This window comes from Prauserella isguenensis, from assembly GCF_014191605.1.
In the GTDB taxonomy this organism is placed as follows: Bacteria; Actinomycetota; Actinomycetes; order Mycobacteriales; family Pseudonocardiaceae; genus Prauserella; species Prauserella isguenensis.
Window position 1 is genome coordinate 1,143,653 of record NZ_JACHWU010000001.1, and the last position, 115,343, is coordinate 1,258,995.

General features: G+C 69.9%; 97 protein-coding genes, 3 tRNA genes, 1 other RNA gene and 3 pseudogenes (2 of these 104 running past the window's edge). 62 read left to right on the top strand and 42 right to left on the bottom strand.

The window, feature by feature from the left end; all coding sequences use genetic code 11:
- The 7 genes and pseudogenes from metH to gndA form a co-directional block, all read right to left on the bottom strand.
- Window positions 1-904 carry the beginning of a methionine synthase gene (gene metH, locus FHS23_RS05395; RefSeq protein WP_183648668.1) on the bottom strand. Its footprint begins 2,825 nt before the window's first position, so 904 of the gene's 3,729 nt are visible here — the first part of the coding sequence; it begins with the start codon at window positions 902-904; the stop codon falls past the left edge of the window.
- Window positions 905-1,188: 284 nt separating this feature from the next.
- Window positions 1,189-1,277: transfer RNA gene (locus FHS23_RS05400), tRNA-Ser, on the bottom strand.
- Window positions 1,278-1,367: 90 nt separating this feature from the next.
- A complete protein-coding gene (locus tag FHS23_RS05405; protein WP_183648672.1) occupies window positions 1,368-2,027 on the bottom strand; it encodes a GNAT family N-acetyltransferase in 660 nt (219 codons plus the stop codon).
- A 158-nt stretch (window positions 2,028-2,185) separates the two neighbouring features.
- Window positions 2,186-2,893, bottom strand: coding sequence for a potassium channel family protein (locus tag FHS23_RS05410; protein ID WP_221218956.1), 708 nt, complete (start codon window positions 2,891-2,893; stop codon window positions 2,186-2,188).
- Window positions 2,886-3,692, bottom strand: a complete 807-nt coding sequence (locus tag FHS23_RS23885; RefSeq protein WP_425501083.1) for a potassium transporter TrkG — start codon at window positions 3,690-3,692, stop codon at window positions 2,886-2,888. The genes FHS23_RS05410 and FHS23_RS23885 overlap by 8 nt, the downstream gene beginning before the upstream one ends.
- A gap of 137 nt (window positions 3,693-3,829) precedes the next feature.
- Window positions 3,830-4,327: pseudogene (locus tag FHS23_RS23890) on the bottom strand (potassium transporter TrkG); the annotation flags it as partial.
- Window positions 4,260-5,699, bottom strand: a complete 1,440-nt coding sequence (gene gndA, locus FHS23_RS05420; protein WP_183648675.1) for an NADP-dependent phosphogluconate dehydrogenase — start codon at window positions 5,697-5,699, stop codon at window positions 4,260-4,262. The pseudogene FHS23_RS23890 and the gene gndA, both read right to left, overlap by 68 nt.
- 66 nt (window positions 5,700-5,765) lie before the next feature.
- On the opposite strand from gndA, the gene FHS23_RS05425 reads away from it, so the two are divergent.
- Window positions 5,766-6,623: a helix-turn-helix domain-containing protein gene (locus FHS23_RS05425; protein WP_183648678.1), complete on the top strand. Its 858-nt coding sequence runs from the start codon at window positions 5,766-5,768 to the stop codon at window positions 6,621-6,623.
- Window positions 6,624-6,770: 147 nt separating this feature from the next.
- Here the strand turns inward: FHS23_RS05425 and FHS23_RS05430 are convergent, their stop codons facing one another.
- A complete protein-coding gene (locus FHS23_RS05430; protein ID WP_183648681.1) occupies window positions 6,771-6,974 on the bottom strand; it encodes a hypothetical protein in 204 nt (67 codons plus the stop codon).
- A gap of 278 nt (window positions 6,975-7,252) precedes the next feature.
- On the opposite strand from FHS23_RS05430, the gene FHS23_RS05435 reads away from it, so the two are divergent.
- The 3 genes from FHS23_RS05435 to FHS23_RS05445 all read left to right on the top strand — a co-directional run bounded on the left by FHS23_RS05435 (window position 7,253) and on the right by FHS23_RS05445 (window position 10,229).
- Window positions 7,253-7,519: a DUF397 domain-containing protein gene (locus FHS23_RS05435; RefSeq protein WP_183648683.1), complete on the top strand. Its 267-nt coding sequence runs from the start codon at window positions 7,253-7,255 to the stop codon at window positions 7,517-7,519.
- Window positions 7,520-7,597: 78 nt separating this feature from the next.
- An RNA gene (gene ffs / locus FHS23_RS05440) (signal recognition particle sRNA small type) lies at window positions 7,598-7,690 on the top strand.
- Between the two features lie 139 nt (window positions 7,691-7,829).
- Window positions 7,830-10,229, top strand: a complete 2,400-nt coding sequence (locus FHS23_RS05445; protein ID WP_183648686.1) for a DNA polymerase III subunit gamma and tau — start codon at window positions 7,830-7,832, stop codon at window positions 10,227-10,229.
- 39 nt (window positions 10,230-10,268) lie between these two features.
- On the opposite strand, the gene FHS23_RS05450 is transcribed toward FHS23_RS05445, so the two are convergent.
- Window positions 10,269-11,114 carry an N-acetylmuramoyl-L-alanine amidase gene (locus FHS23_RS05450; protein ID WP_343053658.1) on the bottom strand — a complete coding sequence of 282 codons (846 nt, stop codon included), beginning with the start codon at window positions 11,112-11,114 and terminating at the stop codon, window positions 10,269-10,271.
- A gap of 78 nt (window positions 11,115-11,192) precedes the next feature.
- Here FHS23_RS05450 and FHS23_RS05455 point away from each other — a divergent pair, with 78 nt between their 5' ends.
- The 8 genes from FHS23_RS05455 (at window position 11,193) to FHS23_RS05490 (ending at window position 18,960) form a co-directional block, all read left to right on the top strand.
- On the top strand, window positions 11,193-11,558 hold the full coding sequence (locus FHS23_RS05455; RefSeq protein ID WP_183648689.1) for a YbaB/EbfC family nucleoid-associated protein: 366 nt from the start codon (window positions 11,193-11,195) through the stop codon (window positions 11,556-11,558).
- 2 nt (window positions 11,559-11,560) lie between these two features.
- Window positions 11,561-12,157 (top strand): recombination mediator RecR, encoded by a 597-nt coding sequence (gene recR / locus FHS23_RS05460; protein WP_183648692.1) that lies wholly within the window; start codon window positions 11,561-11,563, stop codon window positions 12,155-12,157.
- Between the two features lie 120 nt (window positions 12,158-12,277).
- Entirely contained in the window at window positions 12,278-12,871 is a 594-nt protein-coding gene (locus FHS23_RS05465; RefSeq protein WP_343053659.1) for a uridine kinase family protein, read from the top strand.
- Window positions 12,872-13,051: 180 nt separating this feature from the next.
- On the top strand, window positions 13,052-14,716 hold the full coding sequence (locus FHS23_RS05470; RefSeq protein WP_183648695.1) for an ABC transporter substrate-binding protein: 1,665 nt from the start codon (window positions 13,052-13,054) through the stop codon (window positions 14,714-14,716).
- A 95-nt stretch (window positions 14,717-14,811) separates the two neighbouring features.
- A complete protein-coding gene (locus FHS23_RS05475) occupies window positions 14,812-15,816 on the top strand; it encodes an ABC transporter permease (RefSeq protein WP_183648698.1) in 1,005 nt (334 codons plus the stop codon).
- Window positions 15,813-16,733 (top strand): ABC transporter permease, encoded by a 921-nt coding sequence (locus tag FHS23_RS05480; protein WP_183648701.1) that lies wholly within the window; start codon window positions 15,813-15,815, stop codon window positions 16,731-16,733. The genes FHS23_RS05475 and FHS23_RS05480 overlap by 4 nt, the downstream gene beginning before the upstream one ends.
- A 5-nt stretch (window positions 16,734-16,738) precedes the next feature.
- Window positions 16,739-17,734, top strand: coding sequence for an oligopeptide/dipeptide ABC transporter ATP-binding protein (locus FHS23_RS05485; RefSeq protein ID WP_183648704.1), 996 nt, complete (start codon window positions 16,739-16,741; stop codon window positions 17,732-17,734).
- Between the two features lie 188 nt (window positions 17,735-17,922).
- Entirely contained in the window at window positions 17,923-18,960 is a 1,038-nt protein-coding gene (locus FHS23_RS05490) for an oligopeptide/dipeptide ABC transporter ATP-binding protein (RefSeq protein ID WP_183650936.1), read from the top strand.
- A 76-nt stretch (window positions 18,961-19,036) separates the two neighbouring features.
- On the opposite strand, the gene FHS23_RS05495 is transcribed toward FHS23_RS05490, so the two are convergent.
- Window positions 19,037-20,005, bottom strand: a complete 969-nt coding sequence (locus FHS23_RS05495) for an EamA family transporter (RefSeq protein ID WP_183648706.1) — start codon at window positions 20,003-20,005, stop codon at window positions 19,037-19,039.
- Window positions 20,006-20,086: 81 nt separating this feature from the next.
- Here FHS23_RS05495 and FHS23_RS05500 point away from each other — a divergent pair, with 81 nt between their 5' ends.
- Window positions 20,087-20,995 (top strand): LysR substrate-binding domain-containing protein, encoded by a 909-nt coding sequence (locus FHS23_RS05500; RefSeq protein WP_183648709.1) that lies wholly within the window; start codon window positions 20,087-20,089, stop codon window positions 20,993-20,995.
- Window positions 20,996-21,081: 86 nt separating this feature from the next.
- Here FHS23_RS05500 and leuA read toward each other — a convergent pair whose 3' ends face one another.
- Window positions 21,082-22,884 carry a 2-isopropylmalate synthase gene (gene leuA / locus FHS23_RS05505; protein WP_183648712.1) on the bottom strand — a complete coding sequence of 601 codons (1,803 nt, stop codon included), beginning with the start codon at window positions 22,882-22,884 and terminating at the stop codon, window positions 21,082-21,084.
- A gap of 472 nt (window positions 22,885-23,356) precedes the next feature.
- On the opposite strand from leuA, the pseudogene FHS23_RS05510 reads away from it, so the two are divergent.
- A pseudogene (locus FHS23_RS05510) lies at window positions 23,357-23,677 on the top strand (hypothetical protein); the annotation flags it as partial.
- 81 nt (window positions 23,678-23,758) lie between these two features.
- Here the strand turns inward: FHS23_RS05510 and FHS23_RS05515 are convergent.
- Entirely contained in the window at window positions 23,759-24,352 is a 594-nt protein-coding gene (locus FHS23_RS05515) for a nitroreductase family protein (RefSeq protein WP_183648715.1), read from the bottom strand.
- A 172-nt stretch (window positions 24,353-24,524) separates the two neighbouring features.
- On the opposite strand from FHS23_RS05515, the gene FHS23_RS05520 reads away from it, so the two are divergent.
- The 4 genes from FHS23_RS05520 (at window position 24,525) to FHS23_RS05535 (ending at window position 28,387) form a co-directional block, all read left to right on the top strand.
- A complete protein-coding gene (locus FHS23_RS05520; protein WP_183648718.1) occupies window positions 24,525-25,787 on the top strand; it encodes an aspartate kinase in 1,263 nt (420 codons plus the stop codon).
- Window positions 25,787-26,833, top strand: a complete 1,047-nt coding sequence (locus FHS23_RS05525) for an aspartate-semialdehyde dehydrogenase (protein ID WP_183648733.1) — start codon at window positions 25,787-25,789, stop codon at window positions 26,831-26,833. The genes FHS23_RS05520 and FHS23_RS05525 overlap by 1 nt, the downstream gene beginning before the upstream one ends.
- A 236-nt stretch (window positions 26,834-27,069) precedes the next feature.
- Window positions 27,070-27,957 (top strand): SAM-dependent methyltransferase, encoded by an 888-nt coding sequence (locus FHS23_RS05530; protein ID WP_183648736.1) that lies wholly within the window; start codon window positions 27,070-27,072, stop codon window positions 27,955-27,957.
- A 55-nt stretch (window positions 27,958-28,012) separates the two neighbouring features.
- Complete coding sequence (locus tag FHS23_RS05535) at window positions 28,013-28,387, top strand: hypothetical protein (protein WP_183648739.1); 375 nt, start codon at window positions 28,013-28,015, stop codon at window positions 28,385-28,387.
- A 49-nt stretch (window positions 28,388-28,436) separates the two neighbouring features.
- Here the strand turns inward: FHS23_RS05535 and FHS23_RS05540 are convergent, their stop codons facing one another.
- Window positions 28,437-29,636, bottom strand: coding sequence for an MFS transporter (locus FHS23_RS05540; protein ID WP_183648742.1), 1,200 nt, complete (start codon window positions 29,634-29,636; stop codon window positions 28,437-28,439).
- A gap of 371 nt (window positions 29,637-30,007) precedes the next feature.
- On the opposite strand from FHS23_RS05540, the gene FHS23_RS05545 reads away from it, so the two are divergent.
- On the top strand, window positions 30,008-30,556 hold the full coding sequence (locus FHS23_RS05545) for a hypothetical protein (RefSeq protein WP_183648745.1): 549 nt from the start codon (window positions 30,008-30,010) through the stop codon (window positions 30,554-30,556).
- A 114-nt stretch (window positions 30,557-30,670) separates the two neighbouring features.
- Here the strand turns inward: FHS23_RS05545 and FHS23_RS05550 are convergent, their stop codons facing one another.
- On the bottom strand, window positions 30,671-31,732 hold the full coding sequence (locus tag FHS23_RS05550) for an alpha/beta hydrolase (protein WP_183648748.1): 1,062 nt from the start codon (window positions 31,730-31,732) through the stop codon (window positions 30,671-30,673).
- Window positions 31,733-31,948: 216 nt separating this feature from the next.
- Between FHS23_RS05550 and FHS23_RS05555 the strand changes: the two genes are divergently transcribed.
- Complete coding sequence (locus FHS23_RS05555; RefSeq protein WP_183648752.1) at window positions 31,949-32,518, top strand: NAD(P)H-dependent oxidoreductase; 570 nt, start codon at window positions 31,949-31,951, stop codon at window positions 32,516-32,518.
- Between the two features lie 138 nt (window positions 32,519-32,656).
- Complete coding sequence (dps, locus tag FHS23_RS05560; protein ID WP_183648755.1) at window positions 32,657-33,133, top strand: DNA starvation/stationary phase protection protein Dps; 477 nt, start codon at window positions 32,657-32,659, stop codon at window positions 33,131-33,133.
- Window positions 33,134-33,319: 186 nt separating this feature from the next.
- On the opposite strand, the gene FHS23_RS05565 is transcribed toward dps, so the two are convergent.
- Window positions 33,320-35,200: a S9 family peptidase gene (locus FHS23_RS05565; protein ID WP_343053661.1), complete on the bottom strand. Its 1,881-nt coding sequence runs from the start codon at window positions 35,198-35,200 to the stop codon at window positions 33,320-33,322.
- A gap of 159 nt (window positions 35,201-35,359) precedes the next feature.
- On the opposite strand from FHS23_RS05565, the gene FHS23_RS05570 reads away from it, so the two are divergent.
- The 3 genes from FHS23_RS05570 to FHS23_RS05580 all read left to right on the top strand — a co-directional run bounded on the left by FHS23_RS05570 (window position 35,360) and on the right by FHS23_RS05580 (window position 39,746).
- Window positions 35,360-36,175 carry a potassium channel family protein gene (locus FHS23_RS05570; RefSeq protein ID WP_183648761.1) on the top strand — a complete coding sequence of 272 codons (816 nt, stop codon included), beginning with the start codon at window positions 35,360-35,362 and terminating at the stop codon, window positions 36,173-36,175.
- A gap of 482 nt (window positions 36,176-36,657) precedes the next feature.
- Complete coding sequence (locus FHS23_RS05575) at window positions 36,658-37,272, top strand: hypothetical protein (RefSeq protein ID WP_343053662.1); 615 nt, start codon at window positions 36,658-36,660, stop codon at window positions 37,270-37,272.
- Between the two features lie 137 nt (window positions 37,273-37,409).
- The gene (locus FHS23_RS05580) at window positions 37,410-39,746 is read left to right on the top strand and encodes a PQQ-dependent sugar dehydrogenase (protein ID WP_246381339.1); all 2,337 of its coding nucleotides are present in this window, start codon (window positions 37,410-37,412) and stop codon (window positions 39,744-39,746) included.
- A gap of 265 nt (window positions 39,747-40,011) precedes the next feature.
- Here FHS23_RS05580 and FHS23_RS05585 read toward each other — a convergent pair.
- The 3 genes from FHS23_RS05585 to FHS23_RS05595 all read right to left on the bottom strand — a co-directional run bounded on the left by FHS23_RS05585 (window position 40,012) and on the right by FHS23_RS05595 (window position 43,433).
- Window positions 40,012-40,085 (bottom strand) — tRNA-Pro (locus FHS23_RS05585).
- 44 nt (window positions 40,086-40,129) lie between these two features.
- Window positions 40,130-41,083: a metallophosphoesterase gene (locus FHS23_RS05590; RefSeq protein ID WP_183648764.1), complete on the bottom strand. Its 954-nt coding sequence runs from the start codon at window positions 41,081-41,083 to the stop codon at window positions 40,130-40,132.
- Between the two features lie 238 nt (window positions 41,084-41,321).
- Complete coding sequence (locus FHS23_RS05595) at window positions 41,322-43,433, bottom strand: transglycosylase domain-containing protein (protein WP_183648767.1); 2,112 nt, start codon at window positions 43,431-43,433, stop codon at window positions 41,322-41,324.
- A 367-nt stretch (window positions 43,434-43,800) separates the two neighbouring features.
- On the opposite strand from FHS23_RS05595, the gene FHS23_RS05600 reads away from it, so the two are divergent.
- A complete protein-coding gene (locus FHS23_RS05600) occupies window positions 43,801-44,100 on the top strand; it encodes a WhiB family transcriptional regulator (protein ID WP_183648770.1) in 300 nt (99 codons plus the stop codon).
- 155 nt (window positions 44,101-44,255) lie between these two features.
- Here FHS23_RS05600 and bagB read toward each other — a convergent pair whose 3' ends face one another.
- From bagB to FHS23_RS05615, 3 genes are read right to left on the bottom strand one after another with little or no spacing between them, the layout of a single operon-like run.
- A complete protein-coding gene (gene bagB / locus FHS23_RS05605) occupies window positions 44,256-45,428 on the bottom strand; it encodes an ATPase BagB (protein WP_183648774.1) in 1,173 nt (390 codons plus the stop codon).
- A gap of 2 nt (window positions 45,429-45,430) precedes the next feature.
- Window positions 45,431-46,435, bottom strand: coding sequence for an ATPase BagA (bagA, locus tag FHS23_RS05610; protein ID WP_183648777.1), 1,005 nt, complete (start codon window positions 46,433-46,435; stop codon window positions 45,431-45,433).
- 17 nt (window positions 46,436-46,452) lie between these two features.
- Window positions 46,453-46,701, bottom strand: a complete 249-nt coding sequence (locus tag FHS23_RS05615) for a hypothetical protein (RefSeq protein WP_183648780.1) — start codon at window positions 46,699-46,701, stop codon at window positions 46,453-46,455.
- Between the two features lie 42 nt (window positions 46,702-46,743).
- Between FHS23_RS05615 and sp36 the strand changes: the two genes are divergently transcribed.
- The 6 genes from sp36 to FHS23_RS05645 all read left to right on the top strand — a co-directional run bounded on the left by sp36 (window position 46,744) and on the right by FHS23_RS05645 (window position 51,049).
- Window positions 46,744-46,905, top strand: a complete 162-nt coding sequence (gene sp36 / locus FHS23_RS05620) for a Sp36 family protein (protein ID WP_183648783.1) — start codon at window positions 46,744-46,746, stop codon at window positions 46,903-46,905.
- Between the two features lie 6 nt (window positions 46,906-46,911).
- On the top strand, window positions 46,912-47,376 hold the full coding sequence (locus FHS23_RS05625) for a RidA family protein (RefSeq protein WP_183648786.1): 465 nt from the start codon (window positions 46,912-46,914) through the stop codon (window positions 47,374-47,376).
- Entirely contained in the window at window positions 47,376-48,005 is a 630-nt protein-coding gene (locus FHS23_RS05630; RefSeq protein ID WP_183648789.1) for a hypothetical protein, read from the top strand. Before FHS23_RS05625 ends, FHS23_RS05630 begins: the two co-directional genes overlap by 1 nt.
- A 36-nt stretch (window positions 48,006-48,041) precedes the next feature.
- Complete coding sequence (locus FHS23_RS05635) at window positions 48,042-49,397, top strand: hypothetical protein (protein WP_183648792.1); 1,356 nt, start codon at window positions 48,042-48,044, stop codon at window positions 49,395-49,397.
- 141 nt (window positions 49,398-49,538) lie between these two features.
- Window positions 49,539-50,246, top strand: a complete 708-nt coding sequence (locus FHS23_RS05640; protein ID WP_183650946.1) for an NUDIX hydrolase — start codon at window positions 49,539-49,541, stop codon at window positions 50,244-50,246.
- Between the two features lie 17 nt (window positions 50,247-50,263).
- Entirely contained in the window at window positions 50,264-51,049 is a 786-nt protein-coding gene (locus FHS23_RS05645; protein ID WP_183648795.1) for an MBL fold metallo-hydrolase, read from the top strand.
- A gap of 34 nt (window positions 51,050-51,083) precedes the next feature.
- Here the strand turns inward: FHS23_RS05645 and FHS23_RS05650 are convergent, their stop codons facing one another.
- The 3 genes and pseudogenes from FHS23_RS05650 to FHS23_RS05660 all read right to left on the bottom strand — a co-directional run.
- Window positions 51,084-52,358 (bottom strand): MFS transporter, encoded by a 1,275-nt coding sequence (locus FHS23_RS05650; protein ID WP_183648799.1) that lies wholly within the window; start codon window positions 52,356-52,358, stop codon window positions 51,084-51,086.
- Window positions 52,359-53,228: 870 nt separating this feature from the next.
- Window positions 53,229-53,903, bottom strand: a complete 675-nt coding sequence (locus FHS23_RS05655) for a Crp/Fnr family transcriptional regulator (RefSeq protein ID WP_183648802.1) — start codon at window positions 53,901-53,903, stop codon at window positions 53,229-53,231.
- Between the two features lie 547 nt (window positions 53,904-54,450).
- Window positions 54,451-54,669 (bottom strand): annotated as a pseudogene (locus FHS23_RS05660) (hypothetical protein); the annotation flags it as partial.
- A gap of 207 nt (window positions 54,670-54,876) precedes the next feature.
- On the opposite strand from FHS23_RS05660, the gene nth reads away from it, so the two are divergent.
- The 4 genes from nth to FHS23_RS05680 are packed head-to-tail and all read left to right on the top strand — an operon-like array spanning window position 54,877 to window position 58,056.
- Window positions 54,877-55,560: an endonuclease III gene (gene nth, locus FHS23_RS05665; protein ID WP_183648805.1), complete on the top strand. Its 684-nt coding sequence runs from the start codon at window positions 54,877-54,879 to the stop codon at window positions 55,558-55,560.
- Entirely contained in the window at window positions 55,557-56,165 is a 609-nt protein-coding gene (locus FHS23_RS05670; RefSeq protein ID WP_183648807.1) for a redoxin domain-containing protein, read from the top strand. Before nth ends, FHS23_RS05670 begins: the two co-directional genes overlap by 4 nt.
- A complete protein-coding gene (locus FHS23_RS05675) occupies window positions 56,162-56,869 on the top strand; it encodes an NUDIX domain-containing protein (RefSeq protein WP_183648810.1) in 708 nt (235 codons plus the stop codon). The genes FHS23_RS05670 and FHS23_RS05675 overlap by 4 nt, the downstream gene beginning before the upstream one ends.
- Window positions 56,870-56,871: 2 nt before the next feature.
- The gene (locus FHS23_RS05680) at window positions 56,872-58,056 is read left to right on the top strand and encodes a MarP family serine protease (RefSeq protein ID WP_183648825.1); all 1,185 of its coding nucleotides are present in this window, start codon (window positions 56,872-56,874) and stop codon (window positions 58,054-58,056) included.
- 220 nt (window positions 58,057-58,276) lie between these two features.
- Here FHS23_RS05680 and FHS23_RS05685 read toward each other — a convergent pair whose 3' ends face one another.
- The 5 genes from FHS23_RS05685 to FHS23_RS05705 all read right to left on the bottom strand — a co-directional run bounded on the left by FHS23_RS05685 (window position 58,277) and on the right by FHS23_RS05705 (window position 63,391).
- Window positions 58,277-59,953: an ABC transporter permease gene (locus tag FHS23_RS05685; RefSeq protein ID WP_183648827.1), complete on the bottom strand. Its 1,677-nt coding sequence runs from the start codon at window positions 59,951-59,953 to the stop codon at window positions 58,277-58,279.
- A complete protein-coding gene (locus tag FHS23_RS05690; RefSeq protein WP_183648830.1) occupies window positions 59,950-60,954 on the bottom strand; it encodes an ABC transporter ATP-binding protein in 1,005 nt (334 codons plus the stop codon). Before FHS23_RS05690 ends, FHS23_RS05685 begins: the two co-directional genes overlap by 4 nt.
- A 90-nt stretch (window positions 60,955-61,044) precedes the next feature.
- A complete protein-coding gene (locus tag FHS23_RS05695; RefSeq protein ID WP_183648833.1) occupies window positions 61,045-61,761 on the bottom strand; it encodes a TetR/AcrR family transcriptional regulator in 717 nt (238 codons plus the stop codon).
- Window positions 61,762-61,887: 126 nt separating this feature from the next.
- Entirely contained in the window at window positions 61,888-62,823 is a 936-nt protein-coding gene (locus tag FHS23_RS05700; RefSeq protein WP_183648836.1) for an alpha/beta fold hydrolase, read from the bottom strand.
- A 25-nt stretch (window positions 62,824-62,848) separates the two neighbouring features.
- Window positions 62,849-63,391 (bottom strand): phage holin family protein, encoded by a 543-nt coding sequence (locus FHS23_RS05705; protein WP_183648838.1) that lies wholly within the window; start codon window positions 63,389-63,391, stop codon window positions 62,849-62,851.
- A gap of 229 nt (window positions 63,392-63,620) precedes the next feature.
- Between FHS23_RS05705 and FHS23_RS05710 the strand changes: the two genes are divergently transcribed.
- Window positions 63,621-65,105, top strand: coding sequence for a peptide MFS transporter (locus FHS23_RS05710; protein WP_183648841.1), 1,485 nt, complete (start codon window positions 63,621-63,623; stop codon window positions 65,103-65,105).
- Window positions 65,106-65,229: 124 nt separating this feature from the next.
- Window positions 65,230-65,727 (top strand): OsmC family protein, encoded by a 498-nt coding sequence (locus tag FHS23_RS05715; RefSeq protein ID WP_183648845.1) that lies wholly within the window; start codon window positions 65,230-65,232, stop codon window positions 65,725-65,727.
- Between the two features lie 20 nt (window positions 65,728-65,747).
- Here FHS23_RS05715 and FHS23_RS22915 read toward each other — a convergent pair whose 3' ends face one another.
- Window positions 65,748-66,287 carry a DUF6319 family protein gene (locus tag FHS23_RS22915; RefSeq protein WP_221218961.1) on the bottom strand — a complete coding sequence of 180 codons (540 nt, stop codon included), beginning with the start codon at window positions 66,285-66,287 and terminating at the stop codon, window positions 65,748-65,750.
- A 714-nt stretch (window positions 66,288-67,001) separates the two neighbouring features.
- Between FHS23_RS22915 and FHS23_RS05725 the strand changes: the two genes are divergently transcribed.
- Both FHS23_RS05725 and FHS23_RS05730 read left to right on the top strand, forming a co-directional pair.
- On the top strand, window positions 67,002-67,796 hold the full coding sequence (locus FHS23_RS05725; RefSeq protein ID WP_246381731.1) for a L,D-transpeptidase family protein: 795 nt from the start codon (window positions 67,002-67,004) through the stop codon (window positions 67,794-67,796).
- Window positions 67,797-67,885: 89 nt separating this feature from the next.
- A complete protein-coding gene (locus tag FHS23_RS05730) occupies window positions 67,886-68,698 on the top strand; it encodes a choice-of-anchor P family protein (RefSeq protein ID WP_183648853.1) in 813 nt (270 codons plus the stop codon).
- A gap of 91 nt (window positions 68,699-68,789) precedes the next feature.
- Here the strand turns inward: FHS23_RS05730 and acs are convergent, their stop codons facing one another.
- Complete coding sequence (gene acs / locus FHS23_RS05735) at window positions 68,790-70,772, bottom strand: acetate--CoA ligase (protein WP_183648856.1); 1,983 nt, start codon at window positions 70,770-70,772, stop codon at window positions 68,790-68,792.
- Window positions 70,773-70,980: 208 nt separating this feature from the next.
- On the opposite strand from acs, the gene FHS23_RS05740 reads away from it, so the two are divergent.
- On the top strand, window positions 70,981-71,487 hold the full coding sequence (locus FHS23_RS05740; RefSeq protein ID WP_183648860.1) for a phosphoribosyltransferase family protein: 507 nt from the start codon (window positions 70,981-70,983) through the stop codon (window positions 71,485-71,487).
- Complete coding sequence (locus FHS23_RS05745) at window positions 71,484-72,230, top strand: Fic family protein (RefSeq protein WP_183648862.1); 747 nt, start codon at window positions 71,484-71,486, stop codon at window positions 72,228-72,230. Before FHS23_RS05740 ends, FHS23_RS05745 begins: the two co-directional genes overlap by 4 nt.
- Window positions 72,231-72,287: 57 nt before the next feature.
- Here FHS23_RS05745 and murQ read toward each other — a convergent pair whose 3' ends face one another.
- The 6 genes from murQ to FHS23_RS05775 all read right to left on the bottom strand — a co-directional run bounded on the left by murQ (window position 72,288) and on the right by FHS23_RS05775 (window position 81,170).
- Window positions 72,288-73,241 (bottom strand): N-acetylmuramic acid 6-phosphate etherase, encoded by a 954-nt coding sequence (gene murQ, locus FHS23_RS05750; protein WP_221218962.1) that lies wholly within the window; start codon window positions 73,239-73,241, stop codon window positions 72,288-72,290.
- Window positions 73,242-73,288: 47 nt separating this feature from the next.
- Window positions 73,289-74,224, bottom strand: coding sequence for a MurR/RpiR family transcriptional regulator (locus FHS23_RS05755; RefSeq protein WP_183648869.1), 936 nt, complete (start codon window positions 74,222-74,224; stop codon window positions 73,289-73,291).
- Window positions 74,225-74,913: 689 nt separating this feature from the next.
- Complete coding sequence (locus FHS23_RS05760; protein ID WP_183648872.1) at window positions 74,914-76,371, bottom strand: serine hydrolase domain-containing protein; 1,458 nt, start codon at window positions 76,369-76,371, stop codon at window positions 74,914-74,916.
- Window positions 76,372-76,405: 34 nt separating this feature from the next.
- Window positions 76,406-77,707 (bottom strand): exo-beta-N-acetylmuramidase NamZ family protein, encoded by a 1,302-nt coding sequence (locus FHS23_RS05765; RefSeq protein ID WP_183648875.1) that lies wholly within the window; start codon window positions 77,705-77,707, stop codon window positions 76,406-76,408.
- Between the two features lie 4 nt (window positions 77,708-77,711).
- Window positions 77,712-79,553, bottom strand: a complete 1,842-nt coding sequence (locus FHS23_RS05770; protein WP_343053664.1) for a glycoside hydrolase family 3 protein — start codon at window positions 79,551-79,553, stop codon at window positions 77,712-77,714.
- Between the two features lie 795 nt (window positions 79,554-80,348).
- Window positions 80,349-81,170, bottom strand: coding sequence for an HAD-IB family hydrolase (locus tag FHS23_RS05775; RefSeq protein ID WP_183648878.1), 822 nt, complete (start codon window positions 81,168-81,170; stop codon window positions 80,349-80,351).
- A gap of 386 nt (window positions 81,171-81,556) precedes the next feature.
- On the opposite strand from FHS23_RS05775, the gene ssd reads away from it, so the two are divergent.
- The 8 genes from ssd to FHS23_RS05815 all read left to right on the top strand — a co-directional run bounded on the left by ssd (window position 81,557) and on the right by FHS23_RS05815 (window position 88,288).
- A complete protein-coding gene (gene ssd, locus FHS23_RS05780) occupies window positions 81,557-82,723 on the top strand; it encodes a septum site-determining protein Ssd (RefSeq protein ID WP_183648881.1) in 1,167 nt (388 codons plus the stop codon).
- Window positions 82,724-82,826: 103 nt separating this feature from the next.
- On the top strand, window positions 82,827-84,038 hold the full coding sequence (locus FHS23_RS05785; RefSeq protein WP_183648884.1) for a TadA family conjugal transfer-associated ATPase: 1,212 nt from the start codon (window positions 82,827-82,829) through the stop codon (window positions 84,036-84,038).
- The gene (locus FHS23_RS05790) at window positions 84,032-84,880 is read left to right on the top strand and encodes a type II secretion system F family protein (protein WP_183648898.1); all 849 of its coding nucleotides are present in this window, start codon (window positions 84,032-84,034) and stop codon (window positions 84,878-84,880) included. Before FHS23_RS05785 ends, FHS23_RS05790 begins: the two co-directional genes overlap by 7 nt.
- On the top strand, window positions 84,877-85,605 hold the full coding sequence (locus FHS23_RS05795; protein WP_183648911.1) for a type II secretion system F family protein: 729 nt from the start codon (window positions 84,877-84,879) through the stop codon (window positions 85,603-85,605). The genes FHS23_RS05790 and FHS23_RS05795 overlap by 4 nt, the downstream gene beginning before the upstream one ends.
- Window positions 85,606-85,969: 364 nt before the next feature.
- Window positions 85,970-86,251 (top strand): DUF4244 domain-containing protein, encoded by a 282-nt coding sequence (locus FHS23_RS23680; protein WP_343053665.1) that lies wholly within the window; start codon window positions 85,970-85,972, stop codon window positions 86,249-86,251.
- Window positions 86,251-86,766: a TadE family type IV pilus minor pilin gene (locus tag FHS23_RS05805; protein ID WP_246381343.1), complete on the top strand. Its 516-nt coding sequence runs from the start codon at window positions 86,251-86,253 to the stop codon at window positions 86,764-86,766. Before FHS23_RS23680 ends, FHS23_RS05805 begins: the two co-directional genes overlap by 1 nt.
- A 155-nt stretch (window positions 86,767-86,921) precedes the next feature.
- Window positions 86,922-87,440: an Rv3654c family TadE-like protein gene (locus tag FHS23_RS05810; protein WP_183648914.1), complete on the top strand. Its 519-nt coding sequence runs from the start codon at window positions 86,922-86,924 to the stop codon at window positions 87,438-87,440.
- Window positions 87,441-87,634: 194 nt separating this feature from the next.
- Window positions 87,635-88,288 carry a bifunctional DNA primase/polymerase gene (locus tag FHS23_RS05815; RefSeq protein WP_183648917.1) on the top strand — a complete coding sequence of 218 codons (654 nt, stop codon included), beginning with the start codon at window positions 87,635-87,637 and terminating at the stop codon, window positions 88,286-88,288.
- On the opposite strand, the gene FHS23_RS05820 is transcribed toward FHS23_RS05815, so the two are convergent.
- On the bottom strand, window positions 88,258-90,693 hold the full coding sequence (locus FHS23_RS05820; protein WP_183648920.1) for a DEAD/DEAH box helicase: 2,436 nt from the start codon (window positions 90,691-90,693) through the stop codon (window positions 88,258-88,260). The genes FHS23_RS05815 and FHS23_RS05820 overlap by 31 nt on opposite strands.
- Before the next feature lie 245 nt (window positions 90,694-90,938).
- Here FHS23_RS05820 and FHS23_RS05825 point away from each other — a divergent pair, with 245 nt between their 5' ends.
- The 6 genes from FHS23_RS05825 to FHS23_RS05850 all read left to right on the top strand — a co-directional run bounded on the left by FHS23_RS05825 (window position 90,939) and on the right by FHS23_RS05850 (window position 102,122).
- Window positions 90,939-93,221, top strand: a complete 2,283-nt coding sequence (locus tag FHS23_RS05825) for a sodium-translocating pyrophosphatase (RefSeq protein ID WP_183648923.1) — start codon at window positions 90,939-90,941, stop codon at window positions 93,219-93,221.
- 252 nt (window positions 93,222-93,473) lie between these two features.
- Window positions 93,474-94,082: a hypothetical protein gene (locus tag FHS23_RS05830; protein WP_183648927.1), complete on the top strand. Its 609-nt coding sequence runs from the start codon at window positions 93,474-93,476 to the stop codon at window positions 94,080-94,082.
- Window positions 94,083-94,427: 345 nt separating this feature from the next.
- A complete protein-coding gene (gene topA, locus FHS23_RS05835) occupies window positions 94,428-97,505 on the top strand; it encodes a type I DNA topoisomerase (protein ID WP_183648930.1) in 3,078 nt (1,025 codons plus the stop codon).
- A 318-nt stretch (window positions 97,506-97,823) separates the two neighbouring features.
- Window positions 97,824-98,393 (top strand): hypothetical protein, encoded by a 570-nt coding sequence (locus tag FHS23_RS05840; RefSeq protein ID WP_183648933.1) that lies wholly within the window; start codon window positions 97,824-97,826, stop codon window positions 98,391-98,393.
- Window positions 98,394-98,763: 370 nt separating this feature from the next.
- Window positions 98,764-100,935 (top strand): bifunctional MFS transporter/dTMP kinase, encoded by a 2,172-nt coding sequence (locus FHS23_RS05845; protein ID WP_183650959.1) that lies wholly within the window; start codon window positions 98,764-98,766, stop codon window positions 100,933-100,935.
- Window positions 100,932-102,122 carry a DNA polymerase III subunit delta' gene (locus FHS23_RS05850; protein WP_183648936.1) on the top strand — a complete coding sequence of 397 codons (1,191 nt, stop codon included), beginning with the start codon at window positions 100,932-100,934 and terminating at the stop codon, window positions 102,120-102,122. Before FHS23_RS05845 ends, FHS23_RS05850 begins: the two co-directional genes overlap by 4 nt.
- Before the next feature lie 181 nt (window positions 102,123-102,303).
- On the opposite strand, the gene FHS23_RS05855 is transcribed toward FHS23_RS05850, so the two are convergent.
- Complete coding sequence (locus FHS23_RS05855; protein WP_183648939.1) at window positions 102,304-103,971, bottom strand: hypothetical protein; 1,668 nt, start codon at window positions 103,969-103,971, stop codon at window positions 102,304-102,306.
- A gap of 131 nt (window positions 103,972-104,102) precedes the next feature.
- Between FHS23_RS05855 and FHS23_RS05860 the strand changes: the two genes are divergently transcribed.
- Window positions 104,103-104,176, top strand: a tRNA-Thr gene (locus FHS23_RS05860).
- Between the two features lie 317 nt (window positions 104,177-104,493).
- Here the strand turns inward: FHS23_RS05860 and FHS23_RS05865 are convergent.
- Window positions 104,494-105,432, bottom strand: coding sequence for an alpha/beta hydrolase family protein (locus tag FHS23_RS05865; protein WP_183648942.1), 939 nt, complete (start codon window positions 105,430-105,432; stop codon window positions 104,494-104,496).
- An 87-nt stretch (window positions 105,433-105,519) separates the two neighbouring features.
- Between FHS23_RS05865 and FHS23_RS05870 the strand changes: the two genes are divergently transcribed.
- The gene (locus FHS23_RS05870; RefSeq protein WP_183648945.1) at window positions 105,520-108,126 is read left to right on the top strand and encodes a helix-turn-helix transcriptional regulator; all 2,607 of its coding nucleotides are present in this window, start codon (window positions 105,520-105,522) and stop codon (window positions 108,124-108,126) included.
- Here the strand turns inward: FHS23_RS05870 and FHS23_RS05875 are convergent.
- Complete coding sequence (locus FHS23_RS05875) at window positions 108,056-108,376, bottom strand: hypothetical protein (RefSeq protein ID WP_183648948.1); 321 nt, start codon at window positions 108,374-108,376, stop codon at window positions 108,056-108,058. The genes FHS23_RS05870 and FHS23_RS05875 overlap by 71 nt on opposite strands.
- Window positions 108,377-108,417: 41 nt before the next feature.
- Between FHS23_RS05875 and FHS23_RS05880 the strand changes: the two genes are divergently transcribed.
- The 3 genes from FHS23_RS05880 to FHS23_RS05890 are packed head-to-tail and all read left to right on the top strand — an operon-like array spanning window position 108,418 to window position 110,906.
- Window positions 108,418-108,957: a gamma carbonic anhydrase family protein gene (locus FHS23_RS05880; protein ID WP_183648951.1), complete on the top strand. Its 540-nt coding sequence runs from the start codon at window positions 108,418-108,420 to the stop codon at window positions 108,955-108,957.
- Window positions 108,958-109,004: 47 nt separating this feature from the next.
- Complete coding sequence (locus FHS23_RS05885; RefSeq protein ID WP_183648955.1) at window positions 109,005-109,682, top strand: hypothetical protein; 678 nt, start codon at window positions 109,005-109,007, stop codon at window positions 109,680-109,682.
- 39 nt (window positions 109,683-109,721) lie between these two features.
- Window positions 109,722-110,906 carry a benzoate/H(+) symporter BenE family transporter gene (locus tag FHS23_RS05890; RefSeq protein ID WP_183648970.1) on the top strand — a complete coding sequence of 395 codons (1,185 nt, stop codon included), beginning with the start codon at window positions 109,722-109,724 and terminating at the stop codon, window positions 110,904-110,906.
- 102 nt (window positions 110,907-111,008) lie between these two features.
- On the opposite strand, the gene FHS23_RS05895 is transcribed toward FHS23_RS05890, so the two are convergent.
- On the bottom strand, window positions 111,009-111,524 hold the full coding sequence (locus tag FHS23_RS05895; RefSeq protein ID WP_183650962.1) for an inorganic diphosphatase: 516 nt from the start codon (window positions 111,522-111,524) through the stop codon (window positions 111,009-111,011).
- Window positions 111,525-112,532: 1,008 nt separating this feature from the next.
- Here FHS23_RS05895 and dacB point away from each other — a divergent pair.
- Window positions 112,533-114,227, top strand: a complete 1,695-nt coding sequence (gene dacB, locus FHS23_RS05900; RefSeq protein ID WP_183648973.1) for a D-alanyl-D-alanine carboxypeptidase/D-alanyl-D-alanine endopeptidase — start codon at window positions 112,533-112,535, stop codon at window positions 114,225-114,227.
- 155 nt (window positions 114,228-114,382) lie between these two features.
- Window positions 114,383-115,343, top strand: the 5' portion of a protein-coding gene (locus tag FHS23_RS05905) for a zinc-dependent metalloprotease (RefSeq protein WP_246381740.1). 29 nt of this gene lie beyond the right edge of the window; only the first 961 of its 990 coding nucleotides appear in the window; its start codon is at window positions 114,383-114,385; its stop codon lies off the right edge, out of view.

Below are 115,343 nucleotides of genomic sequence, written 5' to 3' on the forward strand. Positions count from 1 at the left end.
CGGCGAACTCGCGGACCACGGGCGCCATCTGCTCGGGCGACTCGTCGTACTCACCGAACGCGTTGGGCAGGCCCGCGTTCGGGTAGCAGTGCACGAAGCAGTCCGCGATGCGGCTGAGCTCGGCGGCGTACTGGCGCATCTCGGCGGCACCGAGCGCACAGTTCAGGCCGACGAGCAGCGGGTTGATGTGCCGGATCGAGTTCCAGAACGCCTCGGTGGTCTGGCCGGACAGCGTGCGGCCCGAGGCGTCGGTGATGGTGCCGGAGACCATGACCGGCCAGCGCCGGCCCCGCTCCTCGAAGAGTGTCTCGAGCGCGAAGATGCAGGCCTTCGCGTTGAGGGTGTCGAAGATCGTCTCGATCAGCAGCAGGTCGGCGCCACCGTCCACCAGGCCGTTGGCCTGCTGCAGGTACGCGGTGACGAGCTCGTCGTAGGAGACGTTCCGGGCGCCGGGGTCGTTGACGTCCGGGGAGATCGACGCGGTGCGGTTCGTCGGGCCCATCGCGCCCGCCACGAACCGCGGCTTGTCGGCGGTCGAGAACTCGTCGGCTGCCTTGCGGGCGACCTGGGCGCCCTCGTAGTTCAGCTCGTAGACCAACTCCTCCATCTCGAAGTCGGCCTGCGCGATGGTGGTCGCGCTGAAGGTGTTGGTCTCGACGATGTCCGCGCCCGCCTCGAGGAACCGGCGCGTGATACCGCCGATCAGTTCCGGCTGGGTGAGCACCAACAGGTCGCTGTTGCCCTTGACGTCGCAGCCCCAGTCGGCGAAACGCTCGCCGCGGTACTCGGACTCGCCGGGCGACTCCTGCTGGATCATCGTGCCCATCGCACCGTCAATGATCATGATCCGCTCACGCAGGAGCGCGGTGAGCTGGTCGGTGCGGTCTGGCTGAACGTTGCTCATGCCCTGCCTTCCTGGTCGGAAGGCGTCCTTGGAGGTTCTCACCGAGCGTGGCGGACCGCCCCCTGCCACTGGCAGCCCGTTGCAACGCCTCTCGGCACACCCCAGCCTAAGGTGTCCCCGGCCTGTGGTCGCGAGCGTTTTGCGAGGAAGCTCACCGCTCGGTTGACCTCGGCCGCCCGGCGCGCCTCTGAAACGCCCGATCGACTCTGAAACACCCCGTCGACCCGGGGACGTGAAACGACAACGCCGGGCGGCCCGTGATGGGCTTGCCCGGCGTTGTCGACTGGCGGAGGATACGGGATTCGAACCCGTGAGGGCTATTAACCCAACACGATTTCCAATCGTGCGCCTTAGGCCGCTCGGCCAATCCTCCGCGGAAAAGGGTACAGGACTGCGAGTGACCGCTGATAACGGGTCTGAGCTGCGGCGACCGGACCCGCCGTTCGGGCCGCTGCGGCGGCGGTCACGTCGTGGGCGGGCCGTCGGCACCGAGTAGCGGCAGGCACGGCTCCAGGCCGTCGATCGCCACGTCGACGCTCCGGTGGCGTTCCCACGCCTCGCGGGTGAGCACGAAGCGGTGGCCGATGCGGCGGCGGCCGAGGACGGCGTGGCGGGCGGTGCCGTCGTCGGCGTAGCCGAGCCGGCGCGACACGGCCGCCGACGCCGGGTTGTCGTCGAAAGACTCCGAACGGGCGACCTCCGCCCCCAGCCCTGCGAACGCCAGGTGCAGCGCCGCGGCGCGCATCTCCGTGCCGATGCCCTTGCCCTGGTGGTCACGCCCGAGCCACGAGCCGCTGCCGACCTGGCGGGTGACGGCGAACTCCGTGGCCTCGAGGGCCTGCATGCCGGCGACGGTGCCGTTCCACAACACGGTCAGCGGCAGCGCCCACGTGTCCGGGGAGAGCTCGCCCCGCATGCGGTAGTGGTGCTGCACCACGGACCGGGCGACGACGTCGGGCGGTGCCTCGGTGAACGGATGCAGGAACGGCATGGTGCCGGGCTCGTGGATGCCGGCCGCGGCGAGCTCGGCGAGGGCGGCCAGCTGGTCGTCGTCGGGCAGCCGCAGCTCGAGGCGCGGCGTGCGCACCCGCAACCCCAGGAGCGGGAAGTGGTCGGCCAGCATGCCGTCAGTATCGCCCCGCCGTCCACCGATGTCCGTCGGATACGCACCGTGACCGCACGGTCTGCCCGGGTGGGTCCGTCAGGCGCCCCCAGGCACCTCGGGGCGTTCGACGCCGTCAAGGTGCCCCGGGGACATCCCGTCCTCCGCAAGACGGTTACTCAGCGTGGGGGTGTCGACGTCAGGTTGGCGAAGGCCTCCACCTGGCTCCGGCGGCCCGCCACCACGAGGAGGTCGTGGCGCTCGACGGCGCTCTCCTGCGTGGCATACGTGAACTTCTCGCCGGGCCGCTTGATGCCCACGACCGTGACGCCGTACCGCTTGCGGATCGACGTCTGCCCCAGCGGCACGCCCAGCACCGCGTCGGGTGCCGTCGTCTTCACGAGCGCGTAGTCGTCCTCGAACTCGATGTAGTCGAGCATCCGTCCCGTCACGAGGTGAGCCACGCGTTCGCCCATGTCGTGTTCGGGCAGGACGACGTGGTGGGCGCCGACACGTTCGAGGATCCGCCGGTGCCGCTTGCTCGTCGCCTTCGCCCAGATGTGGGGGATGCCGAAGTCGGCGATGACCGACGTCGTCAGGATGCTCGCCTCCATGTCGTTGCCGATGCCGACGACGGCACGTTGGAAGTCGGGCACCCCGAGCTGGACCAGCGCGTCGGGATCCGTCGTGTCCGCAACGGCCGCGTGCGTCAGCTCGTCCGCGAAATGCTGCACGAGCTTGGGGTCACGATCCAGCCCCAGCACCTCGAACCCGCTCGCGATCAGCTCCAGCGCCAGCGAGCCGCCGAACCGACCGAGCCCGATGACCACGACGCGGTTGACGTCGTGGGACGTCCGCGGCGCGTTCCTGCTCGCCCACCTAGCCAACGATCGGCCTCTCTTCCGGAAGTTCGTACCGACGGGAACGGTCCCGCAACGCCAGCGCCGAAGCCAGCGTGATCGGGCCGACGCGTCCCAGGAACATGAGCAGTGACAGCACGAGGTGGCCGGCCGTGCCCACGTCGGCGGTGATGCCGGTGGACAGTCCGACCGTCGCGAACGCCGAGATCACCTCGAACAGCACCTGCTCGAGGCGGAACGGCGTCAACGCCAACAGTGCCAACGTGCTCAGCATGACCGCCGCGACGCTGAGCAGCACCACGGTCAGCGCCTGCCGCTGCACCAGCGCAGGGATCTTGCGGCCGAAGGCGTGCGCCGACGGCTCACCCTTGATCTCCGAGTAGATGACGAACGCCAGCAGCGCGAACGTCGTCACCTTGATGCCGCCCGCCGTGCCCGCACTGCCGCCGCCGATGAACATCAGGATGTCATTGACCAGCAACGTCCCCGATTCCATCTCGCCGACGTCGACGCTGTTGAACCCGGCCGTCCGCGGCATCGCGCCGTGGAACGCACCCGCCAGCAGCTTTCCCGCGAGGCCGAAGCCGCCGAGCGTCTCCGGGTTGTTCCACTCGGCGATCGTGATGACGACGACGCCGATGCCCAGCAGCACGCTCGTCGTCAGCAGCGTCAGCTTGGCGTGCATCGACCACCGGCGCACCTCGTCTCCGCGGCGGCGCGGCCGCCGATGCCGCCACAGCTCCAGCCACACGGGGAATCCCAGCCCGCCCGCCAGCATCGCGAACATGATCGGCAGGCAGATCCACGCGTCGGTCGCGAACCCCATGAGGCTGTCGCTGTACAGGGCGAACCCGGCGTTGTTGAACGCCGAGATCGCGTGAACACGCCGTGGTAGGCCGCCCGCCCGGCCTCGTAGCCGTAGCCGGTGGCGAACCGGACCGCGAGCAGCGTCGCGATGATCAGCTCGAGCAGCAGCGACACCGTGATGACGCCGCGCACCACGCGCCGCACGTCGCCGAGCTCGAGCGCCTTCGTCTCCGCCTGCGCCGTCAGTCGCATCCGCAGTCCGAACCGCCGCGACACGAGCAGTCCCAGCAGGGACGCCGTCGTCATGATGCCGATGCCGCCGAGCTGGATCAGCCCGAGAATGACCACCTCGCCGAACGTGGACCAGTGCTCCGGCGTGTCCACGACGATCAGCCCGGTGACGCACAGCGCCGACACCGAGGTGAACAGTGCTTCGACGAGACCGGTCGGCTCGCCGGACTCGGCCGCTGAGGGCAGTGCGAGCAGCGCCGTCCCGCACGCGACGACGACCGCGAACCCCGCGACGACGACACGCGCGGGCTGGCGCCAGCTCGGCAGCAGACGGGTCAGTAAGCGGCCGAGCACCTCACGCGGGGTGTTCGGGACGGCCGTCGGCGGCCCACTCGGTGTGGAACGCGCCGTCGGCGTCGACACGCCGGTAGGTATGGGCGCCGAAGAAGTCGCGCTGCCCCTGGACGAGCGCAGCGGGAAGCCGGTCGGCGCGCAGCGCGTCGTAGTAGGCCAGCGCGGTCGAGAAACCCGGCGTCGGAATGCCGAGTCGCACCGCGGTTTGGACCACCGACCGCCACGAGTCCTGCGCGTCCTCGACGGCCTTGCGGAAGCCGCCGCTGGTCAGCAGCGTCGGCAGGCCCGGTTCGTCGGCGTAGGCGGCGCGGATGTCGTCGAGGAAGCGTGCCCTGATGATGCAGCCGCCGCGCCAGATCGAGGCGACCTTCCCGAGGTCGATGTCCCAGCCGTACTCGGCCGCGCCCGCGAGGATCTGGTTGAAACCCTGTGCGTAGGCGACCACTTTGGACGCGTACAGCGCCTGCTCGACGTCGTCGGCGAACCGCTCGGCCTCGGAGCCGGACAGTCGGGCGCGGGTCGGACCGGCCAGGCCTCGGGTGGCCGAGCGCAGGTCGGCGTGCCCGGACAGCGACCTGGCGAAGGTTGCCTCGGCGATGCCGGTGATCGGTTCGCCCAGGTCGAGTCCGATCTGGACCGTCCAGCGGCCGGTGCCCTTCTGCTCGGCCTCGTCGGCCACGACGTCGACGAACGGCTTGCCCGTCGCGGCGTCGGTGTGCCCGAGGACCTCGGCGGTGATCTCGATCAGATACGACTCGAGCCGCCCGGTGTTCCAGGTGCGGAAGACGTCCGCGATCTGCGCCGGTTCGTACCCGAGCGCGCCGCGGAGCAGGTCGAACGACTCCGCGATGAGCTGCATGTCCGAGTACTCGATGCCGTTGTGGACCATCTTGACGAAGTGGCCCGCGCCGTCCTCGCCGACGTGGGTGCAGCACGGCTCGCCGTCCACGTGCGCCGAGATGCTCTCCAGGAGCGGACCGAGCGAGGCGTACGACTCGGCGGAACCGCCCGGCATGATGCTCGGCCCGTGCAGCGCCCCCTCCTCGCCGCCGGACACGCCGGTGCCGACGAAGTGCAGACCACGCTCACGCAGCGCGGCCTCGCGACGGCGGGTGTCGGCGAAGTGCGCGTTTCCCGCGTCCACGATGACGTCGCCCTCGTCGAGCAGCGGTGCGAACTCCTCGATCACGGCGTCCGTCGGCCCACCGGCCTTGACCATGACGACCAGTTTTCGCGGGCGCTCCAGCGCGTCGACGAACTCACGCGCCGAATAGGTCGGCACGAAGTCGCCTTCGTCGCCGAACTGGTCGATCAGCTCTTGGGTTCGGGTTTCGGACCGGTTGTGCAGGGCGACGGTGTGTCCGCGCCGGGCGAGGTTGCGCGCCAGATTCCGCCCCATCACGGCGAGTCCGGTCACGCCGATATCGGCCTTCTTCGTCATGGGGCCAACCCTACGCCGACCTCCTGCTTTGGGGCAGCGGCGAGAAAAGGTAACGTTCACCCCGCCATGGCCAGCACCGTGACCTCTCGCCGCAAGCAACTCGGCAACGAGTTGCGGCATGCGCGCACCAATTCGGGGATGACCCAGCAGCAGGTGGCGGCGATCCTCGGCTGCACGCAGGGCAAGGTCAACAAGATCGAATCGGGTGCCGTCGGCGCCAAGCTCGGCGATGTCCGGACCATGATCGATGCCTACGGCGTCTCCGGCGAGGAGGCCGACACGCTGCTGAACCTGGCGCGTGCCGCAGCCGGGCAGCGCGGCCACTGGTCCGGCTACCGCTCGGTGGTGCCGCACTGGTTCCGTACCTTCACCGACCTCGAACCCGCCGCCGCCGAGATCATGACGTGGCACGGCGAGCGCATCCCCGGGCCACTGCAGTCCGAGCACTACATGCTCAAGCAGTTCACGGAGTTCGGTTCCGGCGACATCACTTCGCTCGTGCGAGCGCGCCTCGATCGCAAAGCGGTCTTCGACCAGGAACAGCCGCCGTACTACCGGTTCATCCTGTCGGAATCGGCGTTGCGCAGGGCGCCGGGCGGGCGCTCACCCGGCGTGATGCTCGACCAGATGGAACACCTTCTCGAGCTGGACAAGCGGGGGCGTGTCTACATCCACGTGCTGCCGTTCGACGCGAAGCTCGCGGCCGTACCCAACGACTTCACGATCATGCGCTTCCCGGACCGCACCCGTGACTTCGTCTACGTCGAGCACTCCGCGGGCGGCATCTACCTCGACGACATGAAGGACTTCCAGATCTTCGTCGACTCGTGGGACCGGCTGCGGGGCGCCGCGCTGGAACGGGGCGAGACGCGGGAGTTCGTCCAGGACATGGCCGCGCACTACCGCTCCCAGTTGGTCACCTGAGTCGTCGGTGTGCGGCGGCCGGGCGTGGGCCGCGGGTGGGGAGCGCCGGCGGCGTGCGAGTGACTGCCGGCTGTGAGTGACGGGCGGCGCTGTGAGTGACTGCCGCGCTGTGAGTGACGGGTGGCGGCCCGGGTCGGTGACGGGGTGTCAGAGGCGCGAGACGTATCGCGACGTGAGCCTGCGGTCGTCGGCAGCGCCGTCCTGGGGCCGCGGGCGACGGCTGACGAGTCCGGGCCCGAACCGCCGGGGCTTGCGCGGCGACGGCAGCACGGGGGCGGGGTCGGTGAGGTCGGACAGGTCCGTCTCCGTGACCGGCGTGTTCGCCCGGGTCATCTCCAGTCGTACGGCCATGTGTACTCCACCCCCAAGAGCGCGCGCTGTGTGCGCGTGCGTGCGGACTTGTGGTTCGCCTCTCAGCGGGCGGGCCGGGGTCGACCTGCCGCCAAGCGTTAGGAATAATCCTAGGAGGGGATTAATCACGGTGTCGACCGGTGTTCGTGAAGTTCCCACGGATGGACGCACGCTTCGGTCGGTTTGACGCCTGAACACAGGGAGAAACCGGAGAAGCGGCACGAAATCGGACCAGCTCGACGAGCTGGTCCGGTGTCGCGACCGGTACGGAGGTAGAGATGGCCGACCGCACAGTGGAGACGGATTATTACGACCCGGCAACTGTTGTCAGCCGGTTCGACCCGATCAGGTGGCAGAAGTCGTTCGCGAGCGAGCCTAACGGTGGAAACTGCGTGGAGGTCAATTTCGGGGACACGGGCGGCGACGGCAATGTCGGCGTCCGCGACACCAAGCTCGACGACAGTCCCGTCTTCATGTTCACCCGCGGTGAATGGCAGGCGTTCGTGACCGCCGTCAAGGCAGGTCAATTCGATCCGCCCGCCTGAAACCCGCCTCGCGGCGGTCGGCCCGGCGGTCTTGACGGACCCCGTTCCGGAGGATCGTCGCCAGGCCGTAGACTTGGAACCGGACCCCCGCGGCGTCCACCCTGTGAACCTCCCCAGGGCCGGAAGGCAGCAAGGATAAGCAGGCTCTGACGGGTGCGGGGGTCCCCTTTTTGTGCGGACCCCGTACTCGGCCGCCGCCCTGTCACGTGCCCGAGTGCTGGACATGCGGGGCCGAGCGCAGGACACGGGGCGGGGTGAGTGGGGAGAAGTGCCCGTCGGGGTGTCGGCACCGGCCGGTACGCTCGCTGCCGTGGCTCTCGCGCTGTACCGCAAGTACCGTCCGTCGACCTTTGCCGAGGTCGTGGGGCAGGAACACGTCACCGAGCCGCTCCGTACCGCGCTGGCGGCCGGACGTATCAACCACGCCTATCTGTTCTCCGGGCCTCGCGGCTGCGGCAAGACGTCGAGCGCCCGCATCATGGCGCGCTCGCTCAACTGCGAGAGCGGGCCGACCTCGGACCCGTGCGGCGAGTGCGGCCCGTGCAAGGCGCTTGCGCCGGAAGGCCCCGGCAGCGTCGACGTCACCGAACTCGACGCGGCCAGTCACGGTGGTGTCGACGACGCCCGTGAACTGCGTGACCGCGCCTTCTACGCACCCGCAGAGTCGCGCTATCGCGTGTTCATCATCGACGAGGCCCACATGGTCACCACGCAGGGCTTCAATGCCCTGCTGAAGATCGTCGAGGAACCGCCGGAACACCTGATCTTCATCTTCGCGACCACCGAGCCGGACAAGGTCCTCACGACCATCCGCTCGCGTACGCACCACTACCCGTTCCGGCTCATCCCGCCGACGGCCATGCGCGAACTGCTCGAACGCAACGTCGCGGCCGAGGGCATCAACGTCGAACCGGCCGTGTACCCGCTGGTCGTGCGTGCCGGAGGCGGATCCGCGCGCGACACCCAGTCGGTGCTCGACCAGCTCCTCGCCGGTGCGGGGCCGGAGGGCATCACCTACGACCGGGCCGTCGCGCTGCTCGGTGTCACGGACGCCGCGTTGATCGACTCCATGGTCGACGCGCTCGCCGCCGAGGACCACAAAGAGGTCTACGGAACCATCGATCGTCTGGCCGAGGCGGGTCACGACCCGCGCCGGTTCGCGAGCGACCTGCTCGACCGGTTCCGCGATCTCATCCTGCTGCGTTCCGTGCCGGACGCTGCGTCCAACGGCATGGTCGCCGCTCCGGAGGAGGAGCTCAGCCGCATGTCGGCGCAGGCCGAACGGGTCGCGCCGGGCACGCTCACCCGTTACGCCGAACTGCTGCACAACGGCCTACGAGAGATGCGTGGTGCGACGGCGCCCCGCCTGCTGCTCGAGTTGCTCGCCGCGCGCATGCTGCTGCCCGAGGTCGCCGACGACGAAGGCGCGACGTTGCAGCGGCTCGAACGTCTCGAACGTCGCATGACGGCAGGTGGCGGACCTGCCCCGGCCGGCGCGGCCCCGGCAGGCGCGGCCCCGGTAGGCGAGGCGAAGCCCGAGCGGACGTTCGAACGGCCGTCCCAGCGTGCGCAGCAGCCGGAACCGGCCCCGGCAGTATCCCCGGAACCGGCGGCGTCCCCGGAACCGGCGGCGTCCCCCGAACCGGCGGCGTCCCCGGAACCGGCGAAGTCGGCACCCGCGGCAGCACAGTCCGCGCAGGCACCGTCCTCGTCGACCCCGCCGACGCCCGTGCAGTCCGAGCCGCAGGCCGCCCCGGCGGAACAGGCCGCGCCCGCGCAGCCGGAATCCGCACCCTCGGCACCCGCTGCGCCCTCGGCACCGGCTGCGCAGTCGGCCCCCGCGGCCCAGGATGCGAGGACCGGGCAGCCGGGGCAGATCGACGCGGCGGCGTTGCGCCAGTACTGGCCCCAGCTGCTGTCGACCGTGCGCAAGGCCAGCCGCAGCACCGAGGCGATGCTCACCAACGCGACGGTGCACGGCGTCGAGGCGGGCGCCGTGACGCTCACGCACACGGCCGAGCCGTTGGCGCGGAGGCTCTCCGAACCCCGCAACGCGGACTGCATCGCGGCGGCACTCGGCGAACTGCTGGGTGGACAGTGGCAGGTGCGGTGCCTGCATGCGGGAGCGGCCGGTGCCCCACCCGCACAGTCGGCGGCACCGTCCCAGAGCACGCCCGCCCAGGGCAGCACGTCGGCGCAGGGAGCCTCCTCGAGGCAGTCGGCCCCGCCTGCCGCCGGTACGCGGGCAGAATCCGGGCCGCCCGCGTCGGCTCCGTCCGAGCCCCAGTCCCGGTCCGGCACGTCCGAAACGGCCCAGCCCGCAGGTGGCTCTCCGTCCGGCGGAGACGCCCGGTCGGGGCAGTCCCCGGCCGAGCCGCCACGACCCGAGCCCGGGCAGTCCACATCCGGGCAGCCTGCATCCCGGGAACCCCAGGCCCAGGCCGACGTGTCCTCGGGCGGCGCCGGTCCGAAAGTGACGACGGCCGAGCCCGACATCCCGCTGCCCCCGGAACCGGACGACGACGATTACGGTGCCCCGGAACCGCCCGGTCCGGAACCGCAGCGGTCCGAGCCGCCCCGGTCGGCGCCGTCGTCGGGATCGGGCAACGGTGCTGCGCAGGCCGGTTCCCCGGCCGCGGCCTCCGACGACCCGGAAGACGTGGCCCAGCGTCTCCTGTCGGATCACCTCGGTGCCCGTCCCATCGACTGACGCGACGTCCCGGACGGGCAGGCGTCGACACCCGAGGGGTCAGCGGTCGAGGTAGCGCAGCAGGCCGCGGGTGATGGCGTCGGCGTATCGGCGGCGGCCCTCGGAGGTCGACATCGCCGCCGCCTCCTTGGTGTTGCGCATGTTGCCGCATTCGACGAGTACGGCGGGCACGGTCGACAGATTCAGGCCCGCCAGGTCGTCGCGCGCGTCGATACCTTCCTCCGAGGCGATGTAGTCCGACTTCGCCAGCCCGGCCGCGGACATCCCCGCCACCATGTCGCGTGCCAGCCGCGGCGCGGCCGTCTGCTGGGCGTCGTTCAGCGGCGGGGCCGAGTAGATGACGTGGAATCCGCTCGCGTCGGCGGACGTTCCGTCGGCGTGGATCGACACGACGGCGTCGGCCTCGTTGCGGTTGCCGATGGCGGCGCGTTCGTCGACGCACGGCCCGACGCCGTTGTCATCGGGTCGGGTGAGCACGACGTCGACGCCCCGGCCGACCAGCATGCGCTTCACGTGCTGCGCGACCGCGAAGTTGAACGCGTGCTCGCCGTACCCGTCGGCGGTGCTGGTGCCCGTCGAGTTGCACTGCTTGCGATCGCCGCGACCGTTCGGCACCTCACGGCCGATCCGGTCCGGGTTCGCCGCGTTACGACCGTTGTGCCCGGGGTCGAGCACGACGACGGAGTCGCCGACGTCGGAATCGCTGCCTGAATCGCGCCCCGAACCGGCCGATGCCGAACGCTGGGTGGCGGCCCGCTCGTCGCCCACGTCGCCGTCGGCCGCGGGTTCGGCGGGCGAACAGCCCGTCAGCAGCATGCCGAGACCGGCCGTCACGGCGACGCCGCGGGCCAGCGCGATGGTGAATGTGCCCCCCGAACTCCGCACGGTGTCCACGGTGCCACAGTCGCGGCGACTAGGCTGGCCGGTACAGCCAGCTCAAGCGACGAGATCGGATCGACCACCATGGCGCAGCCCGGCGGCGGAATGCCCGACATGCAGCAGATCATGCAGCAGGCGCAGCAGATGCAGCAGCAGATGCTCGCGGCGCAGGAGGAGATCGCCAAGGCCGAGGTCACCGGCACCGCGGGTGGCGGCAAGGTGACCGCCACGGTCAGCGGCGAGCTCGAGCTCAAGAAGCTCGACATCGACCCGGGGATCGTCGATCCCGAGGACGTCGAGACCCTGTCCGACCTGGTGGTGGCGGCCGTCCGCGACGCGACGAGCAACGCGCAGCAGCTCCAGCAGGAGAAGCTCGGCTCCATCACGGGCGGCCTCGGCGGCGGCGAAGGCCTGCCCGGCATGGGCAACCTCGGCCTTCCCGGAATGTAAGCGTGTACGAAGGTGTCGTTCAGGACCTGATCGACGAGCTCGGCAGACTGCCCGGGGTCGGTCCGAAGAGTGCGCAGCGGATCGCGTTCCATCTGCTCGCCTCGGACCCGCAGGACATCGGGCGGCTGCGCGAGGTGCTCGGCAAGGTCGCCGAGGGCGTGCGATTCTGCGAGATCTGCGGCAATGTCTCCGAGGGCGAGCGGTGCCGTATCTGCAACGACGTGCGCCGTGACGCCACGTCGGTCTGTGTCGTCGAGGAACCGAAGGACGTACTCGCCGTCGAACGGACGCGCGAGTTCCGCGGTCGCTACCACGTGCTCGGGGGCGCGCTCGACCCGTTGTCGGGTGTCGGCCCGGACCAGCTGCGCATCAAGGAACTGCTGATGCGCATCGGGTCGGAGGAGATCACCGAGGTGATCATCGCGACCGACCCGAACACCGAGGGTGAGGCCACCGCGACCTATCTCGTGCGGATGCTGCGCGACTTCCCGGGTCTTACGGTGACGCGGCTCGCCTCAGGGCTGCCGATGGGCGGTGACCTCGAGTTCGCCGACGAGCTCACGCTCGGCCGCGCCCTGTCGGGCCGCCGCGCGCTGTGACCCGCCGTGGACGCGGGTTCCGGCGCGGCGCGTGACCTCTCGGCGCATGACGCCTCGGCGCGTGATGTCGGCGCGCCTGATGTCCCCGGTCGCGGGCACGGATCGGCAGGCGCGGGTCACGTGGCCGAGCCGGCAGGCGACCTCGCTGACCGGGTGCTCGCCGCGCCGCCGCGGCTGGGAGCGGTGCGGCTGTTGACGATCGACGGGCCTTCGGGCGCGGGGAAGTCGCACCTCGCCGCTCTGGTCGTCGACGTCCTGCACCGCCGGGGAGCCCATCCGGCGCTCGTCAGCACCGACGACTTCGCGACGTGGGATGACCCGGTGTCGTGGTGGCCGCGGTTGACGGCGGGGGTGCTCGAACCCCTCGCGGCGGGCGAGCCCGGCCGATACCGGTGTACCGAGTGGACCGCGGCCGGCGAGCCGGTGCCGGGCGGCCTGGTCGACGTTCCGGTTCCCGGGGTGCTGGTGTTGGAAGGCGTGTCCTCCGGACGTCGTTCCGTGCGGGGCGTGACCTCGGTGCTGTGCTGGTTGGACCATGCCGGTGCGGACGCCCGGTTGGCTCGGGCCGTCGCGCGTGACGGCGAGTGGTCCAGACCCCATCTGGAGCGGTGGCAGCGCTTCGAGACCGGCTGGTTCGTCGTGGACGAACCCTGGAATACAGCCGATGTGACCTACTCGTCCGAATGGTCTAATCAATTCGTTGGAAACGACTGACACCCGCGGAATTCAGGCACTATCCGTGTCCGGATCCGTGAATTCCTCGCCGGAAAAGGTCGTCAAGTAGCCCGATCGTAACCTCAAGTCCTTAAGGAACCGGCCATGAGCCGCTAAGGTCTGCCTCCATCTGCGCCCATCTGGGCGTAACCCGACTGACCTTCCTCAAGGGGTGCGAACATGCTCCACTCACGGGTGACTCGCACGCGCAGCCTCGCCCTGATCGGGCTGGCCGGCGCGCTTGCGATGACCGCTTGTGCCTCGGAACGTGGCGAGGACGCCGGCGACGCGAACACGTTGGTGTTCGGCGCCGCAGGTGCGCCGAAGAACTTCGACCCGATCTTCAACGACGACGGCGAGAGCTTCCGCCCGATCCGGCAGATGTACGAGACGCTCGTCGCGTACAAGCCCGGTACCGCCGAACTCGAGCCCGGTCTGGCCACGGAGTGGACGCCGAGCGAAGACGGCAAGACGTGGACGTTCAAGCTCCGAGAAGGAGTGAAGTTCCACGACGGCACGGACTTCAACGCCGAGGCGGTCTGTTTCAACTTCGACCGCTGGTACAACATGTCCGGCGCCGCCGCACAGAGCCAGATGATCTACTACGGCGACGTGTTCGAAGGCTTCGCGGAGAACAAGGGCGACGCCTCGGGCGACCCGGTGTACAAGTCCTGCGAGGCAACCGGCGAGCACACCGCGGTGCTGAACCTCAACGAGGCCAAGGGTGCCTTCCCCGACGCGTTCGGCCTGACGTCGCTGTCGATGTCGAGCCCGGAGGCGCTGAAGGAGTACAACGCCGACGAGGTCACGCAGAGCGGCGAGTCGTTCAGCTATCCGGCCTATGCCAACGAACACCCGACGGGCACCGGCCCGTTCAAGTTCGAATCCTACGACAAGTCCGCGAACACGATCACGTTGACGCGGAACGAGGACTACTGGGGCGACAAGGCGAAGCTGGAGAAGATCGTCTTCCGTGTCATCCCGGACGAGAACGCGCGCAAGCAGGACATGATCTCCGGCCAGATCGACGGGTACGACCTGCCGAACCCGGCCGACTACCAGGCGCTGCGCGATTCGGGCGCCCAGGTGATGGTCCGCCCGACGTTCAACATTCTCTATCTGGGCATCAACCAGAAGAACACGCCGGAATTGAAGGACGTGCGCGTCCGCAAGGCGATCGAGTACGCGATCAACAAGAAGCAGCTGGCGAAGAACCAGCTCCCGGAGGGCGCGTCCGCCCGGTACCAGTTCGTGCCGGAAGAGACCGACGGCTACACCGACGACGTCGAGAAGCACGAGTACGACGTCGACAAGGCGAAGCAGCTGCTGAAGGACGCGGGTGCCGAGGACCTGAAGCTCAAGTTCTTCGTGCCGACCGAGGTGAGCAGGCCGTACATGCCGAACCCGGTGGACATCGCGGGTGCGGTCTCGGACAACCTCGACTCGGCAGGCATCGACGTCGAGATGGTGCAGCGCCCGTGGAACGGCGGCTTCAAGGACGACATCCAGAAGCACGGTAACCACGACATCCACCTGCTCGGCTGGACCGGTGACTATGGCGACGCGGGCAACTTCGTCGGCACGTTCTTCGGCCGCGAGAAGGCGGAGTTCGGCTTCAACGACAAGGAGATCTTCAAGGCGTTGGCCGACGCCGATGCGAAGGTCGACGACCAGGAGCAGAAGCAGGCCTACGAGGAGGCCGCCGTCAAGATCTCCGAGTACGTGCCCGCCGTCCCGCTGACGTCCTCGCCGCCGGCGATCGTCGTGGGCGGTGACGTCCAGGGGCTCGTCCCGAGCCCGCTGACCGACGAGCGGTTCGTCTCGGTATCCAAGGGCCAGAGCTGACGCTCTGCTCGACATCCCACCGGGAGGCAGTGCCCGCGTGCGCGCCGCGTGCGTAAGCGCTGCCTCCCGGCTTCATGGGGCAAAGGCGCCTATTCATGCTCAGGTTCACGGTGCGTCGGCTGCTGCAAGCGGTTCCGACGCTGTTCGTACTGTCCATTCTGGTTTTCGCGTGGCTCCGGTTGCTGCCCGGCGGGCCTGCGACGGCTCTGCTGGGAGACAAGGCGACCCCGGAGCGGGTCGCGGCGATGAACGAAGTGCTGGGCCTGGACGACCCGATCTTCGTCCAGTACTTCCGCTTCCTCGGCCGCATCCTCTCCGGCGACTTCGGAAACTCGTTGATCACCGGTGATCCGGTGATGGAGGAGGTCGGCTGGGCCTTCCCGGCGACGCTGGAACTGTCGGTCGCGGCGATGTTCCTCGCGGTGCTGTTCGGCATCCCGATGGGGTACATCGCGGCGCGGTTCCGCGGCAGGTTCCTCGACAACGCCACGGTCGTCACCACGCTCGTCGGCGTCGCGGTGCCGGTGTTCTTCCTCGGCTTCCTGCTGAAGTACATCTTCACGCAGGAGATGTCGCTGCTGCCGCCGTCCGGCAGGCAGGACGTGCTGATCGACGCCACCCGGGTGACCGGCATCGCCACCTTCGACGGATTGCTGACGGGTGAGTTCGACGCCACGTGGGATGCGATGCTGCATCTGATCCTGCCCGCGGTGGCCCTGGCGAGCATTCCGTTCGCGGTGATCGTCCGCATCACGCGTGCCTCCGTGCTGGACGTGCAGGGTGAGGACTTCGTCAGGACGGCGAACTCGAAGGGACTGACGACGCAGATCGTGCGCAAACGCCACGTGCTGCGCAACGCCCTGCTGCCCGTGTCGACCACGATCGGCCTGCAGACCGGCCTGCTGATGTCGGGAGCCGTGCTGACGGAGAAGGTGTTCGCCTGGGGCGGGCTCGGCACCCTGCTCGAACAGGCGATCCAGCAACGTGACTATCCGAGGTTGCAGGGGCTCATCCTGCTGTTCGCCGTGGTCTTCGTGCTGGTCAACCTGCTGGTCGACATTTCGTACGCAATCATCGACCCGAGGGTGCGTGTGCGATGAGTATTCTTTCCACACGGAAGGCCGACAAGATCGACTCGTTGGCCGAGGGCGGCACGAGCCTCGCCATGGACGCGCTCCGCCGGACGTTCCGCAGCCCGGTCGCGATCCTCGGCCTCGTCATCGTCGGCCTGTTCGTCATCCTGGCGATCATTTCGCCGTTCATCGCGCCGAAGGACCCGTACCGGCCGTATCCGGAGCTGAAGTCCGAGCTGACGCCATCGAACATCCCCGGCCCGATGCCGGGATTCCTGCTCGGCAGTGATCAGAACGGGTACGACTTCTTCTCCCGGCTCCTCGTCGGCGCCCAGCAGACCCTGTTCGTGGGTGTGTTCGCGACACTGATCGGTGTCGCCATCGGCATGATCATCGGCGGGCTCGCCGGCGCGTTCGGCGGCTGGGTCGACAGTGTCCTGATGCGACTGACCGACATCATGCTGTCGATTCCCTCGCTGCTGCTGGCGATCTCGATCGCGGCGCTGCTTCCGGGGAGCCAGTGGACGGTGATCATCGCCGTGGCGATGATCGGTGTTCCGGTGTTCGCTCGATTGCTGCGGGGCGCGATGATGGCGCAACGGTCGAGTGATCACGTGCTGGCGGCGACCGCGCTCGGTGTCAAACGGAAGACGATCGTGTTCCGGCACATGCTGCCCAACTCGATCGGCCCGGTGATCGTGCAGGCGACGCTCACACTCGCGACCGCGATCATCGACGCGGCGGCGCTGTCGTTCCTCGGCCTCGGCGATTCCGACTGGCGGCGCGCGGAGTGGGGGCTGATGCTCGGTAACGCGCAGGAACTGCTCAGCGTGAAACCGTCGCTGGCGTTCTTCCCCGCCATCGCGATCATCATCGTGGCACTCGGCTTCACACTGCTCGGCGAGTCGATGCGGGAATCGCTCGACCCGAAGAACAGGCGGTAACTCACGTGGCACTACTGGACGTACGCGACCTGAGCGTCGTGTTCAAACGCAAGGGGACCCGCCCGTTCACCGCGGTCGACGGTGTCAGCTTCTCGGTCGAACCGGGGCAGACCGTGGGCCTGGTAGGCGAATCGGGCAGCGGGAAGTCCGTGACGTCGCTGGCGATCATGGGCCTGTTGCCCAAGCGGGGTGCGGAGGTCGGCGGTTCGGTGACGTTCTCCGGCACCGAACTGCTGACGCTCTCCGACAAGCAACTGCGCGACCGCCGCGGCCGGGACCTGGGCATGGTGTTCCAGGACCCGTTGTCGTCGCTCAACCCCGTGATCACCATCGGGTTGCAGATCACCGAGGTGCTCGAACGGCACCGCGGGATGTCGCGCAAGGAGGCCCGGGTCGAGGCGGCGGAGCTGCTGGACCGGGTCGGCCTCCCGGATCCGGGGCGGCGCATCGACGAGTACCCGCACCAGCTGTCCGGTGGGATGCGGCAGCGGGTGCTCATCGCGATCGCGCTGGCGTGCAGGCCGAAGCTGCTGATCGCCGATGAGCCGACGACCGCGCTGGACGTGACGATCCAGGCGCAGATCCTGTCGTTGCTGTCGGAGCTGGTGTCCGAAACGGACACGGCGTTGATCATGATCACCCACGACCTCGGTGTCGTGGCTGGGCTGTGCGACGACGTCAACGTCATGTACGGCGGTCGGATCGTCGAACGGGCGCAGCGGCACGACCTGTTCGACCGGTCGCGGCATCCGTACACGCACGGCCTGCTGCAGTCGATCCCGCGGCTCGACGCGCCGCGAGGCGAGCCCTTGACGCCGATCCGCGGGTCGGTGTCGGACAACATCGAGTGGGAACAGGGCTGTGCCTTCGCCCCGCGGTGTCCGAACGCGACCGACGTGTGCTGGAGTGATCCGCCCGAACTGAAGGCCGACGACGGCAGGATGTTGCGTTGTCACAACCCCGTCGCCATCGGCGATGCCGTCACGGAGGGAGCACTGTGACCGACAAGACCGCCACGACGACGGAGGCCACCGACACCGACACGGCCGGCACCGACACGGCCGGTGCGGACACGGTCGGCATCGACGAAGCGCGCAACGATGCGGCGGGCGCCGACGCGGCAGGCGCCGAGACGGCCACCGGGACCGGCGAGGCCGGTCCCGGTGACGGCGCGGTGGGCGGTGACGACGTGCTCGTCACCGTCGAGGACCTCAAGGTGCACTTCCCGATCAAGCGGGGAATCGTGCTGGAGCGCACCGCCGGATACGTCTACGCGGTCGACGGGGTCGACCTGACGATCCGGCGGGGTGAGACCTACGGCTTGGTGGGCGAGTCCGGGTGCGGCAAGACGACGCTCGGCCGCGGCCTGCTGCGGCTCGTCGAACCCACCGGCGGACGGATCGTGTTCGACGACACCGACGTGTCCACGCTCAAAGGCGAGACGCTGCGCAAGTCCCGACGCCGGATGCAGATGATCTTCCAGGACCCGCTGTCTAGTCTGGACCCGCGGCAGTCCGTGGAATCGATCCTCGTCGAAGGGATGCGCGCGCACGGGCTCGACTCCGGGAAGGAAGCGACCCGGGCGCGGCTCGTCGAACTGCTCGACTCCGTCGGCCTGCCGGAGAGCGCGCTGCACAAGTACCCGCACGAGTTCTCGGGCGGACAACGGCAGCGCATCGGCATCGCGCGGGCACTGGCCGTGGAGCCGGACCTGATCGTGGCTGACGAGCCGGTGTCGGCACTGGACGTGTCGGTGCAGGCACAGGTGTTGAACCTGTTGGAGGAGCTGCAGCAACGGCTGGGGCTGACGTATCTGGTCATCGCGCACGACCTCGCGGTGGTGCGGCACATCTCCGACCGGATCGGCGTGATGTACCTCGGGTCGCTCGTCGAAGAGGCGAGTTCCGACGAGATGTACGCCGAGCCGATGCACCCCTACACGAAGGCGTTGCTGTCGGCGGTGCCGGTGCCCGACCCGACGGTCGAGGACGAGCGGGAGCAGATCCTGCTGACCGGCGACCTGCCGTCACCCGCGAACCCACCGACGGGCTGCCGCTTCCACACGCGGTGCCCGTGGAAGCAGGACACGCTCTGCGACACGAACCGCCCCGAGCTGCGCGACGTCGGCGGCGGCCACCGCGTCGCGTGCCACTACGCCGAGGACATTCTCGCGGGCAGGATCAGCAGGCACGAGGTCGAACCCGAACTGGTCCATCCCGACGCGTGACCGGCCGGCGGGCCCGGGGCACCCTGGGCCCGCCCGGCCACCACCCCTCCTTAGGCTTGCTGGCGCGTGACGGTGTTCAACGCCCCGAAGGTGCCCTTGGGGGCAGCTGCGACACGCTCGGTTGCGCCTCGCCGGGCTCGTCGGCAGGGACGAGGGGCTCGTGTGGCCGGCGTCGGCCCCGAATGAGGCGCGCCGTCGTGGAGCCGAGGAAGACGCCGGTCACGACGACGACCGCCGCTCCGATCTCGACCGGTGTCGGTCGTTCGCCCAGCAGCAGGAACGACAGCGTCATCCCGATCACCGGGACGAGCAGTGAGAACGGTGCCACCGAGCTGGCCGGATTGCGGCGCATCAGCGTCGTCCAGATGCCGGAACCGAGGACGGTGCCGAGCAACACGATGTAGCCGAGGCCGGCCACCGCGATCCACCCCTCGTCGATCGTCGCGAGCGAGTGCCACTGCCGCGCCGGGCCCTCGAAGACCAGGGACAGCGCGAACATGGGCAGCGGCGGCACGACGCTCATCCAGAGCGTGAAGTGCAACGGGTTGTCCGGTTTCGCCTGTCGGGAGCACAGGTTGCCCGCCGCCCAGCTCAGTCCTCCCAGCAGCGTCAGGATCACCGGAAGCAGGGCCGCGTACTCGGCGCGTTGCCACGCGATCGCGGCCATGCCGACCACGGCCAGCGCGATCCCCGCCAACTGCCTGCGCGAGAGTCGCTCGCGCAGCAACACGGCGCCGAGCAGCACGGTGAACGGCGCGGACGACTGCAGGACGAGCGACGCGAGTCCCGTCGGCATGCCGCTGTACATGCCGACGAACAGGAACGCGAACTGGAACGTGCCGAAGCCGAGGCCGTAGCCGATCAGCCACCGCGCCTTCACCTTCGGGCGCGGGACGAGCAGGACCGTCGGGACGGCGATGACGAGAAACCGCAGCGCACCGGCGAACAGCGGAGGAAAATGCGTCAGGGTCGCGTGGATCGCGAGGAAGTTGCAGCCCCAGATGACGGCGACGAACGCGGCGAGTAAGCGGTCTCTCGGCGGCATGGCTACCAGAGTGCTGCCCGAGGACTCTGTAGTCCAGCGAGAATATTTGCAGCGAGTATGTAGTTGTGCTTCAATCATCGCGTGGATGTCGGCAAGCTGAGGACGTTGCGGGAGTTCGCGGATCGCGGGAGCGTCTCGGAGGCCGCCAAGGCGCTGAGTTGTACACCGTCAGCGGTGTCGCAACAGCTGCGCGCACTGCAGGCCGAGGTGGGACTCGTCCTCACCGAACCGGACGGGCGCGGCCTGCGCCTCACCGACGCCGGCAGCGCCCTCGTGTCGCGGGCCGACGACGTGCTGGCCGCGATCGACCGCGCGGAGACGGAGCTCGACACGTTCCGCAGCACGCCGCGCGGGTGCGTGCGACTGGCGGTGTTCCCTTCGGCCGCACTGGTGCTGTTGCCGGGGTTGTTACGGCAGGTCGACGCAGTCGACGGCCTCGAACTGGACGTGCGCGATGTCGACATGACGCCACCCGAGGTGCCGGGGCTGATGGCCGACTTCGACGTCGTCGTGATGCACCGGGACGAGTACGCGCAGCCCGTCGCCTCCGAGCGACTCGAGGTGCTGCCGCTACTGCGGGAACCGCTCGACGTGGCGCTGCCTCCCGACCATCCGCTCGCGGGCGCCGACCGCGTGGAGCTGGCCGACCTGGCCGCGGAGCCGTGGATCAGCGTCGACGTCGGATTCCCCGTCGACGACCTGCTGGTGTCGCTGGCCACGCGGACCGGTGTCCGGCCACGGGTCGTCCAGCGGATCAACGACTTCCGAATCATCGAGTCGCTCGTCGCCGCAGGGCACGGGATCGCCCTACTGCCGAGGTACACAGTGGACACCGCGAAGGTGTTGTGCAAACCGCTCGCCGGTGTCAGGGCCGCCCGGAACATCGAGGCGGTGATCCGCCCCGGCGCTCCCGACCGTCGACCGGCGGTGCGTGCCGTGCTGGACGCGATTCGCGACGAGGCGGCCCAGTTCGGCGAACCGGGCGCGTGACGTCGCCGGGGCGCCCCGGAACCCGCGGCACGGGGGTAGGCGGGTCGCCCACCTCCGCGCCGCGGCGGTTCAGGTCCCGTGGCGTATCAGCGGTGCGCGCGGTTGATCGCCGAGACGACGGCGCGCAGCGAGGACGTGACGATCGACGGGTCGATGCCGACGCCCCAATAGATGTTGTCGCCGATACCGCACTCGATGTACGACGCGGCGCGCGAGTCGTCACCCGGGGAGAGGGTGTGCTCGCTGTAGTCCATCAGCCGGACGTCGTAGCCCACGGTGGTCAGGCTGTCGAAGAAGGCGGCGATCGGGCCGTTACCGTGTCCGCTGATCTCCCGTTCCTCGCCGTCGACCAGCACGGTCGCCGTCACCTCGTAGCCCTCCGAGGTGGCGCCCACCTTGGCGTGCTCGAGCTTCAGCGGAGCGGTCGACTCCAGGTACTCGCGGGAGAACGCCGTCCACATCGTGTCCGGGTCGACCTCGCCGCCCTCCGAGTCGGTGTAGTGCTGGACGACCTGCGAGAACTCCACCTGCAGCCTGCGCGGCAGGTCCAGCTGGTGCTCGCTCTTCATGATGTAGGCGATGCCGCCCTTGCCGGACTGCGAGTTCACGCGGATGACGGCCTCGTAGGTGCGGCCGACGTCCTTCGGGTCGATCGGCAGGTACGGCACCTCCCACGGGAACTCGTCGACCGGGGTGCCCGCCTTCTCGGCGGCCGCGTGCAGTGCGTCGAAACCCTTGTTGATCGCGTCCTGATGGCTGCCGGAGAACGCCGTGAACACCAGGTCGCCGCCCCACGGGCTGCGCTCGGGTACGGGCAGCTGGTTGCAGTACTCGACGGTCCGCTTGATCTCGTCCATGTCGGAGAAGTCGATCTGCGGGTCGATGCCCTGGCTGAACAGGTTCATGCCCAGAGCGACGAGGTCGACGTTGCCGGTGCGCTCGCCGTTGCCGAACAGGCAGCCCTCGATGCGGTCGGCGCCGGCCTGATAGCCCAGCTCGGCGGCGGCGATGCCGGTGCCGCGGTCGTTGTGCGGGTGCAGCGACAGGATGATCGAGTCGCGCTTGTCGAGGTTACGGCTCATCCACTCGATCGAGTCGGCGTAGACGTTGGGTGTGGCCATCTCGACGGTGGCGGGCAGGTTCATGATCGCGGGCCGGTCCGGGGTGGGCTGCCAGATGTCGGCGACCGCGTTGCACACCTCGGCGGCGTACGACAGCTCGGTGCCGGTGTACGACTCGGGCGAGTACTGGAACCGGAACTCGGTGTCGGAGTACTTGTTCGCGTACTCGGCGGCCAGCTCCGCGCCCTGCAGCGCGATCTTCTTGATGCCCTCGCGCTCCTCGCGGAACACCACGCGGCGCTGGAGGATCGACGTCGAGTTGTAGACGTGCACGATCGCGCGCGGCGCACCCTCGAGCGCCTGGAAGGTGCGTTCGATCAGCTCGGGGCGGCACTGCGTCAGCACCTGGATGTGGACGTCGTCGGGGATCGCGCCGTCGGTGATGATCTCGCGGACGAAGTCGAAGTCGGCCTGGCTGGCAGCCGGGAAGCCGACCTCGATCTCCTTGTATCCCATCCGCACGAGCAGGTCGAAGAACTTGCGCTTGCGCGCGGGCGACATCGGGTCGATCAGGGCCTGGTTGCCGTCACGCAGGTCGACCGCGCACCACAGCGGGGCCCGTTCGATGCGGTTGTCGGGCCACGTGCGGTCGGGCAGCCGGATGTCCTCGACCAGCCGGTGCCACGGCTCGTAGCGGTGGTACGGCATGGACGAACCGCGCTGGAAGTTCCACACGGCCTGGTCTGCGGGTGCCGGGCGCGACGGCCTGCGGATGCGGCTTGCGGAATTAGAAGGGGCCTCGGAGATTCCGCTCTCGGGCGTACTCATGTCGCTGATGCTCCTGCTCGCTGTTCGAAGGGCTCTCGGTCGTCAGACCGGCACGACGAAACCCCGCGACGGGGAGCCGGTCCGATCAGGCCCCGTCGCGGCAGCGAAGCAGAAGTGCGCGTGCCACGAGTGCGAGGCTAACCCAACGGCGCGCCGACTGGCGAGGGCGGGCCCCGACATCGAAATGTTACGGCGCAACATCGTTGCAGGTTACTGGCCCGTAGCAATTGCCCATGTGACGTGTCAGACTGCCGTCATGGGTGAGCACACGGAGAAGAACGCGCAGGGTGACGCCGGTGGTGGCGCCGACGCGGAGGCCACTCAGGTGCATCAGACGTCGGCCCCCGCGGCGACGTCCGGCGACAGCGGCGCGCAGCAGGCGGCCGCATCGAACGGCACCCCCGGCGCGGCGAACGGCGCGGCGGGTGGGTCGACCGGTGGCTCGCGGCGGGCGCAGCGCGAGGCGAAGGCGTCGTCGGTCGACTGGACCGCGGTTCGCGAACGCGGCGTCGGCCTGCTGGCCGGGATCGTCAGGTGGGTCGGCCTGGCGTTCGCACTGGTCCTGGTGCTCCATGTGATCTTCGTGATCGGCGAGGCCAACCCCGAGAACAGCATCGTGCAGTGGGTGGCCGATTCGTCGGAGAACCTCGCCGTCGGTTTTCACGACCTGTTCCAGCCCTCGGATCCCAACCTCCTGGTCCTGATCAACTACGGCATCGCGGCGATCTTCTGGCTCGTCGTGTCGTCGATCGTGGCGAAGGTGATCCGCAGGGTCGGCGGCGCGGTCGGCTGACCCGCCGCCCTGCGGGCACGGTGCCGCCCTGCGGGCACGGCGCCGTCCCAGGGGCACCTCGGGGCGCTCACGCCGGCCGTGTCACGGCAGCGGTTCGCCCCACGTTCCGGTGTAGGCGACCTCCGACAACGGCAGGCGGGTGCGTGCCGCCCGTTCCCGCTCGACGTCGCGTGGCTCCCCGAGCACCTCGGCGTCGGCGGGAACGCCGACGGCGATCGCCACCAGCGGGTCGACGTCCGAGGGCACGTCGAAGGTGCGGCGCACCCGCTCCGCGTCGAAACCCGCCATCTGGTGTGCCGCGAGGCCCTCGGCGACGGCCTGCAGCGCAAGGTTCTCCGTGGCGAGCCCGACGCCGTACTCCGCGTACGGCACCTCGCCCTTGGCGTTACGCCGCACGGCCAGCCCGATCAGCAGCGCACCCGCACGGTGCGCCCACGATCGGTTCCGCTCCGTCAGCGCTGCCAGCACGCCCGCGTACGTGTCGTCACCGCGCAGTCCGACGAGGAATCGCGCGGGCTGGGTGTTGCCGAACGACGGCGCCCACCGCGCCGCGTCGAGCAGGCTGCGGATCTGCGCCGGTGTGACGTCGATCATTGCATCGAGGGCGCGGAGGCTCCGGCGCCGGGCGATCAGCTCGTGCACCCCGATGGGCGTTTCTTGTTGTCCGCCACTCATTCCGCACCTCCACAGGCCCGGAAACCAGCAGCTAGGCGGCGTGCGAGGGGTCACAGAGCCGGATGGCGTCCGGGTGAACGATCGGTACCCTGGTCACGACGATACGGAGCGTGCGCACCTTTGCGACAAGGCCGCCGAGCGTGCGCCGCTCCATCGAGGAGGTTCGGCCAAAGTGGCGCTCATAGTCCAGAAGTACGGCGGTTCGTCGCTGGAGAGCGCAGACCGGATCAAGCGTGTCGCCGAGCGCATCGTTGCCACGAAGAAGGCAGGCAACGAGGTGGTCGTCGTGTGCTCCGCGATGGGGGACACGACCGACGAACTGCTCGACCTCGCGGAGCAGGTGAATCCCGTCCCGCCGGAGCGCGAGATGGACATGCTGCTGACCGCGGGCGAGCGGATCTCGAACGCGCTTGTCGCGATGGCGATCTCGGCGCAGGGCGCCGAGGCGTGGTCGTTCACCGGCTCGCAGGCGGGCGTCGTGACGACGTCCGTGCACGGAAACGCCCGCATCATCGACGTCACGCCGGGGCGCGTGACAGAAGCGCTCGACCAGGGCTACATAGCACTGGTGGCGGGTTTTCAGGGCGTTGCGCAGGACACCAAGGACATCACCACGCTCGGGCGTGGCGGATCGGACACGACGGCCGTCGCGCTCGCCGCGGCGCTGGAGGCCGACGCGTGCGAGATCTATTCCGATGTGGACGGCGTGTACACCGCGGACCCGCGGATCGTGCCGGACGCCCGCAAGCTCGACACGGTGCCGTACGAGGAGATGCTCGAGCTCGCGGCGAGCGGCTCGAAGATCCTTCACCTGCGCTCGGTCGAGTACGCCAGGCGGTACGGCGTGCCGATCCGGGTTCGCTCGTCCTACAGCGACAAGCCGGGCACGACGGTGGCCGGCTCGATTGAGGAGATCCCCGTGGAACAGGCGTTGATCACCGGTGTGGCGCACGACCGGTCCGAAGCGAAGATCACGGTCACCGGGGTCCCCGACCATGCGGGCGCGGCGGGCAGCATCTTCCGCGCGGTCGCGGACGCCGAGATCGACATCGACATGGTGCTGCAGAACGTGTCCAACACGCAGGGCCGCACCGACATCACGTTCACCCTGTCGAAGGCGAACGGGCCTAGCGCGGTGAGTGAGCTCGAGGCCCTCAAGGACAAGATCGGCTTCTCGGCCGTGCTCTACGACGACCACGTCGGCAAGGTGTCGCTCGTCGGGGCGGGCATGCGCTCGCACCCGGGCGTCACGGCGACGTTCTGCGAGGCGCTCGCCAAAGCGGGTGTCAACATCGAGATCATCAACACCTCCGAGATCCGCATCTCCGTGCTCATCCGTGACGAGCAGGTCGACGACGCGGTGCGCGCGATCCACGAGGCGTTCGAACTCGGCGGCGACGAAGAGGCCGTCGTCTATGCGGGGAGTGGTCGCTGATGGCAGGCGGGTTGCGAGTCGGCGTGGTCGGTGCGACCGGCCAGGTCGGCGGTGTGATGCGGCAGCTGCTGGAGGAGCGGAAGTTCCCCCTGTCCGAGCTGCGACTGTTCGCCTCGGCCCGTTCGGCCGGTTCGACCCTGTCGTGGGGCGGCAAGGACATCGAGGTGGAGGACGCGGCCACGGCTGACCCCTCCGGACTCGACATCGCCCTGTTCTCGGCGGGCGGGTCGACGTCGAAGGCGCAGGCACCGCGGTTCGCGGAGGCGGGCGTGACGGTGATCGACAACTCGTCGGCCTGGCGGCTCGACCCGGATGTGCCGCTCGTCGTCAGCGAGGTCAACCCGGACGCGATCGGCGACGCGCGTAAGGGGATCATCGCCAACCCCAACTGCACGACGATGGCCGCGATGCCGGTGCTGAAGCCACTGCACGACGAGGCCGGCCTCACGCGCCTGATCGCCAGCACGTACCAGGCGGTGTCGGGCAGCGGGCTCGGCGGCGTCGAGGAGCTGGCGAGCCAGGTCGAGGCGGCGGGTGTCGAGGCGAAGGAGCTGACGCACGACGGCTCCGCCGTCGACTTCCCCGCGCCGAACAAGTATGTCGCGCCGATCGCCTTCAACGTCCTGGCCATGGCCGGCTCCATTGTGGATGACGGAACGTTCGAGACGGACGAGGAACAGAAGCTGCGCAACGAGAGCCGCAAGATCCTGGACATCCCGGGGCTCGCGGTGTCGGGAACGTGCGTGCGCGTCCCGGTGTTCACCGGCCACTCGATCTCGGTGAACGCCGAGTTCGCGTCGCCGCTCTCCGTGGCCCGGGCGCAGGAGCTGCTGGCCGGGGCGCCGGGCGTGCAGCTCGCCGATGTGCCGACGCCGCTGGAGGCCGCGGGCAAGGATCCGAGTTTCGTTGGCCGTATCCGCACCGATCAGGGTGTGCCGGACGGTCGAGGGCTGACGCTGTTCCTGTCCAACGACAACCTGCGCAAGGGCGCGGCGCTCAACACGGTGCAGATCGCTGAGCTCGTCGCCGACCGCATCTCGAAGTAGGAGACGCGGAAGGAACGCTGTAACCGGGCGCAGCGGAGTAGGCGCCCATTCGGCGCGATTCCGGCGAATCGTGATCAAAGCGAGAACCGCGAAGGTTTCGACCTTCGCGGTTCTCGCTTTTTTCGGATTCTTTTCCTTGTTGCCGGTGACACACGTCTCCGATAGTTGTAGACGCTAACTAAACGCTGGTATGTCTGGTGGTGAAGTGATCACGTGCAGTGAGAAGAGGTGCGGACATGGTGCATGAGCTGCGCGATTGGGACATCGTTTCGGGTGTGGGAATCACCGCCCTCGGTGTGGCCGCCGCTCGGGCGGTCGAAACCAGCCGGGACGACGCGCTCGTTCGGGACCCTTATGCCGCCGATTTCGTGTGTTCCGCAGAATCGCCCTTTCCCATGCCGACGCGTGCCGAGGACGTCGCCGACGACGATCGCCGCTGGTCGCCGATGTCGGCATTTCTGGGGCTGCGTTCACGATTTCTCGACGAGTATCTGCTCGATTCCTGCAACGGCGCCGGAGAGGCGGGTGTGCGGCAGGTCGTGGTGCTCGCGGCCGGGCTGGACAGCCGCGCCTTCCGTCTACCGTGGCCGCACGGCGTCACGGTCCACGAGGTGGACCAACCGCGGGTGCTGGAGTTCAAGGACGAGGTGCTCGACCGCAGCGGTGCCGAGCCGGGATGCACACGCCGTGTCGTGCCGGTCGACCTGCGGGACGACTGGGCCGGGGCGCTCGTCGGCAGCGGCTTCGACCCCGCAGCGCCCACCTGCTGGCTCGCCGAGGGGCTCATGCCCTACCTCCCCGGTGACGCGGCCGAGCGGCTGCTGACGACCGTGCACGAGCTGTCCGCGCACGGCAGCACGATCGCCGTGGAGTACATGCCGCGGATGGGTTCGATCTTCGCGGACTCGTCCGCCGCGTCGCTGGCGGCCGGATTCGGGATCGATCTCGCCGCGCTGCTGTCGGACGCCGACTACGACCCCAACGCCCGGCTGGCCGAGCTCGGGTGGGCCGTCGACGAGGTGACGGCGGCGCAGCTGGCCGATCGGTACGGCCGCACCTTCGACGACGGTGAGATCGCCGAGCTGGCGGGCAACGGGCGGTACCTGACGGCGCGGAAACGCTGACCGTCCCGCCGCACGACCCCCCGCGCGGGTGAGGGCGGCCGGTAATGTTGTCGCCATGTGGAAACGGACGGCGCCGGTCGCCGCGCTGGGGTTGTTGTTGCTCGCCGGGTGTTCCGAGGTCGCGGAGGTCAGCGAGTCCGTGGGCGGGGCCGCGGACACAGCGAGCGTCTGCGGTCAGGCGCTCGGGATCGTCGACCTCAACCCGAACGTCGATCCTCAGCAGGTCCAGGACGAGGCGGCGGACAAGGCGCAGCGGTTGCGGGATCTCGCGGGCCAGGCGGCCGAGCAGGATCTCAAGCAGAATCTGACCGCGCTCGCGGACGGCTACGTCGAACTCGAACAGCAACGCGCCGACCGCATCGGCGATTTCAACCAGTGGCTGCAGCAGAACCTGAACAAGCTCGACCAACTGCGGAAGGCCTGTACCTGACCTGCCGGAACGGGTGCCGGCCGAGGCGTAAGCCTGCCGGCACCCGTCGTCACGCGGGCTGGGGCGCGATCTCGTCGGAGGTTGTGCGGCGGGAGAGGGCGGCTCCGGCCGCGGCGAACGCCAGTCCGCCGACACCCGCGGCGACGAATCCCATGCCTGGCGACGTGTGATCCATGACGAACCCGACGACCGGGCTGCCGAGTGCGAGCCCGAGGCGGGTCGCCGAGTCCTGCACCCCCATCGCCTCGCCGCGCACGGCGGGCGGGGCGAGTTGCGACACGCGTTCCGTCGTCGCGGCCAGGGTCGGGGCGCACACGAGGTTGGACGGCACGAGCACGAGTGCCAGCAGCCACCACGGCTGTGCCACCAGTGCCGCGGGGACCGTCAGCGCGGCGAGTGTGACCATCAGCGTCAACTGGGACGCGGACCGCCGTGCGACACCGTGCACGATTCCGCCCACCAGCGAGGCCAGGCACATCACGGCGATGACGACGCCGGTCCAGCCCACCTCGCCGGACCCGCGCAGGGTCGCCAGCGCGGCCAGCTCGGCGCCGACCAGCACGAACAGTGCACCCGTCGCGACGAGCAGGGTGGCGATCATCCGCCTGCCGAGCCACGACGTCAGCGGTGGGCGCACCGCGCCGCGCGCGGGCCGGCCGGCTTCGTCCGGGGTGCGCACCGGTGGGTTCACGACGTACAGCGCACCTGCGCACGCACCGAACAGCAGGCCGATACCGGTCAGTGCGGCCGTCGAGGACACCTGCGTGCTGACGAGGATCCCCAGTGCGGGTCCGGTCATGAACGTCAGCTCGACGAGTATCGAGTCGAGCGAGTAGGCGGTTCGGCGCTGGCGCACGGGAACGAGCGCTGCGATCACCTGGCGCGCGATCGGCCCCGCGGGGATGAGCAGCGCGCCCGCGGGCAGTGCCGCGACGAGCAGCACCGTGTACGGCAGGTGCGGCGCGGCGATCCAGAACGTCGTCGAGACCGCGCCGCACGCCACGACGACGGGCCGCAGTCCGTAGCGGTCGATCGTCCGGCCCAGCAGCGGTGCCGCGAGTGCCGTGCCCGCGGTCGTGGCGGTGCCGACGAGACCTGCGGCGCCGTAGCCGTGGCCGAGTGTGCCGACGACGTGGAGCGTCAGGGTGACGCCCGTGGCGGTCATGGGGAGGCGGGCGAGCACGGCGACGAGCGTCGACGTGGCCATGCGCGGAATGCGAAGAATGTGCAGGTAGGGCGTCAGCGGCACACTGCGACGTAACAGCAGCCCGGTACGGTCGTGCAACTTTTTTCGGTCACATCACACGACGGCCGTGGGTGACGCGCCGGAGAGTGAACTCCTCGGGCGGGAAAGCGAAACGGTTACGTCGAGGGATGGCGGTGAGAACTGTGGTGGACGATGCGACCACAGGGTGACTCCCGGATCGCTCGTCTCGGTACTTGCCGTACCGGCAATCGGGTGAGGCGACACCCCCGCACGGCCCAGTAGTCCGGCGGTCGTGGACACGTGCCGTGATGTGGTTACGCCACGGGATCAGGGGATTGCAGGGTGTGCACGGGGGTTCCGGTTGGTACGGCTGGACCTGTTCGTTGCTCTCCCACGCCAGGAGGTTGGCAGTCATGAAGTCCGGATTCGCTCGCACGGTCGCCGCGGTGCTGTCGGGGGCCGCGATCGCGGTCTCCACGTCGGGGATCGCGACGGCCGCGAGCATCAGCGACGACGGCAGCGGCTCGGTCACGACCCAGTCGAGTGCACACCGCCTGCTGGACCTGAGAGACCAGCTCACCGACCGGGCCTATTCCGGTGACGTGCAGGGTACGAAGGCCACGCTCACCGACATCGACCCGGTCCTGGACCGCCTCGCGGCCGCACCGGCCTCGCGGCAGGCCGTCAGCGATGCGAAGAAGGCGCTGTCGCAGAACGCGAAGGTGCAGGACGTCCTCGCGAACCCGCAGGCCGAGCCGCGCGCGTACACGGCGGGTCCCGAGATGCGGCAGTTGCCTGCGCTGCCGGACCCGTTGAGCGCGGTGAACGGTCTGCTGCAGTCGCTGCTCGCGACGGTGCAGGGGCTGCTTTCCGGGCTGCTCGGCCCGGTCCCTGCGCCGGAGGTGCCGTCGGTGCCGGAGACGCCGGAGGTTCCGGAGGTGCCGGACGTCCCGGCGCCGTAACAGGCGGCGAGTGCCACGTCGAGAAGTCGACGTTCCGAGAAAGTCCCCGGGGGCACCTGGTTGCGTTCAGTGCAATCACGGTGCCTCCGGGGACTTCCGTTTCGGCCGGCGAAGCTACCGGGCCTGTCCCGACAGGCCCATGCGGAGAGCGCCCGCGGCCTCGGCGGTCGCCTCGCGGAACCGGGTGCCGATGCCCGTGAAGTTGACGAACCCGTGGATCAGGTCCTCCTGCCTGCTGAGGCCCACGGGTACACCCGCGTCCGCCAGCTTGGCGGCGTACGCCTCACCCTCGTCACGCAGTGGGTCGAATCCCGCGGTGACGATGTAGGCGGGTGGCAGTCCGGTGTGGTCGTCGGCGAGCAGGGGTGAGAGCAACGGGTCGGAACGGTCGACACCGGCAGGCGCGTACTGGTCGACGAACCAGGTCATGTGCTCGTCGGTGAGGAAGAAGCCGTTGCCGAACAGTTCCCGCGAACGGCGCCGGGTCGTCGAGTCCACCGCCGGGTACAGCAGCAGCTGGAAGGCGGGCGCTGCGCCGCCGCGACGCGTGGCGGCCAGTGACGTCACCGCGGCGAGGTTGCCACCCGCGCTGTCCCCGCCGACGGCGATCCGTGCGGCGTCGGCCCCGAGGTCGACGGCCTTCGCGTGGGCGTAGTCGAACGCCGCGAGTGCGTCCCGCTGGGCCGCGGGGAACGGATGCTCCGGGGCGAGGCGGTACTCGACCGAGAGCACCCGCACGCCCGCCTGCTTGGCGAGGAAGCGGGCGGTGTTGTCGTGGCTGTCGCGCGTGCCGATCACGAACCCGCCGCCGTGGTAGAAGACGAGCAACGGCGAACCGTCGGCCAGTCCCTGCGGTGTGTACAGCCGGGCGGGGACCTCGCCGTGGTCGGCGGGAATCATGAGTTCGCGGGTCGCGACCGGTTGGATCGGTGCGCCGCTGACCAGATGCCGGGCGGCGTCGAGGGCGGCGCGCGAGCGGTCGACGTCGAAGTTCGAGTCGACGAGCGACGTTCCGGACAGCTGTTGCATCCGCAGCAGCAACTGTGCGTCGAGTGCGAGTTCCTGCCCGTCCAGCCGGACCGGCTTGCCCGCGATCAGTCGGCGCAGCGGTGCCGGCAGCGCGTAGATCGTCTTCATGGCCACGGCCTGGGCGCGGATCTGAGGTGGAATCGCCATCGGTGGTGCCTTCCCGTCGACTCTGACTGCGCTCGTGAGGTTACTTTCGAGTAGCCGACGCTGCCAGTCTCCGATGTCCGCATTCCGTACCACCGCGGGGTGTTCGGCGGGAAACCGCCCGCTCACGGATCGTCATCCGCGGCGAGGTGTGACGGATGTCGTCTCCGCGTCGCCGTAGTGGACTTCTACCTAGGTCGAGGCCTTAGCCTCGGGGTCGTGACTTCATCAGGCGCGATCAAGGTGCTCGGTATCGGTGGCTCGTTGCGGGACGGCTCGCAGACCGAACGGGCACTGCGGGTCGCACTCGCCGGCGCGGCCGACGCGGGTGCCGAGACGTTCGCCATCTGCGGCCAGGCGCTGAACCTGCCGTTCTACGACGCGGTGTCCGCGGAGCGCACGCCCCGCGCCGGCCAACTCGTCGAGGCCGTCCGCGAGGCCGACGGGGTCGTCGTCGTCTCGCCGGGCTACCACGGCGCGTTGTCAGGGCTCATCAAGAACGCCCTCGACTACATCGAGGACCTGCGCGAGGACCGGCGTCCCTACTTGGACGGCCGCGCGGTCGGGGCGGTCGGCGTGGCCCACGGCTGGCAGGCGGCGGTCACCACGCTCGACCAGCTGCGCACCATCACCCACGCGCTCCGCGGCTGGCCCACGCCGTTGGGCGGCGCCGTCAACACCGCCGAAGTCAAGTTCGACCCGGAAGGCGGCGCCTCGGAGGAGAAGGTCGAGCGGACGCTGCGTCTCATCGGCACCCAGGTCGCCGAGTTCGCCCAGCGCCGCGCATGACGGCCGCCGGGTTTGGGAATCCGGCTACGCGGTAATCCCCCGAACGCGGCGGTGGCACGCGCGCCGCCTGCTGCGCGCAGCACATGACGTTTCGACAGCTTCGAGCGCTTGCAGGGGAGCGCACCGCAGGAGGAAACGATGGCCAAGTCGCCGATCAGCAGCCCGCTCAAGGACAGCGACAAGAAGATCACCGCGAACGTGCTGCAGAGCACGCTGGTGGACCTGATCGACCTGTCATTGATCGCGAAGCAGGCCCACTGGAACGTGGTCGGCACCAACTTCCGCAGTGTTCACCTGCAGCTCGACGAGCTGGTGTCGACCGCTCGCACCTACACCGACTCGGTGGCCGAGCGCGCCAACGCCATCGGGGTCTCGCCGAACGGCAAGGCCTCGACGGTCTCCGAGAGCTCCGGGCTGTCGGACTACCCGGACAACTGGCAGGACACGAAGGCCACCGTCGACGCCATCGTCGAGCTCCTCTCCGAGCTGATCGGGCGCATCCGGAAGAGTATCGACGAGACCGACAAGGCCGACCTCGTCACCCAGGACCTGCTCATCGAGATCGCGGCCGAACTCGAGAAGCAACACTGGATGTGGCAGGCCCAGCAGCAGTAGTCCCGCCCCACCTGCAGCGGCCCACCGGCGGTGTGCCCGGTGGGCCGGATCACGCAGGGCGAACCCCAAGGCTGCAAGACCGAGGGGACATTCGGGGCGTTGAACGCCCCAAGGTGCCCTGGTGCCCTTTCGGTCGCCCGCGCACCGGCCCCACAACACGTGCGGGGCCGGCTGTGCGCGTCCGTGTCAGGCGAGGCCGACGGCCTCCATCGCGAAGTGGACCTCGATCGCGGTCTGCGTGATCGTCTCGGAGATCACCAGGGAGCCGTGACCCGCGTCGTAGCGGTAGAAGGCGTGCGCTGCGCCGCGCTCGGCGAGCCCGTCGAGGTAGTTCTCGATCTGGCGGATCGGGCAACGCGGGTCGTTGTCGCCCGCGAGGACCAGCACCGGAGCTGCCACGGCGTCGAGATACGTCAGCGGGGAGCACTCGCGGTAGACATCGGGCACTTCCTCGGGTGATCCGCCGAACAACGCGCGGTCGAACGAGCGCAGCTGCTCCATCTCGTCCTCGTAGGCTGCGACGTAGTCGGCGACGGGTACGCCCGCGACGCCCGCCGTCCACCGGCCCGGTTGTGTGCCGAGCGCCAGCAGCGTCAAGTAGCCGCCCCACGAGCCACCGCTGACGACGCACCGCTGCGGATCGGTCAGTCCGCTGCTCACGGCCCAGTCGTGCACCGCGGCGACGTCCTCGAGCTCGGTCAGGCCTGGTCTGCCCTCGATGGCGTCGCGCCACGCCGAGCCGTAGCCCGTCGATCCGCGGTAGTTGACCTCGACGACCGCGAACCCGGCGTCCAGCCACACGGCGCGATAGGCGGAGAAGCGGTCCTCGTCGGCGGCGTGCGGACCGCCGTGCAGCAGGAAGACGGTCGGTCGGGGGCCGTCGGTGCCCGCCGGCTTGGCGACGAGCGCGTGGATGCGGCCGCCGGGCCCGTCGACGAACGCGTCCTCGAGCGCCTGCGACCCAGGGGCGGGATCGCCGGGCGGGGTCAGCAGCACCTCGTCGGTCCCGTCGACGCGGCGGACCCGCACGACAGGCGGCTGCGCGGCGTTGGACCACGAGTACTCGACGCTGCCGTCGGGGCGTACGCCACCACCGCCGATGCGGCCCGGCGGAGTGTCCAACGCGGCGAGCTCGGCGGACGCCAAGTCGTAGCGGTACAGCGAGCTGCGGCCCTCGTGGAAGTGGACGATCAGCAGCGCATCGGCGTCCGGGTACCACGTGCCCGCGACCTCGCCGGGCAGGTCGAGCTCGATCTCCTGCTCGGTGTCGGCCTCGACGTCCCAGATGAGCAGCTCCTCCCTGCCACGGCGTTCGTGCAGGAGCAGCAGCCTCGGATCACCTTCGACGGGCGAGAACTCCAGCGCGTCGAGGCCCTTGCCCTCGCCGTCCCACTTGTCGGCGACGGCCTCGAACCCGCCGGTGGCGAGCACGCGGACGGCGGGGTGGCGGGAGTCGCCGTGCTCGGAGTGGGCGATCGCCAGCAGCCGTTCGTCCCTGGACAGCGCCGCGATACCCGCGTCCTCCGAACGGAAGTAGAAGCGCGTCGTCTCCCCACCCGCGTGGGTGTACAGCGCGCTGCCGTCGTCGGTGGACACGCCGACCGCGACGAGCCGGTGGCCGATCTCCAGGCCCGCGGGGTAGCCGTCCGGGACGTCGGCGACGGCCTTGGCGGCCTTGGCGGCCTTGGCGGTCTCGGTGTGCTGCGGCGCGCCGCCCGCGTCGAACGGCTGGCGGACCCAGGAGCCGAACTCGTCGCCGTCCGTGTCGTCGAACCACCAGATCGACTCGCCGTCGGGCGACACCGTCCCGTGCAACGTCCCGTTGGGACGGTCGGTGACCTGCCTGCGTTCGCCCGTGGCGCGGTCCCACGCGTAGATCTCCCAGACACCGCTGGCGTTGGACACGTAGATACTGGCGTCGGGTGCGTCGAGCGCCCAGTCCGGCACCGATACGCGCGGCGCCAGGAACCGGGACCGCCAGCGCCGCTCGGCCGCCTCGTCGGGGAAGAGCCGTTCGGGAACGTGTGGGGCCGGATACTGCTTCTCGCCTGGCTGCTGTGTCGTCACGGCTGTCGATACTGCCAGGCCCGGGTCGTGCGGCCGCCGTGCGCCGCGCCTGTCGGGGCCGGCCCCGGGCTGCTCGCCGGGACGCCTCGTGACACCTGTCATCGGTGGGGTTGCGGGGTCGTGGCACCGCCGGAAGGGGCGGTCGTCATCATGGGCGCGATGTCTGCCGAATCCGTGCGCACCGACAACGGCGCCCGTGACGAACCCGACGAGACACAGCTGCGGCGTTGGGAGCAACGCACCGAATGGCCGATGATCGCGCTGTCCGTGCTGTTCTTCGCGGGTGGTTATGCCTGGATCGTCCTGCAGCCGGACATGGACGGCGACCTGCGCTCGACGCTGGATGTCGCCATGTGGTCGGTGTGGGCGGCGTTCGCGGCCGACTACCTCATCCGGCTGTCGCTGAGCAGGCGGCGAGGGAGGTTCGTGCTGCGGAACCTGTTCGATCTCGTCGTCATTGCGGTGCCGATGCTGCGCCAGCTACGGGTGCTGCGCCTGATCATGGTGCTGGTCCTGATCAACCGCCGCATCCAGGCGCGAGTGCGGGGGCAGGTCGTGGCGTACGTGTCGGGCGCGACGGTGCTGGTCGGTGTGTCCGCCGCGCTCGCCGCCCTCGAGGTCGAACGAGGCCACCCGGACGCCATGATCACGAACTTCGGCGACGCCCTGTGGTGGACGATGACGACCATCACCACCGTCGGTTACGGCGACTACTCGCCGGTGACGGCCAACGGCAAGCTCATCGCGACCGGCCTGATGCTCGCGGGCATCGCGCTGCTCGGTGTGGTCACCGGTTCGATCGCATCGTGGTTCGTCGAGAAGTTCGGCGGTTTGGAGGAATCGGAGCGCGAGACCAGGCGGGCCGATGCGCTGCAGACCGAGGAGCTGCGCGGCGAGGTCGCCGATCTGAAGGCGGAGATCACCGCTCTGCGGCAGGAGTTGTCCGGCTCGCGCACCGACGACTCCCGGGCGTAGCGACTCCTTTCCGTCCGAAATCGTCCGCGATGCGGCCCTTGCGGTTGTGGATCACCGCTCCTATGCTTCGGGAAGCGCTTTCGGAAAGCGCTTACAACACTTAAAGCGCTTACAACGACGAGTCGTACGGCGAGCCAACGGAGGTGATCGCTGAGTTCTTCGCGCATGGCGCCGGCTCGTCGACATGATCGCTCGTCGAGGTGGCGGTGCCGCATGAGTTGCCAAATCGCATCACCGGCGGCCGCAGCACGGTTCGCCGAGCGGGGAGGATCATGCATCGCACGTTCACGCATGCCCGAACGACTTCCAGCGCACGCAATACGGATCCGACATCGCCGCCACGTGCGGCGAAGCCGTGGCGGATCGTCGCCGTCGCAGCCGCCGTCACCCTTTCGCTGGCGGTGGCCCCGACGGCGACCGCGACACCACCTCCTGAGGGAGGTGCGTCACCGGGGCAGCCTCCGGGACCGGCTGTGTCCGGTGTGGGCGGACCGCCAGGACACGGCCGGTTCTCCGTCGTTCGGCCGGAACCGACACCGCGGGACTGGTCGCCGCTCAACCCCGACAAGTGGACGTTCGACGGCCGGCAGGTGATCCAGTCGGAGCGCGGCGACCCACCGGAGGGGCCGCGCAGGCCCTTCGAGTACGCGATCGTCGACGCGGGCCCCGAGCTGGAATCGGTCCGCTATCGCGCCACCGTGCGCATCGACGAACCCGTCGCGCGCGGCGATCGCGACGTCGTTCTGATCTTCAACTACCGATCGCCGACGCGCTTCTACTACGTCCACCTGTCGCAGGACAACACGATCTACCCGCACAACGGCATCTTCAAGGTCGACGACGCCGACCGGGAACGCATCGACGACCAGTGGGACGGCGAGCTGGGTGCGCCACCCGCGATCGACGACCGCGCCTGGCACGACGTGCGCCTCGACTATCACGCGCCCTCGGGTCGCATCGCCGTGCACGTCGACGGTTCGCGCAAGCCGTTGATGACGGCGACCGACAGGAGCTTCTCGGGCGGTCGCATCGGATTCGGTTCCTTCGACAACTACGGCCGCATTCGCGACGTGACCGCGCTGGGCATCCGCGGCTGACGGGCGCAGCTCCACTGTAGACGTCCCCGTCCGGAGGAGTCCCTTTCGGACAGGGCGGGCCGACGCGTGTCCGCATGCGCGTCGACCGGAAACCGATCCAAGCACGTGAAAAACATGAGCACGTGGGATGGAGTCCAATGATGGGCAAGAGAAACTGGTGGGTGCCGGTCGTCACGGCGGCCGTCCTCACGATGTCGCTGACGGCGCCTGCCGGCGGCGCGCAACCGGCCGCAGGTCCGCCTGCGACCGGTGACGAACCGATCACCGATCCGATCCCGGAGGATCCGCGGCCTGCGGAACTGGGGCTGGTGCTCGAGGAGTACGCGCAACTGCCGGAGACCGAGCCGACACCACCGCCGACGGACGAGCGGTTGATGCGGTACAACCGGATCAACTACATCGGCGAGGTGCCGGACGATTCGGGCCGGAAGTACGTGCCCGACCTCAACGGCCCGATGTATCTGCTCGCCGGTGACGGGAAGCAGCACGAATATCTCGACATGCGCGACGAGGACGAGCACTTCTTCTCCGGCCGCGGCATGGGAACGGGATTCGGCTTCGTCACGTTCCACCCGGAGTTCGAGGAGAACGGCAAGTTCTACACCGTGCACTCGGTCGGCGAGGAGGGCATCGCGGAGAACGAGCCGACGTACCCCAACCAGCCGAACGCCGACGTGCAGAGCGTCGTGACCGAGTGGACGGCCGACGATCCGTCGGCGAACACGTTCTCCGGTACGCACCGTGAGATCTTCCGGTTCGGCTTCGCGACGCAGATCCACGCGATCCAGCAGATCGACTTCAACCCGACGGCCGAGCCGGGTGACGAGGACTACGGGCTGCTGTACATGGCGGTCGGCGACGGCGGAGACGGTGTCGGTACCGACGTTCCGCAGGCACTCGACAACCCGGCGGGCAAGATTCTGCGGATCGACCCGGAGGGCACGAACGGCCCGGACGGTGCGTACGGCATCCCGGAGTCGAACCCGTTCGTCGGGGAGCAGGACGCGCTCGGCGAGATCTACGCGCTGGGTATGCGCGATCCGCACCGCTTCACGTGGGATCCCGAGGGCAAGAACGAGATGTACCTCGGCCACATCGGACAGCGGGCGCTCGAGGCCGTGTACAAGGTGGACAAGGGCGACAACCTCGGCTGGAGCGAACGGGAGGGCCGTTTCCGGTTCGACCCGGAGAAGCAGTGCGTGCTGTACCCGCTGCCGCCGGACGACCCCAAGAACGGCTACACCTACCCGGTCGCGGCCTACGACCACGACGCGCCGGAGAACTGGCCGTGCAATTCGGACAGTGGGCACGCGATCTCGGGCGGCCAGGTCTACCGCGGCGACGCACATCCGGAGTTGCAGGGTAAGTACATCTTCGGCGATCTGGTCGACGGCGAGGTGTTCAGCACCGAGGCGGCCGACATGAGCCGCGGCAAGAACCGGGAACCGATCACGGAGGTGCAGCTGTTCGACTCGGACGGCGAGCGTAAGCGGATGAGCGACTTCGTCGACGACGGCCGGGTCGACCTGCGGTTCGGCACCGACGCGGCGGGTGAGCTCTACCTGCTGGCCAAGGCGAACGGCAAGATCTGGAAGGTCACCGACGTGAAGCCGGCGGAGCCGTCGGAGGTCACCGACGCCGTGTCGGACAACCTCGTCGCGCACTACGACTTCGAGCACCCGTTCGCCGTGGACGGCGCGAAGGAGGCCGGGCAGGGCAGCGCGAACACGCTGCTGGACCTGGTCAACGGTGGCGAGGACATGCGCGTCGACGGCGGCGCGTTCCCCGGCAGCAACAACTCGTTGCAGTTGAAACAGGTCAACCCCGGCCAGGTCGGCAACGACGACTGGAAGGCGGGCCTGTGGGACGGCGACGAGAACGGTGTCGAGTCGTTGAACGCGTTCAACGCCGCCGACGGGATCACGGTGATGGGCTGGGTGAAGATGACGGGTGAGAACCCGAGCCCGGACCCGTCGTCGGACGATCCGGACGCGCGGTACAACTCCGTCGGCCTGGCGGGTGTGCTGAGCGGCGATTCGGACGGTCACGACGTGCGTGCGCTGCTGGAGTTGATCGAGGTCGACGGCGAGATGAGGCTGGTGGCCCTGGGAAGGCGGCTGGACGGTGGCGAGTCGCAGACGTTCGCGGCCGAGCAGGACTGGCGTGAGCTCCTGCCGAAGGGCGAGTGGGTGCACCTGGCCGCGACGTTCGACTACACGACCGGCGAGATGGCGTTGTACCGCAACGGCGAGCCGCTGGAGGGGTCGTACGTCAAGGACGGTGACCCGTGGCAGGTGGACGGTTCGCCGACGAGTGCGACGAACCCGCGCGGCATCAAGATCGGCGGTAGCTTCCCGCAGAACACGTCGGAGAAGAACCCGTGCAACTGCAGCATGGATTCGCTGATGTTCCTGGACGAGGCTGCCGACGGTCCGACGATCGCCGAGCAGTACGCCCGCTTCCGGGGCGAGTAACGATGGCGTCGTGGTGGGTCGTGCCGGACGGTGCGGCCCACCACGACCCGTTCCGGATCGGAGTGCCCGCACGGGCGGTCTCCGGTGCTGGCCGGCTCCCCGGACCTGCAACACGGGCCCCGGGATCCGCAACACGGGCCCTGGAACCTGCAACACGGGCTCCGGAACCTGCAACACGGGCACCGGCGCGATGTGCAGTTCTCCCGGGGCACAAAGAAAGAGACCTCTGTCCGCGCTTTCCGCGGACAGAGGTCTCTTTCTCTCGTCGGGGTGGCGGGATTTGAACCCACGACCTCCTCGACCCGAACGAGGCACGCTACCAAGCTGCGCCACACCCCGATGATGTGTTCACCGGTCTCCCGGTGAGCGGGTCGGGAGATAGTCTAGCGGACTTCGCTGCGGGCTTTACGGCGGGTGGTCCTTCGGGCGGTGGTGTCCTTGCGTGTGGTCGTTGAGCTGCGAGGAACGAGGGTCAGGAGGGTTGCCTCCGGTGGGCAGGCGAACCGGGCGGGGGCGTAGGGCGAGGTGCCGAGTCCGGCGGAGACGCCGAGCCACATGTCGGCGCCCCAGCGGGAGATGCCGCGGGCGCGGGAGCGGTCGAGTTCGCAGTTGGTGACGAGGGCGCCGACGCCGGGGATGCGGAGTTGTCCGCCGTGGGTGTGACCTGCGAGGACGAGATCATAGCCCTCGGAGGCGAACGGGTCGAGCACGCGCGGTTCGGGCGAGTGGGTGATGCCGAGTTTGAGCACGACTTCCGCGTCGACGGGGCCTGCGATCTCGTTGAACCGGTCGCGCCGCAGGTGGGGGTCGTCGACGCCCGCGGCGAAGATGCGCTGCCCTGCGACGTCGAAGGTGGTGCGGCGGTGGGTGAGGTCGTGCCAGCCGCGTTCGATCAGGGCGGCGCGCAGGTCGCGCCACGGCAGGTGTTTGCCGTGGATCCGCTTCTTGCGGCCCTTGGGCATGAGGTAGCGGGCGGGGTTCTTGGGTTTGGGCGCGTAGTAGTCGTTGCTGCCGAAGATGAACACGCCTGGACGGTCGAGCAGCGGCCCGAGGGCGCGAAGCACGTCGGGTACGGCGCGGCGATGGGCGAGGTTGTCGCCGGTGTTGACGACGAGGTCGGGTTCGAGTTCGTCGAGAGCGGCGACCCAGCGCTGTTTGGCCTTCTGGCCGGGCAGCATGTGCAGGTCGGAGACGTGCAGGACGCGGACGGGGTAGGCGTCGTCGTCGAGGACCGGCAGTGAGGCGGTGCGCAGTGTCCAGTTCCTGCGTTCGACGCCGACGGCGTAGCCGAGGGTGGCGGCGCCGACGGCGGCCGTCGCGGTGACGAGGCGCTTCATGGGATCTCCCTTGCCCTGCAGGTGCACGCGCCCAGCGTACGCGCGTGCGGCCGGCCGTCAGGGGCGCGTCGAATCGGGGCCGTGGCGCCTGCCGCGTTTCCGGCGCCCCACACGAGAAGGACGTCCACGCCTACGCGCCTGCCGGGGTCGCCTGGTGTCCGGCCGGTCCGAAAGCTCGACCGGACACCAGGTGGACGTTCGGGCCCTCCTCACCGGGGGCTTTCACCCGAGCGGGCGGCTACTTGTAGCGGGGGCTGGCCTTCGGGAGCTGGCGGACCGGCTCGCCTTCCATGATCTTCTTCATGGCGTTGAACCAGGTGCGCGCCGGTGACTTACCGCCGAAGATGTTGCCTTCGCCGCTGACGGAGTAGACGTTGCCGGGGCCGCCGTCCACGATGCCGCCCATCGGGCGTTCCGGCTTGAACACCATCGACGCGGCGGCCAGCTGCGGCGTGCCGCCGATGAACGCGCCGGAGGCGTTGCTCTGCGTGGTGCCGGTCTTGCCGATCATCGGGCGCGACCAGTCGACGGCCTCGGCCGCGGCGGCCGACGTGCCGCCGGGGAGGTCGTCCTTGCTCATGCCGACGGCCAGCGAGTTCGCCAGATCCTCGTTCACGACCTGCTGGCACGGGTTCTCGTCGACCTTCACCGGGTTGCCGTCGCGATCGGTGACCTTGAGGACCGGGGTCGGCGGGCACCAGGTGCCGCCGCTGAGGATGGTCGCGGCAACGTTCGCCATCTCGAGCGGGTTCGTCGGGCTGACGCCCAGCGTGAACGACGGCATACCGCGCGAATTCTCCCGCGGGCCGTAGTACTTCCGCTGCGACATGGCGTACTGCCCGCCGGCCTCCTTGTCGATCGCGCCGCCGTTCCCGGCGTTCGACTGCATCGTCCTGCGCAGGCCGAGCTTGTAGGCCATGTCGACGATCGGCTTCATGCCGACGCGGTCGACGAGATGCACGAACGTGGTGTTCGGTGACTTCGCGAGCGCGTCCTGCAGGGTCAGGTTGGGCGGGTACTCACCCGCGTTGCCCACCGTGTACGGCGCTCCGGCATTGGTGTAACGCGACGATGTGTACGACCCCGGGGACGGCAGTGAGTCGTGGATGCCGACGCCGGCGTGCTGCATCGCCGCGGCCGCGGTGAAGATCTTGTAGCTCGACCCGGCACCGGTGACGTTCCACGTGTCGGACGGCAGGGCGTAGGTCGTCTGGCCTGCTTCCTTGTCCAGGCCGTAGTCGCGGTTGGCCGCGAGCGCCACGACCTCGTGCCGCTTCTTGCCGGGCCGGACCATCGACAACGTGTTGGCCACGTTCTCGGTCATCTTCGGCACCTGCTCCTCGGCGGACTTCTTCGCGAGGTGGTTGATCCGCCGGTCGAGCGTGGTGCGGATCGTGTATCCGCCGTCGTAGAGCTCGTCCTTCGGGATGCCCGAGCGGATCAGGTAGTCCTCGACGTACTGGCAGAAGAACCCGTGTTCGGGGCCGGCGCCGACGCAGTTCGCGGCGGGCTTGTTCGGACCGCCCTTCACGACGCCGAGCGGCTCCTTCTTGAGCCGTTCCGCGTCCTCCTCGGACAGCTTGCGGTTGTCGACCATCGAGTCGAGCACCACGTTACGGCGGTTCTTGGCGCCCTCGGGGTTGTTCCACGGGTCCAGCACCGCCGGGTTGTTCACCATGCCGGCGAGCATCGCCGACTGGTTGACGTCGAGCTTGTCGGGAGTCGTGTTGAAGTAGGCGCGCGCGGCCGCCCCCACGCCGTAGATCTGCCGCGAGAACTCGACGACGTTGAGATACCCGGCGAGGATCTCCGCCTTCGACATCCGCGTCTCGAGCTGGATCGCGATGCGCGCTTCCTTCAGCTTGCGCGCGATGGTCTGCTCCTGCGCGCGTTGCTGGCCGATCTCGTCGTCGCGGTAGGTGACGTTGATCAGGTAGTTCTTCACGTACTGCTGCGTCAGCGTCGAGGCGCCCTGGGTGTCGCCGCCCGAACTGTTGCTGATCGCGGCGCGCAGCGTGCCCTTCCAGTCGACGCCGGTGTGTTCGTAGAAGCGGCGGTCCTCGATCGAGATCAGCGACCACTTCATGGCGTCCGAGATCTGGTCGGGCTTCGTCGGCACGCGGTACTGGTTGTACAGCGTGGCGATCGGCTTGCCGCCCCGGTCCGTGACCGTCGTCAGCTGCGGCGGCGGCTCGTCCGCGAGCTCGGCCGACATCGACTCCACGGTGTCGCTCGCCTGGTTCGACACGACACCGGCGACGCCGACCACGGGGAAGAGGATCCCTGCCACCAGCACTCCGGCCAGCAGGCAGAGCCCCAACATCTTCAGCAGACCGCTTCGCTTACCCACGCAGCCAGGGTACGCACACCGCGCGTCACGTGCGGGTTGGCTACGCCGCGCGGGAGCCGCCGCGAATACCCACTTCAGTGGAAAATGCTCCAACCGGCGAGTCGAAACATTGTAGGGACCTGTACTTGACCGTGCGGCCATTCGCGAAAACAAATACGAACTTCGTCGGTTGGATCGTGGAACCGCGGCTGTCTACAGTTCGTCAACATCTCACGAGGCAACGCTCACAAGGGGAGGCGTTGCGGAGGGACCGTGAGAACACAGGGAGAGAGCGACCCGTCGCAGCGCTGAGACCGAGGAGCCCCGACCGGGCGGAACGAGGGAAGGCGACTGCGCAGGTCACAACAGGTAGGAGCTGGGGGTCGTGATGAGCACCAACCAGTCGAGCTGGCGTATCCAGGCGTACTGCCGGGACACGGACCCGGACGGACTGTTCGTCCGCGGTGCGGAGCAGAATCGCGCGAAAGTCATCTGCATGGGCTGCCCCGTGCGGACCGAATGCCTCGCCGAGGCGCTCGACAACCGGATCGATTTCGGAGTCTGGGGTGGTATGACCGAACGGGAACGGCGTGCCTTGCTGCGCAAGCGCCCCGAGGTGCACAGCTGGTGGGACCTCCTCGAGTCGGCCAAGCGCGAGTACGCGCCCGCGGGCGCGGGTTCGAGCTGACACACCTGACGGGTGGACGCCGGCCCGGCCGGTGTCCACCCCCTCACGTCCGGCGGTCTCCACCACCGGGCGCCTCGGGCACCGCCGCCCCGGGCACCGCCTCCGGGCGCCGACGGCGCGGTTGCTGACGGCGCGGGTGATTACTTTGCGGGCGATTACGCGCCGGCCAAGCGGCCGCCGATGTCGCGCAGGCCGCAGACGTCGTGCACATCGCTCGCCAGCGCGGGCACGCGCCGTACCGGCACGTCGGGGTGCGCCCGGGTGAACCGCTCCAACAGTCGCGACTCGCGTTCGGCCAGTTGCACCCGGTCGGCGTGCAGCCGCAGCACCGCCTCCGCGAGCGGCGCGCTGGTCTCACCGCGTTCCAGCGCCTCGGCCGCCGCGAGCGCATCGACCTCGGACAGGTCGGCCAGCACGGGATGCGTCCGATTCGCCACCAGCCCGGCCAGCGGCATCGACTCCTCCGACAGTCGTTCCACGAAGTAGCTCGCCTCGCGCAGCGCGTCCGGCTCCGGAGCCGCCACGACCAGGAACGATGTTCCCTCCGACCGCAGCAGTTCCTGCGTCTTCGCCGCCCGCTCGCGAAACCCGCCGAACGTCGAGTCGAAGGCCTGCATGAACGCCGAGGCGTCCGCGAGCAGCTGGCCGCCCAGGATGGTCGAGACCGCCTTGGCGAACATCGAGAAGCCCGCGCTCATGACCTTGCGGATACCCCAGCCGCCCGCGCGCGCCGGGCTGGTGAGCAGGCGGATCATCCGCCCGTCCAACGCCGCCGACAGTCGGCTCGGGGCATCGAGGAAGTCCAGTGCCGACCGACTCGGCGGCGTGTCGACCACGATCAGGTCCCAATCGCCCGTCGCCGCGAGCTGGCCCAGCTTCTCCATCGCCATGTACTCCTGCGTTCCGGAGAACGACGTGGAAATGGTCTGGTAGAAGGGGTTGCTCAACAGCTGCTCGGCACGCTCCGGGCCGGCGTGGCGCCGCACCATGTCGTCGAACGTGCGGCGCATGTCCAGCATCATCGCCCACAGTTGGCCGTCGGGTTCGAACCCCTCGACGGTCACCTGCCGCGGATGATTGCCCAGCTCACGAAGGCCCAGCGCCTGGGCGAGCCGTCGCGCCGGGTCGATGGTCAGCACCACCGTGTTCCTGCCGCGTTCGGCGGCCCGCAACGCGAGCGACGCCGCCGTCGTCGTCTTGCCGACCCCACCGGAACCGCAGCACACGATCACGCGGGTGTCCGGGTCGTCGATCAGCGCGTCAACGTCCAGGGCGTCGGTTTCCAGGGCGCCGCGCTCGCCTCGCGGCGTCTCCCGTGGTTCGGCCATCGTCACCGCACCCCCTGGCTGCGGAGCGACTCCGCGAGCTCGTACAGCGCGGCGACGTCGACCCCGCCGGACAGGTCGGTCAGCTCGAGCGTCGGCAGGTCGCTCTCCGACAGCTGCTGCCGCGCGACCGTCTCCGCCGCGACGCGGCCCGCGTGCTCGACGGTCTCGGTCACGAGCGCGTCGAGCGTCTCGTCCGGCAGGTCCAGTCCGGCCGCCGCGAGTCCGCTGCGCACGCGGTCGGCGTCGACGCGGCCGTCCGCGGCGGGCGAGACCGACCGCGCGGGCAGCCGCGGCGGTCGCACCCGGTTGATCAGCACCGCACCCGGCCGCAGGTCCGCGCCGTCCAGCTCGGCGACCGCCTCCAGCGTCTCGCGCACCGGCATCTCCTCGAGCAGCGTCACCAGGTGCACCGCCGTCTGACCCGAGTGCAGCAGGCCCACGACCCCGTCGGCCTGCGAGCGGATCGGCCCGGTCTTGGCCAGGTCCGTCAACGCGCGCGTGACGTCGAGGAACTTCACCACTCGGCCCGTCGGCGGCGCGTCGACGACGACGGCGTCGTAGAAGTGGCGCCCGTCGGAGTCGGTCCGCCCGACGCACTCCTTGATCTTGCCCGTGAGCAGCACGTCCCGAAGCCCCGGCGCGAGGGTCGTGGCGAACTCGATCGCACCCATCCTGCGCAGCGTGCGGCCCGCGAAGCCGAGGTTGTAGAACATCTCGAAGTACTCGAGTAGCGCAGCCTCGACGTCGATGTGCAGCGCACGCACCTCCCCGCCGTTGGGCGCGGCGGCGATGCGCTGCTCGGCGTACGGCAACGGCTCGGTGTCGAAGAGCTGGGCGAAGCCCTGCCTGCCCTCGACCTCGACCAGCAGTACGCGCCTGCCGTGGCCCGCGAGTGCGAGCCCGAGCGACGCGGCGAGGGTCGTCTTGCCGGTGCCGCCCTTGCCGGTCACGAAGTGCAGCCGGGTGCGGGTCAGCTCGTCGGTCCAGCCGGCCAGCGTGGTGGTCACCGGGGCAGCGTAAGACATCAACTTGCCATGGCCAGCACGGCGACGACCACGGCGACGCCGCCCGCCAGCCACCACGAGGCGGCCGGCGACAGCACCGTGAGCGTGAGAATGCAGGTCAGGGCCAGTGCGGTGACGCCGACGAGCCCCGTCACGGCGACCGTCTGCCACCGCCCGGTCTTCTCCCTGGCGCGCGCCATGATCATCAGCACAGCCAGAACGCCCGCCACGCCCAGCAGCGAGGCCGCGAGGATCCGCCACGTTTCCACGGGAACTCACGCTACTGGCAGTGGTTGTCTAGGGTGACGGCCATGAGTGCCACGAAGTGGGAATACGCCACCGTTCCGCTGTTGATCCACGCCACCAAGCAGATCCTCGACCAGTGGGGCGAGGACGGTTGGGAACTGGTGACCGTGCTGCCGAATCCGTCCGGTGAGCAGCACGTCGCCTACCTCAAGCGGGCGAAGGACTGAGGCCCGATGAGCGCCAGCACTGCGTCGGCGAGGCTCGCCGAGCTCGGTATCGAACTGCCCGGCGTGGCGGCCCCGGTCGCCTCGTACATCCCCGCGATCCGCACCGGGTCGCACGTCTACACCTCCGGCCAGCTGCCGTTCGTCGACGGCGCGCTGCCCGCCACCGGCAAGGTCGGCGGTGAGGTCGGCCCGGAGGAGGCCAAGCAGTACGCCAGGACGGCGATGCTGAACGCGCTGGCCGCCGTCCACGACCTCGTGGGCATCGACGCGGTCACCCGCGTGGTCAAGGCGACCGGTTTCGTCGCCTCCGCGGAGGGTTTCAATGCCCAGCCCGCGGTCATCAACGGCGCGTCGGAGCTGCTCGGCGAGGTCTTCGGTGAGGCGGGCGCGCACGCGCGGTCGGCCGTCGGCGTCGCGGAGCTGCCGTTGGGCGCGCCGGTGGAGGTCGAACTGATCGTGGAGGTCTCCTGATGGACCCCGACGTCGAGCAGGCGTGCCACGAGCTGCTGCTGCGCCTCTCCGGCAGGCTGCCCGACAACCTGGTCTGGCGGTTCCGTGACTGGCTGGGCGAGGGTGCGCTGAGCACCCTCGCCCGCGTGCTGCCCAAGACTTTGCTCAAGCACAGGGTTGATCTCGACCAGGAAGAGTACGGCCTCCTGGTCGCCGGCCTCGTGCCGCACGGGGCGGACCGGCATCAGGTCAGTTCCACCCTTGGGGTAGACGCACCGTTAGAGAGCGGGTACACATTCACCGCGAGTACGCCTAACTGGGTGAACTCCGTCGACTCGGTGGCTGCCGTGATCGACGCAACGTTGCGACGGCGTCCCGATGTGGGTGAAGTGCGAGAGGCTTGGCGGCAGGAACGTGGGACCGGCCCGGAGGGGGCGAAGCGGGTCCTGCTCGTCACGGCCACCGCGGGGCTTCCCCGGCTGACGGGCGAACTGCAGCGGGTACTGCGCGTGCTGGGCGACGAAGCTCCGTGCGTGGAGGTGCTGCCCGTCCGGTTCGACCCGCCCGCCTATCACCGGGAGGCGCTCGCGAACTCGCGGTTCGTGTGCGTCGGGGCGGCTGACGCCGGGCGGCAACTGGTATCCGCATAGCGTCCGCGGCCGGCGGGCGGGAGGGAGAGCGGCGACATGGTGGACCACCGGTCCGGCGGTGACCAGGACGGCTTCGGCGTTCCGTTGCGCCTGTACAACGCGTTGCTCGGGGTCGCGGGCAGGCTCGACGACAGTGCGCTCTCCGAAGCGCGCGAACTCGTCGCCCGCTCGAACCTGGACGATGCCGTCGAACTGACCGTGGGTTCGCTCGTCGCAGGCCGCCTTCCCGTCCGCCCGGCCGAACAGCGCGAACTGGCGGCCCTGCTGGAGCTGACCCGCTCCGACGTGACGCTCGCCGACCAGCTCACCGTCGTCGACGACGTCGCGGCCACCGACCACCGGTTCAGCCGCGAGGACGCCCCGGACGCAGGGGTCGGCGAGGCCCTCGACCGTGTGCTGCGCGTGCTGCCCGATCTGCGTTCCGTGCACGCCGTGTGGCGCAACACCGCCGCGGGCGGCGTCCCCGGCCCGCTGCCGCAGCGCGTCGTGCTCGTCGACATCGGCCCGGACGCGCATCCGCCCGCCGTCGCCTTCCGTGTCGGCGACGCGCTGCGCAAGGCCGGTATCCGGGCGGTCGTCGAGGTCACCGGGCCCGGCTCGGAACGCACCGCCTACCACGAGGCGGCGCTGTCCTCCGGCGTTCCCGTGTGGCTCGCCGGCCCGGACACCGTCCGTCACGACTCGGGGAGGGCCGAGTCTGTAAGAGCGGCGCCGGCTCACGCTGAGCCGGCACCCGCCCCCACCGGTCCGGCGAGCGTGCCCCCGCCGCCCGAAGCACCCACCCCGGAACCGTCGCGTGCCGCGCCCGCGGCCCCGGCATCATCCGAGAACCCGCCGGCTGTTGCGGCGGTCCCCGAAACGCAGACGGCCGACGGCTCGCTTCCGGAACCGTCGGCCGAGCACGCCTCGCCGAGCCGCGGCTGGACCGCCGAACCGCCCCGGTCGACGAGGTCGTCCGGGGACTCCACTCGCGGTCGCCGTGCGCGCCAGCCCGCTCGCGGACAGACCGAACCGCCCCGGCATGCGGGCGGTGAACTCCCGCGCAGCGAGGGCGGCCAGGTCGTCGAGTTCCCGCAGCCGTCGCACGACGCCGACCAGGACAACCGGTCGGCACAGACCACCGAGATGTCCCGCGAAGAGGTCGCCCAGCTGCGGGCCGCGATCGCCGAGGACCGCGACAACGGACAGGCGCTCGCGTCGGCCGACCTGGACTCCGACCAGCTCGCCCGGATCCCCGACCTCAACCTCGACGATCCACAGCTCACCGACCGCGACCGCGAACTCCTGCGGGAGCTGCACGCCGAACTCGCCGAACGCGAACGCGCCGAGGCGCAGCGTCAGCGGACCGGCGGCCCCGGTCCCGGCGCCGCCAACGGAACCGACGCCCGTTAGCCGGAGCCACGAGCCAGGCGACGGCGGTATGTTGCGGACGTGTCTGCGAACTTTCACGTGCCGAGGAGCGCGGTGCCCGACCTGATCAGTGACGCGAGCCGGCCCGACGAGCCGGTGCCCGTCCGTGAGGCGGCGACAGTCATGCTGCTGCGTGACACCCCGGGCGGCGTCGAGGTGTTCCTGCAACGCCGGGTCGCGGCGATGAAGTTCGCCGCCGGAATGACCGTGTTCCCCGGGGGCGGTGTCGACGAGCGGGACGCCGACGCGTCGATCGCATGGGCGGGACCGCCCGCCGCGCAGTGGGCGGAGTGGTTCGGCTGCGACGAACGCCTCGCCAGAGCGCTCGTGTGCGCGGCCGTGCGTGAGACGTTCGAGGAGTCCGGTGTGCTGCTGGCCGGACGGGGGTCCGACACGACCGTCGACGACACCTCCGGTTACGCCGACGCCCGGGCTGCGCTCGTGGCCAGGGAACTGTCGCTCGCCGCGTTCCTCGCCGACACCGGGTTGACACTGCGCGGCGATCTGTTGCGGCCGTGGGCGAACTGGGTCACCCCGGAACAGGAGACGCGCCGGTACGACACGAAATTCTTCGTCGCGGCGTTGCCCGCCGGGCAGGACGCCGACGGCGAGACCACCGAGGCGTCCGAATCGGGCTGGCGCACGCCCGCCGACGCCATGGCCGACGGCGAGGCGGGACGCAGCATGCTGATGCCGCCCACCTGGGCGATGCTGTCGGATCTCGCGGCGTGCCGTGATGTGGCCGAGGTGTTGGCGACCGATCGCACGCCCGTCCCGAAGGTCATGCCCACCCTGCGGGTCGACGGCGAGTCCGTGCTCGTCGAACTGTGACCATGACTGGAGGTGCGATGACCGGCGCGAACGTGCACCCGGCGTACGAGACGCCGCGGGAGGTGACGTCGGCGGTGACCGTGGTGCTCGAGGACAACCCGTCGAACATGACGCTCGAGGGCACCAACACCTGGATCCTGCGGGCACCGGGCGCGGCGGCGTCGGTGGTCGTCGACCCCGGCTACCTCGACACGGCCCACCTGGAGCGCGTCGAGGCGGCCGCCGGGCCGGTCGAACTGATCGTCCTGACCCATCATCACCCCGACCACTCCGACGGCGCGCCCTGGCTGGCCGAGCGGACCGGCGCGCCGGTGCGGGCGTTCGACCCGGGACTGTGCCTCGACGGCGATCCGCTGGGCGACGGCGACGTCGTGCGCGCGGGCGGACTGGAACTGACGGTCCTGCACACGCCGGGTCACTGCGCCGACTCCGTGTCGCTGCGCTTCGACCACGACGACGTGGTCCACGTGCTGACGGGTGACACGGTTCTCGGCCGCGGGACGACGGTCGTCGAGCACATCGGCGACTACCTGCGTTCACTCGACCGGCTCGCCGAGCTGCCTGCCGGATCGTTGGGTCTCACCGGTCACGGCCCGGAGCGTGACGATCTGCCTGCGACGGTCGACGAGTACCGCAGGCACCGGCAGCAGCGCCTCGACGAGATTCGGGGTGCCCTGGAGGTGTTGGGCGGGGAGGCGACTCCGCGGCAGATCGTCGAACACGTCTACGCCGACGTCGACCGTGCCCTCTGGCCCGTCGCAGAGAGCAGTGTGACCGCCCAGCTCGAGTACCTGCGCAGCTGACCGCAGGGACTCGGGGATCGGACGGTTCGGCGGATCAGGTGGCGAGCGCCCGGACCGGTTCGGTGGACGGTGTGTGGGGGCGGATCGTCCTGCGCAGGAGTGCCACGACGGCGGCGAGCGTCATCGCGACGGCGCCCGCGGTCAGGAAGGCCGCCGACGGGCTCGCGTGTTCGACGACGTAACCGCTCACGGACTGGCCGCAGGCGATCCCGAGCGTGACGGACGTGAGGACCCACGAGAACGCCTCGGCGGCCGTGTCGCGCGGTGCGGTCAGCTCGATCGTGGTCGAGTGCGTGGTCGACTGCGGCGTGATCATCGCGCCCGCCGCGAACATCGCCAACGCCAGGCCCCACAGGGTCGAGGGCCACGCCATGACCGCCACGAGGGCTCCGAACAGGCCGAGCAGGACGGGCAGTCGCGCCGGCAGTGTCCTCGGCCACGGCCGGAGGCTGTAGGCCACGCCGAACGCCACCGAGCTCACCGACCACAGCGACAGCAACACCCCGCCGAGCGACACACTGCCCGCCTGTTCCGCCGCCGCGGGTACCGCGACCTCGACGAAGCCGATCACGATGCCGAAGCCCAACGCCCCGAGCGCAAGCGTGCGCATGCCCGGGCTCGCCAGCGCACCGAGCAGCGACGTGCCCGCCTGCGGGTTCGGCCCCCACTCCCGCACCGCCGGGCTCAGTGCGAACAACCCCGCGCCCGTCGCCATGCACGCCCCGCCGAGGACCAGGCCGGTGCCGGGCCACGGCAGCGCGATCAGCACCCCCGCCAGCCCGGGCCCGAGGATGAAGAACACCTCCATGCTGATCGCTTCGTAGGAGAACGCCGCGTCACGTGTCGGCCCCTCGGGCAGCAGCCGTGCCCACAGGGCACGCGAGGCGGATCCCGTCGCCGGTTCGAACAGTCCGATCGCGGCGGAGCAGCTGACGAGCACCGGCACGGGAGCGCCGGCCTCGATGACGACGATCAGCGAGGTCAAGGCCGCGACGAACAGTCCGGTGACCACCAGAAGTGGGCGTGTCGGCCCGAGCCGGTCGATGATCCGGCCCTGCACGACCGATCCGCCGGCCACGCCGGCGAGAGCGGCGGCCGACACCAGCCCGGCCGCGGCGAAGGATCCGGTCTCGTGCTGCACGTACAGCAGTGCCGAGATGCCGATCATGGCGATCGGCAGGCGGGCCAGTACGGACGCCACCAGTGGCCTGCGAGAACGCGGGGTGCGCAGCACCGCGCGGTAATCGGCGAGCGAGGTGCGGCCGTGGGACTCGGGTGGCTCGTACGGGGGAGGCTCGGACCGGGACATGCCCACTATTATGGCACGTGCGTACCAATCTATTTTCTGGACCGGATCAACCGGCGACGCTGAGTATCGAGGTGCATACCCCGCCCCTCTTTCGGGTATCCGGGTCTCAGTTGGGTAACAGAACAGCGTTATCGGGCATCTTTCAGCCCGCCTGAGCGTCCTTGAGGGTGAAGACCCTTGAAGAGCAGGGTGGGTGCCGTGCGATTCTGAATAGGTCAGCGAGTCTCGCGTCATCAGACTCGGCAGCACGAGTCCCACCCGTGAACAAGCTGAAGACGAGATCCGTGACCCGGCACTAAGCGCCGTGCTTCACCAAGCGCAGCGCGGCGGCGGTGACGGGGACCGCGGGAGGCACGCACGGCGTGTCGGAGTGGACGTCGGACGCTTCGATCAACTACATAGTCGGTTTCCTCGCTTCGCAGCGGGTACCCCGTAATCGAGAGGCGTTCGGTAACACCGAACATCGGTTACGCGAAGAGCACGCTGCTGGAGGCGAACACAGTCTCCCTCCGGGATTCGGGTCGGGGCCTTTCAACCGGAGGGCGGGGAGCGTGGGCTGTCGGGGGATGGTCCACGCACAGGCAAAGGGCCGGTGCGCCACGTCGGGGGTGGCGCCCGGCCCTTTGTCATGCCGTGATGCGATCGCGTTCGGCGATCCGACGCCGAACGGCGCTGCCGCTGCGGCGGTGGCCTGCCCGGTTCGGCAGACGGAGGTCTGCGCGTCCCGCGGTGCGGCCCCGGAGGGTCCGCACCTGCCCGGGATGCCGGATCCCGGATGTCGCGCCTGTCTCCGCGTGCGCCGTCGGAGTCGCCGACCGGTCATACGGGAATTATGGGACGCCACCCGGGTCGAGGTGTCGAACCCGCAGGTCAGCGGGCGCGTCGCGCGAGTCGCTCAGGGTCGAGGATCAGCACGCTCTTGCCTTCGAGCCGCAGCCAGCCGCGGTGTGCGAAGTCGGCGAGCGCCTTGTTCACGGTCTCGCGGGAGGCGCCGACGAACTGGGCGATCTCCTCCTGCGTCAGGTCGTGCGTGACCCGCAGCAGGCCGGCCTCCTGGCTGCCGAACCGCTGGGCCAGCTGCAGCAGCGCGCGGGCGACACGGCCGGGAACGTCGGTGAAGATCAGTTCCGCGACCATGTTGTTCGTACGCCGCAGTCTGCGGGCGACCACGCGGAGCAGCTGCTCGGCGATCTCGGGACGCGTGGAGATCCACTGCCGCAGGGCGGCACGGTCCATCGTCACGGTGCTGACCTCGGTCACGGTCGTCGCCGTCGAGGTACGCGGTCCCGGATCGAAGATCGACAGCTCGCCGAACATGTCCGACGGGCCCATGATCTGGAAGAGGTTCTCCCGGCCGTCGGCCGACTTGCGGCCGATCTTCACCTTGCCCGACTTGATGATGTAGAGCTTGTCGCCGGGTTCGCCCTCGTTGAAGATCACGTGGCCACGCGGAAAGTCCACGGTCTCCAGGGTCTGCGCGAGCGCTTCGGCCGCAGCCGGCTCCACGCCCTGGAAAATGCCCGCCCTGGCCAGGGTCTCGTCCACCTCGTGCCTCCTTTGAGAAGCGACCATCGCACCCGGGGGCGGGAGCGTGGCGCCGGTCACTACGTGCAGTGTAGGGCGTGCCCTCGAGATCGCTTCCCGGCTCGCCGATCCGCCGTAGCGCCTCCCCCGTCCTGGGTGACGTACACGGCATCACCCGGCGCTGGGCGTTGCCTGACACAGCTCGTCGAGACCGTACGCGGACGATCTCCGACCCGAAAGTTTAACCCTGACGTAACGGTGACGGGCGACCGCCTCCGGTCGGGTGACGACACGTCACCGCGGGTGTCACGTCGACTACCGGCGGGGCACGCTGTGCGCGCCGGTTTGAGCTCTACGGGTGAGCCGCCGATGTCGCTGCGTGAGGGGGCCGGCGTCGCCGGGTGAGGTGGCCTCAGCCGGCGCCGCGCTCACCGGTCGCGTCCTGTGCCTGCGACTCTGCAGGTCGGGTCGTGGGTTCCGGCACCGAGGACGCCGACGATGCCGGCGTCCGGGTCTGTGCCGACTGCGGTTCGGACGCGGGCCGGCGGGGTTTGCCGAAGCGGCCGCCGGAGCGACCGCCGAACCGCCTGCGGCGGAACAGCTCGAGCGCCCTGCCGATGCCGTGTCCGTACAGCGCTCTGACCTCTTCGGGCTTGGCCTGCTCGAGGAATTCCTCGACGTCCTCGCCGCGCACGGACACGTGGCGTAGCCGGGTCTCGACGCGTTCCATGCCGAGTGCGAACAGCATGACCGCCAGTGGGACCGCGATGACGAACCAGACGGTCATTTCTCTCCATATCCGGCGATCTGGGGCACCGCCGCGCTCGAGGGTAGTCACGCGTGTGCCCGTCCTGTCGGAGGTCGCACGTAGGCTAACGATGTGTCGTCAGCGGTTCCTGAGCACCCCCGCGAGGGGACTCCCCGAAAGAGTGTTGTCCGGTCGCGGCCCCTTACCGAGGAGAGCCGGCTGGCCCTGGTGCGGCGGGCGCGACGTATGAAGCGTTGCCTGGACGAGGCGTATCCAAACGCCGAGTGCGAGCTGGACTTCTCCACGCCGCTCGAGCTGCTCGTGGCCGTCATCCTGTCGGCCCAGTGCACCGACGTGCGGGTCAACCAGACCACGCCGGCCCTGTTCGCGCGCTATCGCACGGCCGCCGACTACGCGGGCGCCGACCGGACGGAGCTCGAGGAGTACATCCGGCCCACGGGTTTCTACCGCAACAAGGCGACGTCACTGCTCAAGCTCGGCGCAGTGCTGCTCGAGCGACACGACGGGGACGTGCCGGACACGCTCGACGCGCTCGTGAAACTGCCCGGGGTGGGCCGCAAGACGGCGAACGTCATCCTGGGCGAGGCGTTCGGACTGCCGGGCATCACCGTGGACACGCACTTCGGCCGGCTCGTGCGCCGGTGGGGCTGGACGGCCGAACAGGATCCGGTCAAGGTCGAGTTCGCGGTCGGTGAGCTGTTCCCGCGGAAGGACTGGACGATGCTCTCGCAGCGCGTGATCTGGCACGGCAGGCGGATCTGCCACGCCCGCAAGCCCGCGTGCGGCGCGTGTCCGCTGGCGCGCGACTGCCCGGCGTTCGGTGAGGGCCCGACCGACTTCGACGAGGCCGCGGAGCTGGTCAAGGGAGACGAGCGCGACCACCTGCTGGCCATGGTGTCGCAGCGGTGACGGCCGCGGCGCGCTGGGCGTTGGTGGCGGGTGTGCTGCTGGTCGCCGCGCTGGTGGCGGTCGTGCCGATGGTGAACTCGTCGGACGAGCAGGCCCAGGGTGAGGACGTCGGCCCCGCCCGTGCGGCCGCACAGCTCGAGCCCTGCCGTCCCGGATCCGGCGCGCCCGCCCGCGAACTGCGGGACGTCCAGGTGGAATGCCTGGCCGACGGCTCCCGCGTCGACGCGGGCGAGCTCGTCGCCGCAGGGGACCGGCCGACACTGATCAACGTCTGGGCCACGTGGTGCGAGCCGTGCCGGGAGGAACTGCCGCTGCTCGACGATTACGCGGCCGAACCCGGCGCGGCTCGGGTGGTCACCGTGCAGGTGGAGAGCGGAAGGCGGGACGGCCTCGAACTGCTGGCGGAACTCGGCGTCGACCTGCCGGGCGTGTTCGACGGCGACGGTCCCTCGGGTCCGATCCGGGAGGCGCTGTCGGTGCCGCGTGCGCTGCCCGCGTCGTATCTCGTCACCCCCGGCGGGGACGTCGAACTCGTCCGCCAGCCGCGGCTGTTCACCTCCGCGGAGCAGATTCGGGAGGTCGTGCGTTCGGGAGGTGACCGGTGACGTGCGAGACGACGGGTCCGCTGGTCGACCCCGCGGACGTGCCGGACTGGCTGGCGGGCCTCGTCGAGGCCAGCGACGGAACCGACGCCGCGGCGTTCACGCGCCTGACCGTGCCCGACGGGGAGGATCCGCGGGCTGCCTCGGTACTGGTGCTGTTCGGGGAACAGCCCGTCCACGGGCCGGACGTGTTGTTGTTGCGGCGCGCCGACACCCTCGTATCGCATGCCGGGCAGGTGGCGTTCCCCGGCGGCGGTGCCGAGGACGGCGACGAGGGGCCGATCGGTACGGCGCTGCGTGAGGCCGAGGAGGAGACGGGCGTCGAGGTCTCCGGCATCAGGCCCGTGGCGGTGCTGCCGAGGCTGTACATCCCCGTGTCGCGCTTCGCGGTGACGCCGGTGCTCGCCCACTGGGCCGAACCGTCGCCGGTGCATGCCGTCGATCCCGGCGAGACGGCCGCGGTGGCGCGCGTGCCGCTGTCCGAACTGGCCGATCCCGCGAACCGGTTCATGGTCCGCAGACCCGGTGGCGGTTGGAAAGGGCCGGCCTTCACCGTGGGTGAGCTGTTCGTGTGGGGCTTCACCGCGGGCGTGTTGACCGCGCTGCTGCGTCTCGGCGGCTGGGAACGGCCATGGGATCACACGGACGTGCGAGACCTTGACGTAGCGTGGGCGCGGCACATGGAGCGTGAAACGGGCCGGGAGTGACGGTGAACTGGGTCGACCTGCTGGTGATCGCACTGGCACTGCTCGCGGCCGTGTCCGGTGCGCGCCAGGGCATGCTCGTCGCGCTGCCTGCGTTCATCGGCGTCATGGCGGGCGCACTGCTGGGCATCGAGCTCGCGCCGTGGCTCGTGGACTCGTTCGAGGAGCCGGCCGCGCGCGTGGCGATCGCCGTCGGCGCGGTCGTGTTCCTCGTCGCGCTCGGCGAGACCCTCGGCGTGCTCGCCGGCAGTCAGCTGAAATACCGCATCCGCTCGCCGAAGCTGTCCAGTGTGGACAGCACGCTCGGTGCGATCGTGCAGGGCATCGTCGTGTTCGTCGTGGCGTGGCTGATCGCGCTACCGCTCACGAGCGTGGCTGCGATGCCGGGTCTCGCGCGGGCGCTCAACGAGTCGTCGGTGCTGGGCGGCGTCAACGACGTCATGCCCGACGCGGCTCAGGGGCTGCCCGGAGACCTGCGTGACCTGCTCGACGCCTCGGGGTTCCCGTCCATTATGGATCCGTTCCAGCAGGCGCCGGTGCGGGAGATCTCGCCGCCGGACGAGTCGCTGCCCGCGAACTCCGTCGTGCGCGAGGTTGAGCCGAGCGTGCTGAAGATCCGCGGTGTCGCCACGTCGTGCTCCCGATCGCTGGAGGGCAGCGGTTTCGTCGTCGCCCCGCAGCGCGTGATGACGAACGCGCACGTCGTCGCGGGTACCGACCAGGTGGCCGTCGAGACGCCGCAGGGACGACAGGCCGCGACCGTGGTGCACTTCGACCCGAGCACGGACCTCGCGGTGCTGGCCGTTCCCGGGCTCACGACCCGTCCGCTCGATCTGCGGGACGAGCCCGCGGTGACCGGTGACGCCGCGGTCGCGCTCGGCTATCCGCTCGACGGGCCGTACACGGCCTCCTCGCTGCGGGTCAGGGAGCGGATCAACCTGCGCGGACCGGACATCTACGACGCCAACACCGTCCAGCGCGACGTGTTCACCGTCCGCGGGCAGGTACGTAGTGGCAACTCGGGCGGTCCGATGATCGACCCGGACGGCGACGTCGTCGGCGTCGTGTTCGGCGCGTCGGTCGAGGACCCCGACACCGGGTTCGTGCTCACGGCCGACGAGGTACGCGACGAGTACGAACAGGCGTCGGCGTACGGCTCGGAGGTCGGCACCGGTCCGTGCACGTCCTGAGGACGGCCGGGAGCACACCGAGCACGCACTGGGCCGCGGATCCCGGCGTCCGCGCCGAGGTCATCCCCGCGGCCGTCCCCAGGACCATCAGGCTCGGCCCGGGGTGTGCACTCGCACTCGGCTTCCTCGCCGCCGCGCTGTGACCCCGATGGCGGGGCCCGGCGCGGCGGCTCTGATGCCGACGCGCTGGGGCGGTGCCGGTGCTCGAGCGGTGCCGTACTCAGGCGGTGACGAGGTCGCGACGCCGGAACCCGGTCGCCCCTGCGCCCACCAGCACAGCGCCGAGAACCGTCAGAATCCCCACGGCGACCCAGGAGACCTCCTCGGCCGGGTGCTGGCCGACGTGCTGGAACGGTGAGGTGTCCAGCACCGCTCGGTCGAACTCCAGCATTTCGCCGAACAGGCTCAGCACCGTTCCGTAGACGAACACGATCCACACCACTCCGACGAGGCGCGGCGCGAGTCCGTACAGGGCGACGGCCAGTCCGAGGAAGAGCCAGGCGGCGGCCACGTGCACCGCGTTGCCCAGCACGACCGGGCCGAACAGCCCCCAGTCGCCGGTGCCGAGCACCGCGCCGAAACCCTGGCCGAGCCCGGCGAGCAGCAGCAGCCACAGGGCCCCGGCCGCGGTGACGGCGGTCCACGCGCCCAGCCAGGACGACCGGCTCACGGACGTGGCGAGGACCGGTTCGGCGCGCACGCCCTGTTCCTCGCCCCGCAACGACTGCACGGACAGGATCACGTACACGGCGACGATCAATGCGAAGTAGATGCCCATGAAGCCCAGGTAGCCTTCGAGGAGTCCCTCGGTCCCGCCCATGACGGCGACGATCTCCTCGGGCATGTCCGCCGCGCCCTCCTGCATGGGCTGGGCGAAGGCACCGAAGGTGACGCCGGCGAGCACCATCGCCACGGACCAGCCGATGAGCGACGGACGCTGGAGCCGGTAGGCCAGCGCGAACGGGCTGCGCAGCCACGCGGCCGCACGTGCCGCGCCGAGCCGGTCGGGCAGGACGCCCGCGGCGAGGTCCCGCCGGGTCTGGAGGGCGTAGCCGACCGCGGCGCCGGCGACCGCGAGTGCTACCGACAGCAGCAGCGGCCACCAGCGGTCCAGCGTGAACGGCGCGGTCTGCTGCGACCACCCCAGCGGCGAGAGCCAGGACAACCAGCCGATGCCGCCGTCCTGGGCGGTCGACATGTCGCCGATTCCGCGGACGACGAACGCCGCTCCGAGCACCGCACCGGCGATGCCGGACCCGGCTCGTGAGAAGGCCGAGAGCTGCGTGGTGATCGCTCCGACGCCGGCGAAGGCCAGCCCCGTCGCGCCGATGCCGGCGCCCATGAGCAGCGACGGTCCCGCCTCGGGCGGCGGCTCGATCGCCGAGCCGAGCGTGACCAGGCCGGTCAGCCCGGCGACCAGCAGGTTCATCACCACCGCCAGGAGCAGAGCCGCGGTGAGTTGGGCGTGCCGACCCAGCACGTTCGCGCGGACCAGCTCGGCCCGGCCGGTCTGCTCCTCGACCCGGGTGTGCCGGGACAGGGTCGTGATGGACATCAAGACGGCGCCCAACATCAGGTACAGGGCGTAGAAGCCGGCCACGAGCCGGGCGACGGTGATGTCGTCGAAGCCGTAACCGGGTCCTCCGATCAGCGCCATCACGGGGTTGGCGGCCATCGTTGCCATCCCGGCCAGGCTCTCGGCGTCCATGACGGCACCGATCGCGTTGGCGAAGTAGGCCCACAGTGCCGTCAACCCCAGCACCCAGGTCGGCAGGCGCACGCGGTCGCGGCGGAGCATGAACCGCAACAGGGTCCCGGTGCCGGTGAGCGCGCCGCGCTGGCGGGCGCTGGCCTGCGGCGGCGCAGCACCGCCGGGCCGTTCGGTGGCGGTCGTCATGACGCCACCTCGTTCCCGGTGGAGCGGACCTTTCCACGTGTGCCGGTGCCGTTACTTCCGGCATCGTTGCCGTTGCTGCCGGCGCCGCTGAGTTCGTCGCCGTAATGCCGGAGCAGCAGCTGCTCCAGCGTCGGCGGCGTGGCGGTCAAAGCCTGCACGTCGTGGGCCGCGAGGTCGCGCATGATCGCGGGCAGGTGCTCGGCGTCGACCTCGAACCGGGTCTGCTGGCCCTCGGCGTGCAGGTCGTGTACTCCCTGCCGCCCGGCGAGCTCGGTGAGGGGTTTGTCGGTCGACGCGGTCACCGTCGTGCGGGACAGATGCCGCAGGTCCTGCAACGTGCCGGACTCGACGACCGTACCCTTGCGGATGATGGAGATCCGGTCGGCGAGGATCTCGACCTGGGCCAGGATGTGGCTGGACAGCAGCACCGTGACGCCGGCGTCCTTGGCCTCACGGACGCACTCCTGGAACACGACTTCCATCAGCGGGTCGAGGCCCGCGGTGGGCTCGTCGAGCAGCAGCAGGTCGGCCTCGGAGGCCAGCGCCGAGATCAACGCGACCTTCTGCCTGTTGCCCTTGGAGTAGGTGCGGCCCTTCTTGCGCGGGTCGAGGTCGAAACGCTCGATGAGCTCGTCGCGCTTGGCCGCGTCGACCCCGCCCCGCAGCCGGGCGAACAGGTCGATGGCCTCCCCGCCGGTGAGGTTGGGCCACAGCTCCACGTCGCCGGGTACGTAGGCCAGCCTGCGGTGCAGGGCGACGGCGTCGCTCCACGGATCGCCGCCGAGCATGCGCACCGTCCCGGCGTCATGACGCAGGATCCCCAGCAGGATCCGCATCGTGGTGGACTTTCCGGCGCCGTTCGGCCCCAGGAAGCCGTGGACCTCCCCGCGCGCGACCTCGAGGTCGAGGCCGCGGAGGGCGGTGACCTTCCCGTAGTTCTTGGTGACGCCGGAGATGTCGATGGCCGGGGACTCGTCCCTGGCCGGTCCGGTGGACGACATTGTCGACCTTCTTTCTGACGTGGAGTCTCGTGGTGTTGCGATGTCGTTCGCGTGGTCTGCAGGTGTGTGTGTGCGCAGGCTGTCGGCGGGTCAGGCGGTGTCGGGTCCGGCGGTGTCGGGTGTGGCGCCCGGCCCGGCTGGCGGAGAGGCCGGGGGATCGCTGTCGCTCAGCGGTTCGGTGCGGCCGGACACGTAGGCGTCGAGCAGGGTGCTGTCGGTCAGCAGGCCGTGGGTGTAGAGCTCAAGTGCGGGCGGCATCAGCTCGTGGATCGTCTGCCGCCAAAAGTCCGCGTCGAGCTCGCCGAGATCCTCATCCGCCATCAGAACGGACTGCAGCATCCAGCCGAGCGAGATCGAGAAGGTGAGCTTGACGCGGGCCCGTTCGTCGCGGCTGGGGCGCATGACGCCGGTGCGGACCCCTTCGGCCATCCAGCGTTCCGCCTCGCCGTACATGTCGGTGAGGAGGTTCCGTGCCGCATCGCCGCCGGTCATGAGGCTGCGCACCACGTAGCGGATGAGCGGCTGGAACTCGTCGACCATCGCCATCTGTGTCAGGAACGTGGCGCGCAGATCGGCCGAGCGCATGGCCTCGGTCTTGTACTTCTGGATCACGTCCACGACGTGTTCGTCGCAGGCGCGGCGCAGTTCCTCCTTGGAGTCGAAGTGCTTGAGGATCGCCGGTGCGCTCACTCCGACGTCGGCCGCGATCGCGCGCAGTGAGGCGTCGAATCCGTCCTGCCCGAAGCGGTTGACGGCAGCCTCGAGGATGCGGATTCGGGTGTCCGGAATGTCTGCGGGTGAACGCATGTAAACCACGGTAAACGCGTGTAAACCGTGAAGGCAAGTGGGCGCGTGACGTGACGGATTCGCCCAGGTCACGAGGCTGTGTCGGGGGTCTACCCCTGGGAGTGGGTTCGCCGGACGTCGGGCCGGTCAGTGACTGCGGAGGAAGTCGACGAGCTCGGCCGACGTCCGCTCGGGCGTCTCGAGATGCGGGAAGTGGCCGATGCCGGGCAGGGAGACGAACCGCGACCGCGGACCGCGCCACGGCGTCGAATCGCGTGCCGTGGCGGGCAGGATGCACGGGTCGTCCTCGCCGTGCAGCTGCAGCACCGGCATCGTGACGCGGGTGTCGACCTCGCGCCGGAACCGCCTGCCGTCGCTGCGGAACTGCGAGCGCAGGGCCCAGCGGTAGTACTCGAGCGCACTGTGGGCGACCCCCGGAATGCGCATCGCGTGCCGCAGCGTGGCTGTGGTCTCGGCGAAGTCGTCGGTGCCGCGCCATGCCTCGCCGGCCCACGACGCGAGCAGTTCGCCGGTGTAGGCGGCGTCGTCGGCGACGAGCCGCTTCTCCGGGGCCATCGGTACCTGGAACCGCAGCACGTGTCGGGACGCGCGGGCCTGGGCGCCCCGGCGTCCGACGGGCAGCTTCGCGGCCGCGTGTCGCAGCGCCAACGGATGCGCACCGCCGAGCACGCCGACGGACCGCACGACCCGCGGCCGGATCGCCGCGGCCGACCAGGCGAGCAGCCCGCCCCAGGAATGGCCGACGACGTGTGCCGAGCGGAGGCCGAGCGCGCGGATCAGCCCCGCGACGTCTCCCGCGGCCGTCCACGCGTCGTAGCCGCGCGGCGGCTTGTCGGAGTCGCCGTATCCGCGGAGGTCGACGGCCACCACGCGGAATCCGGCGTCGGCGAGGTCACGCAGCTGGTGATGCCACGTCCACCACAGGCCCGCGAACCCGTGCAGCAGCAACACGGGCTCACCCTCGCCGGCCTCGGCCACGTGCAGCAGGATGCCGTTGGCGGACACGTCGCGATGCGCCCACGGGCCGGGATACCGGACGGTCGACGGGTCGGGTGGGAGCACTTCCGGGCTGCGGTGACGGGAGGGATCAGGACCGCGGCAGCGGCCGGCCCGCGGCAGCGGGCGTCCCGTCGGCGGTGTCGCCGGACTTCTGCTGCGGCTTCAGCGCCGCGGCCGACTCCTTGATGCTGTCGATCGATCGCTGCGGCGCGCGGACCTTCTTGAACTTCCGGTAGCCGACGAACCCGCAGATTCCGGCGAACACCAGCATCAGCAGGAACACGATGCCGAAGGCGGCCCAGCGCTGGAGCCACTCCGACAGCAGTTCGCCGAGGAAGAAAAAGAAGAAGAACGAGCTGTAGAGCGCGACCACCGCGGCGATGATGAAGAAGACGCTGCCCTTGGTGGCCTTCTTGACCTCGCCGACAGTCTCGGTCTTCGCCAGCTCGAGTTCGGCGCGGAACAACGTCGACATGTGCTGTGTCGCGTCCTTGACCAGCGATCCGATCGACGCGCCGTCGGCGGAGTCGGCCGTGCTGTCCTCCGACAACGGGAGGTAGGGCACCCAGCCCCCGGCATCCCGGTTGTCGCCGTCGTTGAGTTCATGCTTCGGGCTGCTCACGCGCCTCATCGTGCCATGCGGACGGGGTCACGGTCGCGAAGGGCGCAGGGCGATGTCGATGTTGTGTGAAGTTGTCGTCCGAACGGGTCGCCCGCAGGTCGGAGCGACGGTGCGCCGAACGGGTGAGAGCGGACGGCGACGACTGTCACGATCGGTAGTGAGTGGGGAGTATTGTTGAGTACTGGCCGGTAATCCGGGACAAAGTCGTCAAAGCACGCAAGATCGGACAGTATTCAACATGTCGGGTAACGCCACTGAAGCCGCCGGCGCGGGATCCGCGGGCGACGGCAACGAGAAGACCTTCTTCGGGCACCCCCGAGGGCTCGCCAACCTCTTCGGCGTCGAGATGTGGGAGCGCTTCTCGTTCTACGGGATGCTCGGCATCCTGCCGCTCTACCTCTACTTCTCGGCCGCCGAGGGCGGTCTGGAAATGGACAGGGGCACCGCACTCGGAATCGTCGGTGCGTACGGCGGCCTTGTCTACTTGTCGACGATCATCGCCGCGTGGATCGCCGACCGTCTCCTCGCCCCTGAACGGACCCTGTTCTACAGCGCCGTCCTCATCATGATCGGCCACCTCGGGCTCGCGGTACTGCCCGGCTACCTCGGTGTCGGCGTCGGCCTCCTCTGCGTGGCACTCGGCAGCGGCGGCGTCAAGGCGAACGCCACCGCCGTGCTGGGCACGCTCTACAGCGAGGGCGACGAACGGCGCGACGCCGGCTTCACGATCTTCTACATGGGCGTCAACCTGGGTGCCTTCGTCGGTACCGCGCTCACTGGCTTCTTCCAGCACACCGTCGGTTTCCACGTCGGGTTCGGCCTGGCCGCCGCGGGTATGGCCATCGGTCTGGTCCAGTACTCGATCGGCCGCTCCAACCTCGGTGCGGCGTCGCGTGTCGTGCCGAACCCGCTGCCCGCATCCCGCCGCCCGCTGGTTGCGCTGGTCTTCGTGGCGATCGTCGTCGTGGCCGTGGCGCTCGTGTTGACGGGTGTGGTGACCGCCGAGAACCTCGGCGACGTCGCGGTGGGGATCGCGGGTGTCGCCGCGGTCGTGCTGTTCGTGATCCTGTTGACCAGCGCGAAGGTGGACGGTGTCGAGCGCAGGCGCGTGCTGTCGTTCATCCCGATGTTCGTGGGCAGTGCGGCGTTCTTCGCGCTGTTCCAGCAGCAGTTCACCGTGCTCGAGGTGTACTCGGACGAACGGCTCAACCGCGACCTGTTCGGCTGGGAGATGCCGATCTCGTGGGTGAACCTGATCAACCCGGCGTTCATCCTGATCCTGGCGCCGATGTTCGCGACGGTGTGGGCCAAGCTCGCCGACCGGCAGCCGTCGACGCCGATGAAGTTCGCGCTCGGCACCGCCGTGATGGGCGGGGCGTTCCTGCTGTTCCTGCCGATGGCCGGCGGACACGGCAACACGAGCCCGCTGCTGGCGGTCGTCGGCATCCTGGCGGTGTTCACGATGGCGGAGATGTTCCTGTCGCCGATCGGTCTGTCCCTGTCGACCAAGCTCTCGCCGAAGGCGTTTCCCGCCCAGATGGTGGCCCTGAACTACCTGTCGGTGTCGCTGGGCACGGCGTTGTCCGGGTCGCTCGCGAAGTACTACTCGCCGGAGGCCGAGGCGTCGTACTTCGGAACGGTCGGTGCCGTCGCTGTCGTGATCGGCGTGCTCATCGCGCTGGCCTCGCCGTTCATCCGCAAGCTGATGTCCGGGGTGCGGTAACCCCGGAACGCTTCGTGGCTCAGCCGGTGGACACGCCGACCGGGGAAACCGGCGCCGTAGGTGGTCGCCGTGCCGTAGTGATCGCTGTGGTGAGCACGCCGACGCCGGCGGGTATCAAGGAGGCATGCGCGAGCGGGAGCACACGTACAGGCTGACTCTGCGGTGGACGGGTGACCGTGGCACCGGCACATCGGGATACCGCGACTTCGGCCGCGAGCACCACGTCGTCGCCGACGGGAAACCGCCGCTGGCGGGGTCGGCCGATCCCTTCTTCCGGGGCGACGCGGACCGGTGGAACCCGGAGGAACTGCTGCTGGCGGCGCTCGCCCAGTGCCACATGTTGTCGTACCTCGCACAGTGCGCGCAGGCGGGCGTGGTGGTCACCGGCTATGCCGACGAGCCGCTCGGCACGATGACCGAAACGCTCGGGGTCGGGGAGTTCACGTCCGTGTCGCTCCGTCCGGTGGTGACCGTCGCCGATACCGACATGGTCGACAAGGCCCGCGAACTCCACGAACCCGCCCACGAGGCGTGCTTCATCGCCCGGTCGGTGAACTTCCCGGTACGCCACGAGGCCCGCATCGACGTCGACGGGGACCGTGGCGGTTCCGAAGGCGACTGATCACCCGCCGGCGCAGCGGATCACTGTTCGAGGTCGGCCAGCTGCTTCTTGGCCTCTTCGAGCTGGGCCTCGAGCTCGGCCACGCGGGCCTGCTGCTGCTCCTTCGCGGCGTTGATGACCTCGTCGATCGGCGTGGACAGCTGCTCGTGCAGTTCCTTGGCCGCGCGCGACACGGCCGAGGCGGTCACGGCCAGTCCGCGAGTGACCCACTTGCTGCCGTGTTTGAGTTCCGCCTGCCATTCGCCGTCCGCGGTGCCCGTGACGGTGAGTGTCAGTTCGACCGTGCGGGTCTTGCGTGCGTTCGACCCCTTCGCGCGGCCGCGCTTGGGCTTCGCGTCCTCGGTGGACTGCCCCTCTTCGCCGGCCCGGGCGAGCTCGTCGGAGCCGGCCGACGTCGCATCGCCATCGGCGGGCTTCCGGTCCGAGCCGGTGCCGCCGTTCTCGGTGTTTTCGCTGGTCTCTGGGCGCTCGGCGGTCGGAGCGGCGACATCGGTGGTCCGGCCGGTGGCGGTGTCGGTGGCTTCCGTGGCTTCGGCGTCGGCGGTGGCTTCGGCATTCATCGCGGGCAGGTCCCCTCGAAACGTCCGGCAGTGGCGTCCGCAGTGTAGAACATTCGTTCGACGTCTTGTCCACCCGGGGGCTCGCGATGGCCGGGAATGGTGTTAACAAAATTCGGTAAAGTGTGCGCCAGGTCTCATACCGTCGGGTAGTCTGCGGGTCCGTTGTGTCCGGATGGCGATGTGGAGTCTTTTCCGTCGCAAGCGCCGCATCGGCCGCCCTGCCTGCGAAGGTGAGGTCTGGACCCCGTGCCCGTAGCTCGATGGAGTGATCCCACGATCAGGCTGTGTCCTGCGGAAACGCCTCGTCTTTGCAGCTCGGAGCGGTGCTGAAAATTGGCAACGCATTTGATCGCGACTCGCAGTGGCGATAACAATGCGAACCGTCGCGTACGCGAACAGTAAAACCCTGTGCACGTAAAACCCGTGTGGCGCGGAACGTTGTGCACGCAGCGGGGTCGTACTGGGGGCTGCGCCGTTGGGTCCGGACTTCGGACGTTCGAGCACGAGGAACGCCCTGGTGCGGGCTTGCGCAAACGGTTGCACATCGCGTGAGCGGCGCACCACTGAACGCTCCACACCTCGCACCTTCGTGTGCCTAGTTGCAGGACGTGATCGATGGAAAGGCGTAGCAACGCCGGCTGTTCCGGTTCCGCCGGACGTCAGGCCGGTGTGTCCGCCGGGTTCGGGGCCGCGTACCGGAAGCGGTCGCGGTCGCTGGCGGCAGCGGCGAGCGCGGCGGTGTTCGCACTCGTCGTGACCGCGTGCGGTGGCGGGGACGACTCCGCTTCCGCCGGCGGGCAGGACACCAAACCGGTCGCCATGACCCAGGAGCAGCTCGCGAAGCTGCCCAAGGCCACTACCTACGGCGACCTCGACCAGGCTCCGGCCGACCCCGCGCAGGGGGACCGGTCGGCGAGTGAGAACGGCACGGGAACGGTGCTGCACCCCGAGAAGACGCTGGCGGTGTACGACGAGCCGGGCGGCGAGCCGTTCGCGAAACTGCCGGCCAAGCAGATCTCGTCGCCGACGTGGGTTCCGGTCATCGCCGAGAAGGGCGACTGGGCGCAGATCCTGCTGCCAACCCGCCCGAACGGTGCGAGCGGCTGGGTCCATGCCACCGACGAGACGGTCGAAGAGGCACGCAACGACTTCGCCGTCACGGTGCATCGCGACGACTTCACCCTCGAGATCACCAAGAAGGGTGAGCAGATCGGGGAATGGACCATCGGGGTCGGGAAGGACGAGCACCCGACGCCGACGGGGCGGCAGTACATCATCGCTTCCATCGAGGAGCAGGTGAACGACTACAGCCCCATCGTGCTTCCGCTGAGTTATCACTCGGAGTCGCACGAGACGTTCGGCGGTGGCCCCGGCACCGTCGGCATCCACACGTGGCCGGACAACAGCTTCGTTGGCAAGGCCAACAGCGACGGCTGCATCAGGGTTACGAAAGAAGCCCTGGACGAGCTCGTCAAGCTGCCGCTGGGAACGATCGTCGAGGTCGTCTGACGCCCCTCCCACGGCAGTGCCCCACAGGTGACGGGCCCCCGCCCGGAAACCCGACCCGAATGCACGACCGGAAATCGAAAGGTACTTCCTTGTCGAAGAAGAAGACTGCCGCGCTCGGCGCGGGCGCACTGTCCGCCGCCCTCGTCGGCGGTGTCATGTTCGCCCCGTCCGCGCTCGCGCAGACCGAGGACTCCGCTTTCGGCATCTCCGCCAGCGGCCTGATCGAGATCGCCAAGACTCCGCACGTCGTGGGTGAGGGGTCTGAGACGGTCGCCGGCACCGAGGTGCCGGGTCTCGCCGGGGCGACGGTGCTCAACGCCGAGGCGTCCCCGAACTACGCGTACGCAGATGTCGCCAACCTCGAGGTCCTGCCCGGCCAGGCTGCCGGCGTCCCGGAACTCCCGGGTGGCTCGCCCCTGGTTGCTGCAACCGGGACCATCAGCGCCGAGTGCGACAACGGTGAGATGAGCTCGGACATCACCACCCTGACCATCGCCGGGCACGAGGTTCCGATCAACAACCTCGAGCCGAACACGACGGTGCTGCCCGAGCAGCTCGGTGGCGTCGCCCAGGTCACCCTGAACCAGCAGACCGACGACACGGTCACGGCGGTCCACATCGAGCTGCTGGAAGGCGTCCCGGGCCTGTCGGACGTCGCCGGCCAGACGATCGACATCGCCTCGGCCACCTGCACCGCGGGTGACGACAACGGTGGCGACGACGGCGACAACGGCGGCGGCGACGGTGACAACGGCGGCGACAACGGCGGCGACGACGGCGGTAACGGCGGCGACGACGGCGACAACGGCGACGACAACGGTGACGGCGGCGACCAGGCCGGCCCGGACGGTGCCGCTCCGGCTCCGACCCCGCAGCCCGGCCACCTGGACGTGACCGGCTGACACATCCCCTAGGGGAACTCCGCACACATAGAAGCGGCCTCCACAGTGGACATCCACTGTGGAGGCCGCTTTCGTGTGCGACCGAGTCGGGTCAGTCGTCCGAACCGGACGAGAGGCCCTTCGAGATCTGGTCCATGACCGTGCTGTCGGCGAGCGTGGTGACGTCGCCGACCTCGCGGTTCTCGGCCACGTCGCGCAGCAGCCTGCGCATGATCTTCCCCGAACGGGTCTTCGGCAGCTCCGGCACGACCATGATCTGTCGCGGCTTGGCGATCGGGCCGATCTCCTTCGCGACGTGGTTGCGCAGATCCTGGATCGCCTCGTCGCCCGCCTGCGCGGCGTCACCGCGCAGGATCACGAACGCCACGATGCCCTGGCCCGTCGTCGCGTCGCTCGCACCGACGACCGCGGCCTCCGCCACCGTCGGGTGCGACACCAGGGCCGACTCGACCTCCGTCGTGGAGATGCGGTGACCGGAGACGTTCATGACGTCGTCGACGCGGCCCAGCAGCCAGATGTCGCCGTCGTTGTCGTACTTGGCGCCGTCGCCCGCGAAGTAGTAGCCCTGGTCGGAGAACCGTGACCAGTAGGTGTCCTTGAACCGCTGGTCGTCACCCCAGATACCGCGCAGCATCGCCGGCCACGGCTTGTCGAGCACGAGGTAGCCACCGCCACCGTTGCCGACGGGGGTGCCCGCGTCGTCGACCACCTTGGCCGAGATGCCCGGCAGCGGCTGCTGCGCGGAACCCGGCTTGGCGTGCGTGACACCGGGCAGCGGCGAGATCATGATCGCGCCGGTCTCGGTCTGCCACCACGTGTCGACGATCGGGCAGTTGCCGCTGCCGATGTGCTCGCGGAACCACATCCACGCCTCGGGGTTGATCGGCTCACCCACCGAACCGAGCAGCCGCAGCGACGACAGATCGTAGCCCGCCGGAATCTCGGCGCCCCACTTCATGAACGTGCGGATCAGCGTCGGCGCCGTGTAGTAGATCGACACCTTGTAGTTCTGGATGATCTCCCAGTGCCGCCCCTCGTGCGGGGTGTTCGGCGTGCCCTCGTACACGACCTGCGTCGCCCGGTTCGCCAGCGGGCCGTACACGATGTACGAGTGGCCGGTGACCCAGCCGATGTCGGCCGTGCACCAGTAGACGTCCTCGCCCGGTTTGTGGTCGAACACGGCGTTGTGGGTGTACGCCGCCTGCGTCAGGTAGCCGCCCGACGTGTGCAGGATGCCCTTCGGCTTACCCGTCGTGCCCGACGTGTACAGGATGTACAGCGGGTGCTCGGAGTCGAACGCCTCCGGCTCGTGGTCGGCCGACTGCGCCTCGACCAGCTCGTCCCACCACACATCGCGGCCCTCGACCCACGGAACGTCGCCTTCGAGGTCGCTGCCGGTGCGACGGACCACGATGAGCTTCTCGACGCTCGCCGCGCCCTCGAGCGCCTCGTCGACGTTCGCCTTCATCGGTGCCGCCTTGCCCCGGCGGTACTGCCCGTCCGAGGTGACGACGACCTTGGCCTCGGCGTCGTCCACCCGCTGCCGGAGCGCGCTCGGTGAGAACCCGCCGAACACCACGTTGTGCAGCGCGCCTATCCGGGCGCAGGCCAGCATCGCGACGATCGCCTCCGGGATCATCTGCAGCTGGATCGCGACGCGGTCACCGGCGGTCACGCCGAGGGACGTCAGCGCGTTCGCGGCCTTCGACACGTCGTCCTTGAGCTGGGCGTACGTGATGTCGCGGGTGTCGCCCGGTTCGCCGACCCAGTGGATGGCCGTCTGGTCGCCGTGGCCGGCTTCGACGTGCCGGTCGACGCAGTTGTAGGCCACGTTCAGCTTGCCGCCGACGAACCACTTCGCGAACGGGGCGTCCGACCAGTCCACGACCTGTGTCCACGTGGTGTCCCAGTGCAGGCGCTCGGCCTGCTTCGCCCAGAACGCCTCGCGATCGGCGTCGGCCTCCGTATACCAGTCCGCGGTCGCGTTGGCGGCCGCCGCGAACTCCGGGCTCGGAGGAAAGCTCCGGCTCTCGGTCAACAGGTTGTCGAGTGCCGGCGACTGCTCTGTCGTCATCTGCAAGGCCTCCTGGTCGTTGCTCAGGCGCATGCGTCGTCGTTGCTGCGCCTGCCTGTGAAGTTAGTACCGCACGAGACAGGTTGCAGCGACGTACGCCCACCCACAAGGCCCCGCGCTCGTTCCGGCGGCCCTGGGCGATGAGCGGCTGACGAACGGTCGGCGCATATGCTCGCCGGAGTGTGCAAGCGACGCGGGAGGATGGCCAGTGGCCGAGAGTGAGCCGGAGCGCGAGGTGCTCACGTGGGATCTGTTCGGGACGGCGAGTCGTGAGCTCGCCGAGACGGTGGCCGACAGCGGGTTCCGGCCCGACCTGATCCTGTCGATCGCCCGCGGTGGACTGTTCGTGGCGGGTGCGCTCGGGTATGCGCTCGACGTGAAGAACCTGTACGTGATGAACGTCGAGTTCTACACGGGCGTCGACGAGCGACTCGACCTGCCGGTGATGCTGCCGCCGGTCCCGAACGCCGTGGATTTGGCGGGTGCGAAGGTGCTGGTGGCCGATGACGTCGCCGACACCGGTGCGACGCTGAAACTGGTGCGGGACTTCTGTGCCGACGAGGTGGCCGAGGTGCGTTGCGCCGTCGTGTACGAGAAGCCTGCGTCGACGGTGGCGTGCGACTACGTGTGGCGGCGCACCGACCGGTGGATCAACTTCCCTTGGTCGACCGAGCCGCCTGTGGTGACAAGGGAGGGCCAGGTGCTGGACGCATGAGTCAGGGTGTTGCCGGGGGTGGCGACCCGCTCGCGCCGCTCGTCGAGCTCGACGGTGTCGCGGAGGCGGCGAAGTCGGCGCAGGACGCGGTGTTCGCCGTGCACCGGTACGGCGTGAACCTGCGCGAGGGTTCGGCGACCGCCGCGGAGGCGTCGGTGCGAGCCGCGCGGGCGTCTGCGGGCGTCGAGGGCGTCGACCCGGAGATCCCCGACGAGGGCGAGGTGCGTGACCCGGTGCTGGCGGGGGCGCTGCGCGTGGCGAAGGCGAGTGAAACGCTGCTGCCGACGTGGCGCCGCGCCCCGATGCAGGCGCTCGCGCGGATCCATGTCCTCGCCGCGGCGGACCTGACCTCGGACTCCGATGCGCTCGGTAGGCCCGACCCGGCGGCCTCACCCCGGCTCGAGCTGCTCGGACAGTTGGTCACCGGCGGAACGAAGGTGCCGGCGGCGGTGCTCTCCGCCGTGGTCCACGGCGAGCTGCTGGCACTGCGGGCGTTCGGCAGCGCTGACGGCGTGGTCGCGCGCGCGGCCGCGCGGCTGACGATGGTGGCGAGCGGGCTCGACCCGAAATCGCTCACCGTGCCGGAGGTCGCCTGTTTCCGCAGGCAGGAGCGGTACGTCGAGACGGCGGCCGCGTTCGCCTCCGGTGAGCCCGACGGCGTGCGGGACTGGTTGTTGTTCAGCTGCGCGGCCTTCGAGGCCGGTGCCCGAGAAGCACAGAGCATCGCCGACTCGGCGGCCTGAGCCGCGGCCACGGGTGAGGCCGCTCGGGTCCACCCGTGGCCGGCGAGCCGGTGAGGTTCAGGACGCGCGGGGCCGGATCTCGTCGAGGGCGTCGCGGACGTGCCCGCCGGTGTGTTCGAGTGCGCCCGCCGCGGTCGTGACGTCGACATCGCCGAGCAGGTGCACGAGCGCCACCTTCAGATCACCGTCGGCCCTGGTCAGCGCCTCGTCGCAGTCCTGTTCGCTCGCGCCGGTCGCCTCGCGGAGGATGCGCAACGTGCGGCCGCGCAGCTTCGCGTTGGTGGCGAGCATGCCGACCATCAGGTTCGAGTACGTGCGCCCGAGTTTGACCATCGTGGCCGTGGAGAAGGCGGTCAGCACCATCTTCTGTGCCGTGCCCGCCTTCATCCGGGTCGATCCGGCCACGGCCTCGGGACCGGTGTCCACGACGATCGACACGTCGACCTCCGGGGGAACCGGCGCGGACGGGTTGTCCGACACCAGACCGGTCCGCGCGCCGAGCCGCTTGGCCTCCTTGAGCGCTCCGAGCACGTACGGCGTCCGGCCCGACGCGGTCAGCCCCAGCACGAAGTCGCCCGGTTCGACCGACGACGCGATCTCGGAGGCGCCCGCCGATTCGTCGTCCTCGGCGTTCTCCACGGGAAGCCGCAGCGCACGTTCGCCGCCGGCGTGGTGCGCGACGAACCAGTCGGCGGGAACGTTGTACGTCGGCACCAACTCGGCGGCATCGAGCACCGCGAGCCTGCCCGACGTGCCCGCGCCGACGTAGTGCACCCGGCCGCCGCCGTGCAGCGCCGCCACCGCGTGGTCGACAGCGACGGTCAGCTCCTCCAGCACCGCCTTCACGGCCCCGGCGACCTGGGCGTCCTCGGCGTTGATCGCCGTGAGGATGCCCTGGGTCGACATGCGATCGAGGTCGGTCGTGCGTGGATTGCGTTGTTCGGTCGGCGACTCGACGTGCGCGATCGTCGTGACCTGCTGCGGGCCCGCGTTCGTCGTGCGGGATGCCATGTTCCTCACCGTTTCGGTTCTCACCGGGCCGCTTGCCGGCCCGGTTCTCATCGGGTGCGTCGCCGCCCGTCGGGGCGGGTCCCGAGCCTGTGTGTGCCGACCGCGTCGCGCGTGGCGTCGAGAGCTTTCACGGCATCGTCCATGTGCTGCTGTGCGACGCCGATGAAGAGGCAGTCGATCACCGTGAGTTGCGCGATCCGGCTTGCGGTGGCGCCGGAGCGGAAGGTCGTCTCGCGCGCCGCGGTGGTGAGCACGTGGTCGGCGATCTCGGCGAGCGGCGAGCGCGGGAAGTTGGTCAGGGCAACCGTCGTCGCCCCGTGTTCCTTGGCGGCGCGCAGCGCCTCGACGGTGTCGGTGGTCGCGCCGGAATGGGAGATACCGACGGCGACGTCACCCTCGCCGAGTACCGCGGCCGAGGTCAGCATGATGTGCGTGTCGGACCAGGAGAAGCTGACGCGGCCGATGCGGTGCAGCTTCTGTTGCAGGTCCGCCGCGACGAACGCGCTCGCGCCGACGCCGTAGACATCGACCCGTCCCGCGCCCGCCATCACGTCGACGACCTGTTGCAGTCGGTCGACGTCGAGCTGCTCGGTGGTCTCCTCGACGGCCCTGGCGTCGGTGAAGCCGATCTTGCCGACGATCGATGCGAGGTCGTCGTCGTAGGAGATGTCGCCGCCGTGGACCTGCGGGGTGCGTGCCGCCGAACGGGCCGTGTCCGCAGCGAGCGCGATGCGCAGCTGCGGGTATCCGCCCACCCCGATCGCCTTGCAGAATCGGGTGACGGTCGTCTCGCTGGTGTTGGCCGCGAGTGCGACCTCGGTGATGCTGCGACGGGACACGGTCGTCGGGTCGTCGAGCACGACCTTGGCGACGCGCTGTTCGGCCTTCGCCAGACCCGGGAGCAGGGAGCGGATGCGGACCAGCGGGCTGCCGTCCGGGTCGCCCGAGGCTGCGGCGGCCGCGCCCGTCGCGTCCCCGGCCATGTCAGTCAAGGATTCATCACCCACTGATTCCGTTGGAAAATTCCTTACTGTTGGCGTCTGCGACAAGGTTACCCACACCCTCCAGTTGATTGCAGCCCACGGTCCGTCCCCCGTCGACCCTGGCCACCCGGACCATCGTTGCTTAGAAAGTCGCCAACCGCCTAGGCAACGTTAGGCACAGGGGCTTAACGACTTGGCAACGTCACCTGCGGCTATGTGCCGGTAGCAGAGAGCGATTTCGCACGGTTTGTACCTTTCGATGAGGCGGCAGCGAGTTCCCGTTCCCGGTCGTGCGTTCGTCCTGCACGCGCGGACGAGGCGGGCCGGTCGGCTTACACCGATGGTTGTGAATCTGCTGGTGAATGGCCAACAATCGCCGCCGTCGGCGCCCCGCGAGAGAGCGCCGAAGTCTTTCGGCTTCGGTCGGATCAGCCGTGGCCGATCCGACCCGTCGACCGTCTCAACACCGGGTATTCCCACATCTCGGGCGCGATACGCGTGGAATGCGTGTAACGCACCTCGCGTTGCCCGCCCCTGCCGCTGCCGACATTGGACGGGCCGCCGTATTCGCACCGCGGTGGCCGGACGGGGTCCCGGACTGCACACAGCACTGCGGCGGCCCCGCGGGCAGTGGGTGGCACTGCCCGCGGGGCCGCCGCAGGTGTAGACGTGGTCCGGGTGGCCGGCGGTTACGAGCCGTGGCGGTGCAGGACCGGCTTCGGGCGGTGGCCGCCGACGGACGTCGAATCCTTCTCGCCGGAACCGGCCGGATTGCCGGCGCCGCCGGCGTTACCGCCGTCGGGCTTGTCACGCTCGGACTCGCCACCGGCGTTGCCGCGCTCGGGCTTGTCGTCCTGCCCAGGGGTGCGGAACCAGGAATCCCCGCCCGCGTTCGGCTTGGCCTTCAGGGCTTGCGACATCGAGGTCGCCCACGCCTCACGCGCGTCGTTGATCGAACCCCACTCGCGGGTCGGGTGCACCCGGTTGGTCAGCAGGATCGCCATCGACTGGGAGCGCGGGTCGATCACGAACGAGGTGCCCGCGTAGCCGGTGTGCCCTGCAGTGACGGGTGAGGACAGCTCGCCCATGTACCAGTCCTGGTCGAGTTCGAAGCCGAGACCGTGGGCGTGGTCGGGGAACTCCTGATTCCGGTCGGTGAGCATGTCCCGGACGCTGCGCTCCTTCAGGATGCGCTCGCCGCCGTAGACGCCACCGTTCAGCAGTGCCTGCCCGAGGACGCCCATGTCGCGCACGGTCGAGAAGATGCCCGCGTGACCGGCCACGCCGTCGAGCGACCAGGCGTTCTCGTCATGCGCGACACCGCGGATCATGCCGCGGTCCGGCTCGGACTGGTACTCGGTGGCCGCGATGCGGTCACGCTTCGAGGCCGGCGGGTTGAACCCGGTGTCGGTCATGCCGAGCGGGGCCGTGATGTTGTCGTGGACGTAGTGGTCGAGCCGCTTGCCGGTGAGCTTGCCGACGAGTTCGCCGAGCGTGATCAGGTTCAGATCGGAGTACTCGTACTCCGTTCCCGGCTCGTTCACCGGCTCGGCGGCGAGAACCGCACCGATGCGGGAGGTGCGGTCCGGGTGGTCCTTCCACAGCGGCATCGTGGCCTCGAGCCCCGAGGTGTGGGTCAGAAGCTGCTCTACGGTGATCGACTCCTTGCCGTTCGCCCCGAAGGCAGGCAGGTACCGGGAGACGGGCGCCGACAGCTCGACGTCGCCGCGTTCGATCAGCTGCATGACGGAGATCGAGGTGAACAGCTTGGTCACCGACGCCATGTCGAAGATGGTGTTCTCGCGTACGGGAACCTGCTGGTTCGGCGGCAATTCGTTGCCGTTGCGGTCGAAGCGCACCGCGCCTCCCGCCGAGAACTTGCCCACGACCTTGCCGTCGTGGGCGAGCAGTCCGGCGGCACCCGAGTACATCGGGTGGCCGTCGATGGCGTCCGACGCCGTCAAGCCGGCCAGCCGCCGCTCCGCCTCGCGAATCGGGCGCGGGTCCACGCCCGCGTCCTTGGGCTTGGACTGAGCGAGCGCGCCCGCCGTGGGCGACAGTGCGGTACGCGGCCCGTCGAACCCGTTGTCACCGGGTGTCGCCGCCGCCGCGGCGGTTGTGCTTGTCAGGACGAAGACAGCCGTCATCGCCACAATTCTGCCTCGCACGCGAGTTATCCCCCTACCGGTAGATCAAATACTGCTCCCGGTTCCGGCGGAATCCGGCGATCTCATCGGACCACGAACCGATGATCTCGTCCGTGCCTGCGCCGGCGTTTACCATCGTGCGGAGGCGATCGGAACCGAAGAGTTTGTCGATGAAGTTGTCCTCGCGCCATCCGAACAGCTCGGGGTGCACTCGTTTCGCCGTAACGATCATGGCGATGCCCGTGCGAATGGGCTCGAACGCGTGCGGATCGGTGATGTTCAGCTGTACGCCACCGCATTGTTCGTCGGTGAATTTGCCGAACGTCGGCACGAAGTACGTTTCCCGGAACGATACACCGGGAAGGCCTTGTTCCTGGAGTGCTTCACGCCACCTCCAGTCGACGCCGGGTGCGCCCATGATCTCGAACGGGGACGTGGTGCCCCGTCCCTCGGAGAACACCGTTCCCTCGAAAAGGCAGGTCCCGGGGTATGCGAGTGCGGTTTCCGGCGTCGGCATGTTCGGGCTCGGCGGGGTCCACACAAGATCGGTTTGCGAGAACAAACGATCGCGTTTCCAGCCGCTGATCTCGATGACGTCCAGACTGTCGAGTTTCCCGCCGTCCTCGGGCAGGAATTCGTTGTTGAACAACCGCGCGAGCTCGCCGGCCGTCATGCCGTGTTGCAGGACGATCGGCTTCAACCCGACGCCGGAACTGAACTTCGGGTCGAGCGTCGGGCCGTACGCCGACCCTCCGATGGGGTTGGGCCGGTCGAGTACGACGAATCCCACTCCGACCCGTGCGGCCGCCGCCATGCCCTCGTACATCGCCCAGATGTAGGTGTAGAAGCGCGATCCCACGTCGTTGATGTCGAAGACGACCGTGTCGACGCCGGACTTGCGATACATACGGGCGAGTTCATCGATCGTGGCGCCGTACGCGTCGTAGACGGGGACCCCGGTGCGAGGATCCTTGTAGTCACCTTCCGAACCGCCTGCCTGGGCACTGCCCCGGAAACCGTGCTCGGGACCGAAGGCGGCGACCGGGCGGATGCCGGCCTCGATCAGCGAATCGACGATGTGGCCGCCGCTCTTGAGGACACCGGTGGGGTTGGACAGGACGCCCACCTTGCGGTCGGCGAGGCGTTTCCAGCCCTCGTCGGCGAGGATGTCGGCCCCGGGCCGGACGGCCCGTCCCGGTTCGGGGCCGGACCGTCCGGAAGCGCCGTCGGACGATGCGCCGGGCCGTGGAGCAGCGGACGCGAGCTGCGAACCCGAGGTCAGCAGCGGGGTCGCGAGCGCGCCCGCGCCCAGGAACGTGCGTCGGTTGAAAGGCATTTCATCACCAGGTCAGACCGTGGCCGAAGGGGTAAAGGGTCGTGTCGGGGTCGTCGCCCGCCGGAATCGTCACCGGCAACTTGCCCTGCGGGGCCTGCTGGCCGAGCAGCACCTTCGCGAGTGAAGTCATGGAGACGTCCCGCCAGTCGTACGTGGCGAGCCAGGTCGGGACATCGACGTAGCCGGGGTCGTAGGGCTCCTGGACCGAGACTGCCACGACGTTCGCGTCCGTCGCCAACAACTCGTGCAGCAGGTCACGTTGCGCGGCATCATCCGCGAGGCCGTTCGTCAGGACGACGACCGTGTCGGCGTCACCCGCTGCGTTCACCGCGCGCCGGATCGTCGCCTCGTCGGGGTCGGCGCCAGTCGGCAGGGCCGTCGCGGAATCACCGAGTTTCGACGCGAGCGACTCGACGGGGCGGGCCGGGTAGCCCGGATAGTCGAGGTTGTTCCAGCCGGTCACGAGGGTCTTGCCCTGCCCGGTCAGCGGCAGGACCTCGTCGTCGTTGCTCAGGAGCGTCGGGGCCTTGTCGGTGGCGGACTGCACCGTGGCGTGGTTGTCCGGCGTTCCGACCTTCTTGTCCACGGCTCCGACGTTCACCATCGGCGCCTCGGGGATCCCGCGCTTCTTCTTCAGCTCGAGAATGCGGAGCACGCTCTCGTTGATGCGTTCCTCGGTGATGCGACCGCTCTTCACCGCATCCAGCACGCCGTCGACGGCGACGTCGAGGTCCGGCGGCATCAGCATCTGGTCGACACCCGCTTCGAGGGCGAGCACCGGAATCTCACGGTCGGAGTGCATCTCGCGCACACCCTGCATCCCCAGTGAGTCGGTGACGACCACGCCGTCGTAACCGAGTTCTTCGCGCAGCAGGCCGGTCATGATCGGCTTCGACAGCGTGGCCGGCTCGCCCGACGGGTCGAGGTTGGGGAAGCGGATGTGCGCGGTCATGATCGAGTCGATGCCCGCGTCGATGGCCGCCTCGAAGGGCGGCAGATCGATCTCACGCCACTCCTGCTCGGTGCGGTCGATCGTGGGCAGGCTGGTGTGGCTGTCGGTCGCGGCGTCGCCGTGGCCGGGGAAGTGCTTGGCCGAGCTCGAGACCGTTTCGGTGCGGCTGCCCGAGTCCTGGTAGCCGTGAATCTGCGCGCTCACGAACTCGCTCGCGACCTGCGGATCCGCGGAGAACGACCGCGAGCCGATGATCGGGTTCGCCGGGTTGGAGTTGACATCCGCGATCGGTGCGAAGTCCTGGCTGATTCCCATGGCGCGCAGTTCGGAGCCGGTCACGGCGGCCGTCGACTTCGCGGCTTCGGAATCGCGGCCTGCTCCGAGTGCCATCGCGCTCGGTTGTTCGGTCGCGGGCTCACCCACGCGGGTCACGCGGCCGCCTTCCTGGTCGACGGACACGATCAGCGGCACACCGGCACCGGTCGAGTGCGCCGCCCGCTGCAGCCCGTTGGACAGCTTCGCAACCTGCTTCGGACGCTCGATGTTGTCCGTGCCGCTGTGGTTGAAGTAGATGACACCGCCCGGCTGGTACTTGCGCACGACGTCGGACGGCGTGTCCACGCCGTACTTCTCCTGGTTGCCGGCGTGCTTCTGGTTCGGCGCCTGTCCCCAGACGTCGGCGACGAACAGCTGCCCCACTCTCTGTTCGAGAGTCATGCCGCGCAGCGTGCGTTCGGCCCAGTCCGCGTTGTCAGCGTCGGACCGTGCCGGCGGGTTCGCGGACACGTCGGCTCCTGCGGCCGATGCACCGACACCGCCGGTCACGACGAGCAGTCCGGTGAGCGTCGCAGCGGCATAGCTGTTCCTCCTGCGCCGGGAAGCAGGTTCTGTCACGAAATTCCTCCAGTGAGCGTGTGGATGTGAGAAATCCACGAATGCGTCAGCACCGGAAAGTTAGGCGAGCGCCGTAGGCCCGTCAATGGACGAACGTCGCGGATCGGTACGAGTGGCCCCTTCGCTCCGAAAACCGACATGAAAGGTCCACTCGCGGGTTCGCACGGGTGAATGGAATGCACCGTTCGCGGATCGATTCGCGCTCACGGAAGTGTGATGGTCGGGGCAGTCGGTGACGTGGGCAGGCGGGGACGAGACAGGGGCCTGGGTGCGGTCGCGGGCCGTTCGAAGGCGACGGATCGGCGTGATCACCTGAGCGGGGCGGATCCGAATCGCGCACTCACACGGTGCTGCGGCCTGGCGCACACACAGGCGGGGCCCGCCGACGATGTCGACGGGCCCCGCCTCGCGCGAGCGCCTGGGCGACCAAGCTGCAACGTGTGTCGCATCTTTTGGGGTACTAGGCGTCCGGCGTCCCGGTGACGCAGTCCCACGGCGACGAAGCCTTACGCGGCGTGCCCAGCGTGGGTACCCGGTACCCGCGCACGGAGATCGATCGGGGTGGATCGGGCTCATCTTCGCCGGATCCCTGGCCGGTTCGACGTCCGCACCTCCAGTTGTACTCAGTGATGCAGCTCACTTCAAGGGGTTGTTCGGGTGCACCGGTACAGATTGTGTCGGCGTGTGCGCGTGACGTGGGTTTCCCTGGTGTGCCGGGAAAGTCAGCCGCCGGATGGGTGTTGACGCGCCTCTTGTCGCGGTCGCCGCACTGTGTCGTCGAGGTGGGGTGTGCGGTCACGCGTCGTGTGCGCTCGGCCGTCGCCACAGCCCGTAGGCGGCGATCCCGACGACGGCGGCGATTCCCAACCCGAAGCCCAGCCCCGTGAGCACGTCGACCCGCGCCGGCATCCTCGAACGGATCGTCACCGGCTTGTCGAAGATGTGGATCTCCCAGGCGCGTTCCGTGGCGATCCGGCGGAGCGTGCGGTCGGGGTTGACGGCGTGCGGGTGCCCGACGGTCTCCAAAAGGGGAACGTCGGTGCTCGAATCACTGTAGGCGTGGCAGTGAGCGAGGTCGTAGCCGCGTTTCGCGGCGAGCCTGCGCGCCGCGGCGGCCTTCTGCTCGCCGTAGCAGTAGAAGTCGATCTCGCCCGAATAATGGCCGTCCACGATGCCCATGCGGGTGCCGACGCTGTGGTCGGCGCCGAGCATGCCGGCGATCGGCGTGACCACCTCCTCGCCGGCGGCGGACAGCACGATCACGTCGTGTCCCTGCGCCTGGTGGGCGGTGATGAGTGCCTCGGCCTCGGCGTAGACGAGCGGTGTCACGACGTCCTGCAATGCCTCGGCCACGACCGCTCGCAGCTGGGCCACGTCCCAGCCCCGGCACAGCGCGGAGATCTCGGCCCGCAGGCGTTCGGTACGACCCTCGTCCGCGCCGGACAACGAGAAGACGAGTTGGGCGTACGCGCTCTTCAAAGCAGTGCGACGACTGATCATTCCTTCGCGCATGAGTGGCCGCCCGAACGCGAGTGCGCTCGACGAGGCGATGATGGTCTTGTCGAGGTCGAAGAACGCCGCGACACCGCGGTTCGGAGAGCTCCCGGAGTCGGCCACGGGCCAACGATAGGTGATCGACACGGGTGCAGGGGCCACCGGACGACCGTTGCCGCCACCTCAGCCGCCCGCACCGCGCTCCGCGACCCTTCTGTTACCGAATTGCCTGTTCAGAACGGGTTTCGGACCGGTAGGTGGAGCTACCCTGAAAGTAGTCCGGTGTCGCTCCCGGATACGGCTCGGCTCACCCCCGGCCGAGCCCGGGCGGTCCCCGTTTCCCTCCCCCTGGCGGGGACCGCCCCCTCGAATTCTCGAGCTGCTCGTACCACGACTACCGCCGAGTTATCCACAACGACCCGGTTGTCCACAGGTTCGTGGTTTTCCCCTTTCCGGCATCGCGGCCGCAGGTGAATCTGGATGCGCAACCGAGAATTCGTGGGGGCGTGATGGAACGGACTGTGGAGCGGCCGTCGGAGCGCGGCGTCGCCGGCAAAGCCGCGGGGAAGCCCGTTACTGGGCAGACCGGCGGGGGTTTCGAACTCACCGAGCGGGTGACCGGCACCGACGGGCGGCCGCTCGTCGTGGCGCGGGAGGGTCGCGTGCTGGACGAGATCCGTCGGCACGCCGCGGCGGTCGACTGCGATGTCGTCAGGGTGGCCGACCTCGACGAGGCGGCACCGTACTGGAACGACGCACCGCTCGTGCTCGTCGACGAGGAGGTCGCACCCGCGAGGCGGGTGCGGCCCCGTCGCGGCGACGTCGTACTGGTGTGCGGCGGCAAGCCCCCGCACAGCGTGTGGCGTCGAGCCGTGGTGCTGGGTGCGCGGGAGGTCGTGACGCTGCCCGACACCGACGGGGTGCTGCTCACCTCGTTGGCCGACGTCGTCGAACAGCCGAGCACGGACCGCGGCCACGTCGTCGCCGTGGTGGGCGGACGCGGCGGAGCCGGTGCATCGCTGCTGGCCGCGGCCGTGTCGGTCGGTGCGGCTCGGGCAGGTGGTCGTTCGGTGCTGCTCGACTGCGATCCCCTCGGCGGTGGTATCGATCTCGTGCTGGGCGCGGAACTGCAGGACGGTGTGCGGTGGCCGGACGTGCAGGTGCAGGGCGGGCGGGTGTCGATCTCCGCGCTAGATGCGGCTCTGCCGGTCGCGGGGCCTCCCGACGGCCCCGTCGCGATGCTCTCGTGCGACCGCGAGGGCTCGGGGCCGGCCCCGGAAACGGTCGAAGCGGTGCTCCGTGCAGGAGTGCGCGCCGGACGAACCGTGGTCTGCGATCTGCCCCGTGAGCCGGGGCCGTGTGGACAGCGCGTGCTGACGGCTGCGGACCTCGTCGTCCTGGTGGTGCCCGCCGAGTTGCGCGCGTGTGTTGCGGCCTCGCGGGTACTCGACCGGCTTGGAGATGCCCGTCCGCGTACGCGGGTGCTGGTCCGTGGCCCGTCGCCGGACGGGCTGAGCGCCCGCGACGTCGCCGCCAGTGTGGGTCTGCCGCTGCTGGGGTGGTTGCCCGCCGACCGTCGCGTCGCGAGGTCCGTCGAGCGCGGCTCGTTCAACCCACGTCGCCGCGGTCCGTTCGGTACTGCGGCGCGCACCGTGCTCGGCGAGTTGGCCGCGTGATCCGCGGCTCCGGGGCCGGTCCACGGGTGTCACGACCGTCCACAGTGAGTGGTATGGCCAATTCCCGTTGTGTTGTCCGATCGGCTTGTTTCAGGGGGAGAATATGAGAACCGCTACTGTCCATTCGGGACGGAACGAGGAAGTGCAGTCCGAGGATGCCCGGCTGGTGGAGCGAGTTCGGCAGCGGCTCGCCAACGCCGGCTCGGCGCCCGACCCGCAGTCGGTGGCCGAAGCCGTCCGCGCAGAAACCTCCGGTGTCGCAGGACATCTGGACGTCCTCGATGCGTTGCGACTGCTGCGGCACGAGTTCGTCGGCGCCGGTCCGCTGGAACCGTTGCTCGACGACCCGACTGTGACCGACGTGCTGGTGACCGCTCCCGACCAGGTGTGGGTCGACGGCTCGGGCGGACTACGTCGCACCGACGTGACTTTCGCCGACGAGGAGGCCGTACGCAGGCTCGCGCAGCGGCTCGCGCTCGCGGCGGGCAGGCGACTCGACGATGCTCAGCCGTTCGTCGACGGCTGGTTGTCCGGAGCCGGGCCGCACGGCCGGGTCCGTATGCATGCGGTCCTGCCGCCCGTGGCGGCCGGCGGCACCTGCTTGTCCCTGCGGGTGCTGCGCCCCGCGGCGCACGATCTGCGCGCACTGCGGAGGCTGGGCACCGTCGACGAATCCGGTTTCGCGTTGCTGGAAGCGGTGGTCACGGCACGGCTGGCGTTTCTGATCAGCGGAGCGACGGGGTCGGGGAAGACGACGATGCTCGCGGCGTTGCTGGGTGCGGTCCCACCGAAGGAACGCATCGTCAGCGTGGAGGACGCCGCGGAGATCCAGCCGTCGCATCCGCAGGTCGTCCAGCTCGTCGCGAGGCCGGCCAACGTCGAGGGTGCGGGTGAAGTGACTCTGCGCGATCTCGTGCGGGAGGCTTTGCGGATGCGGCCGGACCGGCTGGTGGTCGGCGAGGTGCGGGGCCGTGAGGTCTGCGAGCTGCTGAACGCGCTCAACACGGGTCACGACGGTGGTGCCGGCACATTGCACGCCAACTCGCCGAGTGAAGTGCCGGCCCGACTCGAAGCGCTGGCCGCGCTCGGCGGACTGTCCCGTTCCGCGTTGCACAGCCAGCTCGCGGCCGCGGTCCAGGTCGTGTTGCACATGGAGCGTGCCGACGGCAGGCGGCGGCTCACCGAGATCGGAGTCGTCCGGCGCTCGGGTGACGGTGTGGAGGTGCGGCCCGTCTGGACGCCCTCCGGCGTCACCGACGACCACGAACTGCTCGCGTCCCTGCTGCGCGACCGGGGTGTGGAACCGCCATGGTGACCGCGATGCAGGCGGTATCCGTGATGGTGGCAGGCGGCGTGGCACTGCTGCTCTGGCCACAGCGCTGGAGCGGACGGCGGCTGCGGGTCCTCGTCGGCCCGGCGAGAGCCGCAGAACCGAATCGGCGCCCGTGGCAGTCGTCGCGGTGGTGGCGAGCCGGAGTCAGCGCGGGATCGCTTGCGGCGCTGACAGCCGTGATGTGGGTTGGTCCCGGGGCGGTGCTGGCCGCCGGATGCGCCGCCGCGGCGGTACTCGTGCAGGTGCGTGCTCGCCGGCGAGTGCGGCGCGGCGTCGCCGCCCTGGCCGGCCTCGCCGAAGCGTTGCGTGCGATGGCCGGTGACCTCCGGTCCGGCGCACATCCCGCGACGGCCGCGGAATCCGCGGCACAGGACGCCCACACCGACATCGCCTCGGTTTTCCGTGCCATCGCGGTCTCTGTACGACTCGGCGGGAACCCGGACACGAGCCTCACCGGGCTGCCCGCCGGAACGGGGTCACTGCCCGCGGGAGTTCTGGAACGCGTGACGACCGCGTGGTCACTGGCACGCAGGCACGGGCTCGCGCTGGCCGACGTCGTCGACGCCGTTCACCGGGACGTGGCCACGCGCGCCCGGCTGGCGGGAACGCTCGATGCACGCATGGCGGGTCCGCGGGCGAGCGCACTGATCCTCGCGGGACTGCCCGTGCTCGGGGTGTTGCTCGGCGAGGCGATGGGGGCGGCACCGCTTGCCGTGCTGCTCACCACGACCGCGGGGCAGGTGCTGCTCGCCGTGGGCGCCGCGTTGCTGCTCGGCGGGGTGGCCTGGACATCGGCGATCACCGGAAGGGTGCTGCCCCGATGAGCCCGCTCGTGCCTGCACTGTTCGCCGTCGTGCTTTGGCTGCCGTCCGTGCCGTCGGCCGCCCGGCTGCGCGCATTGTTGCCGCCGAGCCGGAACGCGGCGGGACGGTCGTGGCTGCAACGGTGTCTCGGGCCGAAGGGCGGACTGTCCGAACGCGGGCTCGCGGTGATCGCCGGAGGGGCGGCCGGGGCGCTCGTCGCCGCCGCGGGGTCGATGCTCGCGGCGCCGGTGATCGGCGTCGGCACCTGGTGGGTCGTCCGTCGTCTGCGTATGCGTGATCGTGTGGAACCGGACCCCTTGCGCATGGCCGCGACCGGGGACCTCCTCGCGGCCTGCCTGCGATCGGGAATGCCAGTGTCCACAGGCGTACACGCGGTCGCGCCGACGGCCCAACCCGATGCGGCGGCCGCGTTGCAGGCCACCGCGGGCCTGCTGGCGCTGGGTGCCGAACCACGACAGGCGTGGCAGCCGGCTCGGCAGTGCCCCGCGACGGCCGAGCTCGCCCGCGCCGCGTGCCGCACCGCCCGGTCGGGCAGCGCACTTGCCGGTGTCGCCGAAGACATGGCCCACCGGGCACGGGAGGCCGTCGCCGATACCGCCGAGGCACGGGCCCAACGCGCAGGCGTACTGGTTACTGGCCCACTCGGACTGTGTTTCCTGCCCGCGTTCCTGTGCCTCGGCATTGCGCCCGTGGTGATCGGGCTCGCGACCGAATTGCTCATCTGAACCTGCGGAGAAACCAAGGACGCTCGGCGCGTGCCGGTGTCCGGAGAACGACGAAAGGAATCCCATGAACACGGTGATATCGATCGTGCGAACGATCCTCCCGATCAGTCGGCCCGCGGCCACAGCAGCCGCCGCGACACGGAGAGGTGCCGCAGCGGAGTCGGACGGGGTCCGGGGCGCGTCTGCCGGGACCGAGGAAAGGCCCGCCGGGACCCGGGGAACCGGCCTGCCCCAGCGAGAACCGTCCGTGGACGAGCATGCGGTCGACCTGGCCGCGTTGCTCCCGAGACAGGCGGGCCCGGGCCGGGCGTGGGAACCGCCTTCCCGAGGTGTCGACGACGGGGGCCGGGAGAGACGGCCGGCAGTGGACGGATCCGGCGAACTCGCCAACGACCGGGTGGCTGCCGGTGCTGCCGAACCGGACGCTGCGGGTGCCGATTCCGTTAATGCCGCCGGTGACGACTCGAACGGTGCGAACTCCGACACCGCCACCGACACCGATGCCGGTATGTCCACGGCCGAATACGCCATCGGCACCGTGGCCGCGGCGGCGTTGGCCGCAGTCCTGTACATGATCGTCACGGGCGACTCCGTGACCTCAGCACTGACCTCGATCATCGAGCAGGCGTTGTCGGTGGACTTCTGATGCCCGGCGTGATGCCCCAGGCGGAGCCGTGTGCGCGCGACGGCACCGCCGGGCGCGCCGGTCCCGAGAAACACGGCAGCGGCGAACGCGGCAGCGGCGGACACGACGGCGGCGGACACGACGATGCTGCACGTCTCAGTGGTGGGCGTGCGGAGAACGACCGCGGCTCGGTGACCGTCGAAGGCGCGATCACGGTGTGCTCGCTGGTCGTGGCGCTGGGACTCGTCCTCGGCGTCGTCACGGCGGCGCTGACCCAGATGCGGTGCGCCGACGCCGCGGGTGAGGCGGCCCGCCTCCTCGGCAGAGGGGATGACGCCCGCGCCCGCGAAGCCGTCCGGCGGCTCGCCCCGGACGGCGCGACGTCGACGTCCCAGGCCGACGGCACGGGTATCACAGTCACGGTGCGCAGCCCGCTCCTCGACGGAGTACTGCCGGGAATCGAGCTCTCGGCCGAGGCCTACGCGGTTCGCGAACCCGGGACCGGAGAAGAGAGCGCGAACGGGGAATCGGGATGAGACTCGGCACGGCCCGCTCGCGGTCCGGACGGCACCCACCGGGCGAGCGGCACCCGCGGTCCGAACGGAACAGTGGCGGACGAATCGCGGCGCCGGGCTCCGAGGAGGGTACGGAGTCGGGTCGAGCCGGTGAGGGTGTCACGGCCGATTCCGGCATGGCGACGGTGTGGGGCGCGTTCGCGATCGCCGGGCTGATGGTGGTCGCCGGTCTGGTGTGGCTGGTGGGGCATGTGGCCGTGATCCGGCAACAGGTCTCCAACGCGGCGGACCTCGCGGCCCTCGCCGCCGCGGGACGAGTGGATCGCAGCGCGAGCGAGGCGTGCCGGTTCGCGGCGACGGTCACCGACCGCATGCACGTCGAGTTGGCCGACTGCCGGGTCGCGCACCCCGACGCGCTCGTCGTCGTCGAAAAGGCCGGTGGACCGTGGCTCGCGCCGTTCGGCCCGGTGGCCGCCAGGGCACGCGCCGGCCCGACGACGGAGCGCGACGGTGGCGGCACCGGCGAGATGACGCCGACCGACGGTGGCCATGGCGACGAGCAGCGGTCGACTGCGCGCGATGAACGGTGTGCACGGCCCGTGCACCGAACGGACGCTGCGGCGGGATCACCGTTCCGGCAGGGCTCCGCCGGGTGGTGCGCGGGTAGGGGGATTCGCAGGTCATCACCACGATGAACGGTCCGTCGACCGACGTCGCGGTCCGATGACCGGCCACCGACCTTCGGCGCGGCCGTTGTGTCGATGCTCACTCATCGTTTCCGAACGTCCGGTTGTCGAGAGCCTCTGTCGTCGCCCCTGCAACTTGCCGTTAAGTGAAATCAGGCGCCGCGAAGGAGCGGTGCGAACGTTTCAGGAGGCTTGAGCAAGACATGTTGGACATGGAGTGGCCCGACAGCTGGCGCGGCTCGTTCCGGATCGAGCTGCGCGCGGAGGCGATCAGCCTCGCCGAGCGTGGCTGGCCCATCCTGCCGGGCACGGTCTCCGCGGGTGAGGGCGCGGACTGGGAGTACCCGGCGCCCGCACACGAGGACTGGCAGAACCGGCTCGGCGCACACCCGCGTCAGGTCGCCGCGTGGTTCACCGGCACGCCGTGCAGCTTGCTCGTCGCAACCGGCACGATGGTCGACGCGTTCGAGGTCGGTGACGAGCTCGGCCGCCGAGCCGCGTCGCTGCTGCGGGTGACCGGCCATCCGGTGCCGATCGTGGCGATGCCGAACGGCCGTTGGCTGTTCCTCACCGCGTCGACCGAGACCGTGCACCCGGCACTCGGCGAGCACGACGACGTGACGTGGCACGGCCGCGACGGATACGTGCCGCTTCCTCCGACCCCGTACCGGCAGGGCGTGGTGCATTGGCGCGTCAAGCCGGAGATCTGGGGCTGGCGGCTGCCGGCTGCGTCGACCGTCCACGAAGTGCTCGTGCGTGCTCTGCTCGGCGAGCACGACGACGCGGCGGTGGCGGACACGTCCGGCGCGGTACTCCCGACCGACGATCAGTCCGCCGTAGCCCCTTCCGCGGCCTGAACGACCCCGTGACCGTGTTCGCCATCGCGTCCCATCGCCCCGAGCACGATGTCGAGCACGGTCACAGCCCCCGCCTTGTCCAGTGGTTCGTTGCCATTCCCGCACTTGGGCGACTGAACGCAGGACGGGCACCCGGCCGGGCATTCGCAGGAGACGATCGCCTCCCGCGTAGCGGCCAGCCATGGGACCAGCGCGGCAAACCCGCGATCGGCGAAACCGGCACCCCCGGGATGACCATCGTGCACGAACACCGTCGCCTCCCCGGTGTCAACGTGCAGTGCGGTGGACACTCCGCCGATGTCCCAGCGGTCGCACGTAGCGAACAGCGGTAGCAGGCCGATCGCTGCGTGCTCGGCAGCATGCAGGGCGCCGGGAAGGCGCGCCGATTCCAGCCCCGGCGCCTCCCGGCGCCCTGCAGCATCACCGTCCACATCGGATGCGGTACTGGCACCCGCGCATGCCGCGGCCCCGAGCAGGTCGTCGCTGATCGTGTACCAGACGGCCCTGGTGCGTAGTTCTTCCTCGGGAAGGTCGAGCGCCACCTGGTCCAGCACCGCACCCGACGGCAGCCGTCGCAGATAGCCCACAACCCGTGACGTGACGGCCACATCGCCGAGGCACACGGTCACGCCGCCGAAATGCTGCTTCTCGTGCGTGGCCAGCACCTCGATGTCGATCACCTCGCGCGGCGAGGTGTTCCACTCCGGGTCCTCGGCGTGCACGAGTGCCAAGCCGTTCTCCAGGTCGAGCTCGTCGACCACGTACGACGAACCCTGGTGCAGGTACACCGCGCCCGGATGGACCGTCGTGCACGCCGAGCCCGGATCGACCGTCCCCAACAGCCTCGACGTCTCCGCCTCGACGACCGCCACCTGTTCACCGCCCGAGCCGCGGATGTCCACATCGAACTGAGGCCGGTCCCGCGACGTCCAGTACCACCCGCTCGGCCGCCGCCGCAGGACCCCGTCGGCAACGAGCGACTCGAGGACCGCGCGCGCCTCGTCGCCCCCGAACGTGTCCAACTCGCCCGCCTTCAGTGGCGCCTCCGCGGCCGCGCACGCCAGTTGCGGCGCCAGCACGTACGGGTTGACCGGGTCGAGCACGGTCGTCTCAACCGGACGATCCAGCAAGGCCTCGGGATGGTGCACGAGGTACGTGTCCAGCGGATCGTCCCTCGCCACGAACACCACCAGCGCGTCGTCGCCCGCGCGGCCGGCACGCCCCGACTGCTGCCAGAACGACGCCAACGTGCCGGGATAGCCCGCGAGCACCGCCGCGTCGAGGCCGGAGATGTCGACACCAAGTTCGAGTGCGTTGGTGGTCGCCACACCGAGGAGCCGCCGCGTCATCAGGTCCGCCTCGAGGCGGCGCCGCTCCTCGGGCAGGTAGCCGGCGCGGTAGGCCGCGACCGTCTCCTCCAGTGCAGGATCGACCTCGGCCAGGATGCGTTTCGCACCCAGCGACGTCAGTTCCGCACCGTGGCGCGACCGTACGAACGCCAAAGTGCGCGCGCCCTCGATCACCAGCTCGGCCAGGATGCGCGCGGCCTCCGCACCTGCGGAGCGCCGCACGGGTGCGCCGTTCTCTCCGGTCAGTTCGTCGAGCAGCGGCGGCTCCCACAGCGCGACGGTCCGCGGGCCGCGCGGCGACGTGTCGTGGGTGACCGCGGTGGTGGTCCTGCCCGTGAGACGGGCGGCGAACTCCGCGGGTTCGGCGGTCGTCGCGGACGCCAGTACGAACACCGGGTCCGCGCCGTAGTGGCGGGCCACGCGTTGCAGTCGCCGCAGAAGCAACGCCACGTGCGAGCCGAACACGCCGCGATAGCTGTGACACTCGTCGACGACGACATAACGCAGCTTGCGGAACAGCGCCGCCCAGCGTGCGTGCCCGCTGAGGATGCCGCGGTGCAACATGTCGGGGTTCGTGAACACCCAGCGCGCGTGTTTGCGGACCCAGTCGCGTTCCTCGCGCGGGGTGTCGCCGTCGTAGGACGCCGCGCGCACACCGCCGAGGCCCAGCTGCGTCACGGCTCCCAGCTGGTCGGCGCCGAGGGCTTTCGTCGGCGCCAGGTACAGGGCCGTCGCCGAGGTGTCGGAGACCAGGGAGGACAGCACGGGCAGCTGGTAGACCAGCGACTTGCCGGACGCGGTGCCCGTGGCGACGATGACGTCCGAGCCCTCCCACGCGGCCGATGCGCCCGTGGCCTGGTGCGTCCACGGGCGGTCGATACCGCTGTCGCGCAGCGCGGACACCACCTCGTCGGGAGCCCAGGACGGCCAGTCGGTGACCGCTTCGTCGCGGCCCGGCAGGTCGGCGACGTGCGTGACCGGATCGCGGTCGTCGGGGATGCCGGCCGTCGCGCGCTCGAGCAGCCGGCGTGCCCGCGTGGTCGAGGCTTCGTTCATATGTTCGAGAATCGCACAGGGGGACGTCGTGACCATCGTCACCCAAGAGTGACCGGTGCCACACCGATACGCCGGGTATCCGCCCCGAAACAGGTCTCCCGAGATCGACTCCGTTACCAATACACTGCGCCGACAAACCGCAAAAAGTGGTGCACATCCCATGTCAGCGTCGACACAGTGGAGTCCGCGGAGCCTCGCGGCCGACCAGTCGCTGCTGGCGTAGGCGACACGTTTCAGGAGGACGCATGTCCCGGCACTTCCTCGCGGCCGGCTCTCCGGAGCTGGCCGGAGGTGACTACGGCATAGTCGCCGTGGTCGCCGTGATCGCCCTGGCTGCACTGGCACTCGGATACGTCCTGCTCAAGGAGGTCCTGGCGGCTGACCAGGGCACCGAGCGGATGCGCGAGATCGCCACCGCTGTGCAGGAGGGTGCCGCTGCCTATCTCAACAGGCAACGCAGAACGCTGGCCGTATTCGGCGTGGTGGTGTTCCTGCTGCTGTTGGCCCTACCGGCCGAGGACTGGAACGAACGCATCGGTCGTTCGCTGTTCTTCCTCATCGGCGCGGTGTTCTCGTTCTCGATCGGCTATCTCGGCATGTGGCTGGCCACGAGGGCGAACGTCCGGGTGGCGGCGGCCGCCAGGGAGACCGGTGGCCGGGAGAAGGCGATGCGCGTCGCGTTCCGCACCGGCGGCGTCGTCGGCATGATCACGGTCGGTCTCGGCCTGTTCGGTGCCGCCGTCGTGGTGCTGGTCTACGCGGGCCAGGCGCCGAAGGTGCTCGAAGGCTTCGGTTTCGGTGCCGCCCTGATCGCGATGTTCATGCGTGTCGGTGGCGGCATCTTCACCAAGGCCTCCGACGTCGGCGCGGACCTGGTCGGCAAGGTCGAGCAGAACATCCCCGAGGACGACCCGCGCAACGCGGCGACGATCGCCGACAACGTGGGCGACAACGTCGGTGACTGTGCAGGCATGGCCGCCGACCTGTTCGAGTCGTACGCCGTGACGCTCGTGGCGGCGTTGATCCTGGGCAGTGCGGCCTTCGGGGCCAGCGGCGAGGGGCTCGTCTTCCCGCTGATCATCCCGGCGATCGGTGTGATCACGGCGGTGATCGGCATCTACATCACCAAGGCCCGTTCCGGTGAGAGCGCGCTGACGACGATCAACCGCTCCTTCTACATCTCGGCAGCTATCTCGGCGGTGTTGTCGGCGATCGCGGCCTTCGTGTTCCTGCCGAGCTCGTTCGACGGGGCGTCCGGCAACCCTGCCGTCATCGCGACGATCTCCGTGCTGATCGGCATCGTGCTCGCCGGGCTGATCCTGTGGCTGACCGGTTACTACACGGGCACCGAGAACAAGCCCGTGAAGGATGTGGGCAAGACGTCCGAGACGGGTGCGGCGACGGTGATCCTGTCGGGCCTGTCGCTCGGGTTCGAATCGGCGGTGTATACGGCGCTGGTGATCGGTGCCGCGGTGTTCGGTGCCTACCTGCTCGGCGGTGCGGTCGCGCTGTTCGCCGTGGCGTTGGCCGGTACGGGGCTGCTGACAACCGTCGGCGTGATCGTCGCGATGGACACGTTCGGCCCGGTGGCGGACAACGCCCAGGGCATCGCGGAGATGTCGGGCGACCTCGAGGAGGGCGAGGGCGTTCAGATCCTCACCGAGCTCGACGCCGTCGGCAACACCACGAAGGCGATCACGAAGGGCATCGCGATCTCGACGGCCGTGCTGGCGGCGACGGCGTTGTTCGGCTCGTACTCGTCGGCGATCCGCGACGCGCTCACCGATGTCGGCAGGACGGTGGGGGACTCGGTCCCGGACTCGTTCATCGACAGCATCATTTCGCCGAACACGCTGGTCGGCGTCATCATCGGCGCCTCGGTGGTGTTCCTGTTCTCGGGTCTGGCCATCAACGCGGTGTCGCGTGCGGCCGGCGCCGTGGTCTACGAGGTGCGGCGGCAGTTCCGCGACATTCCGGGGATCATGGAGGGCACGACGCGGCCGGAGTACGGCAGGGTCGTCGACATCGTCACGCGCGATTCTCTGCGGGAGCTCGCGACGCCGGGTCTGCTGGCGGTGTTCGCGCCGATCGCCGTCGGGTTCGGACTCGGCACGGGTGCGCTCGCCGGGTATCTCGGCGGCGCGATCGCCTGCGGCACGCTCATGGCGGTCTTCCTCGCCAACTCCGGTGGTGCGTGGGACAACGCGAAGAAGCTGGTCGAGGACGGTCACCACGGTGGCAAGAACTCCGAGGCGCACTCGGCGACGGTCATCGGCGACACGGTGGGTGACCCGTTCAAGGACACCGCGGGTCCGGCGATCAACCCGCTGCTGAAGGTGATGAACCTGGTGTCGCTGCTGATCGCACCCGCGGTCGTGCAGCTCACGGTGGGCGAGGGTGCCTCGCCCGCACTGCGGATCACGTTCGCGGTCGTGTCGGTGGCGATCATCGTCGCCGCGATCGTCGTGTCGAAGCGGCGCGGTTCGGCGATGACCGAAACGCCCGCCGAGACGACGACGAACGCCTGACGCCACGCATTCGTGCCGGCGCCCCCAGGGGCACTTCGGTTGCGTTCAATACAGCCGGAGTGTCCTTGGGGGCGTTTCTGTCATGGCTCCGTCACGGCGTGGGCAAGGGCGGCGTGGGCAAGGGCGGCGTGGGCAAGGGCGATGTGGGCAGGGGAACAGCCTTCGTACCGGCGAACACCGGAACGGTACGGTCCGTGTCAGGCGGAGTACAAACGGTGACCGGAGGGGGCGGCGTTGGGGGCGCGGAGACGCGTGAGGGTCGGCGTGGCCGGCGGGATTCTCGGAGCTGCGCTGCTCGCCGGGTGCGGACAGCCGGAGACGGCGCCGCGGCCGGCGGACCGGCCGTCCGGCTCCGCCGATCCCACCCCGTCCGGCGCCGCCGACCGCGATTCCGCGGCCGGCCACGACGCCGAGCTCGTTGCCTGGGTCGACGAGTACTGCAGTGCGGCGGCCGACGTGGTCGACGCCGCGAGCCGTTTCCCCTCGATCGACGCCAGCACGCCGGAACGCACCTCGGCCACGGCCGACAGACTGCTGACGGTGATGATCGGTGGCCTCGACAACGCGCTCGAACGCCTCCGCGGCGTCGGCGAGACGGGCGTCGACGGTGCTGACCGGATGCGCTCCTCGACGGTCGAGGCCTACGGCCGGGTTCGTGACCAGGCGGCCGGCGCCAAACGCGCGCTCGACCGTCGCGGTGCGGAGGCGGTCGGTGTGGTGCGCGCGACGCTCGACCGGTTCGGCGGGCTGGACCTGCTCGGCGACCTGGACCGAGTGCCGGAGCTTCGTGACGCGGGCACCCGCTCGGACACCTGTGGCCGGCTCACCGCTTGGGGCGACGCGCGCATCGCGGGCAGGTGACGAGACCGGGGCCGCGAGCCCCGTGCATCTGCCCTCGGTGATTCGGGTGGGGAACGCCCGGGAATGTCTGGGCGGGCGGCGACGTCTCAAGGGGCAGGGCGTCACCCCACGACGGACCGGACAGTCGTCCGAGTGAGTCCCACGTCACCCGCGAAACCCACGGGTGGGTGGTCACCGTTGGGGTGGTGAACCCGAGTCGGCGTGGCGGCATGGAAACATCGGGGACGAATCGGCCATACCACTTGACACGCCGCATGTGGCGTGTTGAGCAACCTGGGCAGACACGACGGACGTTCAGCGTGCACACTGGCGGGTCCGACAGGTGATGTGAGGAAGCGGGACAGCGTGGCGGCAACGACGCGGAAGAAGAACGGCGAGAGCTCGGGCGACGGCAACCGGCGGTTGGTGATCGTCGAGTCGCCCACGAAGGCGCGCAAGATCGCGCCGTATCTCGGAGGCGACTACGTCGTCGAGTCCTCCCGCGGCCACATCCGTGACCTGCCACGGGGTGCCGCGGACGTGCCCGCCAAGTACAAGGGGCAGTCGTGGGCCCGCCTCGGCGTGGACGTCGACAACGACTTCGAGCCGCTCTACATCGTTCCCGCCGACAAGAAGTCCACGGTCACCGAGCTCAAAAGCCTGCTCAAGGACGTCGACGAGCTCTACCTCGCCACGGACCCCGACCGTGAGGGCGAAGCGATCGCCTGGCACCTGCTCGAGGCGCTGAAGCCGAAGGTGCCGGTCCGCCGCATGGTTTTCCACGAGGTCACGCCGGAGGCGATCCGCGCAGCGGCCGACAGCACGCGCGAGCTGGACCCGGACCTGGTGGACGCTCAGGAGACGCGCCGGATCCTCGACCGGCTCTACGGCTACGAGGTCTCGCCGGTGCTGTGGAAGAAGGTCATGCCGCGGCTGTCGGCGGGCCGGGTGCAGTCGGTGGCGACGCGCGTGATCGTCGAGCGGGAACGCGAACGCATGCGGTTCACGTCGGCGTCGTACTGGGACATCTCGGCGACGATGGACGCCGGGGCCGACGCCGCGCCGCGGAACTTCCCGGCGCGGCTGACGGCCGTCGACGGCGCCCGCGTCGCCACGGGCCGTGATTTCGGCTGGAACGGGCAGCTCAAGGACGCCTCCGCTGAGGTCCGCGTGCTGGACGAGACCGAGGCGAACCGGTTGTCCGAGGCGCTCGGCGGCCGTGACTTCGCGGTCAGCAGCGTCGAGGAGAAGCCGTACACGCGGAAGCCGTACGCGCCGTTCATGACGTCGACGCTGCAGCAGGAGTCGGGCCGCAAGCTGCGGTTCTCGTCGGAGCGCACGATGCGGATCGCGCAGCGGCTCTACGAGAACGGTTACATCACCTATATGCGTACCGACTCGACGACGCTGTCCGAGGCGGCGTTGTCGGCGGCGCGCAGCCAGGCCACGGATCTCTACGGTTCCGAGTACGTCTCGCAGGGTCCGCGGCAGTACAACCGCAAGGTCAAGAACGCGCAGGAGGCGCACGAGGCGATCCGTCCGGCCGGTGAGGTGTTCCGCACGCCCGGTCAGGCCGCGGCTGAGCTGGAGACCGACGAGTTCCGCCTGTACGAGCTGATCTGGCAGCGCACCATCGCCTCGCAGATGGCCGACGCCAAGGGCACGACGATGTCGGTGAAGATCACCGGCACGGCCACCAGCGGCGAGGAGTGCGTGTTCTCGGCGTCGGGCCGCACGATCACGTTCCCGGGCTTCTTGAAGGCCTACGTCGAATCGGTCGACACCGAGGAGGGCGGCGAGGCCGACGACAAGCAGAAGCGCCTGCCTCAGCTCGCCGAGGGGCAGGGCCTGACCGCGGCCGAGCTCGACCCGGACGGCCATGCGACGTCGCCCCCCGCGCGTTACAGCGAGCCCGCCCTGGTGAGCAAGCTCGAGGAACTGGGCATCGGCCGCCCGTCGACGTACGCGTCGATCATCAAGACGATCCAGGACCGCGGCTACGTGTGGAAGAAGGGTTCCGCGCTGGTCCCGTCGTGGGTGGCGTTCTCGGTGGTCGGGCTGATGGAGCGGCACTTCGAGCGGCTCGTCGACTACGACTTCACCGCCGCGATGGAGGACGAGCTCGACCGCATCGCCAGCGGTGACGACAAGCGCACGAGCTGGTTGTCGCGGTTCTACTTCGGTGGAGAGATGGGCGTCGACGGTTCGGTCGGCCGGATCGGCGGGTTGAAGAAGCTGGTCGGCTCGGGCGTCGAGGACATCGACGCGCGGGAGATCAACTCCATCCCGATGTTCACCGACTCCGAGGGTCGTGACGTCGTCGTGCGCGTCGGCCGGTACGGGCCGTACCTCGAGCGCGAGGTGGACGGTAAGTCGCAGCGGGCGAACCTCTCCGACGACCTGCCGCCGGACGAGCTGACGCTCGAGATCGCAGAGAAGCTGTTCGCGACGCCGCAGGAAGGCCGCGTGCTGGGCACCGACCCGGTGAGCGGGCACGAGATCGTCGTGAAGGAAGGCCGGTTCGGGCCGTACGTCACGGAGATCCTGCCGGAGCCGGAGGAGGAGCCGGCCGAGCAGTCGCACACCGAGGAGGCTGCCGCCGAGGACTCCGGTGAGCAGGGCGGCACCAAGACGGTGACCAAGAAGACCACGGCGAAGAAGACGACGAAGAAGCAGACCAAGCCGAAGCCGCGCACCGCGTCGCTGCTGAAGTCGATGGACATCGCCGAGGTGACGCTCGACGACGCGCTCAAGCTGCTGTCGCTGCCGCGCGTGGTGGGCACCGACCCGGAGTCGGGTGAGGAGATCACCGCGCAGAACGGCCGGTACGGGCCGTACCTGAAGAAGGGCACCGACTCGCGGTCGCTGGCCACCGAGGAACAGATCTTCGACATCACGCTCGAGGAGGCGCTCAAGCTCTACGCCGAGCCGAAGCGCCGCGGCAGGCAGGCCGCGAAGCCGCCGCTGATGGAGCTCAAGGAGGACTCGGTCTCGGGCAAGCCGATCGTCGTCAAGGACGGCCGGTTCGGGCCGTACGTGACCGACGGCGAGTACAACGCGTCGCTGCGCAAGTCCGACAGCGTGGAGGACTTGACGCAGGAACGCGCCGAGGAACTGCTTGCCGAGAAGCGAGCCAAGGGCCCCGCGAAGAAGACGACGAGCAAGAAGTCGACCACGACGGCGAAGAGTTCGGGTACCAAGAGCACCGCGGCGAAGAGCACCACGGCGAAGAGCACCACGGCGAAGAGCACCACGGCGAAGAGCACCACGGCGAAGAGCTCCGGCACCAAGAGCACTGGGGCCGGCAAGTCGACCGGAACCAAGTCGACGGCGACCAAGACCGCGGCGACCAAGACCGCGGCGAAGAAGAGCACGTCGGCCAAGTCCTCGGGTTCCGGCTCGTCGAAGTCGAAGTCGACCGCCTCCACGTCGACGAAGAAGTAGGCGGCTGATCGACGCCGGGTCACCGGTCCGGTGGATGTCGGTGACCGTGCGGTGCAGGCCCGGTGACACGGCCGTAGTCGGTGCGCGCGTGGTCACCGGTGGGATGTCTGCGCAGCGTAGGCGGGCCGTACCGGCCTGGGTGCGGTTCAGGCGCACCCGGTGGGTGGCTCGCCCGCCGTGGTCGGTCACGTGGATACGTGAGCCGGGTCATCGTCCTGTTGGCGGATGCGCGGTGTGATGGGACCGCTACCCTGACAGCCGACGGCATGTCACTGCGGGTTCCCCCCCGCATCGCCCGAGCAGGTACGAGGAGGACGCGTGGGCAGCGGAGACGGTACCCAGGCTCCGGAGTCGGCGCACTACAGCGATTCGCTGGCCGATCCGGAATCCGCCGCGGGCGGGTCCGGTTCGACGGTCCCTCCCGCGCAGTCGACGGTGCCGGACCTCGAGGTCATCCGGAGCAAGGCGGCCGCGGCGTTGGCCGAGGAGGACGCGAAGCAGGCGGAGCAGGCCGGCCCTGGGGACCCGGCGGATCCGGGGGAAGCGGGCGACGCGGAAGCTCCGGAGGGCGCGGAGGACACCGGCGGCACAGCCGCGGCGTCCGGCACCAACGGCGTCAAGGGCAGACTCGGCAAGCTCCCGCGGCCGCGGATGCGGGGCCAGCTGCTGCCCGCGATGCTGCGCCGGGGTGAGAAATCCCAGCAGGCGCAACGGCCCGCGGCGGCCAAGCCCGTGAAGCAGCCGCTCAACCAGCGCGTCACGGTGCGGAAGCCGTCGAACGCCTCGGCGGGCCTGATCGTGGCGGGTGTGCTGCTGATCGTGTTCGTGATCGTGGCGATCCGGTTCGTCGTGAGCTTCGTCGAGAGCGTGGGCGGCATCTTCTCCTGACACCTGGCCTGCTGACGACGCCGTGCCCGCCTGGCCCGGTCCGCTGCTGACGGCGCCTTTCGGGCCGCGCCGCGTGGGCGGGTACCGGAATCCGACGATTCGTCCGGTGTGACGTCACGATCGGTGGGGTACCGCTTACCCGCGGTGTCTTCGCTGGTCCGCCCGCAAGAGCAGGCAGGCCAGCGATACCCTGACCGCACAGGCAGCGCCGGTCATGTGGGGTGGGCACATCAGCGAGGCAGCTCGGGGGACACAGAACGCCGACACGCGCGACGAACGCGCGGCGGCGGCAGACCCCACGGCCCGGGACGCTTCCGGTGACGCCCAGGCCGCGAGACAGGTGAACGCCGGAGCGTCGGCGCACCACGAGATGTCCACGACCCGGCGGGCCCGCAGTGTGCTGGGGATCCGGCCGTTCCGCCGGCTGTGGGCGGTGACGTACCTGTGCAGCGTGGCCGACTGGCTCGCCATGCTCGGCCTCACGGGCCTCGTCACGAAGTACACCGACGACTACCTGCTGCAGAACTTCGCGTTCGTCGGCGTCGTGCTCACGCAGCTGCTACCCGGGTTGCTGTTCGCCCCGTTGGGTGGGCTGCTCGCCGACCGGTTCGACCGTCGCAAGGTGATGATCTGCGCCGACCTGGCGCGGTTCGCGCTGCTGTTCTCGATCCCGATCGTCGGGTCGCCGATCTGGCTGTTCGTAGCCAACTTCATGGCCGGGTCCGCGGCGATGATGTGGATCCCGTCGAAGGACGCAGCGGTGCCGAACCTGCTGCGCAGGCCGGATCAGGTGGAAACGGCCAACCAGCTCGGGCTGTTCATGACCTACGGGCTCGCGGTCGTCAGCGGAGCCGGGCTGTACTCGGTGCTCACCGGTGTGCAGACGACGCTCGGCATCTCGCCCGACGCGTTCGGCGAGTTCGGCATCGCCAACGCCGTCGTGTTCATCAACGCGCTGCTGTACCTCGCCAGTGCGATCCTCATCGCGACCCGCATCCCGGAACTGTCGCTCCGCAACGTTCACCCCGTGCCCGAGAGCACGGCCGCGTCGCGGGACGCCGCGGCGAGCGACGACGAGGCCGCCGAGGACCAGGTCGGCTTCATCGCGATGGTGCGGCAGAGCTTCAGCTACATCCGGCGCACGAAGCTGGTCCGCGGCCTGCTGATCGGCATGATGGGCGCGTTCGCCGCGGGCGGCGCCGTGATCGGTGCGGCCAAGCCGTACTCCTCGAGCCTCGGCGGCGGTGACGCGTCGTTCGGCCTGCTGTTCGTCGCGGTGTTCGTCGGCGCCGCGACGGGCCTGGCGATGGTGCCGAAGCTCGCGCGCAGGCTGCCGCACGACCGGCTCTTCGGTGTCGGCATCGTGCTCGCGGGCATGGCGCTGATCGTCGTCGCGCTGTCGCCGCATCTGGCGGTCTCGCTCGTCGCCGCGGCAGCGGTCGGGGCGTGCGCGGGCGCGGGATTCCTCACCGGTGTCACGATCATCGGCTCGCAGATCGACGACGCGATGCGCGGCCGGATCAACGCGATCTACCAGTCGCTGCTGAAGATCATCATCTTCGGTTCGACCGCGATGGTGCCGGTGCTCATCGGCCTGGTGCAGCCGCACAAGGTCACGGTGTGGGGCAACGAGCTCATCATCGACGGCACGCGGCCGGTGCTGCTCGGCGGTGGCTTGCTGGCGGCGCTGGTCGGTGTCATCGCGTACCGGCAGATGGATTCGCGTCGCACCGAACCGATCCTCGCCGACCTGCGCAACATCATGCGCAGGCGACCGCGGCGCATGAACGGCCTGCTCATCGCGCTCGAAGGAACGGCGGCCACCGACACCGGCACCCAGGCCGGTCGTCTCGCCGACGCGCTGCGCACCGGTGAGCGGGACGTCGTGCTGGCCACGGATCCGGCGCTCGACGACGAGCGGCTGCAGGGCATCGTCTCCGGGGCGTCGCTGTCGAGTGCACGGGCGCAAGCGCTTGCGGCCGCCGCCGTGCGCGCCGACATCGTGGAGCGTGACATCCGGCCCGCGCTCGACTCAGGCGCCATCGTCGTCATGGAACGGTTCGTCGACTCGCCCCTGGCCCACCTGGCCGCCGTCGCGGGACTCGACTCGTCGGAACTGGAGGGTCTCGCCGACTGGGCGACCGCCCGGCTGCGGCCCGACCTGGCGGTGCTGCTCGACACCGACCCGGCGGCCGGTGACGCCGAGGGTGGTGCGAACGGCACGTCGGCCGGTCCGCAGCATTGGCGTGTGCAGCAGCTGCTCACCGAAATGGCGTCGGCGGACCCGCAGCACTACGTCGTCGTGGACGCGGACGGCAGCCCCGACGAGGTCGCCGGCCGCATCCACACCGCGGTCCAGTGCGCCCTCGCGGGCAAGGTCCCCGGGCTCAGCAAGCGCGGGCGCCCGAAGACCGATCGCGACTCCGGCGCCCCCGCCGACGACACGGCCGGACCCCGGGACGGCGAGACCGAGGACACCGGGCCCCGGGACGGCGATACCCGGGAGGCAGGCGAACGCGCGACGCAGGGAACCGCGCCGTGACGTCGGTCTGGTCACAGGTGGTCGGCCAGGAGCCGGCCGTGGAGGCGTTGCGGACCGCCGCGTCGGCTGCCGCCGCGCTCGTCGCGGGCGAGCCCGACCCGCACGGCGGGATGACGCACGCGTGGCTGTTCACCGGTCCGCCGGGCTCGGGCCGTTCCGTGGCGGCGCGGACGTTCGCCGCTGCGCTGCAGTGCTCCACGGGCACCGGTTGCGGCGGCTGCAGCGGCTGCAGGACCGCCGTCGCGGGCACCCACGCCGACGTGCGGCTCGTCGTCCCCGAGGGACTCTCGATCTCGGTCTCGGAGATGCGATCGCTCGTCCAGGCCGCCGCCCGCAGGCCCACGACCGGCGAATGGCAGGTCGTGATCATCGAGGACGCCGACCGGCTGACCGAGGGCGCCTCGAACGCGCTGCTCAAGGCAGTGGAGGAGCCGCCCGACCGCACGGTGTTCCTGCTGTGCGCCCCGTCGGACCATCCCGAGGACGTGTCCGTGACGATCCGGTCGCGATGCAGACTCGTCACGCTGCGGACGCCGCCGCCGGAGGCCATCGCACGCGTGCTCGCCGAGCGGGACGGTGTCGACGAGTCGACGGCGAACTGGGCGGCGTCCGTGTGTGGCGGGCACGTCGGCAGGGCGCGCAGACTCGCCACCGACGAGGCCGCACGCAGCAGGCGCGACGCGGTCCTGCGCATCCCGCTCGGACTGCGCAGGCCCGGCGACGTCTTCACGTGCGCCGACGAGCTGATCAAGACCGCCGAGTCCGACGCCGCCGACGAGAGCAAGGCGCGCGACGAGGCCGAGGCGGAGGAGCTGCGCACCGCCATGGGCTCCGGCGGCACGGGCAAGGGCGTGGCAGCCGCGAAACGATCCGCGGACGCCGCGGTGAAACAGCTGGAGAAGCGGCAGAAGTCACGCGCCACCAGAACCCAGCGCGACACGCTCGATCTCGCGCTCATCGACCTGGCCGGGTTCTACCGCGACGTGCTGGTCACCTCGAGCGGAGCGGGCGCCGCGCTGAATCACCCCGACTTCGCCGAGCAGAGCCGGGAGGCCGCACGCGAGTGGACCCCGGCGTCGACGCTGCGGCGTCTCGAAGCGGTCCTCGAATGCCGCGACGCGATCACCTGGAACGTCAAACCGCGCATCGCCGTCGAGGCCATGGTCACCACCCTCCGCGAAGGCTGAACCGCACCCACCCCGATGTGCCCCAAGGCACTTGGGGTTCAACACAGCCACGCGTCACCGAGCCGGATGCGATCCGTGCAGCCGGTCCCGAAACGACGAGCCGGTCCCGAAACGACGATGCCCCACGGCACCTCAACGGCACCGTGGGGCATCGCTCACACCTGCTCTCGCGGGCGAGGGCTCACTCCCTCGGACGCGGCGACGGCCTCGGCGGGGCGGCTGCTGCTGCCGTCGCGCCTCGACGGCCCGGCGAGACGGCCACCAGGACCACGCCGATCAGCAACATCGCCGTGCCCGTCCAGAAGATCGGCACCGATGCGTACGCACCGCTGGTCTGCGCGAGCTTGTCCGGAGCCGCGGGAGGGGCGGCGCCGCCACCCTCCGGCGGGGTCGCGGGCTTCGGCTTGCTGCAGTCGACGCCGCCGGTCGGCGCGAACGCGCGGGCGATCTGCTCACCCAGCGACACCTGCGCCAACGAGGACGGCAGCTTGGCCGCCGCATCGTCCGGCAGCAACTCCTTCAACTTCTTCGTCGGCAGGATCTGCAGATCGAGCAGCCGCGCCGACGCGCCCTGCTGGTAGCCCTTGAACGGCTTCGCCTGCTCGCTGCCACGCTTGGTCAGCTCGGCGATGCTCAGCCGCAGCACGCCGAGATCGAGGACCCGCTTGGCCGCCGTGTCGTTCAACGCCTTCACGCCGTCGTTCACGGTCTGGGCGAGATCGCCGACCACCGGCGCGTCCTTCACCTGGTCGTAGCCGGGCAGCTGCTTCAGCTCCGGCGTCGGCGCACCGACCGGGATGTCAGCCGTCGGATTCGCCGCGTCGAGCGTGAACAGCTCCTTGCCGTTCCGCTCCACCGTCAGCACCGGCGCCGTGTACTCGACCTTCGACGTCTCCGCCTTGCCCGTCGACAGCACCCGCAACGTCGGCTGGCTCGCGACCTTGACCGTCAGGCCCAGCGGAGTGCCCTTCAGGATGTTGATGTCCGCGACCTGCATGGTCGACGTCGACTCCACGGCCTTGCGGTCCGTGCCCGGCATGTCCACCAGCCGCACCGTGGAGCGGGTGGACAACGTGTTCGGCGCGCTGAGCAGCGAGCCCTTCCCGTCGGCCGCGGGCTTCGCGTCGGTCGTCGGCTGGCCCGACAGCAGGCCACCCAGGTCGGCCAGCGACCCGAGCCCCTTCCGCAGCGACTCCTTCGTCTCCGCGTCGGTGTCGGTCAACTGCCCGATGTCCGGCATCGTCGGAACCACGTTCAGCAGCGACGCGCTCGCCGTCGACGTCGACGCGTCCGCGATCGTGCCCACACACGGCCCCAGCTCCTCGCTCCACCGCGCATGAGCCGTACCGTTCAACGCACTCAGATTGATCAACGGATTGTCCGGTGCGTTGATACCCGTCGACAGCGGCTTCTCGTTGTCCGGCAACGCCGTCTGCGTGACCGAACCCGGCGTCGTCGGCGCATTGCCCCCGATCGCCAACCCCGCAGGAGACGCCGACGCGATCGACCGCTCGTACGTCAGATACGACTCCGAATCCGCCTTCGCGTTCGACAGTCCGAACCCGCCCTCCAACGCCGACTGCTTCGGCAGGTCGTCCTCCGCACCCGGAAGGATCGCGTCGGTCGGTACCGCCTGCGGCAACAGCCGCACCATGCCGAGCGCCGTCCCCGCCTCACCGATGGCCTTCGCCTTCGTCTTCGTCGGACCCGACGCAGGCGGCGCGTCCGGATTGGCCGGTTGGGGAACAGGAGTCGTAGGGATCGTCTGTCCGGCCGCAGGTCCGGCGGCCAGGACGACCAAGGCCGCCGCTAGCGGCAGCGCTGCCGAGCGGGCCAGTCGTCGGCGCATAGTGAGGGTCCTCCAGTGCAGGTGAAGCCGGTCGGGGTGGCTATGCCTGTTCGATCCTCTAACGAACGAGGGGGGCGTTGGTGACGCATCAGTGTCCGGTATAGTGTTCCGTACAAGGACACAACGTCCACGCCGCCTTAGCTCAGACGGCCAGAGCGACGCACTCGTAATGCGTAGGTCAGGGGTTCGATTCCCCTAGGCGGCTCGCCCGAAGGCGCCCCATGCTCGTCGCGTGGGGCGCCTTCGCTGTGTTCGGGCATCGCAGTGTTTTCTGGGGGCGTGGCCCCCGGACCCCCGCCCGGGGAGTCCCCCGGACCCCCATCGTCAATGGTCACCTTGGGTTGCCGGTCGCCGACATCGGGTGCAGGTGCTGGGGGTGTGGTTGCCCGGGTGTGCTCGCTTCGCATCGCCCGTTGCGATGGGTGGTTGCCGTTGCCGTTGTCGGGCCGGTGGGGTTCGGCGAGGTCTGAAACCGAACGTGGGGCCTGCCGCCGAACGGAAGGCCCCACGCTGCGCCGATGATCAGTACGGACAGGTGTCCCGGTACTCCGAGATCGCCCGGTCGTCCGGTGCCGGGCACAGGAACTGCGCGTAGCGCTCGTCGTCGTCGAGGAACAGCTTGAACCACGACAGCGTGTACTTCGCCGTCGTCGTGTCCGGCGAGTTGGGGAAGAAGTGGTTGGCGCGCTCCAGCTCCATGTACGCCTTGTCGGTGCTGTCGGGGATCGACTCGTAGAACGGCTCCGAGTGGCGCCGCACCGGTGCGACCGAGTCGGACTCACCGCCGATGATGAACGTCGGCGTCGACAGTGCCGAGAAGTCCTTCCTGGTGTGCCACGGCGCGAACGGCACCGCCGCGTCGATGTCCGGGTTCTCCACCGTGGCCTCGAGCGAACCGCCGCCACCCATCGAATGCCCGGCCACACCGAGCCGCTCCGGGTCGACCCGATCGGTCACGTCGCTGTCGTCGGTCAGATAGCCCAACGCGGCGTTCAACTGGTCGGCGCGGCTGCCCGGCTGGTCGTACCGGCTGTTGGTGTCGATCGTGAACACGACGAAACCCTGCGACGCCAGCCGCGGCCCGAGCCAGGCGATGCTCGACTGGCTCGCCGTGTAACCCGGGGAGATCGCGATCCCCGCGAACGGGCCCTCGTCGGTCGCCGTCGGGTAGTAGATCGTGCCGCCGCCGAATCCGCGCACCAGACTCGACACGCGTTCCTCCGCCACGGAGAACGGCCCCCGGGGAGCCTCGATGCTGTCCTCCGTCGGATCCGGCCCGTGCTGGTACGTGCCCGCCGCGTGGGCGGCCTGCCCGGCGGGCCCGACCAGGGCGGTCGTGAGCGCGAGCACCGCCGCCGACAGCAGCGTCGTCACTGTCGTTCGTCGCACTGTTCCTCCTCGAATTCCGGTGATCCGGCTTCTGGCCCGATCACTCTCGCCCGGTACCGCGTCATTGCGCATCGGTGTAATCACCGGGTGTGTGAGAAAGTCACCGACGGGTTTTCGACTTCCGGACGCCGAATCGACGGCCTTTCCGAGCGGAGGGCTATGGCCGCAGCGACCGTGGGCAGGGAGGACGTCCAGACACGTCTCGCGGCGCTCCGCGACGACGTGCTGGCGGGACGTGGCGGAGCCCTCGTGCTCGCCGGAGCGCGTGGCATGGGCAGGACCACCCTCCTGGACGCGTTGCCGGCCTGCGGGTCGGTGCGGTTCGCGACGCTCACCGGGGTCGCGGCCGAGTCCGGTCTCCCATGGGCGGGCCTGCAGCGGCTCTGCGCGTCGGCCGGGATCGCCCCCGACACGGTGGCCGACGTCTCGCTGCGGGGCACGGCACTGCACCAACGACTGGCGGAACGCGGACCGGTGCTGTGCCTCGTCGACGACGCCCACCTGCTCGACGCCGAATCCCTCGACGTCCTCGCGTTCGTCGCACGCCGATGCGCGCGGAGCCCCGTCGGGGTGGTGCTGACCACGATGCCTGCGACACCCGCCGTGGACCGGCTCGCCGGCCTGGAGGTCGTGCGGCTCGAACCCTTGACCCACGACGAGTCGTGGCGGCTGGTCGCCGCCCGGGTGGCCGCGCCCGTGGCCGCTGAGCTCGTCGAGACCGCAGGCGGGAACCCGTCCGATCTGCTGGAACTCGCCGACGCGCTCACGGCCGCGCAGGCCGCGGGCAGGCAGCCACCGCCCCGGTCGCTGCCCGCGGACGGACGTGGTCGCGGCGCGGTGATCCGTGCTTGTCGTGGCCTCTCGGATGCGGCGCGGGCGCTGGTGCTGCGTGCCGCGTGCGCCGACCCGGCCGAGACGGCGGGCTCGGCGTGCTTGCTCGCCGCAGACCCGGTGCTCGCGGAAGCGCAGCGCTCGGGGCTGGTGTGCGTGACCTCCGCGGGGATCCGCGCGGCCAGCCCTGCACTCGCGGCGACCGTCTATGCCGCGGCGTCCGACACCGAGCGGCGCGAGGCACACGACACCCTGGCCGCGACGCTCGACCCGCAGCGGCACCGGGCCTCTCGCGAGTGGCACCGCGCCTGCGCCGACGGCCGGACCGACGTCGCCGACCGGATCGCCGCAGCGGCCGACGACAACCCGGAGACGTCCGCGCTCGCGTGGCACCGCGCCGCGCGGCTCACTCCTCCGGGAGCCGTGAGAGCCGAACGGTTGCGCCTGGCCGCACGCCGGTACTGGACGGAGGGACGCGTCGGACCGGCGCGCAGACTGTTGTGGCAGGCCCGGGAACACGCACCGCCCGGGCCGACGGCAGGCCGTGTCCTCGTCGCCGCCGGCGAGATCGAGCTCCGGGACGGCACTCCCGAGGTAGCGGCGCACCAGCTGATGCTCGCCGCCGAGAGCTTGCCCGCCGACGAGGCGGCGGACGCGTTCCTACTGGCCGCAGAGGCTCGCCGCACGGCCGCCGACGGCTGCGGCTACGCCGAGACCGCGAGCAGAGCCGCGGCGACGGACACACTCGTGGCGACGCATCTGTCCGGTATGGCCGCCATGTTCACGCGCGACCACGCGGGCGCGGCCACCGCGTTGCGGCGGGTGCTCGACGAGGCGGGAGGCGACGTCAGCGGTGCGCTGTGCGCAGCGGAGGCGGCGATGACGCTCGGTCGCCCGACGCTGGCGCACGACCGTGCCGCCGCCGCGGTCGCGCGGGCCCGTGTCGGTGACCAGCCGACCCTGCTGCCGACGGCACTGTTCCAGTTCTCGCTCACCTCCGCGCTGCTCGATCGGCCGCACGCCGCGGTGGAGGCGAGCGGGGAGGGCGTCGCACTGGCCGTCGCGAGTGGACAGCGCAACACGGCGGCGGAACTGGACGTGCTGGCAGGCCTGGCACATGTCTCGCTCGGCGACCGTGATGCTGCGCTGGCCCACGTGGCGTCGGCGCAGGAACGCATCGACCGGGCCGGGCTCAGGCGCGCGGCGGCGGTCGCCGACTGGGTGCGCGCGTGCGCCGATTTGCTCGACGACCGGCCCGCCGACGCGTTCCGGAGGCTGGCGGCCCTGTTCGTGCCCGGTGCGGGCCGCTCACCGGTGCAGGTCGCCGCGATCCCGCAACTGGTCGAGTCCGCGATCCGATGCGACGAGTCCGACAGCGCGCGGCGGGCGCTCGAACGGTACGAGACATGGGCGGAGTCGACCGGAACCGGTGTGTGGCTGGCACTCGCGTATCGCTGCCGCGCGCTGCTCGCCGACGACCCGCAGGCGGCGGAGGCGTGGTTCCGCCGTGCGATCGAGCTGCAGCGCTCCGGTGGCATGACGCTCGAGCTGGCGCGCACCGAGTTGGCCTACGCCAGGGCGTTGCGGCGACAGCGCCGGAACCGTGAGGCCCGTGCGGTGCTGCGGGACGCCCTCCGGCTCGCCGACGACGCCGGCGCCGGGTACTGGGCCGCGCAGATCCGCGCCGAACTGCGCGCCGCGGGTGACCGCGCCGAGCAGGCCGCGTCGACCTCGACGGAAAACCTGACACCGCAACAGGAACGCATCGTCCGGTTGGTCGTGGATGGACGGACGAACCGTGAGGTCGCGGAACGGCTCGGGCTCTCCCGTCGCACCGTCGAGCACCACCTGCGCAACATCTTCGTCAGGCTGGGCGTGCGGTCGCGGGTGGAACTCGTCGCGGTGGTCGCCGACCCTCCGCCGCGCGACGTGTGACCGCGCGCGAGGAACGGGTCGGAGGGTCGCCGGAGGGTGCGGAGCCGCCGGCGAGGATCGTGCCCAGGTTGAAGCCGAGCGAGACGCCCGTGTACCGCGTGCTCCCGCCGAACAACTCCGTGAACATGGGGAACGCGGGCACCTGGAGCAGTGCGTTGAGGACCATGAACGCCAGGTAGAGCACGCCGACGAACAACAGACTGTTCGCCGATTCCATGAGCGCCAGCACCGGATAGCGAGTGTGGCCCATGTCTAGTCCTCGCGGCGGCCGGCACATCTACGCTGTGGCCCATGCCGATGTTCGCGTTCGAAGGTAAGCGCCCCTCCGTCCACCCCGAGGCGTGGATCGCGCCGACGGCCACGCTCGTCGGCGACGTCGTCGTCGAGAAGGGCGCGTCGATCTGGTACGGCGTCGTCGTCCGCGCGGACTTCGGGCGCATCGTGATCCGCCAGGGCGCGAACGTGCAGGACAACTCGGTGCTGCACGTCAACGACGGGGTGTGCGAGGTCGGCGCGAACGCCACCGTCGGACACTCCTGCATCGTGCACGACTGCACCGTCGGGGAGCAGGCACTCATCGGCAACGCCGCCACGATCCTCGACAAGGCCGCCGTCGGCGCGCGCACCCTCGTCGCCGCGGGCGCCACCGTCACACCCGGCACCGAGGTGCCCTCCGAGGTCGTCGCGATGGGCAGCCCGGCGAAGAAGTTCGTCCCGCTGACCGACTCCGCCCGCGGCTGGGTCGATCACAACGCCGCGATCTACCAGGAGCTGGCCCGCAGGCACGCCGAGGGCGTCGAGGAGATCGCCGAACCCGACCGCCCGGAGTGACCACGTCACGTCGCATGCCGTTCACCTACGGCAGGTAGACCGGGCACGTGCATCCGAACGCGGCGGACTGGACCGCCTACGTCGACGGCTACTGCGAACGACTCGCCCCGGGGCTCCTCGGCGAACCGCTCAACACCATCAGCAACGTCGGGTTCCTACTCGCCGCCGTCGCGGTCTGGCGGCAGGCCCGGGGCCACGTCGGACCCCGGTTGCTCGCCGCCGGTCTGGCGCTCATCTTCGTCGCGAGCACCGCCTTCCACATGCTCGCCACGCGCTGGGCGGGCACCGCAGACTCCGCGGCGATCGCGCTGTTCGTGCTCGCCTACGCGGTCGTGTTCGCGCGCGTGTTCGTGCGCGCGCCCTGGCGCTGGGCATGGCTCGCCGTCCCGGCGTTCCTCGCACTCGCGGTGCCGGTCGTGGCCGGCGCGGACGCACTCGGACTGCCCGGCTCGTCGTACGCCGCACCGCTCGTCGCGCTGTTCGTGCTCGCCGCGCTGACCGCCCGCGACGCCGCGTGGCCCGTGTTCCTCGCCGCAGGCGGTCTGTTCGGGGTCTCGCTCACGTTCCGCTCCGTCGACCACACCGTGTGCGGCTCGTTCCCACCCGGCACGCACTTCCTGTGGCACCTGCTCAACGCCGTCGTGCTGTACCTCGTCACCCGGACCGCCGTCACCCGCTGGGTAGGATCACCCGAACGGGCGGGCCCGCCGACGGCAGGCCGGTAGCACGAACGAAGTGAGCGACAACAGCATGAGCACCACCGCATGACGGCGCCGAAGACCCTCGTACACAGGGCTTTCCCGCCGACCGCCGTGGCCGCGGGCCTGATCTCGGTGCTCGTCGCCGTCAGCAGCACCGCCGCGATCGTCTTCTCCGCCGCACGTGCCGCGGGCGCATCACAGGCGGAAGTGACGTCCTGGATGCTCGCGGTGTGCGTCGCCATGGGTGTCACGTCCATCGGCCTGTCACTGCGCTACCGCGCCCCGATCGTGACCGCCTGGTCCACACCGGGCGCAGCGCTCCTGGCCGCGAGCCTGCACGGCGTACCCATGGCGCAGGCGATCGGTGCGTTCGTCGTCTCGGCCGCGCTCATCACCCTGACCGGCGTCACCGGCTGGTTCGAACGCGTCATGAACCGGATCCCGGTCGCGCTCGCGTCCGGTCTGCTCGGCGGGGTCCTCGTGCACTTCGGTATCGACCTGTTCGGCGAACTCGAGACGAGCTTCGCCGTCGTGTTCCCCATGCTGCTGGCTTACCTCGTGGCGCGCCGCTGGCTGCCCCGCTACGCCGTACTCGTGGCGCTGGCCGCCGGGGTCGCGGCGACGGCCGTCACCGGGACGTTGCAGCTCGACCGCGTCGACCTCGCGTTCGGCGCACCCGTGCTGACCATGCCGGAGTTCGACTGGCAGGTGATCATCAGCATCGGACTGCCGTTGTACATCGTGACGATGGCGTCGCAGAACCTGCCGGGCGTGGCCGTGCTACGCGGCGACGGCTACACCGACGTGCCGCTCTCGCCGGTCGTCGGCACCACGGGCGTGGCGAACCTGCTGCTCGCACCGTTCGGCTGCTTCGGCCTCAACCTCGCGGCCATCACCGCGGCGATCTGCACCGGGCCACAGGCGCTCGAGGACCGTTCCCGTCGCTACCTCGCCGCGGTGTGGGCCGGCGTGTTCTACCTGGTCATCGGTGTGTTCGCGGGCACCGTCGGATCGCTGCTCGGCGCGCTCCCCGAGGCGCTGATCATCGGCATCAGCGGACTCGGCCTGCTCGCCACGATCACGGGGTCGCTCACCTCGGCACTCGCCGACGAGCGGTGGCGCGAACCCGCCGTCGTGACGTTCCTGGCCACCGCGTCCGGTGTGACGCTGCTCGGCATCGGCTCGGCGTTCTGGGGCCTCCTCGCAGGTGTCCTGACAGCCCTCATCACCCGCAGCCGCCGGTCCTGAGACGAGCGCCCCAAGGGCACCTTCGGGCAACGCACACGGATCAGGCGACGAAAAAAGGGACCCGGGCCGAGTGGCCGGGTCCCTTTCTCCTGCTGCGGCGGCTCAGTGCTTGCCGGCGTCCGCGGCCTCCTTCTCGAGGCGCTCACGCTCACGCTCCAGCGAACGCTCGATCTCGGCTTCGGCCTCCATCCGGCCGACCCAGGAGGAACCCTCGACGCTCTTGGCGGGCTCGAGGTCCTTGTAGACCTGGAAGAAGTGCTCGATCTCGAGTTTGTGGAACTCGTTCAAGTGGTGAATGTCCCGCAAGTGGTCGTTACGCGGGTCGCCGGTCGGAACGGCCAGCACCTTGTCGTCAGGGCCCTTCTCGTCGCGCATGCGGAACATGCCGACGGCGCGGCACTTGACCAGGCAGCCGGGGAAGGTCGGCTGCTGCACGAGGACGAGCACGTCGAGCGGGTCGCCGTCCTGGCCGAGCGTGTTGTCGATGAAGCCGTAGTCGGCCGGGTACTGCGTGGCCGTGAAGAGCGTCCGGTCGAGCTTGATCCGACCCGTCTCGTGGTCCACCTCGTACTTGTTGCGCTCCCCGCGGGGGATCTCGATCGTGACGTCGAAGTCCACGGCGTCCTCGCTTGATCTCGTCGGCGCCGCGTCGCTCGCGGCTGAAAATGTCATGTCCTTGCCCGACCAGTGTGGCCCACCGCTCGGTCCGGTAGCACGAAGGATGGCAGTAGTGTGATGTCTGCCCCGTTCGAGCGGCGGAACGCATTAGCACACAGTGGGCATTTGCTGGAGGGGTACGTGTCACAAGGCGACACCGGCGCGGGCGGCGATGTCGGCGGGGGACCGGCGTGGCCGTCGGACGACGTCGACTCGTCATCCGGGAATTCGGCACCCGGGCATTCGACCGCGGAATCGTCGGAATCGCCGGAATCGCCGGAATCGGTGACATCGGACCCCTCGAACCGGGACTCGCCGGGGCCGGGGCCGGCGACGCAGCAGTCGCAGCATTCTTCGCAGCAGCGCACGGAGCCCCAGCGGCAGCCCGAGATCCGGCAGGCGCAGGAACCCCAGCGGCAGGAACCCCAGCGGCAGGAACCCCACAGCGGGCAGGAGCCCGGGCCCTGGCAGGCAGCCCGGCGTTCGCAGGAACCGCAGCCCCGGCAGCCGCAACAACCGCCCCAAACACACCAGCCGCAACAGCCGCAGCCACACCAGGCGCACCAGCCACACCAGCAACCACAGGCACAGGCACACCAGGGCCAGTCACACGAGCCGCAGGACGCCCGGCAGCAGCAGTGGCAGCCGTTCGGGCAGTCGAACGCTCCGGGGCAGGGACAGCCGGTTCGTCCGGCCCCCCGGCCTCCGCGGCCCGACTCGTCTGAGCCCGGCCCGCGGCAGGCTCAGCCCGACCCGAGGCGACATCCACAGCCGAACGCTCCACAGCCTGCGCGGCCACAGCCGAACGGCCCGCATGCGAACCCGCCGCAGCCGGGCCCGCCGCAGCCGGCCCCCTCGCAGTCGGCCGCCTCGCAGTCGGCGCAGTCGCACCGGCCCACGCCACCGCGCCCCGCGCAGCCGCCGATCTCCACCACCCCGGTTCCGCCCGCGGGCACGTCCGCTCGTCCGATGCGCATCGAGCCGGGACCGCAGGTGCACCCGGCAGACCACGCTCGTGACGATTCCGGCGATCCCGACGCCACCACGCCCGACGCCACCACGCCCGACGCTCCCGGCGCGGCGGCCACGGCCGGAGCGGGCGCCGAGGCAGGCACTCCCACCGAGGCCGAACCCGCTGCCGACCACGGCTCGGACGGCGGTTCCGGCCCTCCACCGGACGGCCCGTCGGACGGGGAGGCCGACCCCGACCCCGACCCCGCGCCGAAACGCCGCCGACGCGGGCGCGCCCTGCTGTTCAGCGGGTTGGCGCTGGTGCTCGTCGTCGCGGTCGGCATCACGCTGGCCCTGCCCGCCGTGTCGAACCGGCTCGGCCTGCCCTGGGCGCCGAATCTGCCGAAGGGAGACGAGCCCGAACCCATCGCCGTCACGCGGCAGCTGCAGGCCGTCGAAGGTCAGGGTGCGGCGCCGACGGCGGGCGGTGTGCAGCAGGCGCTCGCCGGTCCTGCGAGCTCGGGGGCTCTCGGCACACTCAGCGGCACGGTCGTCGACGCTGCCAGTGGCGAGACGCTGTGGGCGCAGGGTGAGAACAAGGCCGTGACGCCCGCGTCGGCGACGAAGATCCTCACCGCGGCGGCTGCACTGCTCGAACTCGGGCCCGACAAGCGACTGTCGACCGAGGCGTACGAGGTCGGGCCCGCGGGCGACAGCACGGCCGTCATCGTGAAGGCGGGTGGTGACGTGACGCTCTCGTCGCTGCCGGAGGGTGAGGAGTCGCTCTACCGCGGCGCGGCCCACCTGGACGAGCTGGCGCAGCAGATCGAGAAGGCCACCGACGGCGGTGTCCGAGCGATCGCCCTCGACCAGAGCGTGTTCACCCCGGACAAGACCGGGAAGGGCTGGGCGTCCGAGGACGCCCCGTCGACGTACGCCGCACCGCTCGCCCCGGTCATGCTCGACGGCGGCCGGAAGGATCCGCTCGACGACACCTCCGAACGGTTCGGCGACCCGGCACATCGGATGGTCGAGCAGCTGGCGGGCGAGTTCGCCGCGGCGGAGGTCGACCCCGAGCTGGTGAAGGACAGCCGGGTCGCCGGACTCGACGAGGCCGAACCCATCGCCGAGGTGAAGTCGGCGCCCATGGAACGCCTCGTCCAGCAGATGCTGCAGCTGTCGGACAACACCCTCGCCGAGGCGATCCAGCACCAGGTCGCCATCTCAACCGGCAACGAACCCTCGTTCGAGGGTGGGGCGAAGGCGACCCTCGACGTGCTGCGCGAACACGGCTTCGACGTCAGCGGCGTGAAGCTGCACGACGGCAGCGGCCTCTCGGTCGACAACCGCATCACGCCGAAACTGCTGTCGGAGATCATCGCCGTCGCGGCGGCCCCGGAAGGCGGCGGGAACGCCGATGCGCGCACGTCGACGCTGCGGCCGCTGCTTGCGGGCCTGCCCGTCGCGGGCGGCACCGGCACGCTCGCCGAGCGCTACACCGACGGCACACAGGCGCAGGGCCGCGGGTGGGTGCGCGCCAAGACCGGCACGATCTCGTCCACCGGCACCAACGCCCTGACCGGCCAGGTCGTCACCGCCGGCGGCCGGGTCCTGGCGTTCTCACTGATCACGTCGAAGGCGGGAAACACCGAGGCGGCCCGCAGCGCGCTCGACGACATCGCCGCGACGCTACGGGAGTGCGGCTGCCGCTAGCGCCGGGCAGGCGGCATCCGGCGACGCGGTGCGTGTCCCCGCCCGGTGGGACGGCGCCGCTCGAACCGGTAGCGTCGGCTGGTGTGAACGCCGAGACGAGAGCAGCGCCCGCGAACCCGCTGGTGGACTGGTCACTGGCGGCGTCGACGGGAGCCATGCTGGCACGCGGCGGACCGTCGGTGTCCCGCGAGGAGGCCGGCCGCGCGGTCGCCGACCTGCGCGACCTGACCGTCGACGCGGAGCGCTACGTCCGCGCGCTGACCGGTCTCGGTGAGGGATTGCCGATACCGCCTGCCACCGTGGTCGACCGGCCCGGCTGGGTGCGTTCGGCGGCGGCCGGTCTCGGTGAGCTGACCGGCCGTGCCCTGCCTCCGGAACGCGCGTCGAAACTGTCGTCGCTGGTCGCAGGTGGTGCGGGCTTGCAGACCGGTGTCGTGCTGGCGTTCCTCGGCTCGCGCGTGCTGGGCCAGTACGACCCGTTCGGCGGGCCGGACACCGAGGGTGAACTGGTGCTCGTGGCCCCGAACGTCGTCACGGCCCAGCAGGCGATGAACGTGTCGGGCCGCGACTTCCGGCTGTGGGTCTGCCTGCACGAGTGCACGCACCGGTTGCAGTTCACCGCGGTCGACTGGCTGCGCGACTACTTCGCGGACGAGGTCGGCAAGCTTGTCGGTGGTTTCGCGGGGTCGGACGAGACGGTCACCGCGACGCTGCAGCGCCTGCCGGAGAACCTGCGCTCGCTGCGCGAATCGGGGTCCCGCGACGTGCTGGGCCTCGCCGAGCTGGTCCAGTCGCCGGGTCAACGCGAGGTGTTCGACCGGCTCATCGCTTTGTCGACACTTCTCGAGGGGCACGCGGACTACGTGATGGACGCCGTCGGCCCGGACGTCGTGCCGAGCGTGGCGACGATCCGCAAGCGGTTCACCGAGCGCCGCAAGGGTGGCGGTCTGCTGGACCGGCTGCTGCGCGCGCTGCTCGGCGTCGACGCCAAGGTCCGCCAGTACGAACAGGGCGCGGCCTTCACCAAGCATGTCGTCTCCGCGGTGGGCATGGCCGGGTTCAACGCCGTGTGGGCCTCGCCGGAGACGTTGCCGACCCGCGCAGAGATCAAGGACC

Bases quoted from the DNA above. Each gene is read 5' to 3' on its own strand.
- FHS23_RS05580 (WP_246381339.1), top strand. From the start codon at position 37,410: ATGATGGGCAAGAGAAACTGGTGGGTGCCGGTCGTCACGGCGGCCGTC.
- leuA (WP_183648712.1), bottom strand. From the start codon at position 22,884: ATGAGTACGCCCGAGAGCGGAATCTCCGAGGCCCCTTCTAATTCCGCA.
- FHS23_RS05705 (WP_183648838.1), bottom strand. From the start codon at position 63,391: ATGAGGCGCGTGAGCAGCCCGAAGCATGAACTCAACGACGGCGACAAC.
- FHS23_RS05745 (WP_183648862.1), top strand. From the start codon at position 71,484: ATGAGTCAGGGTGTTGCCGGGGGTGGCGACCCGCTCGCGCCGCTCGTC.
- FHS23_RS05435 (WP_183648683.1), top strand. From the start codon at position 7,253: ATGGCCGACCGCACAGTGGAGACGGATTATTACGACCCGGCAACTGTT.
- FHS23_RS05785 (WP_183648884.1), top strand. From the start codon at position 82,827: ATGAGAACCGCTACTGTCCATTCGGGACGGAACGAGGAAGTGCAGTCC.
- FHS23_RS05640 (WP_183650946.1), top strand. From the start codon at position 49,539: ATGCTGCTGCGTGACACCCCGGGCGGCGTCGAGGTGTTCCTGCAACGC.
- FHS23_RS05530 (WP_183648736.1), top strand. From the start codon at position 27,070: ATGGTGCATGAGCTGCGCGATTGGGACATCGTTTCGGGTGTGGGAATC.
- FHS23_RS22915 (WP_221218961.1), bottom strand. From the start codon at position 66,287: ATGAATGCCGAAGCCACCGCCGACGCCGAAGCCACGGAAGCCACCGAC.
- FHS23_RS05810 (WP_183648914.1), top strand. From the start codon at position 86,922: ATGGCGACGGTGTGGGGCGCGTTCGCGATCGCCGGGCTGATGGTGGTC.
- FHS23_RS05475 (WP_183648698.1), top strand. From the start codon at position 14,812: ATGCTCAGGTTCACGGTGCGTCGGCTGCTGCAAGCGGTTCCGACGCTG.
- FHS23_RS05845 (WP_183650959.1), top strand. From the start codon at position 98,764: ATGTCCACGACCCGGCGGGCCCGCAGTGTGCTGGGGATCCGGCCGTTC.
- acs (WP_183648856.1), bottom strand. From the start codon at position 70,772: ATGACGACAGAGCAGTCGCCGGCACTCGACAACCTGTTGACCGAGAGC.
- FHS23_RS05795 (WP_183648911.1), top strand. From the start codon at position 84,877: ATGAGCCCGCTCGTGCCTGCACTGTTCGCCGTCGTGCTTTGGCTGCCG.
- FHS23_RS05430 (WP_183648681.1), bottom strand. From the start codon at position 6,974: ATGGCCGTACGACTGGAGATGACCCGGGCGAACACGCCGGTCACGGAG.
- FHS23_RS05790 (WP_183648898.1), top strand. From the start codon at position 84,032: ATGGTGACCGCGATGCAGGCGGTATCCGTGATGGTGGCAGGCGGCGTG.
- FHS23_RS05870 (WP_183648945.1), top strand. From the start codon at position 105,520: ATGGCCGCAGCGACCGTGGGCAGGGAGGACGTCCAGACACGTCTCGCG.
- FHS23_RS05715 (WP_183648845.1), top strand. From the start codon at position 65,230: ATGCGCGAGCGGGAGCACACGTACAGGCTGACTCTGCGGTGGACGGGT.
- FHS23_RS05755 (WP_183648869.1), bottom strand. From the start codon at position 74,224: ATGGCCGGGGACGCGACGGGCGCGGCCGCCGCAGCCTCGGGCGACCCG.
- FHS23_RS05570 (WP_183648761.1), top strand. From the start codon at position 35,360: ATGTCTGCCGAATCCGTGCGCACCGACAACGGCGCCCGTGACGAACCC.
- FHS23_RS05590 (WP_183648764.1), bottom strand. From the start codon at position 41,083: ATGAAGCGCCTCGTCACCGCGACGGCCGCCGTCGGCGCCGCCACCCTC.
- FHS23_RS05760 (WP_183648872.1), bottom strand. From the start codon at position 76,371: ATGACGGCTGTCTTCGTCCTGACAAGCACAACCGCCGCGGCGGCGGCG.
- FHS23_RS05825 (WP_183648923.1), top strand. From the start codon at position 90,939: ATGTCCCGGCACTTCCTCGCGGCCGGCTCTCCGGAGCTGGCCGGAGGT.
- FHS23_RS05645 (WP_183648795.1), top strand. From the start codon at position 50,264: ATGACCGGCGCGAACGTGCACCCGGCGTACGAGACGCCGCGGGAGGTG.
- FHS23_RS05455 (WP_183648689.1), top strand. From the start codon at position 11,193: ATGGCGCAGCCCGGCGGCGGAATGCCCGACATGCAGCAGATCATGCAG.
- FHS23_RS05600 (WP_183648770.1), top strand. From the start codon at position 43,801: ATGAGCACCAACCAGTCGAGCTGGCGTATCCAGGCGTACTGCCGGGAC.
- FHS23_RS05405 (WP_183648672.1), bottom strand. From the start codon at position 2,027: ATGCTGGCCGACCACTTCCCGCTCCTGGGGTTGCGGGTGCGCACGCCG.
- FHS23_RS05815 (WP_183648917.1), top strand. From the start codon at position 87,635: ATGTTGGACATGGAGTGGCCCGACAGCTGGCGCGGCTCGTTCCGGATC.
- FHS23_RS05690 (WP_183648830.1), bottom strand. From the start codon at position 60,954: ATGTCGTCCACCGGACCGGCCAGGGACGAGTCCCCGGCCATCGACATC.
- FHS23_RS05495 (WP_183648706.1), bottom strand. From the start codon at position 20,005: ATGCCGCCGAGAGACCGCTTACTCGCCGCGTTCGTCGCCGTCATCTGG.
- FHS23_RS05425 (WP_183648678.1), top strand. From the start codon at position 5,766: ATGGCCAGCACCGTGACCTCTCGCCGCAAGCAACTCGGCAACGAGTTG.
- FHS23_RS05805 (WP_246381343.1), top strand. From the start codon at position 86,251: ATGCCCGGCGTGATGCCCCAGGCGGAGCCGTGTGCGCGCGACGGCACC.
- nth (WP_183648805.1), top strand. From the start codon at position 54,877: ATGAAGCGTTGCCTGGACGAGGCGTATCCAAACGCCGAGTGCGAGCTG.
- FHS23_RS05880 (WP_183648951.1), top strand. From the start codon at position 108,418: ATGCCGATGTTCGCGTTCGAAGGTAAGCGCCCCTCCGTCCACCCCGAG.
- FHS23_RS23885 (WP_425501083.1), bottom strand. From the start codon at position 3,692: ATGGGGTTCGCGACCGACGCGTGGATCTGCCTGCCGATCATGTTCGCG.
- FHS23_RS05650 (WP_183648799.1), bottom strand. From the start codon at position 52,358: ATGTCCCGGTCCGAGCCTCCCCCGTACGAGCCACCCGAGTCCCACGGC.
- FHS23_RS05535 (WP_183648739.1), top strand. From the start codon at position 28,013: ATGTGGAAACGGACGGCGCCGGTCGCCGCGCTGGGGTTGTTGTTGCTC.
- dacB (WP_183648973.1), top strand. From the start codon at position 112,533: ATGCGCATCGAGCCGGGACCGCAGGTGCACCCGGCAGACCACGCTCGT.
- FHS23_RS05470 (WP_183648695.1), top strand. From the start codon at position 13,052: ATGCTCCACTCACGGGTGACTCGCACGCGCAGCCTCGCCCTGATCGGG.
- bagB (WP_183648774.1), bottom strand. From the start codon at position 45,428: ATGGCCGAACCACGGGAGACGCCGCGAGGCGAGCGCGGCGCCCTGGAA.
- FHS23_RS05855 (WP_183648939.1), bottom strand. From the start codon at position 103,971: ATGCGCCGACGACTGGCCCGCTCGGCAGCGCTGCCGCTAGCGGCGGCC.
- dps (WP_183648755.1), top strand. From the start codon at position 32,657: ATGGCCAAGTCGCCGATCAGCAGCCCGCTCAAGGACAGCGACAAGAAG.
- FHS23_RS05515 (WP_183648715.1), bottom strand. From the start codon at position 24,352: ATGAGTGGCGGACAACAAGAAACGCCCATCGGGGTGCACGAGCTGATC.
- FHS23_RS05525 (WP_183648733.1), top strand. From the start codon at position 25,787: ATGGCAGGCGGGTTGCGAGTCGGCGTGGTCGGTGCGACCGGCCAGGTC.
- FHS23_RS05545 (WP_183648745.1), top strand. From the start codon at position 30,008: ATGAAGTCCGGATTCGCTCGCACGGTCGCCGCGGTGCTGTCGGGGGCC.
- FHS23_RS05480 (WP_183648701.1), top strand. From the start codon at position 15,813: ATGAGTATTCTTTCCACACGGAAGGCCGACAAGATCGACTCGTTGGCC.
- FHS23_RS05710 (WP_183648841.1), top strand. From the start codon at position 63,621: ATGTCGGGTAACGCCACTGAAGCCGCCGGCGCGGGATCCGCGGGCGAC.
- FHS23_RS05550 (WP_183648748.1), bottom strand. From the start codon at position 31,732: ATGGCGATTCCACCTCAGATCCGCGCCCAGGCCGTGGCCATGAAGACG.
- FHS23_RS05630 (WP_183648789.1), top strand. From the start codon at position 47,376: ATGGACCCCGACGTCGAGCAGGCGTGCCACGAGCTGCTGCTGCGCCTC.
- FHS23_RS05625 (WP_183648786.1), top strand. From the start codon at position 46,912: ATGAGCGCCAGCACTGCGTCGGCGAGGCTCGCCGAGCTCGGTATCGAA.
- sp36 (WP_183648783.1), top strand. From the start codon at position 46,744: ATGAGTGCCACGAAGTGGGAATACGCCACCGTTCCGCTGTTGATCCAC.
- FHS23_RS05865 (WP_183648942.1), bottom strand. From the start codon at position 105,432: ATGCGCAATGACGCGGTACCGGGCGAGAGTGATCGGGCCAGAAGCCGG.
- gndA (WP_183648675.1), bottom strand. From the start codon at position 5,699: ATGACGAAGAAGGCCGATATCGGCGTGACCGGACTCGCCGTGATGGGG.
- murQ (WP_221218962.1), bottom strand. From the start codon at position 73,241: ATGGCATCCCGCACGACGAACGCGGGCCCGCAGCAGGTCACGACGATC.
- FHS23_RS05695 (WP_183648833.1), bottom strand. From the start codon at position 61,761: ATGCGTTCACCCGCAGACATTCCGGACACCCGAATCCGCATCCTCGAG.
- FHS23_RS05875 (WP_183648948.1), bottom strand. From the start codon at position 108,376: ATGGGCCACACTCGCTATCCGGTGCTGGCGCTCATGGAATCGGCGAAC.
- FHS23_RS05820 (WP_183648920.1), bottom strand. From the start codon at position 90,693: ATGAACGAAGCCTCGACCACGCGGGCACGCCGGCTGCTCGAGCGCGCG.
- FHS23_RS05890 (WP_183648970.1), top strand. From the start codon at position 109,722: ATGACGGCGCCGAAGACCCTCGTACACAGGGCTTTCCCGCCGACCGCC.
- FHS23_RS05685 (WP_183648827.1), bottom strand. From the start codon at position 59,953: ATGACGACCGCCACCGAACGGCCCGGCGGTGCTGCGCCGCCGCAGGCC.
- FHS23_RS05635 (WP_183648792.1), top strand. From the start codon at position 48,042: ATGGTGGACCACCGGTCCGGCGGTGACCAGGACGGCTTCGGCGTTCCG.
- FHS23_RS05765 (WP_183648875.1), bottom strand. From the start codon at position 77,707: ATGCCTTTCAACCGACGCACGTTCCTGGGCGCGGGCGCGCTCGCGACC.
- ssd (WP_183648881.1), top strand. From the start codon at position 81,557: ATGGAACGGACTGTGGAGCGGCCGTCGGAGCGCGGCGTCGCCGGCAAA.